This is a genomic window from Pseudomonas sp. B21-051 (genome assembly GCF_024748795.1).
Classification (GTDB): domain Bacteria; phylum Pseudomonadota; class Gammaproteobacteria; order Pseudomonadales; family Pseudomonadaceae; genus Aquipseudomonas; species Aquipseudomonas putida_A.
On sequence record NZ_CP087166.1, the window covers coordinates 2,974,345 to 3,089,687 of the forward strand.

General features: G+C 59.5%; 99 protein-coding genes (2 of these 99 only partly in view). 57 read left to right on the top strand and 42 right to left on the bottom strand.

Annotated elements, in window-relative coordinates; translation table 11 throughout:
* A protein-coding gene (locus LOY52_RS13265) for a GNAT family N-acetyltransferase (protein WP_258679781.1) crosses the window boundary here: on the top strand, positions 1-401 show its 3' portion. 79 nt of this gene lie to the left of the window's left edge; 401 of the gene's 480 nt are visible here — the last part of the coding sequence; the start codon falls outside the window, past its left edge; its stop codon occupies positions 399-401.
* A 14-nt stretch (positions 402-415) separates the two neighbouring features.
* On the opposite strand, the gene LOY52_RS13270 is transcribed toward LOY52_RS13265, so the two are convergent.
* Entirely contained in the window at positions 416-1,318 is a 903-nt protein-coding gene (locus LOY52_RS13270) for a LysR family transcriptional regulator (protein ID WP_258679782.1), read from the bottom strand.
* A gap of 123 nt (positions 1,319-1,441) precedes the next feature.
* On the opposite strand from LOY52_RS13270, the gene LOY52_RS13275 reads away from it, so the two are divergent.
* Both LOY52_RS13275 and LOY52_RS13280 read left to right on the top strand, forming a co-directional pair.
* Complete coding sequence (locus LOY52_RS13275; protein ID WP_258679783.1) at positions 1,442-2,872, top strand: aldehyde dehydrogenase family protein; 1,431 nt, start codon at positions 1,442-1,444, stop codon at positions 2,870-2,872.
* 702 nt (positions 2,873-3,574) lie between these two features.
* Complete coding sequence (locus LOY52_RS13280; RefSeq protein ID WP_210557140.1) at positions 3,575-4,246, top strand: lipopolysaccharide kinase InaA family protein; 672 nt, start codon at positions 3,575-3,577, stop codon at positions 4,244-4,246.
* An 85-nt stretch (positions 4,247-4,331) separates the two neighbouring features.
* Here LOY52_RS13280 and LOY52_RS13285 read toward each other — a convergent pair whose 3' ends face one another.
* Positions 4,332-4,601 carry a hypothetical protein gene (locus LOY52_RS13285; protein WP_258679784.1) on the bottom strand — a complete coding sequence of 90 codons (270 nt, stop codon included), beginning with the start codon at positions 4,599-4,601 and terminating at the stop codon, positions 4,332-4,334.
* Between the two features lie 293 nt (positions 4,602-4,894).
* Here LOY52_RS13285 and LOY52_RS13290 point away from each other — a divergent pair, with 293 nt between their 5' ends.
* Positions 4,895-5,137, top strand: coding sequence for a hypothetical protein (locus LOY52_RS13290; protein WP_103367089.1), 243 nt, complete (start codon positions 4,895-4,897; stop codon positions 5,135-5,137).
* A 50-nt stretch (positions 5,138-5,187) separates the two neighbouring features.
* Here LOY52_RS13290 and LOY52_RS13295 read toward each other — a convergent pair whose 3' ends face one another.
* The 9 genes from LOY52_RS13295 to LOY52_RS13335 all read right to left on the bottom strand — a co-directional run bounded on the left by LOY52_RS13295 (position 5,188) and on the right by LOY52_RS13335 (position 17,471).
* Positions 5,188-6,090, bottom strand: a complete 903-nt coding sequence (locus LOY52_RS13295; RefSeq protein ID WP_135295812.1) for a bestrophin family protein — start codon at positions 6,088-6,090, stop codon at positions 5,188-5,190.
* 165 nt (positions 6,091-6,255) lie between these two features.
* Positions 6,256-7,542, bottom strand: coding sequence for a carbohydrate porin (locus tag LOY52_RS13300; protein ID WP_258679785.1), 1,287 nt, complete (start codon positions 7,540-7,542; stop codon positions 6,256-6,258).
* A 104-nt stretch (positions 7,543-7,646) separates the two neighbouring features.
* A complete protein-coding gene (locus LOY52_RS13305; RefSeq protein WP_258679786.1) occupies positions 7,647-10,052 on the bottom strand; it encodes a glucose/quinate/shikimate family membrane-bound PQQ-dependent dehydrogenase in 2,406 nt (801 codons plus the stop codon).
* 206 nt (positions 10,053-10,258) lie between these two features.
* Entirely contained in the window at positions 10,259-10,702 is a 444-nt protein-coding gene (gene tspO / locus LOY52_RS13310; RefSeq protein WP_027611782.1) for a tryptophan-rich sensory protein TspO, read from the bottom strand.
* Positions 10,703-10,761: 59 nt separating this feature from the next.
* Positions 10,762-12,951, bottom strand: a complete 2,190-nt coding sequence (locus tag LOY52_RS13315; protein ID WP_258679787.1) for an ATP-binding protein — start codon at positions 12,949-12,951, stop codon at positions 10,762-10,764.
* A 158-nt stretch (positions 12,952-13,109) separates the two neighbouring features.
* On the bottom strand, positions 13,110-14,648 hold the full coding sequence (locus tag LOY52_RS13320; RefSeq protein ID WP_258679788.1) for a cryptochrome/photolyase family protein: 1,539 nt from the start codon (positions 14,646-14,648) through the stop codon (positions 13,110-13,112).
* On the bottom strand, positions 14,645-15,187 hold the full coding sequence (locus LOY52_RS13325) for a DUF3833 domain-containing protein (RefSeq protein WP_258679789.1): 543 nt from the start codon (positions 15,185-15,187) through the stop codon (positions 14,645-14,647). The genes LOY52_RS13320 and LOY52_RS13325 overlap by 4 nt, the downstream gene beginning before the upstream one ends.
* A gap of 386 nt (positions 15,188-15,573) precedes the next feature.
* Complete coding sequence (locus LOY52_RS13330) at positions 15,574-16,698, bottom strand: alkene reductase (RefSeq protein ID WP_258679790.1); 1,125 nt, start codon at positions 16,696-16,698, stop codon at positions 15,574-15,576.
* A gap of 95 nt (positions 16,699-16,793) precedes the next feature.
* Positions 16,794-17,471, bottom strand: a complete 678-nt coding sequence (locus LOY52_RS13335; RefSeq protein WP_258679791.1) for a type 1 glutamine amidotransferase domain-containing protein — start codon at positions 17,469-17,471, stop codon at positions 16,794-16,796.
* Positions 17,472-17,667: 196 nt separating this feature from the next.
* Here LOY52_RS13335 and LOY52_RS13340 point away from each other — a divergent pair, with 196 nt between their 5' ends.
* From LOY52_RS13340 to LOY52_RS13355, 4 genes are all read left to right on the top strand, one after another.
* Positions 17,668-18,252 carry a TetR/AcrR family transcriptional regulator gene (locus LOY52_RS13340; protein WP_097089858.1) on the top strand — a complete coding sequence of 195 codons (585 nt, stop codon included), beginning with the start codon at positions 17,668-17,670 and terminating at the stop codon, positions 18,250-18,252.
* Positions 18,253-18,318: 66 nt separating this feature from the next.
* On the top strand, positions 18,319-18,978 hold the full coding sequence (locus LOY52_RS13345; protein ID WP_258679792.1) for a carbonic anhydrase: 660 nt from the start codon (positions 18,319-18,321) through the stop codon (positions 18,976-18,978).
* 92 nt (positions 18,979-19,070) lie between these two features.
* Complete coding sequence (locus LOY52_RS13350; RefSeq protein WP_097089798.1) at positions 19,071-19,697, top strand: TetR/AcrR family transcriptional regulator; 627 nt, start codon at positions 19,071-19,073, stop codon at positions 19,695-19,697.
* Positions 19,698-19,894: 197 nt separating this feature from the next.
* Complete coding sequence (locus tag LOY52_RS13355; protein ID WP_258679793.1) at positions 19,895-21,166, top strand: OmpP1/FadL family transporter; 1,272 nt, start codon at positions 19,895-19,897, stop codon at positions 21,164-21,166.
* A gap of 240 nt (positions 21,167-21,406) precedes the next feature.
* Here the strand turns inward: LOY52_RS13355 and LOY52_RS13360 are convergent, their stop codons facing one another.
* Positions 21,407-22,867, bottom strand: a complete 1,461-nt coding sequence (locus LOY52_RS13360) for an efflux transporter outer membrane subunit (protein ID WP_258679794.1) — start codon at positions 22,865-22,867, stop codon at positions 21,407-21,409.
* 170 nt (positions 22,868-23,037) lie between these two features.
* On the opposite strand from LOY52_RS13360, the gene LOY52_RS13365 reads away from it, so the two are divergent.
* Positions 23,038-24,147: an efflux RND transporter periplasmic adaptor subunit gene (locus tag LOY52_RS13365; protein ID WP_258679795.1), complete on the top strand. Its 1,110-nt coding sequence runs from the start codon at positions 23,038-23,040 to the stop codon at positions 24,145-24,147.
* A complete protein-coding gene (locus LOY52_RS13370) occupies positions 24,144-27,200 on the top strand; it encodes an efflux RND transporter permease subunit (RefSeq protein ID WP_258679796.1) in 3,057 nt (1,018 codons plus the stop codon). The genes LOY52_RS13365 and LOY52_RS13370 overlap by 4 nt, the downstream gene beginning before the upstream one ends.
* A gap of 126 nt (positions 27,201-27,326) precedes the next feature.
* On the opposite strand, the gene LOY52_RS13375 is transcribed toward LOY52_RS13370, so the two are convergent.
* The 8 genes from LOY52_RS13375 to LOY52_RS13410 all read right to left on the bottom strand — a co-directional run bounded on the left by LOY52_RS13375 (position 27,327) and on the right by LOY52_RS13410 (position 34,195).
* Positions 27,327-28,004, bottom strand: coding sequence for an energy-coupling factor ABC transporter permease (locus LOY52_RS13375; RefSeq protein ID WP_258679797.1), 678 nt, complete (start codon positions 28,002-28,004; stop codon positions 27,327-27,329).
* 59 nt (positions 28,005-28,063) lie between these two features.
* Positions 28,064-28,498 (bottom strand): nitrile hydratase accessory protein, encoded by a 435-nt coding sequence (locus LOY52_RS13380; RefSeq protein ID WP_258679798.1) that lies wholly within the window; start codon positions 28,496-28,498, stop codon positions 28,064-28,066.
* Complete coding sequence (gene nthB / locus LOY52_RS13385; protein WP_258679799.1) at positions 28,495-29,148, bottom strand: nitrile hydratase subunit beta; 654 nt, start codon at positions 29,146-29,148, stop codon at positions 28,495-28,497. Before nthB ends, LOY52_RS13380 begins: the two co-directional genes overlap by 4 nt.
* Before the next feature lie 19 nt (positions 29,149-29,167).
* A complete protein-coding gene (nthA, locus tag LOY52_RS13390) occupies positions 29,168-29,800 on the bottom strand; it encodes a nitrile hydratase subunit alpha (RefSeq protein WP_258679800.1) in 633 nt (210 codons plus the stop codon).
* Between the two features lie 49 nt (positions 29,801-29,849).
* Positions 29,850-31,364 carry an amidase gene (locus LOY52_RS13395; protein WP_258679801.1) on the bottom strand — a complete coding sequence of 505 codons (1,515 nt, stop codon included), beginning with the start codon at positions 31,362-31,364 and terminating at the stop codon, positions 29,850-29,852.
* Between the two features lie 215 nt (positions 31,365-31,579).
* A complete protein-coding gene (locus LOY52_RS13400) occupies positions 31,580-32,104 on the bottom strand; it encodes a group 1 truncated hemoglobin (protein ID WP_258679802.1) in 525 nt (174 codons plus the stop codon).
* Positions 32,105-32,185: 81 nt separating this feature from the next.
* Positions 32,186-33,052 (bottom strand): transporter, encoded by an 867-nt coding sequence (locus LOY52_RS13405; RefSeq protein ID WP_258679803.1) that lies wholly within the window; start codon positions 33,050-33,052, stop codon positions 32,186-32,188.
* Between the two features lie 87 nt (positions 33,053-33,139).
* The gene (locus tag LOY52_RS13410; RefSeq protein ID WP_097089776.1) at positions 33,140-34,195 is read right to left on the bottom strand and encodes a phenylacetaldoxime dehydratase family protein; all 1,056 of its coding nucleotides are present in this window, start codon (positions 34,193-34,195) and stop codon (positions 33,140-33,142) included.
* 562 nt (positions 34,196-34,757) lie between these two features.
* Between LOY52_RS13410 and LOY52_RS13415 the strand changes: the two genes are divergently transcribed.
* Positions 34,758-35,693, top strand: a complete 936-nt coding sequence (locus LOY52_RS13415) for a helix-turn-helix domain-containing protein (protein ID WP_258679804.1) — start codon at positions 34,758-34,760, stop codon at positions 35,691-35,693.
* 37 nt (positions 35,694-35,730) lie between these two features.
* Here LOY52_RS13415 and LOY52_RS13420 read toward each other — a convergent pair whose 3' ends face one another.
* On the bottom strand, positions 35,731-36,156 hold the full coding sequence (locus tag LOY52_RS13420) for a helix-turn-helix domain-containing protein (RefSeq protein WP_258679805.1): 426 nt from the start codon (positions 36,154-36,156) through the stop codon (positions 35,731-35,733).
* Between the two features lie 99 nt (positions 36,157-36,255).
* Between LOY52_RS13420 and LOY52_RS13425 the strand changes: the two genes are divergently transcribed.
* The 5 genes from LOY52_RS13425 (at position 36,256) to LOY52_RS13445 (ending at position 41,153) form a co-directional block, all read left to right on the top strand.
* Positions 36,256-37,107, top strand: a complete 852-nt coding sequence (locus LOY52_RS13425) for an SDR family oxidoreductase (RefSeq protein ID WP_258679806.1) — start codon at positions 36,256-36,258, stop codon at positions 37,105-37,107.
* Positions 37,108-37,369: 262 nt separating this feature from the next.
* On the top strand, positions 37,370-37,981 hold the full coding sequence (locus tag LOY52_RS13430) for a dTMP kinase (RefSeq protein WP_258679807.1): 612 nt from the start codon (positions 37,370-37,372) through the stop codon (positions 37,979-37,981).
* Positions 37,982-38,327: 346 nt separating this feature from the next.
* Entirely contained in the window at positions 38,328-39,770 is a 1,443-nt protein-coding gene (locus tag LOY52_RS13435) for an ATPase domain-containing protein (protein ID WP_166495927.1), read from the top strand.
* A gap of 23 nt (positions 39,771-39,793) precedes the next feature.
* Entirely contained in the window at positions 39,794-40,156 is a 363-nt protein-coding gene (locus LOY52_RS13440; protein WP_258679808.1) for a response regulator, read from the top strand.
* A 301-nt stretch (positions 40,157-40,457) separates the two neighbouring features.
* Entirely contained in the window at positions 40,458-41,153 is a 696-nt protein-coding gene (locus LOY52_RS13445; RefSeq protein WP_258679809.1) for a DUF4239 domain-containing protein, read from the top strand.
* Positions 41,154-41,403: 250 nt separating this feature from the next.
* Here LOY52_RS13445 and LOY52_RS13450 read toward each other — a convergent pair whose 3' ends face one another.
* On the bottom strand, positions 41,404-42,216 hold the full coding sequence (locus LOY52_RS13450) for a DUF1206 domain-containing protein (protein WP_258679810.1): 813 nt from the start codon (positions 42,214-42,216) through the stop codon (positions 41,404-41,406).
* Positions 42,217-42,482: 266 nt separating this feature from the next.
* Positions 42,483-42,791, bottom strand: coding sequence for an SH3 domain-containing protein (locus LOY52_RS13455; protein WP_309474951.1), 309 nt, complete (start codon positions 42,789-42,791; stop codon positions 42,483-42,485).
* Between the two features lie 448 nt (positions 42,792-43,239).
* Between LOY52_RS13455 and LOY52_RS13460 the strand changes: the two genes are divergently transcribed.
* The 7 genes from LOY52_RS13460 (at position 43,240) to LOY52_RS13490 (ending at position 53,819) form a co-directional block, all read left to right on the top strand.
* Positions 43,240-45,450, top strand: coding sequence for a bifunctional diguanylate cyclase/phosphodiesterase (locus LOY52_RS13460; protein WP_258679811.1), 2,211 nt, complete (start codon positions 43,240-43,242; stop codon positions 45,448-45,450).
* Between the two features lie 162 nt (positions 45,451-45,612).
* Positions 45,613-48,612, top strand: a complete 3,000-nt coding sequence (locus LOY52_RS13465; protein WP_258679812.1) for a molybdopterin cofactor-binding domain-containing protein — start codon at positions 45,613-45,615, stop codon at positions 48,610-48,612.
* On the top strand, positions 48,609-49,415 hold the full coding sequence (locus LOY52_RS13470) for a xanthine dehydrogenase family protein subunit M (protein ID WP_258679813.1): 807 nt from the start codon (positions 48,609-48,611) through the stop codon (positions 49,413-49,415). Before LOY52_RS13465 ends, LOY52_RS13470 begins: the two co-directional genes overlap by 4 nt.
* Before the next feature lie 2 nt (positions 49,416-49,417).
* Positions 49,418-49,918 (top strand): (2Fe-2S)-binding protein, encoded by a 501-nt coding sequence (locus tag LOY52_RS13475; RefSeq protein WP_258674291.1) that lies wholly within the window; start codon positions 49,418-49,420, stop codon positions 49,916-49,918.
* Positions 49,919-49,923: 5 nt separating this feature from the next.
* Positions 49,924-51,462, top strand: a complete 1,539-nt coding sequence (locus LOY52_RS13480) for an AMP-binding protein (RefSeq protein WP_258674292.1) — start codon at positions 49,924-49,926, stop codon at positions 51,460-51,462.
* 19 nt (positions 51,463-51,481) lie between these two features.
* Complete coding sequence (locus LOY52_RS13485; protein WP_102615846.1) at positions 51,482-52,285, top strand: enoyl-CoA hydratase/isomerase family protein; 804 nt, start codon at positions 51,482-51,484, stop codon at positions 52,283-52,285.
* A gap of 181 nt (positions 52,286-52,466) precedes the next feature.
* Positions 52,467-53,819 carry an MFS transporter gene (locus LOY52_RS13490; protein WP_258674294.1) on the top strand — a complete coding sequence of 451 codons (1,353 nt, stop codon included), beginning with the start codon at positions 52,467-52,469 and terminating at the stop codon, positions 53,817-53,819.
* Here the strand turns inward: LOY52_RS13490 and LOY52_RS13495 are convergent.
* Positions 53,812-54,597 (bottom strand): alpha/beta fold hydrolase, encoded by a 786-nt coding sequence (locus LOY52_RS13495; RefSeq protein WP_258674296.1) that lies wholly within the window; start codon positions 54,595-54,597, stop codon positions 53,812-53,814. The genes LOY52_RS13490 and LOY52_RS13495 overlap by 8 nt on opposite strands.
* A gap of 90 nt (positions 54,598-54,687) precedes the next feature.
* On the opposite strand from LOY52_RS13495, the gene LOY52_RS13500 reads away from it, so the two are divergent.
* Together LOY52_RS13500 and LOY52_RS13505 are read left to right on the top strand one after the other, a co-directional pair.
* Positions 54,688-55,659, top strand: a complete 972-nt coding sequence (locus LOY52_RS13500) for an XdhC family protein (protein WP_258674297.1) — start codon at positions 54,688-54,690, stop codon at positions 55,657-55,659.
* Between the two features lie 188 nt (positions 55,660-55,847).
* Positions 55,848-56,702, top strand: a complete 855-nt coding sequence (locus LOY52_RS13505; protein WP_258674298.1) for an AraC family transcriptional regulator — start codon at positions 55,848-55,850, stop codon at positions 56,700-56,702.
* A gap of 103 nt (positions 56,703-56,805) precedes the next feature.
* Here LOY52_RS13505 and LOY52_RS13510 read toward each other — a convergent pair whose 3' ends face one another.
* The 3 genes from LOY52_RS13510 to LOY52_RS13520 form a co-directional block, all read right to left on the bottom strand.
* Positions 56,806-57,096 (bottom strand): DUF6388 family protein, encoded by a 291-nt coding sequence (locus LOY52_RS13510; RefSeq protein ID WP_183681695.1) that lies wholly within the window; start codon positions 57,094-57,096, stop codon positions 56,806-56,808.
* Positions 57,097-57,163: 67 nt separating this feature from the next.
* Positions 57,164-58,021: an SPOR domain-containing protein gene (locus LOY52_RS13515; RefSeq protein ID WP_258674299.1), complete on the bottom strand. Its 858-nt coding sequence runs from the start codon at positions 58,019-58,021 to the stop codon at positions 57,164-57,166.
* A gap of 439 nt (positions 58,022-58,460) precedes the next feature.
* Positions 58,461-59,351, bottom strand: a complete 891-nt coding sequence (locus tag LOY52_RS13520) for a LysR family transcriptional regulator (protein WP_133839512.1) — start codon at positions 59,349-59,351, stop codon at positions 58,461-58,463.
* Between the two features lie 109 nt (positions 59,352-59,460).
* Here LOY52_RS13520 and LOY52_RS13525 point away from each other — a divergent pair, with 109 nt between their 5' ends.
* Positions 59,461-60,468, top strand: coding sequence for a zinc-binding alcohol dehydrogenase family protein (locus LOY52_RS13525; RefSeq protein ID WP_258674300.1), 1,008 nt, complete (start codon positions 59,461-59,463; stop codon positions 60,466-60,468).
* 565 nt (positions 60,469-61,033) lie between these two features.
* Here LOY52_RS13525 and LOY52_RS13530 read toward each other — a convergent pair.
* The 5 genes from LOY52_RS13530 to LOY52_RS13550 all read right to left on the bottom strand — a co-directional run bounded on the left by LOY52_RS13530 (position 61,034) and on the right by LOY52_RS13550 (position 66,618).
* The gene (locus tag LOY52_RS13530) at positions 61,034-61,549 is read right to left on the bottom strand and encodes a cupin domain-containing protein (protein ID WP_258674302.1); all 516 of its coding nucleotides are present in this window, start codon (positions 61,547-61,549) and stop codon (positions 61,034-61,036) included.
* A gap of 135 nt (positions 61,550-61,684) precedes the next feature.
* Positions 61,685-64,087, bottom strand: a complete 2,403-nt coding sequence (locus LOY52_RS13535) for a TonB-dependent receptor (RefSeq protein WP_258674304.1) — start codon at positions 64,085-64,087, stop codon at positions 61,685-61,687.
* Positions 64,088-64,154: 67 nt separating this feature from the next.
* Positions 64,155-65,117, bottom strand: a complete 963-nt coding sequence (locus LOY52_RS13540) for a FecR domain-containing protein (protein WP_258674305.1) — start codon at positions 65,115-65,117, stop codon at positions 64,155-64,157.
* Entirely contained in the window at positions 65,117-65,626 is a 510-nt protein-coding gene (locus tag LOY52_RS13545; protein ID WP_258674306.1) for a sigma-70 family RNA polymerase sigma factor, read from the bottom strand. The genes LOY52_RS13540 and LOY52_RS13545 overlap by 1 nt, the downstream gene beginning before the upstream one ends.
* Positions 65,627-65,721: 95 nt before the next feature.
* On the bottom strand, positions 65,722-66,618 hold the full coding sequence (locus tag LOY52_RS13550; protein ID WP_258674307.1) for a helix-turn-helix domain-containing protein: 897 nt from the start codon (positions 66,616-66,618) through the stop codon (positions 65,722-65,724).
* 161 nt (positions 66,619-66,779) lie between these two features.
* Here LOY52_RS13550 and LOY52_RS13555 point away from each other — a divergent pair, with 161 nt between their 5' ends.
* The 5 genes from LOY52_RS13555 (at position 66,780) to LOY52_RS13575 (ending at position 73,092) form a co-directional block, all read left to right on the top strand.
* Positions 66,780-68,138 (top strand): glutamine synthetase family protein, encoded by a 1,359-nt coding sequence (locus LOY52_RS13555; protein ID WP_095135836.1) that lies wholly within the window; start codon positions 66,780-66,782, stop codon positions 68,136-68,138.
* Between the two features lie 158 nt (positions 68,139-68,296).
* A complete protein-coding gene (locus LOY52_RS13560) occupies positions 68,297-69,385 on the top strand; it encodes a polyamine ABC transporter substrate-binding protein (protein ID WP_041063835.1) in 1,089 nt (362 codons plus the stop codon).
* Positions 69,382-70,683, top strand: coding sequence for an FAD-binding oxidoreductase (locus LOY52_RS13565; protein ID WP_258674308.1), 1,302 nt, complete (start codon positions 69,382-69,384; stop codon positions 70,681-70,683). Before LOY52_RS13560 ends, LOY52_RS13565 begins: the two co-directional genes overlap by 4 nt.
* Before the next feature lie 185 nt (positions 70,684-70,868).
* Positions 70,869-72,524, top strand: a complete 1,656-nt coding sequence (locus LOY52_RS13570) for an intermembrane transport protein PqiB (RefSeq protein ID WP_258674310.1) — start codon at positions 70,869-70,871, stop codon at positions 72,522-72,524.
* Positions 72,525-72,540: 16 nt separating this feature from the next.
* A complete protein-coding gene (locus LOY52_RS13575; protein WP_210557105.1) occupies positions 72,541-73,092 on the top strand; it encodes a membrane integrity-associated transporter subunit PqiC in 552 nt (183 codons plus the stop codon).
* Here LOY52_RS13575 and LOY52_RS13580 read toward each other — a convergent pair.
* On the bottom strand, positions 73,050-74,360 hold the full coding sequence (locus LOY52_RS13580) for a HAMP domain-containing sensor histidine kinase (protein ID WP_258674311.1): 1,311 nt from the start codon (positions 74,358-74,360) through the stop codon (positions 73,050-73,052). The two genes, LOY52_RS13575 and LOY52_RS13580, sit on opposite strands and share 43 nt — an antisense overlap.
* Before the next feature lie 451 nt (positions 74,361-74,811).
* On the opposite strand from LOY52_RS13580, the gene LOY52_RS13585 reads away from it, so the two are divergent.
* From LOY52_RS13585 to LOY52_RS13610, 6 genes are all read left to right on the top strand, one after another.
* On the top strand, positions 74,812-75,354 hold the full coding sequence (locus tag LOY52_RS13585; RefSeq protein ID WP_258674312.1) for a histidine phosphatase family protein: 543 nt from the start codon (positions 74,812-74,814) through the stop codon (positions 75,352-75,354).
* A gap of 295 nt (positions 75,355-75,649) precedes the next feature.
* A complete protein-coding gene (gene arnT, locus LOY52_RS13590; RefSeq protein ID WP_258674313.1) occupies positions 75,650-77,371 on the top strand; it encodes a lipid IV(A) 4-amino-4-deoxy-L-arabinosyltransferase in 1,722 nt (573 codons plus the stop codon).
* Complete coding sequence (locus tag LOY52_RS13595; RefSeq protein ID WP_258674314.1) at positions 77,368-78,885, top strand: glycosyltransferase family 39 protein; 1,518 nt, start codon at positions 77,368-77,370, stop codon at positions 78,883-78,885. Before arnT (LOY52_RS13590) ends, LOY52_RS13595 begins: the two co-directional genes overlap by 4 nt.
* Positions 78,886-79,071: 186 nt before the next feature.
* Positions 79,072-80,085, top strand: a complete 1,014-nt coding sequence (locus tag LOY52_RS13600; RefSeq protein ID WP_258674315.1) for an iron ABC transporter substrate-binding protein — start codon at positions 79,072-79,074, stop codon at positions 80,083-80,085.
* A 3-nt stretch (positions 80,086-80,088) separates the two neighbouring features.
* Positions 80,089-81,684 (top strand): iron ABC transporter permease, encoded by a 1,596-nt coding sequence (locus LOY52_RS13605; RefSeq protein WP_258674316.1) that lies wholly within the window; start codon positions 80,089-80,091, stop codon positions 81,682-81,684.
* Positions 81,681-82,739, top strand: coding sequence for an ABC transporter ATP-binding protein (locus LOY52_RS13610; RefSeq protein ID WP_258674317.1), 1,059 nt, complete (start codon positions 81,681-81,683; stop codon positions 82,737-82,739). Before LOY52_RS13605 ends, LOY52_RS13610 begins: the two co-directional genes overlap by 4 nt.
* Here LOY52_RS13610 and xerC read toward each other — a convergent pair whose 3' ends face one another.
* Positions 82,740-83,630: a tyrosine recombinase XerC gene (gene xerC / locus LOY52_RS13615; RefSeq protein ID WP_027611947.1), complete on the bottom strand. Its 891-nt coding sequence runs from the start codon at positions 83,628-83,630 to the stop codon at positions 82,740-82,742. It abuts the gene before it with no gap.
* Between the two features lie 438 nt (positions 83,631-84,068).
* Here xerC and arnB point away from each other — a divergent pair, with 438 nt between their 5' ends.
* The 14 genes from arnB to LOY52_RS13685 all read left to right on the top strand — a co-directional run bounded on the left by arnB (position 84,069) and on the right by LOY52_RS13685 (position 100,153).
* Positions 84,069-85,217 carry a UDP-4-amino-4-deoxy-L-arabinose aminotransferase gene (gene arnB, locus LOY52_RS13620; RefSeq protein WP_258674318.1) on the top strand — a complete coding sequence of 383 codons (1,149 nt, stop codon included), beginning with the start codon at positions 84,069-84,071 and terminating at the stop codon, positions 85,215-85,217.
* Entirely contained in the window at positions 85,214-86,245 is a 1,032-nt protein-coding gene (gene arnC / locus LOY52_RS13625) for an undecaprenyl-phosphate 4-deoxy-4-formamido-L-arabinose transferase (protein WP_258674319.1), read from the top strand. Before arnB ends, arnC begins: the two co-directional genes overlap by 4 nt.
* Positions 86,242-88,233 carry a bifunctional UDP-4-amino-4-deoxy-L-arabinose formyltransferase/UDP-glucuronic acid oxidase ArnA gene (gene arnA / locus LOY52_RS13630; protein ID WP_097089734.1) on the top strand — a complete coding sequence of 664 codons (1,992 nt, stop codon included), beginning with the start codon at positions 86,242-86,244 and terminating at the stop codon, positions 88,231-88,233. Before arnC ends, arnA begins: the two co-directional genes overlap by 4 nt.
* Positions 88,233-89,117 carry a 4-deoxy-4-formamido-L-arabinose-phosphoundecaprenol deformylase gene (gene arnD, locus LOY52_RS13635; RefSeq protein ID WP_258674320.1) on the top strand — a complete coding sequence of 295 codons (885 nt, stop codon included), beginning with the start codon at positions 88,233-88,235 and terminating at the stop codon, positions 89,115-89,117. The genes arnA and arnD overlap by 1 nt, the downstream gene beginning before the upstream one ends.
* Entirely contained in the window at positions 89,114-90,763 is a 1,650-nt protein-coding gene (arnT, locus tag LOY52_RS13640; RefSeq protein WP_258674321.1) for a lipid IV(A) 4-amino-4-deoxy-L-arabinosyltransferase, read from the top strand. Before arnD ends, arnT (LOY52_RS13640) begins: the two co-directional genes overlap by 4 nt.
* Positions 90,760-91,104: a 4-amino-4-deoxy-L-arabinose-phosphoundecaprenol flippase subunit ArnE gene (arnE, locus tag LOY52_RS13645; protein WP_183785026.1), complete on the top strand. Its 345-nt coding sequence runs from the start codon at positions 90,760-90,762 to the stop codon at positions 91,102-91,104. Before arnT (LOY52_RS13640) ends, arnE begins: the two co-directional genes overlap by 4 nt.
* A complete protein-coding gene (gene arnF / locus LOY52_RS13650) occupies positions 91,101-91,514 on the top strand; it encodes a 4-amino-4-deoxy-L-arabinose-phosphoundecaprenol flippase subunit ArnF (RefSeq protein WP_223007468.1) in 414 nt (137 codons plus the stop codon). The genes arnE and arnF overlap by 4 nt, the downstream gene beginning before the upstream one ends.
* Complete coding sequence (locus LOY52_RS13655) at positions 91,511-92,890, top strand: UDP-glucose dehydrogenase family protein (protein ID WP_408980398.1); 1,380 nt, start codon at positions 91,511-91,513, stop codon at positions 92,888-92,890. The genes arnF and LOY52_RS13655 overlap by 4 nt, the downstream gene beginning before the upstream one ends.
* Complete coding sequence (locus LOY52_RS13660; protein WP_258674322.1) at positions 92,887-94,485, top strand: glycosyltransferase family 39 protein; 1,599 nt, start codon at positions 92,887-92,889, stop codon at positions 94,483-94,485. The genes LOY52_RS13655 and LOY52_RS13660 overlap by 4 nt, the downstream gene beginning before the upstream one ends.
* A gap of 79 nt (positions 94,486-94,564) precedes the next feature.
* The gene (locus LOY52_RS13665; RefSeq protein ID WP_258674323.1) at positions 94,565-95,083 is read left to right on the top strand and encodes a GNAT family N-acetyltransferase; all 519 of its coding nucleotides are present in this window, start codon (positions 94,565-94,567) and stop codon (positions 95,081-95,083) included.
* 142 nt (positions 95,084-95,225) lie between these two features.
* The gene (locus LOY52_RS13670; protein ID WP_258674324.1) at positions 95,226-96,404 is read left to right on the top strand and encodes an MFS transporter; all 1,179 of its coding nucleotides are present in this window, start codon (positions 95,226-95,228) and stop codon (positions 96,402-96,404) included.
* Positions 96,405-96,558: 154 nt separating this feature from the next.
* On the top strand, positions 96,559-97,245 hold the full coding sequence (locus LOY52_RS13675; protein WP_258674326.1) for an HPP family protein: 687 nt from the start codon (positions 96,559-96,561) through the stop codon (positions 97,243-97,245).
* A gap of 646 nt (positions 97,246-97,891) precedes the next feature.
* Positions 97,892-98,998 carry an enoyl-CoA hydratase/isomerase family protein gene (locus LOY52_RS13680; protein ID WP_258674328.1) on the top strand — a complete coding sequence of 369 codons (1,107 nt, stop codon included), beginning with the start codon at positions 97,892-97,894 and terminating at the stop codon, positions 98,996-98,998.
* A 3-nt stretch (positions 98,999-99,001) separates the two neighbouring features.
* Positions 99,002-100,153, top strand: coding sequence for an acyl-CoA dehydrogenase family protein (locus LOY52_RS13685; RefSeq protein ID WP_258674330.1), 1,152 nt, complete (start codon positions 99,002-99,004; stop codon positions 100,151-100,153).
* Positions 100,154-100,284: 131 nt separating this feature from the next.
* Here the strand turns inward: LOY52_RS13685 and LOY52_RS13690 are convergent, their stop codons facing one another.
* The 6 genes from LOY52_RS13690 to LOY52_RS13715 form a co-directional block, all read right to left on the bottom strand.
* Entirely contained in the window at positions 100,285-101,058 is a 774-nt protein-coding gene (locus tag LOY52_RS13690) for an enoyl-CoA hydratase (protein ID WP_258674332.1), read from the bottom strand.
* Positions 101,059-101,175: 117 nt separating this feature from the next.
* The gene (locus tag LOY52_RS13695; RefSeq protein WP_027611962.1) at positions 101,176-102,303 is read right to left on the bottom strand and encodes an acyl-CoA dehydrogenase; all 1,128 of its coding nucleotides are present in this window, start codon (positions 102,301-102,303) and stop codon (positions 101,176-101,178) included.
* Positions 102,304-102,433: 130 nt separating this feature from the next.
* The gene (locus LOY52_RS13700; RefSeq protein WP_258674333.1) at positions 102,434-103,627 is read right to left on the bottom strand and encodes an acetyl-CoA C-acyltransferase; all 1,194 of its coding nucleotides are present in this window, start codon (positions 103,625-103,627) and stop codon (positions 102,434-102,436) included.
* 12 nt (positions 103,628-103,639) lie between these two features.
* Positions 103,640-104,401 (bottom strand): SDR family NAD(P)-dependent oxidoreductase, encoded by a 762-nt coding sequence (locus LOY52_RS13705; protein WP_258674334.1) that lies wholly within the window; start codon positions 104,399-104,401, stop codon positions 103,640-103,642.
* Between the two features lie 15 nt (positions 104,402-104,416).
* On the bottom strand, positions 104,417-106,081 hold the full coding sequence (locus LOY52_RS13710) for an AMP-binding protein (RefSeq protein ID WP_258674336.1): 1,665 nt from the start codon (positions 106,079-106,081) through the stop codon (positions 104,417-104,419).
* Between the two features lie 261 nt (positions 106,082-106,342).
* On the bottom strand, positions 106,343-107,359 hold the full coding sequence (locus tag LOY52_RS13715) for an AraC family transcriptional regulator (RefSeq protein ID WP_258674337.1): 1,017 nt from the start codon (positions 107,357-107,359) through the stop codon (positions 106,343-106,345).
* Positions 107,360-107,648: 289 nt separating this feature from the next.
* On the opposite strand from LOY52_RS13715, the gene efeU reads away from it, so the two are divergent.
* Genes efeU through efeO (LOY52_RS13735) form a run of 4 tightly spaced genes read left to right on the top strand, consistent with a single transcriptional unit; the run spans position 107,649 to position 111,877 of the window.
* Positions 107,649-108,503 (top strand): iron uptake transporter permease EfeU, encoded by an 855-nt coding sequence (efeU, locus tag LOY52_RS13720; RefSeq protein WP_027611967.1) that lies wholly within the window; start codon positions 107,649-107,651, stop codon positions 108,501-108,503.
* Positions 108,504-108,511: 8 nt separating this feature from the next.
* On the top strand, positions 108,512-109,711 hold the full coding sequence (efeO, locus tag LOY52_RS13725; RefSeq protein ID WP_258674339.1) for an iron uptake system protein EfeO: 1,200 nt from the start codon (positions 108,512-108,514) through the stop codon (positions 109,709-109,711).
* Between the two features lie 17 nt (positions 109,712-109,728).
* On the top strand, positions 109,729-111,027 hold the full coding sequence (gene efeB / locus LOY52_RS13730) for an iron uptake transporter deferrochelatase/peroxidase subunit (protein ID WP_258674341.1): 1,299 nt from the start codon (positions 109,729-109,731) through the stop codon (positions 111,025-111,027).
* Positions 111,028-111,052: 25 nt separating this feature from the next.
* On the top strand, positions 111,053-111,877 hold the full coding sequence (gene efeO / locus LOY52_RS13735) for an iron uptake system protein EfeO (protein WP_258674342.1): 825 nt from the start codon (positions 111,053-111,055) through the stop codon (positions 111,875-111,877).
* Between the two features lie 110 nt (positions 111,878-111,987).
* On the opposite strand, the gene pssA is transcribed toward efeO (LOY52_RS13735), so the two are convergent.
* Positions 111,988-113,331, bottom strand: a complete 1,344-nt coding sequence (gene pssA, locus LOY52_RS13740; protein ID WP_258674344.1) for a CDP-diacylglycerol--serine O-phosphatidyltransferase — start codon at positions 113,329-113,331, stop codon at positions 111,988-111,990.
* 205 nt (positions 113,332-113,536) lie between these two features.
* Between pssA and LOY52_RS13745 the strand changes: the two genes are divergently transcribed.
* On the top strand, positions 113,537-114,100 hold the full coding sequence (locus tag LOY52_RS13745) for a TetR/AcrR family transcriptional regulator (protein ID WP_258674346.1): 564 nt from the start codon (positions 113,537-113,539) through the stop codon (positions 114,098-114,100).
* 56 nt (positions 114,101-114,156) lie between these two features.
* Entirely contained in the window at positions 114,157-114,636 is a 480-nt protein-coding gene (locus tag LOY52_RS13750) for a nuclear transport factor 2 family protein (protein ID WP_258674348.1), read from the top strand.
* Between the two features lie 119 nt (positions 114,637-114,755).
* Here LOY52_RS13750 and sfnG read toward each other — a convergent pair whose 3' ends face one another.
* Positions 114,756-115,343, bottom strand: partial view of a dimethylsulfone monooxygenase SfnG gene (gene sfnG / locus LOY52_RS13755; protein ID WP_258674350.1) — the 3' portion only. 495 nt of this gene lie beyond the right edge of the window; the window shows 588 of its 1,083 coding nt (coding positions 496-1,083); its start codon lies off the right edge, out of view; its stop codon occupies positions 114,756-114,758.

Below are 115,343 nucleotides of genomic sequence, written 5' to 3' on the forward strand. Positions count from 1 at the left end.
TTCGAATTGAGGCCATGCGCGAAAGTCTGGAGCGTGTCGGGCGATTTGATCCGGTGCGTGCGCGTGAGCGGTTTCTTGGCGGTTTTGACGCTCGCAACACACGCTATATCGAAGTATCTGGAGAGAGGGTTGGTTTTGTAGTGGTCAAGCATCACCACAATGAACTCCTGCTCGACCACTTGTATGTGAGACCGAGCGCGCAAGGATCAGGTGTAGGGGCTGCTGTTCTCACTCAGATTTTCAAAGAGGCGGATGCGGCTGCGCTCCCTGTTAAAGTTGGCGCTCTCAAAGAAAGTGCTTCGAATCGCTTTTATACCCGCCATGGCTTCCAATTCACCGAAAGCAGTGAATTCGACAATTATTATGTTCGTCAGAGTGTTCCGGCAAATGGCCCGGCTTAGTGGGCAAAACAGGATCAAATCACAGTAGGCCGCAACTCATGCGCCAGTTCGATCAATGCGCGCAACCGCGCGGGCACGAAGCGATGGCCCGAGTAATAGAGCCTCAGTCCGCCAAAGGACGGGCACCACGGCATCAACACCGGCACCAGGGCGCCGCTCGCCAGCTCTTCCTGGATGAACCACTCGGAAATGAAACCAATGCCAAGGCCCAACAACACCGCCTGTTTGATTGCCAGCATTTCGTTGGAGGCGAAGCTCACCGGCAGATCCATCTGCAGCTTTTGGCCATCGCGCTCCAATTCCCACTGGTAGAGGCCACCATGGGCCATGCGCATGCCGATGCTTCGGTGGGTGATTAGATCTCGCGGATGTTCGGGTACGCCGTGGCGTTCGAAGTACTCGGGCGTTGCGACCACAAGCATCCGAATGTCACCTGACAGTGCCACGGCAATCATGTCTTGCGGCACGGACTCCGCGAGGCGAATCCCGGCGTCGAAGCCACCGGCGATGATGTCGACCATGCTTGATTCACTGACGATGTCGATACGTACATCGGGATAGCGCTGAGCGTACTGCTTCAATAGCGGATCCAGCAGCAGGCAGGCCGCGCCATGCGGTGCATTGATGCGCAATGTGCCGCTCGGCTCATCGGGGCCGACGCTAGCTTCTTCGCCGGCACTTTTGATCTGTGCCAACGCAGGTGCGATGCGTGCCACATAGCGTTGCCCAATGTCGGTGAGAGCAACGCTGCGCGTGGAGCGATTGAACAGCCGCACTTTCAAGCGTGCTTCCAGACCGGCCACCGCGCTGCTCACGGCAGTAGTGGACATGCCCAGCTCCTGTGCAGCGCCGCGAAAACTGCTGCGCCGCGCCACGGCCAACACCACTTCCAGCTCGGTCATTCCTGTTCTGTGCATGGATCGTCCTGAATATAAGGATGCTTCATAAGCCAAAGGATGGCTTATCGGAATAATGAACCCTTCTTAGACTTCATCACAGCGGCTCGATTCAGACGAGCCGCTTGCGAGCGAGGAGTCGTCATGCAACGCATTGAACATATCTATATCAACGGCGAGTTCGTTCTTCCACACGGTCAGGAATGGTTCGACCTTCATAACCCGAGCACCGAGGAAGTCATCGGTCAGGTTCGGCTGGGCGATGCACTGGACGCACAGCGTGCGATCGCAGCCGCCAAGGCTGCATTCCCGGCGTGGGCTCGTACTAGCCGGGAGGAGCGCATTGCGGCACTGCACCGCATGCACCGGGCCGTGGCGGCAAAGGAGGAAGAGCTGTTGGAAGCCATCCTCACGGAGTACGGTGCACCTGTGGCTCGCGGGCGCTGGATGGCGACTTATCCGGCCGACGTGATTGCGCAGGCAATCGATGCTCTGGAGGCGTTCGATTTCGAGGAACAGGTCGGCACGGCCAGGGTCATTCTGACGCCCGTGGGTGTGACCGGTCTGATTACGCCATGGAACAGCAATGCGGGCTTCATCTGCAACAAGCTGGCCACCGCGCTGGCGACAGGCTGCACCGCCGTCATCAAGCCTAGCGAGATGAGCGCGTTGCAGACGCAGGTCGTGGTCAGTGCGTTGCACGAAGCGGGGCTGCCACCGGGTGTATTCAATGTCGTCAACGGACGGGGTGATGTGGTTGGCGAGGAGATCGCCGGTCATCCCGACGTTGCCAAAATCTCGTTTACGGGCTCGTCCGCTGTCGGTAAGCATCTGGTCAGAACCGGTGCCGACACCATGAAGCGTGTGACGCTGGAACTCGGCGGCAAGTCGCCCACCGTGGTGCTTGATGATGCTGATCTGCAGGCGGTCATGCCGATGGTGCTGCAAACAGGATTTCTCAACAGCGGTCAGGCGTGTATCGCGGGCACTCGCATTCTCGTGCCGCGCGGCCGGCTGGCAGAGTTTGAGCGGATTGCGCAGGAGGGCGTCTCACAGATCCGATCGGGCGATCCGCGTAACACCGACACCGATATCGGTCCGATGGTGAGCCAGAAACAATGGGAACGGGTGCAGCGCTACATCCGTATCGGCCAGGAAGAAGGCGCGAGGTTGCTGGCGGGTGGCGAAGGTCGCCCGGAAGGCTTGCATGCCGGATGGTTTGTGAAGCCCACGATTTTCACTGATGCCAACAACCGGATGCGCATCGCACGTGAGGAAATCTTCGGGCCCGTATTGACGATCATCCCCTACGAGGATGATGCCGAAGCGATCAGCATTGCCAACGATACGGACTATGGGCTGAGCGCCCTGGTATTGGGAAAAAGCGCTGAACGTTGTATGAACGTAGCCCGCCAGATCAATGCGGGACGCGTGCTCATCAACACCCTGACCCACGAACCGCGCGCTCCCTTCGGTGGATTCAAGCATTCAGGCCTTGGGCGCGAAATGGGCAGGTGGGGGATGAGCGCGTATTTGGAGCCGAAGACGTTGATCAGCCATGACACGTTGAAATGACTGGGTCAGGTTCCTGTCGTCAACAGGGTCGAACACTTGCCGCCTCACGGCGGCAAGTTGCTTCCGGTCTTACAGGGTAAATGACAACGCAGAGAAGACCTTCCCGCCACTGCCTGCCCAACCCATGCAAAACGGGTCTTTCTCGGCTTTGCCCCGACTTTTAGAGTGTTCCTCGACCAGGTTTATAACGTCCTGATTGCTGACAATGCGTGACGGGAGAATCCCGGACAGCCCAGCTATTTTCATATGACTTCCTTGTTGAAAGTATGCATTCGTGGGCAATGGCTGCGGATGAGCAAAGCCTTACTCATCCCTGTAAGGAGACACTGGCGGCAATACTTTTAGCACAAAGAAAACGCGGATAAAGAAGGTTGTTCGTTATTTCCTTCAACCGAATTGAATCATGACCTGGTTCAATTTAACGGGCTTTCAAGTTAATCGAAAAAACAGTCGGGCGGCCCCCCGCGATACGGTTGGCATCTGTGTTTGATGTCGTCGGCTATCGGCGAAAAGGATACACCTGAAGGGATAAACACCCCTCAATAGCCAATTTTCGTCACGTAGTTGCGTAAACGCCCCAAGCTGGCCCTAAAATCCGCGAACAACGAGGGAACTATTAACGTCCACCAACAGACTGAGCTGCTGTTGCGACCCTCATGCAAACGTCGCACGAAACGATTTCTACAATAAATGGAGCGCACAATGGGCAGGGCACGTGATGAGTTTGATTTCTGGTGGGGTACGTCCGGGTCGTGGGTGGAACCGCCGAATGTGCGCCGTAGCGGCACCAGTGGTGTCCAACTGATTGTTCAAGGTGACAAGACGTTTTTCGTAAAGCGCCAGACCGGCCATTTGTTCCGCAGTCTCCGTTACCCCACTGGTCGACCCACCGCACTGCGTGAAGGCGTTGCCCTTTCAAGACTCGAAGAGTTGGGCGTGAATGCGCCAAGACCGGTATTTTATGGCGCGAGAAAAGTCGACGGCGTATGGCAGGGTGTCTTGGTTACCAAAGACCTGGGCGGCTTCATCGATCTGGATACCTGGTATAGCCAGGGCGCTGCAAGCCTGTTGACCACAGAGCAACATCTGCGACTTCTTGAACGTTTGGCGCAAATGCTGGCGCGGATGCACTCGGGCAAATGGCAGCACGGTTGCATGCGCTCCAAACACATCTTTATCAAGGCGTCGATCACCGACACAGACTTCGATTTCGAACTGGCGCTGCTTGACCTGGAGAAATCTCGCGGTCGTGCTACGGCAATGGGCGCGGCGCGTCACGACATTCCTCAACTCAGACGGCATTCTTTCTGGGATGAGTCGCAGTGGCAGCATTTCCTGTCGAGTTATGAGCAAGCCAGTGGTAGAACCCTGTAAACAGGCGTGCAAATTCACGAGTTGGCTATAACAGTCGCTGGTGCGTGCTCAGCACACAAGTCACGCACCAGCCTCCTCTGAATAATTACCACTGACCGCTTCCGAGGCAGGCGATTATTTCCCAGCCACTGAATTCCCACCAGGAATAGCGCTCATCGGAACAACTTCTGGCCAGGCTGGCCGTCTGGATTTCTCCAGCTTTGCTATGTGTTGCGAAAGGCGTGTTGATCGAGGCGGTCACCTGCTTGACCGTCTGTGGAGCAGTGATGGTGGTTGGATGCACGGCAGCGTTTGTGGCCGTTGCGGCGCAAGCGAGCGTCGCGGCGATGGCCAGAGTAGTCATTGACTTTTTCATATTCGAATCCTTTCAGTTAGCTTACAGCGGGCTTAAACATTGGCCCCGACCTGCCTTCTGAACAGATCGGGCATTCGCGTAATGTCACGCCAGAAAAGCCTATCACTGCGCTATCTCCAGAACAGTCGCACAACTGTGCTATTGACAACTTGTTAAGCGGCCGGTCTTCGTCAAGGGCGCTGGATCGAGTCAAATAATCTGAACCCCGCCCGAACGCCCACGCCTAACGATCAGCTTGTGTTCATTCGCACAGGCCCGGTGCCAATACCGGCACATTCCGAGAGGTGGTCAACGTGGCTAAAGACGAGAAGAAAAGCAAAAAAGACGATGCTTCGAAAGCCAGCAAGGACTTGAAAGACAAAAAGTCCTCGCCGGAAAAGAAATCAGCGGCAGCTTCGGCGCTTTCCAAGTCCTCCGACAAGAAAGACAAGAAGAAAGACGCCGAACCGAAAAAGTCTGCGAAAAAAGCCGATAGCAAGCCGGAAAAGGCCAAGGATGCTAAGAAGGCTGACAAACCGGCGAAAAAGAAGAAGTAATACCTGCGACTCGCCAGGGCTTTACGCCCTGGCATCCCTCAGATCGTTGTTCAAGCCGTTTCTTCAACCCTATGCACATCCCCCAGTGAATCACGCTGCATCGACTGCAGGTTTTTCTCGATGGTTTCGCACAGGGCTTCCATCTGGATCTGGTGCTCGCTATGGCGAAACGGACTTTGCAGGTCGGTGCCGATGCGCTCGATGGCCAGCAGCATGAAGCCCACCACCGTCGAGGCCAGCGGGGTGAACCAGCCCAATGATTCCACCAGCCCCACCGGCACAATCAGGCAGAACAGCGAGATAAACAGGCGCGGGAAATACACGTAGGGGTAGGGAAGCGGAGTATTGGCGATCCGTTCCATCCCGCCCTGGCTGTTGGACAGATCGACCATCGTCGATTCCAGCCGTGCCAGCCGAATGCTGTCCAGGCGCCCGGCCTTGTATTCCCGGGCGAGCAACGCCGCGGAACCGGTGAGGATGTCGTTGGCAAAGTTGTTGGTGGTGCCGCTGCGGGCGAATTCATCCGCCGGGATGAACGCGCGGACTTCCTCCGGGCAAGGCTGACCTTGCAGATGCGCCGCGAGGCAATTGACGTACGCCACATGGCGGCGCAACAGCGTCGCCTTCACCGGGTTCACTTCGTTATCGGGATCATCCAGCAGCGTCAGCACCTGCCGGGCGAAGCTGCGCGAGCTGTTGATCATCATGCCCCACAGCGTGCGTGCCTCCCACCAACGGTTATAGGCGCTGCTGTTACGGAAACTGATCAGCACCACCAGCGCTGAACCGAGCAGCGTCAGCGGCATCAGCGGCAGGTTGATTTTGGCGTTGAGGAACAACATGAAGTCGACGGTGACGGCGATGTCCCAGAGCAACAACCAGAACAGCGACCAGCCCACGTAGCCCATGGTCTTGATGATCAAACGGTATTTTTTGACGATGGCTGCTTTCAAACGGAAACCTCGTGCGAGCGGTAAGCGTTAACGCCTTAGCTCGGACGCAGGTTTGGGGGTAAAGGTTCGGTGTCGACTGAGCTTCTTGGTTACGACAATTTTCAGGCAATAAAAAACCCGGTCATTACGCCGGGTTTTTTATTGCCTGCAGTTCTGCCAGAAGAATCAAAGTGAGGCTTTCACCTGCAAGCCAAACACCAACGCATTGTCGATGTCCTGCCCGGAAAACGCGCCCGGTTCGATGATGTATTGCATGTTCGGGCGCAGCGTCAGCCAAGGCGTGGCCTGATAGCCGTAGCCAAGTTCGATCAACTGCTCGCCACTGTCCAGGTTCGGGAACTGCGTGCCGTTGGCCATGGCAGCGTCCTGTTGCAAGTCGCGGCTGCGCGGGTTAGGCACGGCGCGGCCGTAGCCCAGAGCGACGGTGTCACGCGGGCGACCTTCGAACGGTTTGTACAGCACCAGACCGGTGCCGTACCACTTGCTGAATGGCGAAGCCGCTTCGCTGGCCGCCGAGTATTGGCCGAACGCATGCAGGCTGCGGCCCTCGGACGATTGTGAACTCCACACCGCCTGATCGATCAGCAAGTAGTGACCGCCACGGCCGGAGACTTCTTTGTCGCTGCCGATGCGTTTCACGTCGGAGCTGTCGTAGTAGTAACCGAGCTTGTATTCGCCGGGCAATTGGCCCGCGTGCTTGTACACCAGCTCGATCGGCACCACGGTGCCGGTGGTGTGTTTCGGGCCCAGATGCCAGGCGCGGCTGGAGTTGCCGTTGCTTTCCGGGTCGACATTGAACGCGGCAACGCGCAGTTGCCATGACGGCGACAAGTCGTATTTCACCCGTACGCCCAGGTGTGCGTTCGGGTAGTTGGTCCAGCCGCTGCCGCCGGACATGTTCAGCGGATGGCCGCAGAAACCGGCGTTCATGAAGTTGCACAGAATGCCGCTGTCGAGGCCGCCGAGGTCGTTGCCCATGGCCATGTAACCCAGCTTCACGTTGAGTGCCGGGGTGAACAGGCTGCGCTCGTAGCTGAGTTCGGTCAGGCGGGTGTAGAGGCCGCCGTAGTTTTCCTGGATCGGCAGACGGTTGCCAACCAGATCTTCCGAGGCGCTGTTGCCGCGGCGGTCGTTGATGATCAGCTGAATCTTGCCGGCGTTCTCTACGCCATACAACTTGCTCAGGTCGAACTGCGCGCCGAGCTTGATGTTTTGCGAATAACGACCTGAGCGATGCAGGCCACCATCGGCGTTGTAAGCCATTTCGCCGGTGTAATCGCCGGTGAACTTGATCCCGTCTTGTTCCATCTGGTGCCGCAGACCGCCCCAGTCCCCGGTCAGGGTGTTGCGGGTCAACAGGTTCGAATCGGTATCGGCGAAGGCGGGCAGGGTGGTGCAGGTCAAGCCCAACAGCACGCCGTTGACCCAGCCGTTACGAGTAAAACCAAACATGGAGATCTTCCTGCTCAAAGCTGTAGCGATATCGGAAAGCGGCGCGGCACCCTCAGGTGCCGCGCGCAAAAGAAAGCGCCCGTGTTCAGCACGGGCGCTGCGGTTTACGGCAAGGCGTAAGCCATCACGTAGTCGCCGCGATCGGTCGACTGACGCGCACCACCGGCGGTGATGACGATGTACTGCTTGCCGGTCTTCGGCGAAACGAAGGTCATCGGGCCGCCCTGACTGCCGACCGGCAGACGCGCCTTCCACACCTCTTCACCGTTGCCGCTGTTGAAGGCGCGCAGGTAGAAGTCCTGGGTACCGGCGATGAAGATCAGGCCACCCTGGGTCGACAGGGTGCCGCCGAGGGTCGGCAGACCGATCTTGATCGGCAGGTGCATGCGAATGCCCAAGGGACCTGTGTCTTCAACGGTGCCGACCGGAACCTGCCACGCGACTTTCTGGGTCTTCATGTCGATTGCGGTCAGGGTGCCGAACGGCGGAGCCTGGCACGGAATGCCGGCCACCGACAGGAAGCGGTTTTTGTTCACCGCATACGGCGTGCCTTTGAGGGGTACCGCGCCCATGCCGGTGTTCAACGCTTCGCCACCGGAGGAGGCTTGAGCCTTGTTCTGCGACGGGATCATCTGAATCCACAGACCCAGGCGCATGTCGTTGACGAAGATGAAACCGTGTACCGGGTCAGTGGAGATGCTACCCCAGTTCATGCCGCCCAGCGAACCCGGGAAGCTCAGGGATTTATCGGTACCGGGCGCGGTGTACAGGCCGTCGTAACGCATCGATTTGAAATCGATCCGGCACAGCAACTGGTCGTACGGGGTGGCGCCCCACATGTCCGACTCAGTCAGGTGCTGGGCACCGATCTGTGGCATGCCCACCGATTTTGGCTGGGTTGGCGAGTACGGTTCGTTCGGGATGTTCGCGGCTTTGACCGGGACTTCTTTAACCTCGGTCAACGGTTTGCCGGTGGCACGATCGAGCACGTAGATCTGCCCGGCCTTGGTGCCGATGACCAGCGCCGGAACGCTTTTGCCGTCCTTGGTGAAGTCGATCAGGCTCGGCTGCATTGGCAGGTCGAAGTCCCAGAGATCGTTGTGCACGGTCTGGAATACCCAGCGTTCATCACCGGTGGTGGCGTCCAGCGCGAGGATCGAGGCGCCGTAGGTGTGATCGAGTTTGCTGCGTTCGACACCATAGATGTCGGTGGACGAGCTGCCCATCGGCAGGAACACGGTGTTGGTCGCCGGATCGTAGGACATCGGCGCCCAGCTGTTCGGCGTGCTGCGCACGTACGTGCTGCCGTCGGCCGGTGCCTGTTTGTCCTGCGGGTTGCCCGGGTCGAAGGCCCAGCGCATGGCGCCGGTGATCACGTCGAAACCACGGATCACGCCGCCCGGCATGTCGGTCTGTACGTTGTCGGCTACGCGACCGCCGACCACCACAGTGGTGCCGGCCATCAGCGGCGCGGAGGAGAGCTGATAGTAGCTGTCCGGCACGTCACCGAGACCGGCCTTCAGATCAACCTGGCCGTTGTTGCCGAAACCCTGGCAGAACTCGCCGGTGTCGGCATCGACCGCGATCAGGCGGGCGTCGATGGTGTTGGTCAGCAGACGGCGCTGGCAATTGGCGGCCGGCGCCGGTTTGGCTTCGATAATGCTCGAATTGCTTGGCTGAGCGATGCTTTTGGTCGCATCGAAATAGGCCATGCCACGGCAACGCTGCCAGACTTTCGATTGGGCGTTGATCGCATTCTTCCACAGCTCTTTGCCGGTGTCGGCATCCAGCGCGATCAGGTTGTTGTGCGGGGTGCAGATGAACACTTTGTTGCCGATCTGCAGCGGAGTGAGCTGATCTTCGGCACCGTTGCCATCGCTCTCGGCGACGTCACCGGTGTGGTAGGTCCACGCTACTTTGAGCTTGTCGACGTTGTTGCGGTTGATCTGGTCCAGCGCAGCAAAGCGGCTGCCGCCCTCGGTATTACCGTAGTGCGCCCAGTCTTTTTGCGCCTTGTCCGGCTCAACCGGGGTCAGGCCCGGACCAGTGCCGGTTGCCGCGACAGTCGGGTGCGCAACGAACATGTTGCCGGCAGCCACCGCCAGTCCCACGGCCAGCACAGCGGCAACGGCGTAAGCGCCACGACCCGGAACACCACCGTTGGCACGCTTGAGCAGCGGGTAGACCAGCGTCACCGCCAGACCCACGGCGCTGAACATGAACAGACGCGAGAACACCGGCCAGAACACCAGCCCGGCATCGCTCACCGCCCAGATCGCTGTCCCGACCAGAAACGCTGCAAACAGCCAGGCGCCGGCCGTCTTGTAGCGAGCGATCAGCAGACCGGAAACGGCCATCACCAGACCGCCCACGAGGAAGTACCACGACCCTCCCAGGCTGACCAGCTTCACTCCGCCAGCCGCAAGTGCCAGGCCGAGCAGGGCGATGATCACCCCCAGCCCGACCAGAATGAATTTTGATATGCCCGAGAGGCGTTGACTCTGCTTCACGTTGAATGTCCCGTTGAAATGAGGCGTGCATTATATAGATAGGTAACTACCTAGTTAAATCACTAATTCAGTAATGAACTGTTGTTCATTGCGAAATCCCCGTCCTGAGCGGGGACCTGCGCTTTCAAGGGCCTGGAAAGATATTTTGAATGCCTGAAAAAGCGCCTTTTTGTCAGAAAAAATGGGAGTTATGACAGTCGCCGTCATCAACCACGGTTATTGCGCAGAATCGAGAAATTCAACGCCGCCGCCACACACAACCAGGCCAGATAAGGAAACAGGATCAACCCGGTGATCAAATCCAGGCGCAACGCCATAAACACCATCACCGCGACCACCAGCCACAACAGCAGCAGAATCACCATGGCGGCGGCCACCTGATGCGCGCCGAAGAACACCGGCGTCCACAACGTGTTCAAGGCAATCTGCGCCGCCCACAGCGCCAGTACCGTCTGACTGCCAGGAATCAGGCTCAAGCGATAACCGGCCCAGGCCAGCAACAGATAGATTATTGTCCAGGCCACCGGAAACGCCCAATTGGGTGGAGTAAATCCGGGTTTATTGAGCCCTTCGTACCATGGCCCGGGTTTGAAAATCACCCCGGTAGTCGCCGCAGCGCCGCACGCGATCAGAAAAATCAGAAACGTCACCATTTATCACTCCTTGGCCGCAGCCACTCTCTTTGGGATTACAGCACCGCAACGGTCGCTCATTCGGATTTCATCGCCAGCAGGTCGCTGACCCGCGCTACCAGTGTGTCGACGGCAAACGGCTTGGTCAGCACCTGCATGTCCGGGCCCAATTGACCGGCACCAATCACCGCGTTTTCTGCGTACCCGGTGATGAACAGGGTCTTCAGGTTCTGGCGGATTTCCCGGCCGGCATCGGCCAGTTGCCGACCGTTCATGCCGCCCGGCAAGCCGACGTCGGTGATCAGCAAGTCGATGTGAATGTCCGAGCGCAACATCTTCAGTCCGACCACACTGTCAGCGGCCTCTATCAAGGTGTAGCCGAGATCGCCGAGCACGTCTGTCAGCAGCGCACGCACCGTAGGCTCGTCGTCCACCACCAGAATGGTCTCGCCAGCCTTGGGCAAGGCGGCCGGCGCGTTGTCCTTGTGATCCTGATTCGGCACGGGCTCGCCGTGGTAGCGAGGCAGGTAAATGCACATCTCGGTGCCCTGGCCGACCTGCGAATGCACGCGCACCTGGCCACCGGACTGTTTGGCGAAACCGTAGATCATCGACAGCCCCAACCCCGTGCCCTGGCCCAGCGGTTTGGTGGTGAAGAACGGATCGAAGGCCTTGGCGATCACATCGGCAGTCATCCCGGTGCCGGTATCGGTCACGCACAGGCACAGGTATTCGCCCTCGGGCATGTCCAGGGTGCGCGCCGTCTCGCAGTCCAGCGTGCGGTTGGCCGTCTCGATGGTGATGCGCCCGCCATCCGGCATCGCATCGCGCGCGTTGATGCACAGGTTAAGGAGGGCATTCTCCAACTGGCTGGCATCCACCAGCGTTGGCCAGAGCCCCGGCACGCCGCGGGTTTCCAGAACGATGCTGGGGCCGACCGTACGCTGGATCAGTTCGGTCATGCCGGTCATCAGCGTGTTGACATCGGTCGGTCGCGGATCGAGGGTCTGGCGCCTGGAGAACGCCAGCAGGCGGTGGGTCAGGGCGGCGGCTCGCTTCACCGCGCCCTGGGCGGTCACCATGTATTTGTCGACCTCATTCAGCCGGCCCTGGCTGATGCGCGCGCCCATCAACTCCAGCGCACCGGAAATGCCGGCCAGCAAATTATTGAAGTCATGCGCCAGGCCCCCGGTCAGTTGGCCGACGGCTTCCATTTTCTGCGACTGACGCAGCTTCTCTTCGGCCTGCATCAACTCTGCGGTGCGCGATGACACGCGCTGCTCCAGCGTATCGTTGAGCGCGCGCAACGCGGCGATGGCGCGGTCGCGCTCCGCTTCGACATTGCGCCGTTCCTCGACATCGATCAGCACGCCGGGAAAGCGCAGCGGCGTTCCATCATCGGCACATTCAACACGGCCGTTGGCCTCGATCCACTGATATCTGCCGTCTGTGCGGCGCACACGGTACTGGTGGGAGTAGGCGCCACCACGGCCGATGGCTTCGTTGATCGCGGTGGTCAGTCCATCCTGGTCTTCGGGATGCACGGTCACCATGACTTGTTCGAGGCTGAGCCCTTCGCGGCCCAGCGCCGGGTCGAGGTCAAACACCCGGGCGAATGCTTCGTCCACGGCAAAGCGGTCGGTGAGCAGGTCCCAGTGCCAGGTGCCGATGATCGCACCGGCGGCGAGCGCCAGTTGCACACGCTCGACGTTCTCCCGCGCCAGTGCTTCACTGGCACGCAAACGCTCTTCGGCGTCGCGCCGCTGGGTGACGTCGTTGAACAGGATCGCGATCTGCCGGTCAGCCGGATCGCCGACCCGCACCGCGCGCACGTCGAACCAGCGTTCGAAGGTGTTGGCATAATTTTCGAAGTTCGCCGGCTCTCCGGTTTTGGCCACATGGCCGTAGGTTTCGAACCAGAAGCTTTCCAGATTGGGCGCGAACTCGGTCACCCATTTGCCGCGCAGGTTGACCCCGCACTGGTGTTCGAACGCCGGGTTGGCTTCGACGAAGTAGTAATCGACGGGTTTATCGTCAGCGTCGAATTTGACCTTGACGATGGCGAACGCCGACTCGATGGTTTCCAGAATGGTGATGAAGCGAGCCTCGCTGCGGGCGAGCGCATCCCGACTGGCTTGCAGTTGCGCCGCCATGTCGCGATCGAGGTCAACGTCCTGGGTGTCGACCTGAGTGCTCTGAAGCGCCGCGCGCAATCGCCTTACCTCTGACTCAAGCGCTTCGCGACTAAGGTGTTCAAGGGTATCCATGTGACCTGCTTTGTTGGGTTTTCAGGGGCTGGCTTCATAGAGCGCGTAGGCACAACGCGAGCAGTGATCGTCGCGCTCGCAGGGGACTCGAGCGCCGATCATCCGTTGACCGGGCGGGTTGTGCTTAAGTTTCACCACTCGCGCATGCAGCGCTCATTTCAGATCGATTCGCCGTTATCCAGGCGCGCCAACAGGTTCTGCCCGCGTTGCCACAGCGCCTCCTGTTTGGCTGGCGGCATGCGGTCGAGGTTTTTGTACATCATCGCCATGCGCTGATTGCCACGCAGTTGTTCACCGTGGCGCATCAGAAAATGCCAGTACAACGCATTGAACGGGCAGGCATTGTCCGCGGTACTTTCGCTGACCTTGTAGGCACAACCTCGGCAGTAGTCGGACATGCGATTGATGTATTGGCCACTGGCGCAATAGGGTTTGGAACCGAGGTAACCGCCATCGGCATGCATGACCATGCCCAAGGTGTTGGGCAGTTCGACCCAGTCGAAGGCGTCCATGTAAATCGCCAGGTACCACTCACAGATCTGGCTCGGCGCGATGGCGGCGAGCAGGGCAAAATTACCGGTGACCATCAACCGCTGGATGTGATGCGCGTAGGCGTGCTGCAGACTCTGGCCGATGGCCTGGCGCATGCAGTTCATCTGCGTCGCACCGGTCCAGTAGAATTCGGGCAGTGGCCGGTCGTTGCCGAATACATTGCCCAGTGCGTAGTCCGGCATTTTCAGCCAGTACACGCCGCGCACATATTCCCGCCAGCCTATCAGTTGCCGAATGAAGCCTTCGGCAGCATTCAGAGCGATCCTGCCGGTCCAATAAGCCGACTCGACGTCGCTGCACAACTGCCGCAAATCCAGCAGGCCAATATTGAGCGCGGCGCTGATGCGCGCATGAAACAGGAACGGTTCGTCACTGGCCATGGCGTCCTGATAGTCGCCGAAACCCGCCAGACCATAATCCAGAAAATATTCCCACAGCGCCTGCGCGTCGGCGTGGGTGACCGGGTAGTTGAAGTCGTCGAGTGCACCGTAATGCTGACTGAAGCGAGCCTTCACCAGGTCCAGCACTTCGCGGGTGATGGCGTCGTTGCTGAAACGGATCGGGTAGGGGGCTTTCACGCTTTTGGGCAGTGACTTGCGATTCTCCGCATCGAAATTCCACGCACCACCCACCGGCGTGCCGTCGCCATTGAGCAGCAAGCGACTCTTGCGGCGCATCTCGCGATAGAAGAACTCCATGCGCAACTGCTTTTTGCCGGCAGCCCAGTTGGCGAACTCGGCGCGACTGCACAGAAAGCGCGTGTCGGCGTGCCAGTAAACGGGCAAACCACAGTCCTTGATCGATTGCTCCAGGCGCCAGTCCCCGCAATCGGTGACGTGCACTTCCTCGGCATTCAATTGTTTCTGCCAACGCTGTAATTCCCCCGGCACCGAGCCGCTGTTGTGCGGATCATCCAGGGTCACGTATTCGACACGAACGCCCCGGTCTCGCAGTGCCTGGGCGAAATGGCGCATGGCACTGAAGATCAGGGCAATCTTTTGCGGGTGGTGCGGCACATGGCTGGCTTCCTCCATGACCTCGACCAGCAGCACAGTGTCGCGCTCGCTATCGAGCGTCTGTAACGAAGCCAGGTCGAAGGACAACTGATCGCCCAGTACCAGGCACAAACGGCGAGTAACGTTCATTCAGTGTGACCGGCGTCAACGCGACGGAAGAACAAGGTCACCTGGCCGACTTCAACCCCGAGCTTGGACATGCTGGTGCGATTGATCAGCGTGTCCTCGTCCATCTGGTACATCCAGTCGTCCATGCTCATTTCATAGGTTGAGCCGTCGACCGGCAGATTCAGGCGATAACGCCAGTGCAACGCATTGCCAGCGACCTGACCTGTGGCGACACCCACCACATCACCCGCACGCCCGCTCCAGCGCCCCTGGCCCTCGGGCGTCAGGGTCCAGACGCGGCGTTGGCGCGTGCCGTCGCTGTACAGGAAGCGCTCATCGAGAATCAGGTTGTCGCCTTCGCGGTGGCTGACGATGTTGACCTCGAAGCGCTTGACCACTTCCCCCGAGCGCTTCTGAAACATCCCCCAGGCTTTCACGGGTTTGCTGAAAAAGCGTTGCAGATCCAGCGCCGGTTGCTGATCGGCATAGTGGCTGACATCCACGCTGCCGCAGCTTGCAACGCCCAGTGTCAGCGCCAGTAACAGCAGAAATCGGGTCATGCCCTTACTCCCTGAATGCACGCGTGCTGAAGTGAATTAACTGCTTGTACGGCTTAAAGTGTCTGTACAGGTTTATGGCGCTTGTATGAGAGCAAAACCCTAAAATCTGTGCAGCAAGTCATTGACGCTTAATACAGCTTGAATGCTGCCGACAGCAAGCCATCCGGTTTTCGCCCAGACCTGAGCATTGACAATAAGTTGTACACGTATTGATGTGTTGTATAGGTTTATCCAAGATAGGCTGAAAAAATAAACCTGACAATCAATCGGCAATCTTTTTTGTGCAGATGCGAAAACCTCGCAGCGCAGCGCGCGAGGTTGCGGGTGTAGCGGGGGAGAAGAGGAAGCGCTCCCGGTGAATGGGAGCGCAGTGCGAATTCGCGGAATTATTCGCTGTAGGTCGGGTAATCCACATAGCCTTCGGCATTGCCGCCGTAGACCGTGGCGGGGTTCAGTGGATTGAGCGGCCAGTCATTGGCGATGCGCGCCGGCAGGTCCGGGTTGGCCATGAACGGACGGCCGAAAGCCACCAGATCCGCCAGTCCCGATTCAATCAATTGCGCACCGGATTCAGCGTTGTAACGCCCGGCGTAGATGATCGCGCCACTGAAGGTATCGCGCACTGCACGGCGGAAGGTTTGCGGCATCGCGGGCGCGTCGTCCCAGTCCGCTTCGGCGATGGACAGGTAGGCGATGCCCACATCCTCAAGCACTTTGATCGCTTCGATGTAAGTGGTGTGCGGATCCTCTTCGACCATGCCCAGATAGGTGCGCGCTTCATCGGTGGTGGTGAACAGCGGCGCGAAACGCACACCGACTTTCTCTTTACCGATGCACTCGGCGACACCCGACACCACTTCGCGCAGAAAGCGCAGGCGATTGTGCAGCGAGCCACCGTACTGATCGGTGCGCACATTGCTGTGGGCAGAAATGAACTGGTTCACCAGATAGCCGTTGGCGCAGTGCAGTTCGATTCCGTCGAAGCCGGCGTCCATCGCATTGCGCGCCGCCTGTATATAGAGCTGAACCAGTTCCTGGACTTCATCGGTGCTCAGCGCTCGCGGCGCGGATGGCGTAACCAGTTCGCCGGCGCCCGGCGCGGTTTCGATGAACACGCTGACTCGCTCGGTGGCGATGGCGGACGCTGAAACCGGGGCCGCCCCATCGGGTTGCAGCGCGGTGTGGGACACACGGCCGACGTGCCAAAGCTGCGCGAAAATCACGCCGTCCTGTGCATGCACCGCTTCGGTGACTGTGCGCCATCCGGCAATTTGTTCAGGGGTGTGAATGCCGGGAGTCCAGGCGTAGCCCTGACCGCGAGGCTCGATCTGCGTGCCTTCGGTGACCAGCAGACCGGCGCCGGCGCGTTGCTGGTAATACTCGGCCATCAATGCGTTGGCGACATTGCCCGGTTGTGTGCTGCGCTGGCGGGTGAGGGGCGGCAGGACGATGCGGTTCTTCAGGGTGTGCAGGCCCAGTTTGACGGGGGTGAAATAAGGGCTGTTTTTCATGTGATTCCTGTTTTGGCCTTATTAGACCAGTCGACTAGTGGTGCGGTAAAAAAAACACCGTGCGGGATGCGCACGGTGTCTGGACGCTGGAGGGCTCAGGCCAATAGCTTCAGCAGTTTTTCGGCGACGGCTAACGAGCTGGCTGGGTTTTGACCCGTCACCAGTTGGCCATCGGTCACCACGTGAACCTGCCAGTCAGCGACCTTGGAGTAGCGGCCGCCGAGACGCTGGAATTCGTCTTCGATCAGGAACGGCACGACATCGGTCAGGCCTACAGCGGCTTCTTCAGCGTTGGTGAAACCGGTGACGTCCCGGCCTTCAATCAACGGTTTGCCATCGGCAGCCACCACGCGGCGCAGAACGCCCGGCGCATGGCAGACGAACCCGTGAGGTTTATTGCTGCGGTCGAAGGCTTCGATCAAGGCGATCGAGTGTTGGTCTTCGGCCAGATCCCACAGCGGGCCATGGCCACCGGGATAAAACACGGCATCGAAATCCTCAGCGCGGACATCCGCCAGGCGCCCGGTATTGGCCAGTGCCTGCTGAGCAGCAGGGTCTTGGCGGTAGCGGTCGGTTTCAGCGGTTTGTGCATCGGGCTCATCGCTTTTCGGATCGAGCGGTGGCTGGCCGCCGGCTGGCGAAACCAGAGTGATCTGCGCGCCGGCATCCTTGAAGGCGTAGTAGGGGGCCGCGAACTCTTCGAGCCAGAAGCCGGTTTTCTTGCCGGTGTTGCCAAGCTGATCGTGGGAAGTCAGAACCATCAAGATTTTCATAGAGCGCCCTGTATTGGTCTGGTGTCCTCGACGGGTTCGTCTGTGACACCTCGGAAGGAGTGACGGGCACAGAATAGATTCATATTAGACCGGTCGTCTAGTAAATTTTTACGCCCGTGTTTCCGCGCCATCACTGTGGCAAACTTCTGCTCATCAGAAATATACGACTGGTCTAATGTTTGGTATTTTGCGCCCCATGAAACCGACCTACGACGATACCCGCCAACACCTGCTCGACACCGGCCACCGCATGATGGCCGAAAAGGGCTTCACCAGCGTGGGCCTGAGCGAGATCCTGCAGACCGCCGGTGTGCCCAAGGGCTCGTTCTATCACTACTTCAAATCCAAGGAACTCTACGGCCAGGCGCTGCTGGAGGATTACTTTGTCGGCTACCTGGCGGACATGGAGCGACGCCTGACTCTGCCTGGGCTCAGTGCCTATGAGCGGCTGATGGATTACTGGCAAGGCTGGCAGAACCGCTGCACCCTGGAAGGTCATGGCGATGAATGCCTGGTGGTCAAGTTGAGCGCGGAAGTCGCCGACCTGTCAGAGTCGATGCGCCTCACCTTGCGTGACGGCGCCGAGCGCATCGTTGCGCGCATTACGACGTGCCTGGAAGAAGGGCAGTTGGATAAAAGTTTGCCGCAGACTGACGCTCGGCAACTGGCAGAAACGCTCTATCAACTGTGGTTGGGGGCGAGTCTGTTGAACAAGCTGCAGCGCACGGGGCAGTCGCTGCAGACGTCGATGGTGATGACGAAGCGCCTGTTGCAGCGCTGAAAACACCACGACCCTTTCATATCGAGTACTTTTGCAAGCATCCGGCATCAGGATTTGGAGAACTTCATGCGTGACATTATCGACGGCTTTCTGCGCTTTCAGCGTGAGGTATATCCGCAACGTGTCGAGCTGTTCAAGCAACTCGCGACCTCACAAAATCCGAAGGCGTTATTCGTTACTTGCTCGGACAGTCGTGTAGTGCCTGAGCTTCTTACACAGCGCGAACCCGGTGAACTATTCGTGATCCGCAACGCCGGCAACATTGTGCCGTCGTACGGTCCCGAACCCGGTGGCGTGTCGGCTACCGTCGAATATGCAGTCGCCGTGCTCGGCGTACAGGACATCGTGATCTGCGGGCACTCGGACTGCGGAGCGATGGGCGCGATATCGCGCTGCACCTGTCTGGATCATCTTCCTGCGGTCGCCAATTGGTTGCGTCACGCGGACGCTGCGAAAGCGATCAACGCGGCGCATGAATTCGACACACCGCGCGCGAAGCTCGATGGTCTGGTCCGGGAAAATGTGATCGCGCAATTGGCGAACCTGCGCACGCATCCCTCTGTGGCCCTCGCGCTCGAGCAAGGGCGCATGAATCTGCACGGATGGGTCTACGACATCGAGGCGGGGTGCATCGATGCGCTGGATGGTTCAACCCGACGCTTTGTTCCCTTGGCTGATTCGCCGACTACCGTGGCGATCACTGGGCGTAACGGCAAGCAGATGTAACGGCTGGCCTCGTCTGAAATCGCCAGACTTGTGACCTTATTCCTGTGTGGTCACAAGTTGTCAGCCCGCCATAGGATGAGTAAGCTGCTGTCATGAATCAGCTATCAATATCTGCCTCCTCGCCAAACACTCGTGGCCCGGCCGAGCACGACATTCGTGACCAGATTGTCGCCGCGGCCAATGAGCACTTCAGCCAGTATGGCTATGCGAAAACCACGGTTTCCGACCTGGCCAAGGCCATCGGTTTTTCCAAGGCGTACATCTATAAATTTTTTGACTCGAAACAAGCGATTGGCGAGGCCATTTGCGCCAATTGTCTGGGGCAAATCGTTGCAGCCGTCGAGCAGGCTGTTAACGAAGAATCTCTTTCGGCGACCGAGCGTTTGCGCAGATTGGTAAAAACCGTCATTGCCACGGGGGTGAACCTGTTCTTCAACGACCGCAAGCTTTATGACATCGCGGCGTTTTCCGCTTCGGAGCGTTGGCACAGTGCCCAGGTGTATGAAGCACAGATCAAAGACTTTATTGTCGACATCGTGCGGCAAGGACGAGAAGCGGGGGAGTTCGAGCGCAAGACTCCACTGGACGAGACTGTCGAGGCGATCGATCTGGCGCTGCGACCTTTCGTCAACCCCTTGCTGTTGCAGCACAATCTGGATTTCATCGAGCAAGCGCCCACGCTGACCTCCAACCTCATCCTGCGCAGCCTCATGCCCTGACTGTCGCTGGGCAAATCTGTCAGTCGATTCGAGTCAAAACCACATCCCCCACATGACGTTTTCCGTTCCCGGCCAATGAGTGCCGGGAGGGCGCAACATTTCGCTCTTCGTGACCATTAACTGAATTGGTCACATGGATAATATGGCTTCGCTGTAGTTCGATGTTCTATTCCAGTGATCTCCATAGAGTCCCGATAATGAAAAAAACAATGCTCAAGAGCCCCGTGGGCCTGGCCGTCGTGCTTGCGTCTTCGAATGTGCTGGCCGGTGGCTTTGCACTCAACGAACAAAGCATCAGCGGGATGGGGTCCGGGTTTGCCGGACGATCTTCATCGGCCGAAGACGCGAGTACGATCTACGGCAACCCGGCGGGCATGGCGCGACTTAAACAAGAGCAGGTCAGCGTGGGGGCGGCGACATTGTTCGCCAAGTCCGATATCAGCCGGACTCGCAGTACGTTCGGCGGCAAGGAGGATGGCGACATGGTGCCCACGACCACCGTACCGATGGGCTATTACGTCAAACCCATCGATGAGCAATGGGCATTCGGCGTCGGGTTTTATGTACCCTTCGGGTTGATCACCGACTACGGCAGTGGGTTTGCCGGACGCTATTACGCCAACAAGAGCGAAGTCACCACGCTGACTTTCCAGCCGACCATCAGCTACGCCTTTAACGAAAAAGTCTCGATCGGTTTCGGTCCGACCATCAACCGTATCGGTGGAGAGATATCGGGCATGGTGCCCAATCCATTAACGCCGGGGCGCAATGACGGCAAGCTCAAAAGCACGGGTGATGACACCGCGCTGGGCTTCAACGCCGGTGTGCTGGTGCAGGCGACAGATCAGACCCGCCTGGGGCTGACTTATCACTCCAAAGTCAGTTACCACCTGGATGCGAAAACCAAGGTCACCGATGGCATCTTCAGCGTGCTGGGCGTCAGCGGCCGCAGTTATGACGCATCGCTGGATGTGGATACGCCGGAGTCGGTGGATTTTTCGGCCACGCATCAATTCAATGACGACTGGACGCTCTATGTCGGTAGCACCTGGACGCGCTGGAGTCGCTTCAAGGAGCTGACGATCGAAAACAGCGGCCTGCCGCCGTTGCTGAGCGGTCAATTGGGGACGATCAGCGAAGAGCAGAACTGGCATGACACGTGGGCACACGCCATCGGTACCGCCTATCAATTGAATAGCCAGTGGGTGTTGCGTAGCGGGTTTTCGGTAGATCAATCACCCGCCAACAACACCAATCGCGGCCCCCGTATTCCTACAGGCGACCGAAAGGTTATCAGCTTCGGTGCGGGCTGGACGCCGGTGAAAAATGTCACCATCGACTTCGCTTATTCCTACCTCTGGGAGGAGAGCGTGAAGGTCAACGACAGCTCGCCATCCAGAGGTGCCTACAGCGCCAGGTACAAGAACAGTGCGAGCGGGCTCGGTACGTCTGTCAGCTACCGTTTTTAGCTGAGGACTGTACTCACAATGTGGGGGCGGGAGTGCGTGCTGCCTCCCGACCCCACACGCGCAAGGGCATGTTGATCGGGCCGATTCTCGCAGAGAGGTTGGCCCTTTTTTGTAGGTCAAACCCCCATGACTTTGGCCATCAGGTTCTGATGAAAACGCCGTGGCGTGGCCCACGTCAAAACCGCGATCGACCTTTTGCTGGGTACTGTCGAGCCAAACTCTTTGCAAAGCTGGCGACCTTCATCGCGACGCAAGAGGCAGGGTTTCGGGAACTTGCCAGCCGCCGCCGAGCGCTTTGAATGCGGCGACCGCAGCCCGCGCCGATTCTGTCCGCGCTTGCGCACGGGCATCGGAAGCCTGGAGCAACGTTTCGTCGGCGTGGAGCACATCAATCAGGCTCGCGGTGCCTTTTCCATAGGCAATAAAAGACGATTGGCGAGCCTGTGTCAGAGAAGCCTCGCCTCCCGCGAGCGTGGTGGCCTGAAGGTTGCGGTTCACCAGGGCGGAGAAGGCATTCTCGACATCCTCAGTGGCGCGTAACACCGACTGACGATAAGCGGCCAGCGCTTCGGCTTCCTGTCCTTTGGCCTGATCGATCTGCGCGTTTATCCGACCTACGTCAAAAAGTCTCCAGCGCAACCCAAGGACCGCCGCCGACTGACTGGCGCCGCCAGTGAACAGGTTGCCGCCGGAAACAGCCGTGGCGCTACCGAGCAATGCGCTGAGCGAAAGTTTCGGGTAATACTCGGCAATCGCCACGCCGATGCGTGCATTGGAGGCTGCCAGGCGGCGCTCGGCGACGATCAGATCCGGCCGGCGGCGCAGCAGATCGGCCGGCGTTCCCGAGGCGTTTATCGGCGGCACAACAGGAATGCTCGCCGTACCAGCCAGTTGCGTGCGGTGAGTCCCCGGCGGGGTGCCGAGCATCACGTCCAGCGCATTCATGGCGGCATCCAGGCCGGTCTGCAGCACTGGCACGCTCGCCTGGACTTGCGCCAGCGCGCCCTCAGTCTGTTGAACCTGATAGCGGGCAGCGAGGCCCTTGCCGTAGAGCAGGCGGACTTTCTCCAGCAGTCCCTGCTGGGTTTCGACTTGGCGGTTGGCAATCTCCAGTCGCGCCTGCAACCCACGGAGGGTGATATAGATATCGGCCGTCTGCGCTGCAATGGCCAGGCGTGTGGCGGTCGCGCCCGCCTCGGAGGCCTGGTATTCGGCGAGTGCGGCTTCGCGCTCGCGTCTCAGCCCGCCAAAGACATCAATCTCCCAGCCGGCATTGAGGTTGAGCTCGTAGGAACTTCCATAGCGATCATAGCCAGGCGTTGAGTTCAACACCTGGCCGAGCGGCGTCTCGACGGATTGATAGGCGCGTGCGGCCTGGCCATCAATGCTCCCCGAGGGCAACAGAGCGGCATTTGCGGCCCCCAATCCTGCCCGTGCCTGTGTGACCCGCGCCGCTGCTTGTGCCAGATCGAGGTTCTGTTCCAGCGCCTGGGTGACGAAACCGGTCAACACGGGATCGTTAAAACTCTCCCACCAGTTGACCAGCCGGGCCGGCGCAGTTGCCGGCGTCTGTTCGGCTGCTGGCTGACTCAGGTAACGATCGGGAAGCGCGAGGGCAGGCCGTTGATAGTCGGGACCGACCGCGCAGCCTGCCATCAAACTGGCGGCCACCAAAAGCGTAATAGGGCGAACAGGAGGCATGGAGGTACCTGCGACGAAGATGATAAGTGACCATATTAAATTGCGGTCACAGCTTTAAGGTCAACGATATCTTGTCATTATGCGCCACACACTGAAAATGTGTGACCGTTGACATTAATGGTCACCTTAATGAAAATGCCGGCATGTCCTATTCTTGAGTAACGGAACCTATGCGCCGGCCTCTAGCTGTACCAATTGCCGTTTGTCTGTTGCCGCTCGTCCTGACGGCGTGTGGCGACTCATCCGTCGTTGACGATCCCCGTACGCATGCCCCGTTGGTGAGGTCCGCTGCGGTTTCGGCGGCGTCCGAGGCTTCACGTGCTTTCACGGGGGTCGTGATCGCCCGCGTCGAGGCTGACCTTGGTTTTCGGGTCTCGGGCAAAATACTCGAGCGTCTGGTTGACACAGGCCAGACGGTCAAACAAGGTCAACCACTGATGCGTCTCGACCCGATTGATCTCGGGCTGCAGGCGCGGGCGCAGCAAGAGTCGGTCATGGCCGCTCGGGCGCGAGCCATACAAACCGCGGATGACGAGGCCCGGTATCGCGACCTGGTCGCCGCCGGTGCCATCTCGGCCTCGGCCTACGATCAGATCAAAGCCGCCGCAGATACCGCCAAAGCTCAGTTGAGCGCGGCGCAAGCGCAGGCTGACGTCGCTCGCAATGCGTCCGGTTATGCGGTGTTGCTTGCTGATTCCGATGGCGTGGTGGTGGAGACGCTGGCCGAGCCAGGACAAGTGGTGAGCCCCGGGCAAGCCGTGGTTCGACTGGCGCGGGCAGGGCAGCGCGAAGCCATCGTGCACCTGCCCGAGACGCTACGTCCGGCGGCAGGTTCGACCGCGCAGGCCACACTTTATGGCAACACCTCGGGTGCCGTGACAGCCAGGCTGCGGCTGCTGTCTGATTCGGCCGATCGCATGACGCGCACCTTTGAGGCGCGGTATGTGCTGGAGGGCGCGCTGGCCAATGCGCCGCTCGGTTCGACCGTTACGCTGCAGATCGCTGGCAGCCGCGCAAATGCACAGGTGTTGCAAGTGCCGCTGGCGGCGGTTTATGACCCAGGCAAAGGCCCCGGCCTCTGGGTGATTGCTGGCAACCCGACCAAGGTGAACTGGCGGCCTGTGCAGATATTGGGCGTGAGCGATGACATTGCGCGTGTCGACGGTGAACTCAAGGTCGGTGAGCAAGTTGTCGCTTTAGGCGCACATCTTCTGCGCGAGGGGGAGGAGGTGAGACTGGCTCAACAGGCTGACGTCCAGGTTGCCGGGAGCCGTCCATGAGCCAGGGACGCTTCAATCTTTCGGCGCTTGCCGTTCGCGAGCGTTCGATCACGGCGTTTCTGATCTTCCTGATCGGTGTTGCCGGGATCCTCGCGTTTTTTCAGCTCGGGCGCGCGGAGGACCCGCCGTTTACGGTCAAGCAGCTGACGGTCATTACGGCGTGGCCGGGCGCGACCGCGCAGGAAATGCAGGACCAGGTCGCCGAGCCGCTGGAAAAACGCCTGCAAGAGTTGAAATGGTACGACCGCACGGAAACCTACACTCGTCCGGGTCTGGCCTTCACCGTGGTGACACTGCTTGATCGTACACCGCCCTCCCAAGTGCAGGAGGAGTTCTACCAGGCGCGCAAAAAACTCGACGATGAGTCGATCAAGCTACCGGCCGGCGTGATTGGCCCGATGGTCAACGATGAGTTTGCAGATGTGACCTTTGCGTTGTTTGCCTTGAAAGCCAAAGGCGAGCCGCAGCGCCTGCTGGTACGTGATGCCGAATCGCTGCGCCAGCGCCTGTTGCATGTGCCAGGCGTGAAAAAGGTCAACATCATAGGTGAGCAGAGCGAGCGCATCTTTGTCTCTTTCTCCCATGAGCGGCTGGCCACACTGGGGGTGACCCCGCAGGATATTTTTGCCGCGCTGAACAATCAAAACGTACTGACGCCGGCCGGCTCGATTGAAACCAAGGGGCCAGAAGTCTTCCTGCGTCTCGACGGCGCCTTCGACAAGGTGCAGAAGATTCGTGACACACCGCTGGCGATTCAGGGACGTACCTTGAAGCTCTCGGACGTTGCGACGGTCGAGCGGGGTTACGAAGATCCGGCCACCTTCCTTGTGCGTAACAACGGTGAGGAAGCGCTGTTACTGGGTGTGGTAATGCGCGAGGGCTGGAACGGCCTGGACCTGGGCAAGGCACTGGACGTGGAGACCACCCGGATCAACGAAGGCATGCCACTGGGTATGACACTCAGCAAAGTCACCGATCAGTCGGTGAATATCAGTTCAGCCGTCGACGAGTTCATGATCAAGTTCTTCGTCGCCTTGCTGGTGGTGATGCTGGTGTGCTTTCTCAGCATGGGCTGGCACGTCGGTATTGTCGTGGCCGCAGCGGTGCCACTGACGCTCGCCGTGGTGTTTGTGGTGATGGCGGCAACGGGCAAGAACTTTGACCGGATCACCTTGGGGTCGCTGATCCTGGCGCTTGGACTGCTGGTGGACGACGCCATCATTGCGATCGAGATGATGGTGGTGAAAATGGAGGAGGGCTACGACCGTATCAAAGCGTCCGCGTATGCCTGGAGTCACACTGCCGCACCGATGCTTTCCGGCACGCTGGTGACCGCTATCGGCTTTCTGCCTAACGGCTTCGCGCAATCGACCGCTGGCGAGTACACCAGCAACATGTTCTGGATCGTAGGCATTGCGCTGATTGCCTCATGGGTGGTTGCGGTGGCCTTCACCCCCTATCTGGGCGTGAAGCTGTTGCCGGACATCAAACAGGTCGAAGGTGGTCACGCGGCCATTTACAACACGCCCAACTACAACCGCTTCCGCCGGATCTTGACGCGCGTGATTGCCCGCAAATGGCTGGTCGCCGGTACCGTGATCGCGACGTTTGTCCTGGCCGTTGTCGGCATGAGCCTGGTCAAGAAGCAGTTCTTCCCCACCTCGGACCGTCCCGAAGTGTTGATTGAAGTGCAAATGCCCTATGGAACCACCATCGAGCAGACAAGTATCACCACCGCCAAAGTCGAGGCCTGGCTGCAAAAGCAGAATGAAGCAAAAATCGTCACGGCCTATATCGGACAGGGTGCGCCGCGTTTCTACCTGGCCATGGCGCCGGAACTGCCTGATCCGTCTTTCGCGAAGATTGTGGTTTTGACGCAGAGTCAGGAGGCACGGGAAGTCCTCAAGCTCCGTCTGCGCGAGGCCGTCGCCGAAGGGCTGGCTCCAGAAGCGCGGGTCAGGGTGACGCAGTTGGTGTTTGGTCCGTATTCACCGTTTCCTGTCGCCTACCGGGTGATGGGGCCCGATCCCTCGACATTGCGTGAGATTGCCGCTCAGGTGCAGACCGTGATGCAGGCGAGCCCCTTGATGCGAACCGTCAATAGTGACTGGGGACCGCTGACACCCGCGCTGCATTTCACCCTGGATCAGGACCGCTTGCAGGCAGTGGGGCTGACCTCCAGCGCGGTCGCGCAGCAGTTGCAGTTTCTGCTTGCCGGGGTATCGATCACGGCCGTTCGTGAGGACATCCGTTCGGTACAGGTGATCGGGCGAGCAGCGGGTGATATCCGGCTCGACCCTGCAAAAATACAAGGTTTTACGCTGGTGGGCACGGCGGGCCAGCGGATTCCGCTGTCGCAAGTGGGGACAGTGGATGTGCGCATGGAGGATCCTGTCCTTCGGCGTCGTGACCGCACGCCGACCATTACTGTACGCGGCGACATTGCCGAAGGCTTGCAGCCTCCGGACGTTTCAGGCGTGATCACGAAGGCGCTGCAGCCGGTCATCGACACGCTGCCGGAGGGCTATCGTATCGAGCAATCGGGGGCGATCGAGGAGTCGGGCAAGGCCGGCCAAGCGATCTTGCCACTGCTGCCGATCATGATCGCCGTCACGCTGCTGATCATCATTCTGCAGGTGCGTTCGGTATCGGCAATGATCATGGTGTTCCTCACCTCGCCACTCGGGCTGATGGGTGTGGTGCCGACACTGCTGCTCTTCCAGCAGCCGTTCGGTATCAACGCCTTGGTCGGGTTGATCGCCCTGTCGGGGATTCTGATGCGTAATACGCTGATCCTGATCGGACAAATCCATCACAACGCACAAGAAGGACTTGATCCGTTTCACGCCTTGATCGAAGCCACGGTACAGCGTGCTCGCCCGGTACTGCTGACTGCGCTGGCGGCCATTCTCGCGTTCATTCCACTGACGCACTCGGTGTTCTGGGGCACGCTGGCTTACACACTGATCGGCGGCACGTTCGTCGGAACCATCGTGACGCTGGTGTTCTTGCCGGCGATGTACTCCATCTGGTTCAAGATCAGTAAGCCATAGCGTTGAAGCCATCTTCACCGTTCGCGGCTGCTACGGCAGTCGCGGGGCGGTTGTTGCGGTTGATTCCCCGAGCATTACGCTCTTCGAATGCTCGGGGCAGGCCGATCTGGACTGGAGTGCGTCGACTCAGGCGGCCTGGTACAGACGGCGTTCGAGCAGCGAACTACCCCGCAGACGATGGCTGGCCTTGGCCGCGGCCAGTACGGCCAGGTCCAGCAGCGGTTCGAGGGTGACGACGGTCATGTAGGCACTGCCAAAGGTCAGAACTGACAGGGCGTTTTCGGCTGTGAAGCCTTTTCCGTAGAAAGCCCAGAACGCCACCCAGGCGACAATGCCTGCCTGAAAGGCGGTCGACAGCCCCAGCGCTTGTCTGTAGCTCAGTTCCACATACGGCGTGTCGGGCGCAATGATGCGTTTCGCCAGGGCAGCGACTGCGCACAGCGGTACCAGTAGCGTGGTGACGTTCATGCCATATTGCGGCAGGTCGAATGGCGCGAAGAACAGGCCCTGAATCAGCAGCCCCAGGGCGAGACCCGCCGCAGCAGGTGCGGCGCCAAGCAGCAGAAACAGCGTTGACCCCAGGATGAGATGCACCTCGGAAACACCGACCGGATAGTGCGGCAGCAGCTCGAAGAAGCTGAAGACCAGGGCCGTGGCAGTGACAGTCCGGGCCAGCAGCGAAAAGACCCCACGCTCACCGATGGCTTGCGCAGCGAGTTTGACGGTGTAGGCGCCGACACCTGCGGCAGTGACATAGCTCAGCCAGAGTTTTCCGGCTTCCACCAGATCAGGTTCGATATGCATGACGAATGCTCCTTGGCCGCTTCGCGACCTCGACAGTAAAAAAACGGATGACTGCGGTTTCAGTTTGCGGCTCGGCTGATCGCTACCGGCTCGCGCCGTGGCAGGTGTTCGTGCTCGTGGGGCGGTGGGCAACTCGCATTAAGCAGCGTGACCGGTTGTCCGTGGGGCGTGTTCTCGTAGGCTTGCTGCCATTCCTCAGTGCGCCGGGTGATGTCTTCGAAAGCGGTCAAACCGAGTGCGGTGACCATGCTTTCCATGGCCGTAATCCACTGCCGGTAGTAAGCATCGTTGATGGTTTCTCCGGGCTGCGCCGGGCTTGCCTTGATCTCCTCGCTGAATGTCTGCACCCAGTCCTTCCAGGGAAACAGACCGGTTTGGTGCAGGTGTAGCAGCAGGGAAAAAGCCTGGGCCTGCCAGGGTTTGTCGAACACCGGGCCTTCAACGTCGAGGGACAGACCGGCGATGGGCGGGATGTGAAGCTTGCTGGCGTTCATACGGCCTCCAGATAGTTGTCCCACAGATCAATGCAGACACTGTCCGGTCGCGCCACGCCCCACAGTTCTGTCGCACTGAAGCGCACGGCATAGACCTGTTGCGGTTGTTCGCCCAGACCGTGGGCCATCGTGTCCGGGGTGGCAAACGCACCGTGTGCAATCTCGATGGTCCCGACCTTGCCGCGCGCGTAGCGTGGCAGTCGGGTGTGGGTGGTTGGATTGAAATTTTTCGTCCGCACTCGGTCACCAACCCGGAAACGGCCGGCGACCGGCTCCTTCGCCCTGGATGAAGCGCCGCCAAGAGTCACCGCCTCGACGATGTCTGGTGTGAGCACCGTTGGGGGCTGCGTCGGCGAGGCCGGTTTGAACGTGCCCTGCAGTTCGCCAGCGCTGATCACGCCTTTTTCCAGCAGCAGGGTCTCGAAGGCGTGCAGCCAGTGTTCGTAGTAACTCGACTGCAAGTATTCCGCCGGTTGCATGCGTTCGATGCAATGGCGGAATTCGTCGACATTGAAGTAGCCGCCGACGAAGAGCGAGGCAAAGAGCGGAAAGATCCTGCGTTCCCAGTCGTGATGGAACACCGGTTCATTGTCTTCGGTGAGCACCGGGCCGAACCCGTGCATACCGCCTAAGTCGTGTACACCGTTCATGGTTTTCTCCTTCGCGGGGTCAGGCTGCGTCGCCCGGTGTCTTGGCCAGGCCGGTACCGATCATGGCGTCACGCGTCACCAGCTCGACCAGGCGTTCCTCGCTCCAGCCGTCTGTGCCCGCCGGACGTTCCGGCAGTACCAGGTAGCGCAACTCGGCACTGCTGTCCCAGACCCGCACTTCCTTGTCTTCGGGAACAAGCAAACCGAATTCGGCCAGTACGCCGCGTGGATCGATGACTATCCGTGAGCGATAGGGCGCGGATTTGTACCAGGCGGGGGGCAGGCCCAACGTCGGCCAGGGGTAACAGGAGCACAGCGTGCAGACCGTCACGTTGTGCACGGTCGCGGTGTTCTCCACCACCACCATGTCTTCGCCCTGCACGCCGGAAAAACCCAGTTCGGCAATCGCCGCTGTGGCATCTTCCAGCAGCCGTTTTTTGTAATCGGGATCGAACCAGGCCTTGGCGACCACCTGAGCGCCGTTGCGCGGGCCGACCTTGTGCTGGTAAGTGTCCACCAGCGCATCCATGGCGGTCGGGTCGACCAGACCCTTTTCGATCAACAGGGATTCGAGCGCCTTGACGCGCAGGGCGATGGCCTCGGGGGGCTCGGTGTGATCGTGATCGTGATGATGTTCGTGCGTATGGCTCATGTATTGACCCCTCTGAATTTGCTACTCACGTTCAGCGCGATGCGCCGATTTACAGCGTCCGCCAATCGACAGAGGCCTCGAATACCGCTGCCGCTTGATACAGGGTGCCTTCGGCATAATGTTTTCCGACAAGCATCAGCCCCACGGGCAGTCCGTCCACCAGGCCGCAAGGGATCGACATCGCGGGGTGCCCGGTAATGTCCTGAGCGGCCGTATTGCCCAGCATCTCCAACGCACGCGTGACGGTTTCGGTGATTGAAGCACCCGGCTCAGGGAGTGGCTGGGCGGTGATCGGCACGGTCGGCATGACGAGCAGGTCATAGGTATTCAGCGCCCGGTCATAGGCGGCCCGGGCAAAGCGTGCAATGTTCTGGGCCTTGGCGTAGTAGCGACCGTGGTAGCGCTCCAGACCGAACTGACCCACGAACATGCACAGCTTGAGTGACGGCGACAGTGCGTCGGCCTGGTCACGCCAACCGGCCTGTTTGTCCAGCAGAGCCACGTCGTAAAGCCCTTTCCAGTTAAAACCCGCGCCGTTGCCGTGCATCATTTGCATGGTCAGGCCTTCACAGCCGATCGGGCTCCACAATGCCCCCGCCAGGTTGTGTTCGGGAACCGAGACTTCCTCGACCCGCGCACCCAACGCCTCGAGCCGGGCGATAGCGCTGCGCACCTTTTCTGCGATGCGCGGGTCCTGGTTAGCGAGTTGGAAACCTTCCTGGAGAATTCCGATCCGCAGTCCGGTCACGCCTCGTTCCAGATAATCGCTATAGGCATCGACCTCGGGCGCGCTCTGGCGCGGGTCGAGTCCGTCCGCTCCAGCCATCACTTCAAGCATCAGCGCGTTATCGCGGACGTTGCTCGTCATCGGGCCGACATGGTCGAAAGTTGCCTCGATCGCCATGACGCCGGTATAGGGCACCAGACCGAAGGTGGGCTTCATTCCATAAATGCCGCACCAGGCTGCCGGAATGCGGATGGAGCCGCCCTGGTCGCCACCGACAGCCAGGTCGACTTCACCCGACGCCACCAGCGCTGCGCTGCCGGAAGACGAGCCACCGGTGGTGAATCCATGGCGATAAGGATTGTGCACAGGGGCTGGGTCTGAGGTATGGCTACCACCGGAGAGGCAGTAATGTTCACAAGTGGCTTTGCCGAGGATGGTGGTGCCAGCGTCGAGCAGACGCGTCACCACAGTGGCATCAAACGAGGGTACGAATCCTTCCAATGGCGCGGCACCGTTCATCATCGGGACACCAGCCAGAGAGATATTGTCCTTGAGCGCAACCGTCTTGCCGGCAAGCTTGCCCGAACTGCCGCCCATTACCTCGGTTCTGTAGTACCAGGCGTTCAGCGGATTGTCCGTACTTGAAGGGCGGTAACCGGCACTGCGCTCGTAGCACACCGGGGGGATGAAGTCTGGCAACTCATCGACGAGATCGTAGGCATCAAAACTGGATTGCATGAGCGCCAGGTATTCGCTGGCTTGCTCGGGAGTCAGCTGTATGTGCAGGCGGCTGGCGAGATCCTGCACTTGTTCGAGCGTCGGGCGGATGATGGCCATGGGGTGTCCTGTGTCCTGTGCCAACCTGCTGGGTTGGCAATGTCTGTTCAAACGTCGTCTCGGAGAAGCCCGGTTACGGTGCGCACGATTGGCGATGTCACGACCGGGCTGGTATCAAGCTATCTGCGCACATTGAGCGGCGCTTGGTTGAGGAGGACATTCACTTGGTTGAGCGGGACGCCGTATTGCGGTGGCGCCGGTTTTTGCCGAGCGTGTCAGTCTTCGGATTCGGCCGTGGTCGGTTTCCGGGACGGTTTCCCGGGTTTCGGCCAGACAACCCCGACGCTCCTCATGCCTTTGGCCGGGTCCATTTCCGGGTGCGCGAGTACCACATCCCGATAGGAGGGGCTGCCGATCACCGCCGGTTTGAACTTGATGAGGAAGTCATTGACCTCCTTGCGCAGGTCCGGGGCCAGGCCGTAGTCGTCGTAGCAGGCCTCCAGACAATCGAGCACCGCTTGCCAGTGCACCTCGGTCAGCCCCATCCCGCGATGCGCGGTAACCATGTCTCTGCCCCTGTATTTGGCGCTGCCACCCCAGTGCTCGGAAAGGAAGTCGACAAAATTGATGTGTTCCTTCTGGAACGTCGACTCCGACATATGGGCCCAGATGTGGCCGATGGCGGGATGGCCCATCGTTTTTCTCAACACGGCGCCTGCGAACTGATAAATCGCGTCATAGCCGCCAAGACGGGTGTAGAGGGAAGGTTGTTGTTCTGCGGTGGGTTGCTGGTCGGTCATTGTCGGGTTACTCCGTTTAAGATCAGGGGCATCTCATGAGTCGGTTGGCACGCTTGATACGGGCTGCGCAGAGGAGGGGGGCTAGAAAATCCTGACGTAGCGCAGGTTCATGCGAAAGTCCTCTTTGGGGCCGTTCTCCACCGCAAGGTCGCGTCCAAGTTGCACCTGGAATTGGTCCCTGGCGGTCAGAAACTTTCTGGCCGTGAGGCGGACGTTGGTGGTTTCCATCCTGTCGTCCTGGTTGACACCATCGACCTGGTTTTCCCCACCCCAACTGTGGCCGAAGCCGATCGCCAGCGCCGTCGTCTCGTCGGGCATGTAGCGCCCCATCAACTGGGCGCCATAGGAAACGTCCTGCTCGCGACGGGCAGAGCTGGCGCCGTAGTCGTTGTTGTCCCCGTACCAGATGGCGTCACCGACGAGGTCGATGGCCCACTTTTCTGTGAAGTGCTTGACGTAAGCGGCCTGCAGATCGAATTTCCAACGGTTCTCGCCAAGGTTGAGCGCGTCGTCCTTGTCGTAGTTGCCAGTTGGCACGTACAGGTAAGCGGTCGCACCGAGAGTGTCGTTGGCGTCGTTGAGACGGTACTTGAGTGGCGCAGTAAGAATGAGGTCGCCGATGCCGCTGGCGTCGCCCAGCGCAGACGCATCTCCACCGCCCGAGATATGGCCGAAGGGCAACAGGAATTGCGGTTCGATGGTCAGCCGCTCGCTCAACTGGTAGACGTGCAGCAGACGCAAAATGCCGACGTCGGACGTCAGGTTGAAGTCGGAGCTGGTCTTGTGCCCGTTGGAATAGGCTTTGTCGGTGCTGGCATGCTGGTAGTAGACCACGCCGATGGTCGCGCCCACGGGGAGCGGCTCGTAGTCGCCAGGATCGACCTCGAGCGCGTGGGAGGAAAGACTGGGGAGCAGGGCTGCAAGCGCCAGGTAGCGGAACCGTTTCATGATCGAAGATCCTTTTTTCGGGCAAAAAGAGCCCCGCTATCGCCAGTCAGGCAACGCGCAGGGCTAAAAGTGGAGTCAGCGATGGAGTCAGGCGGGCGACACGTGTGCGTCGCGCATCATCCCGGTCTGCGGGTGGCAGTTGATGTACTCGAACAGTTGCTGGCTACCATCCGCCACCGAGACCTCGTGATACAGCCGCAGCTTCGAAAGACCGCCGATCACGCGGAAGAACGTGGTGAAAATGCGCAGGTGAGTGGGGTGGGATTCTGCCCAGCGCTCCAGCTTGTCGAGCGATCGCCAGTGACCGATGTCATAGGCGATGTCGAGCAGGTTGCCATCGAGGTCGATATTGCGTACGAAGCGGTTGCTATAGCAGCCCAGCGCCTGCCCCTCGTCACGCAGGAAGTTCATGCCGTCCTGCAGGGGCGGCAGCATCTCGTTGAAATAGAGCGCGCGTTCTTCCTCGCCGGCTTCGACCCAGTCTTGTCCGGAGCGGATCAGCGTCAGGTTGTCGTGGCCACGTACGACGACCCTGCCGCCCTTGGCCGGATCGCCTGAAATGACTTGCAGTTCACTGGTCGGCTGCATCCAGTCGGTCTGGGAGATGGCAAAGCGGTCGCGCGCCGAGCCCCAGTAGCCGTGCTCTTCAATCTCGCCGCTGATGCCGTCCATGACCGCACCGACGCCTGGCAAATCGTCCTTGAAGGCATACAGCGTTTCGAACTGCTCGGCGCGCGGGGCCATGACTTCGCGGAAATACCCCAGCCCCTCGCTCAGACGCGCATCGTCGCCCCACCAATTCGCCACCGGCGGTGAAAGCAGCCAACGGTGATAGGCGACGGGATCACGCCAGTAGCCCACGGCGATGAAGTTTCCATACCCCTGATTGTCGAGGTGGTAGGTCAGGTCGTAATGCCCGGGGCCATCGGCGAGGGCGAAGCTGGCGTCAATGTAGCGTATGGCCTGCAGGGCGGCGGCGCGTTGTTCTTCGCGAAATTGCACCCCGAGGTAAGCCATCACGACTTGCTTCACGTTTTCGTCAGCCCGTCCCACAAACATGGGGAAGGGTGGCTGGTATTCGTCGTGGACGCGACGCGACAAAGTCCGCGGACATTTCAGATGTTTATCGATTGCAGATTCCATGGGGGCTCCTTTATTCCCGTCTCAAACGGACGGTTCGCTGTTCTACAGGCCAGTGGATGTTGTTGTTTTGCGATCAGGACCACGCCATCGGCGTTGCAGCGCCAAGGTCCCGAGTTGCACCAGGTAACTGGCGAACTCTTCGGGTGCCATGTCCCAGCGCTGTAAAAACCAGGACGAATCGGACAGTCGCTGCTGTTCTCGTCGTTGCATGAGGCACCTCGTCATTGGTGTCGGGAGGGACACGGCATGGAGTGAAAATTATCGAGGGGAGATGGGATGTGCTTGGCTCGAATGGACAACCGTTTGGTTAAAAAGGACAGCCGTAAATGGCCAGCTCATCGATGCGCAGTGATGGTGCGGGGCTTGTGAAACAAGGGACGAAATGCTCAGGAAAGTTGCAGGGGAAGTGCTGGGGAGGCACTGTCTGCCAAGTGTGCGGAGGGCGATCTCGCGGCGCGGCTAAGCGCTGGGCGTGAGACTGAGCAGATGGCCTGATAATTGCTGAGCTCGCAAAAAACGTTACCACGCTTTTTTGTTGAACCGCCGCCGCGAGGTCCATGCAATGAGCCAGACATGTCAGTATTCAACGCTTGCCGTCACGGCGCCCCAACGGTTCGATTACTGGAAGGAGGTGGTGTGTCACCATTGCCTGGACGCCGACAGCAAACTGCTGGCGCAGAGCGATTTCGACGGAGCGCTGGAGGTGCATGGCATGGGGGCATTGGACATCTGCACGTTGTCCGCACCCTTGCATTATTGGGAGCGGACCGCCCAGCACCTGCGCAGCGACCCGAATGACGATTTGTGGTTGGGTTTTACCCGCAGCGGGTATGGCGAACTGGAGCAGGCTGACCGGCGGACGAAGCTGGCAGCGGACGATCTGTTCCTTTATGACGCATCCCAGCCCTTCAGATTCAGCTTCGGTGGTACCGATAACCACCTTGTGCGCATTCCGCGACAATTGCTCAGCCAGCGGCTGCCCGGCCTAGCGGAGTGCACCGCCATGGTTCTGGATGATCGTCGTCCAGGGGTAATTCCGTTACGCGAAATGTTGCGCCAGGCCGCGAGCATGGCTTCAGGCTTCCAAAAACCAGGCCTGTCCAGTCGTTATTCCAGCACGTTGCTCGACCTCTTGGTGGTCAGCCTGGAGCTTCAGGATTTAAAGCAGACACATGACGAGTTGGACCTGTACGGCCGAATCATGAATTACATCCATCAGTATCTGACCGAGGCGGATCTTTCACTCGAGCGCATTGCTCAAGCTCACCATGTCTCCACGCGCACAGTGACGCGCGCTTTCGCCCGCCATCAGAAATCGCCGGTCGCGGAAATCTGGAAGGCACGGTTGTTCGCCAGCCGCGACGCGATCGAGCGTGGTCAAGTCCGTAGCATTTCCCAGGCAGCGCTGGATTTTGGCTTCTCGGACTTCTCTCATTTCAGCCACGCTTTTCGCAAGACCTTCGGCATTGCTCCCCATACTCTTCTGCGGCGAGAGTGAAATGGATGGGCTTTAACGCTTCTCAAGCGAAAGACATTCAGCTTTTATCCACGGCTGCCATCTCTTGCTGACGCAGCACGGTTGCGTAGTGCGTTTCCACCCAATCGGCCAATTCGCGCACCCGTACTGCGGCTTCCATCCCCATAGGCGTCAGCGTGTATTCGACATGTGGCGGCACGACGTCATAGGCGTGACGCTCCACCATCCCATCGCCTTCCAACAACTGAAGCGTCTGCGCCAGCATTCGTTCGCTGACCCCGCCGATCTTGCGTCGTAACTGGCTGAACCGCAGCGTGCCAGGCAGCAGGGCAATCAGCACCAGCACACCCCAGCGGCTTGTCAGGTGGCTCAGGATTTCTCGCGACGGGCACTCTGGCGCGAGCACGTCGCCGCGCCTCAATCGTTCGGACAATGAGACTGCAGACGGCTTCTCTGATGATTTCGAAGGCGCGTTAGTATTCATGCACTTACCTTTTTGTACGTACTTACTTTAAGTAATCTAATTTCTTATATTCGCTCATGGCTGTTTCTTCAACTCTTCCGTTCACCAAGGAGTCACCGCATGAGCATTGCCGTTACTGGAGCCACCGGCCAACTGGGCCGCCTCGTCATCGAGCACCTGAAGCAGCGAGTTGCCGCGAGCAGTATTCTTGCCCTGGCGCGCAAGCCGGAACAGGCAGAAGGGCTGGGCGTTGCGGCAAGGGCGTTCGACTATTCCAGGGCCGAGATGCTGGATGCGGCGTTGTCCGGAGTGGAAACCTTGCTGTTGATCTCCTCCAGCGAAATCGGGCAACGTGCAGCGCAGCACACCAATGTCATCGCGGCGGCGAAGAGGGCGGGCATCCAGCGCATTGTCTACACCAGTGTGTTGCACGCCGACTCGTCCGTGTTGCAACTTGCCGATGAACACCGCGCAACCGAGGCTGCCCTCAAGGCGTCCGGACTTTCCTACACGCTGTTGCGCAATGGTTGGTACACAGAAAACCACACAGGTTTCGCTGGTATGGCACTGGCTAACGGCGCGCTGTTTGGTAGTGCAGGCGAAGGACGGATTTCCTCAGCGACACGCGAGGATCTGGCCGAAGCCGCCGCTGTGGTGTTGACTGCTGATGGCCATGAAAACGCGACCTATGAACTGGTCGGCGATAACTCATGGAAGCTTGCCGATCTGGCGGCAGAAATCTCGAAGCAGACCGGCAAGAACATCCCTTATCGCAACCTCCCGGAAGCCGACTACGCCGCCGCACTCGAAGGTGCCGGCTTGCCGAAGGAGCTCGCCGCAGCATTGGCTTCCTATGACGTCAGCGCTTCACAGGGAGCGCTCTACAGCAACGAGCGCGCTTTGGCTGAACTCATCGGGAGACCAACCACGCCGCTTGCTGTCAGCGTCGAACGTGCGCTGAAGACGCACTGACGAACTGCTGCCAAGCAGCAATGATCATGATCGGGCAGGCAGCTCTGATTGCCTGGAGCGAGGTCTGAAAGACACAGCGCAACAATAGTTGAAGAGGGGGGAAGTGAGGGCAGGGCCATGCCATTGGAAATGGCAGTTCAGTCATTGGAATGCCCAAAATACGGTTACAGTGGTCCTCCATGTCTGTTTCCGCGCATTTACACAAAGCGGTACCCGCGAACGTACAGAGGCAGAAAACCGCAAATCCATCGTTATGTGAACAATGAATAATCCGCTGTTTGTTGCTCTGGATGGTCCCAAAGGCACCGGCAAAACCACGCTGTTGGAGTCCGTTACGAAGGTGCTGAGGGCCGACAACAAGAAAGTCATCCGGGTTTGCGAGAGAAAAAGCGATCCTTTCAGGGGTGAAACCATGGCCCTGATCAACTCGCTTGTCAGAAATCCTTCCCGGGATCTGGAATGGGCTGTGTGCCAGCGCCTGGCTGATAGTCGGCGCTGGATTTCCCGACACGTGCTGACGCAGCAGCCGCTGGACAGCATCATCCTGATCGATCGCTGGTATCCGTCAGATGCCGCGTTTCGCCGAACCATCCCGTTTGCCGAGATTCTCCAATTGAACCTGGATCGAGACGTGCGCGTGCCGGATCTGCATGTCGGCGTCGTCACCAATCCGGATATTTCATGGGCAAGGGCTGCAACAAGATCGCGAGGATTGGGCGGCACTGTGATCCAGAAGTACGCAGAGCATGTGGCGTGTACGGAGATGTTCGAGCAAGCGGTCAAGGAGCACGGTTGGGTTCTGTGCCGTAATGAGGGAACGGTTGACGACGCTACGATGCAGGTGGTTTCTGAGATTTATAGGGTGCTGGGGTGATTGTTGGAATGAAGACAGGCGTTGGTGCATTGTTAACGGTACCTGAAAATAGGGGCGCGGCCCGACCAGCTACAGATTTTCACTGGTACAAAGTGGGTAAGGAAGTGGGGAATGTAGTGCCATCGGTAATGATTACTTGCTGCCCCAAAACGCCGCTCAGCCGTAGTTGATATCCAGGATGAATAGCGATCACAGCAAGATGCGTTTAGCCCTGCCTGTCAGCACTTTTCTTTACAGCCCAACAATGAAAAAACGCGTATTTATCAAGGTGTGAATGGCTCTCAGGAAAAAATGGCGTTAGCATTCGAGTCACTGCATATTACAGTTCGTTTCGGATCAGGGTCGCATTGTGGAAAAGCTAAAACGCCTCGAAAGTGGAATTGAAGGGCTCGACGCTCTGCTCAAGGGCGGATTGGTAGCAGGCTCTTCATACATAATCCAAGGGCGCCCAGGGTCTGGAAAAACGATCCTCGCCAACCAGCTTGGGTTCCATCATGCGAGCAACGGAGGCCGGGTTCTGGTCGCGACGTTACTCGCCGAGTCACACGACCGTCTTTTTCAATTCCTTTCTACTCTGAGCTTTTTCGACGCTTCCAAAGTAGGCGCCGAAATTCAGTTTGTCAGCGCGTTTGACACTCTGGAAAACGAAGGACTGGACGAGGTGGTGAAACTGCTTCGGCGAGAGATAAGCCGCCAGAAAGCCACAGTGATGGTGGTAGATGGCTTGCTCAATGCGCGCTCAAAAGCCGATTCGCATATCGATACCAAGAAATTCATTTCAGAACTGCAAGGGCACGCTGCTTTTGCTGGTTGCACGGTGCTATTTCTCACTAGCTCCCGCCTCGACGATGGCAGTCCTGAGCACACCATGGTTGATGGTGTGATTGAGATGGGCGAGGAGCTATACGGCACTCGTTCAGTGCGTAGAATTCAGCTTCGTAAAACACGCGGAAGCCCAGCAATGACAGGTCTTCACGAGTGTGAAATTACCGAAAATGGCTTGGTGGTTTACCCGCGACTAGAAAGTCTCTACAGTCACCCATCCTCTCCCGACAGCGCGGATATGACGCGTATCCCCAGTGGTATTGAATCACTGGACGACATTTTAGGCGGAGGTCTGCACAGTTCCAGTGTGTCTCTCGTAATAGGCCCCTCCGGGATTGGTAAAACTACCCTTGGCCTCAAATTTCTGGCTGAGTCGACTGTGGAAGCTCCTGGCCTGCATTTTGGTTTCTACGAAAGCCCGCAACGATTGCGGCTCAAAGGCCAATCGCTGGGTATCGATATCAAAGGCATGGAAGACAGGGGCGCCCTCTGCATCGCTTGGCAGCCTACAACTGAAGGCCTGCTGGATGGTCTGGGGGCACGACTTCTGAAGATCGTCGAGGAGAAGGGCATCAAGCGCCTGTTCATCGATAGTCTTAGCGGTATGACACGAGTTTCGACAAATCCGGCGCGGATCACTGACTTCTTCAGTGCCCTGATGAACGAGCTGCGATCCAGAGGGGTTACGGTATTTGCCTCTTGGGAAATGCGCGATCTGTTCGGCTCCGAGGTGAGTGCACCAAACTCTGACCTGTCCAGCATCGTCGACAACCTGATGCTGATGCGATTCTCTGAGAATTACTCTGAACTAAGCAGAACGCTTTCCATTCTTAAAGTAAGAGACAGCTCTTACGATCCCTCACGATTTGAGGTCGTCATCCGTGATCATGATGTTTTCCTGAAAAAGGCTTCAAGACATGAACCTTCAGTCCCCACTGAGTCATCGCCCGGTTCAAGATCTTAAACCTTTGTGCGGGTTGAATTAACATGACCACCATTCTGGTCGTCGACGACGAGTATTTGATCGCTGACATCCTAAGCTTTGCGCTGGAGGATGAGGGGTTCATGGTGGTGACGGCCAGCAACGGTCGAAAAGGGCTCGAGGTACTCGACAGAGAACGGCCAGCCTTGATCATCACCGACTTCATGATGCCGGTGATGGACGGCATGGAGTTCGCCACAGCCGTTCGTGCTCTCCCTTCCGCTAATCGATTGCCGATCATCTTGATGAGCGGTGCTCAGGCACACATCGGTATGCAGAGATCGGATCTGTTTGATGCGGTATTGGCGAAGCCATTCAATATCGACCTGATCATTGCCGAGGTTAAGAAGCTCTTGGCGGCTGAGTAGTGGCTGCTCCATCTATATACCCAGATCAGCCTAAAGCCTGGCGAATGCCTGGCTGCTGGTAATATCTGCAATAGCTGGAGCTTTTCTACGTTCGGCCAATACCTGCTAATGACCAGCGAAGAATTCCATTCCAATATTGTGGTCACTCCCAAAGTCAGCTATGCATAAGTCGAGCAAGATCCTGCGAGCCGTCGACTGACAATGCTTACAGACTTGAATCAATCGGTCAGAGTACTAATGCATGAATTCACTCTAGATCGCACTGGTCATTTTCGGGTGCCTGGTTGCAGCGTCGCTTCTCATGATGCACTGGTACCCAAGACTGGCAGCCCATCATAGGGATGACGACACCAACACCGTCATTCGCTTGGTAGCCAACATTTTTGTGGTCATGACATCGCTGGTGTTCGGCCTGATGATTAATTCTGCCAAAAATACCTTCGAATCCATTGATGCGAACTTCCATGGGTATGCAACCAGCCTGATCATTTTTGAGCGGACGCTACGTGGCTACGGAGAAGCTACACAAGACACGAGGAATCGCCTGATTACTTACCTCGAGCGAGCTATCGAAAACCCGTACCGAGGTGACGAAGCACTGCAGCATCGCAACAGTGAGGCGGCTAAATACTTGGATGACATCGGCAAGTCGTTAACCGGTATCAAGCCCCCGGATCGCTTCCATGAAACGATGCTTCAGGATATCCGTCAGCAATATCACTCGCTTATCGAGCAACGTTGGAGGATTGTCGAGCAGTCGGAGGGAGCGATTCCGGGCCCTTTGATCGGAATGCTGGCCGCCTGGTTGACACTCATCTTCGCTAGTTTTGGTTATCGCGCACCACGAAACTCGATGGTAATTGGAATGTTCATAATCTCGGCATTGCTCATCGCAGCTTCTGTTTACCTTGTATTGGACATGGATGTTCCTTTCCACGGCCCTATCCAGATATCCGACGAGCCCCTGCGCAGGGCGCTTGCCGTAATGCAGCTCTAGGCGGTTTGTTGCGTTGGCCCATTCGCCTGCCACGCCATGCCGACGTGATTGCAAAGTTCAGAACTTCGCCTTTTTAAGGGCGAGGGGTATTTTTTGTGGCGACCAGCGCCAAACGAACTGCCGCACTCATACACGAATTCCTTTGCCAGCAGCACCATGATGAAGAAAAGGAGGTGTCGCTCATCGCAAACGACAGGTTGAGGCCATGCCTGCGCTAATCCGAGAAGCAGACTACCGTTAATGCGGTAACCTACGGCCTCGATACTCCCGGCACATCCATATTGATCTTGCGCCAGAAAGCCTCAGAGAAACTGTAAGCCGAGAAGGCAATCAGACCTAGGGCCATCACAATCAAAATCAGCCATCCAGCGGGTAGATTCTGAAGAGCGTCGAGCGCTTCTTTCATACCAGGTGGATCCATAGCCTGATAAGTGGAACCGCTAATTGCCAGAAGTAAGGCAATTTCTATAAACACAACTCCACGGGCTATTAGACCGAACCGAGACACTGGCCGGACGTACTGCATGACGTCCTCGTCGGCCTCGAAATATTTCTCGAACGACGCCTTCCATCCTTTGATGATGTGAGCAATTCCAACACCAAGCGGAATGACAGCGATCAGGTACACCAACAAATTCGAGTGATCCCACGACAGAAGATGCGCTAGCCAGTCTTTAGTCTGCCCTCCGGAATCCCCCGACCTTCTGATACCGCTAACGAGTAGACCGATTGCAAAAAACGCCAGAGCAGCATTGACCAAACCTCCGGCAAACAGACCAGTGCGAATCACCACTCCTTTGATTTCTTTGCCGTGATGATCGACATCTCGCGTAGCTTGCAAGACACGCCAAGCCGAAAATGCGAGCAGACCTGCCACCACAAGGCCAACTAGAAAATATCCGAATGGCTGGCTTAGTAAAGCTTCCAGGCTCTTGTGGCTGTCCTTTGGTTTTGTCGAATCAAGTGCTGCCAGCAGCGCGAAGATGCCGATGATCAAATAAAGCACTCCTCGAGCGGCGTATCCTCCCCGAGCGAGTATTACAAGGCTATGTTGCGCAGACATTGAATCTATTCCCGAGAGTAGTACAAAGCAGACCCCGATCGCTGGGAGGGGTTCGATACCAAATCGAAGACGCACTGACCTGATCTTGAATGTACTGCCCCCCGACAATCGCTTAAACACCGTAGCGCTTATTGCCACCTGAAGTGATGCAGTACCGACCGCCTCGTGGCCCGATACAAATGTGTTCCGAAGAACAAGGGCAGGAGGATCCGTATTCTGGAGTCTGTCTCCGGATTGGTTGTACTGGCGAAGGCGACTGTTTCGGTTTAAGGCGGTGTAGCATTCGATCCGGTACAAAGGCTTTTGGAAGAAAGCCACTTTGCAGGTTGGCCATCGACGCTTATGCGCACCCAATCATCCCGTTTTTCGAATACCTGAACCTTGGCTCCCCGGCTCAACTTGGAGATTACTTTTCCGCCTGGTTGATCTCGGATATTTAGCTTGTCTGCGCTTACGTATTGATCAACTAAGGGGGCAGGTGGTGGTGATGGAACCGAGTTGAATGAGACCAGAGTATTCGGAGGGGGAGTGGGGCTCGGTTGCACCTGAACGGGAGGCAGTGAAGCCCATGGCACGGCTTTTCGACATATCCGTGACAACTTCGATGGGTCGACCGGAGGTGATTCGCATGTTCAGTTCTGAGCACAAGACAGTCGTTGGTACAGAAGGCGCGCAGCGTAATACATCGTTTAACACGTGGGCCATGTCAGATGTTCATAGGCAGGCCGTTACTATGTTCTGCGGCACGTCCGAAGGCTAATGGCATGGAAATGTTCATGGGTCCAAGTTCATGGAAACCGGGCTGCAGCTTCCGAACTGTCCGGCCCAGCAGAACGGAGCACCCCGACCATTCCAGCCAAACGGCGGCAATCTGATACTGTTTTTTATGTTGGATCTGAGCCTTTTATTAGTTAGCTGGCGCTCTATAGAGTGCGCGTCCGAAGCACTAGTGGACAGTGATCGGCCGCCACTATTTCTGGCTCTCTGAAGACCGGACGACCTCGAGAGTCTTCAGGAACCACCATGAATACTCGTCCGAGCTTTCACAGCAAGACCTTCCCCGAGTCGCAACGTGACATTCTCGGCATGATCGCGACCGACCATCATCTGGGCGACATACTCTGCGCCATCTGTCAGATGCACGACGCACAGGCCCCCGAAACCTTCTGCTCTATCCTGCTCACTGATGCCGAGGGCAAACACTTGCTGAGCGGCGCGGCGCCCAGCCTGCCGATCAAATACAGTGACGCGATTCATGGAATGGCCATTGGTCCACACGAAGGAACCTGCGGCACCGCAGCGTTCCGGCGCGAGCTTGTGGTGACCGAAGACATCGCCCGAGATCCAAACTGGGAGCGTTTCCGCAGCCTGGCGCTGGGGCATAACCTGCGTTCCTGCTGGTCGGTGCCGTTGCTCTCCCATCAAGGAAACGTGTTGGGTACATTTGCCCTGTACCAGAACCGCGCCCATGCGCCGGACGAGGCGCAGATTCAACGATTGGCCTTTGCAGCCCAACTGGCAGTCATTGCGATCCGTCATGAGCGTGACGGCCAACGTCTGGAGGAAAGCGAACAACGTTTTCGATCATTGTTCACCTACAACCCCAACCCGGTGTTCGCCCTCGATCTGGCCGGCAACATCCAGAGTGTGAATCCGGCAGGCCTGAAGCTGAAACCGCACACCGCAACCGATTTCCTCGGTCATCACTTTTCCCGCCTGTTGCTCGAAGAAGACCTGGAACGGGTCAGTCAGCATTTTTCCGCAGCCCGCGCTGGAGAGCCTCAACGCTTCGAGGCACGGCTTCTCGACGAGAGTGATAAATTGCTGACCATGGACATTTCCAACCTGCCGATCATGGTCAACGGAGAGATCGTCGGGGTATTTGGCATAGCCCGAGACATCAGCGAGCAGAAGCATTTCGAGCGCCAATTGAGCTTCAATGCCAGCCATGACCGGCTGACCGGTTTGCTTAACCGTGTTTCGCTTGAAGACCGGCTTGTTCTGGATTGTCACATCAGTCGTCGGCGCAAGCGTCGTCTGGCGGTGATGTGCATTGACCTGGATGGATTCAAATCCATCAACGATTCGATCGGGCATTACTTCGGCGATCAGGTGCTGATTGAGGTGGCGCAGCGTATGACCCGGCAGGTTCGTCCCGGTGACACCATCGTGCGCATGGGCGGTGACGAATTTATCGTGCTGCTGCCGGACCTGCTTCGTGATGAGGACGTTGTACCGGTGGTCGAGCGCTTGATGGCCAGCATTGCCAGACCCTACTGCATCCAGGGCATTGACCTGCACGTGAGTGCAAGTATTGGCATCACCCTGAGCGATGGTCACATCGAGCAGCCGATGCAGCTGATCCAGCAGGCTGACATGGCCATGTATAAAGCCAAGCAGCAAGGGCGCAACAACTTTCAGTGGTACACCAGCGATCTCAATCAGCGCGTTTGCGAGCACGCGAGCCTGCGCAATGACCTGCAAAAGGCTATCGAAACTCAGTCGTTACAGCTGCATTATCAACCGCAGATAGACGCGCGTACGGGACGGGTGGTCGGGATCGAAGCGTTGCTGCGTTGGGAGCATCCGGACAAAGGATTTATCTCACCCGCGGTGTTTGTGCCGGTGGCAGAGGACAGTGGTCAGATCATTCCGCTGAGCCTTTGGGTACTCGATACGGCCTGCGCGCAGTTGCGCCAGCTAGGCGAGCAGGGCATCACCGGCATCTCGATGGCGGTGAATATTTCGCCGATGCATTTTCAGCGTGGCCATTTCGTCCAGTATGTACAAGCCACCCTGGAGAAACACGGGCTCTGTGGTGAGCAACTGGAGTTGGAGATCACCGAGTCGCTTCTGTTGCATAACGCTGAACAGGCGATCGACACGTTGCATCGGCTCAAGGCGTTGGGGGTGTGCATTGCGCTCGATGATTTCGGCACCGGTTTTTCCAGCCTCAGCTACCTCAAGCGTTTGCCCATCGACAAGATCAAGATTGACCGCTCGTTCATCCAGGAAATCGCCACCGACCATCACGACGCTGCGATCACCCAAGGCATTATTTCCATGGCCCATCACCTCAGCCTGACGGTGGTCGCCGAAGGCGTGGAAACGGCGTCTCAGGTGGATTTCCTGAAGGGCAGTCGCTGCGATGTTTTTCAGGGGTATTACTTTGCCAAACCAATGCCCTACGCAGACATCGAAGCTTTCCTGAGCCATCCCGCGTCCCATCCATGACCGCCAATTCTGTCTGGACCCAGACCTGAAAATCAGACGCTAAGGCAAATTTTCAGACCCCAGCGCAGAACTCCCTCTCCCCAGGCAAGGCGCTCCCTGCGCCTTTCTCACACACTCGGCTCTAACGCTATCGCGCTGCACAACAACAAGAGCCGCGAAAAAATGACTAGTTTCCAGCCTGCTACCGAAAGCCAGACCGGCCACATCGGCGCCCGTCAGACCCGTGTCGAGGACGCCGCATTGTTGCGCGGCCTCGGCTGTTATGCCGATGACGCTGCGATCCCTCCAGGAACGCTACACGCGGCGATCATCCGTTCCCCCCACGCTCACGCGCGGATCACCTCGGTGGACTTTTCCAGTGCGCTGCTGATGAAAGGCGTGCACGGCGTGCTGGTCGGCGAAGACGTCAAACGCTGGGCGCTGCCGTTTCCGGTGGGTGTGCGGCAGCCGATGGAGCACTGGTGCGTCGCCGTTGACAAGGTACGTTACGTCGGAGAGCCGGTGGCCGTAGTGATCGCTGAGAGCCGCTATCTGGCCGAGGACGCGATCGAAGGTGTGCGCGTTGAATACGAGCCGCTGCCCCCGATCATCGATCCCGAACGGGCCACCGCCGAACAGGCGCCGATCCTGCACGAAGCGGTCGGCAGCAACGTTGTCAACGAACGGCGCTTTCGTTATGGCGAGCCGGAGCAGGCCTTCGAGCAGGCGCCGCACAAGGTCTCGCTCAAAGTGAAGTTTCCGCGCAGTTCCTGCACGCCCATTGAATGCTACGTGGTGCTGGCTCAGTACGAGCGCGCCACCGGCATTTATGACGTGCTGGCCAATTTCCAGGGCCCCTATGCGTTGCACACGGTCATGGCCAGGGCACTGAATGTGCCCGGCAACCGCCTGCGTTTGCGCACACCGAAAGATTCCGGCGGCAGCTTTGGCATCAAGCAAGGGGTTTTCCCTTACGTGGTGATGATGGGCCTGGCGTCACGCAAGGTCGGTGCACCGGTGAAGTGGGTCGAGGACCGTCTGGAACATCTTCAGGGGGCTTCTTCGGCGACCAATCGGGTGACCGAAATTGAAGCGGCGGTAGAAGCGGATGGCCGCATCACCGCTTTGCGATATGACCAGATCGACGATTGTGGTGCCTACCTGAGAGCGCCTGAACCGGCGACTTTCTACCGCATGCACGGCAACCTGACGGGCGCCTACGCGATCCGCAATTTGCAAGTGCGCAACCGAGTGGTGCTGACCAACAAAACACCTTCCGGCCTGAACCGTGGTTTTGGTGGCCCACAGGTGTATTTCGCCCTTGAGCGTCTGATGCAACACATCGCCGTGCAGTTGAAGCTTGATCCGTTGGACGTGATCCGCCGCAACCTGGTGCCGGCCGATGCCTTCCCTTATCGCGCGGCCGCCGGTGCGTTGCTCGATTCCGGCAATTACCAGGCAGGCATTGCCTTGGCAGCGGCTGACGGTGGACTCGACGAGTTGCTCAGACGTCGTGATCAGGCGCGTGCCGAAGGCCGGATCTACGGCATCGGTTATGCCGCCGTCATCGAGCCTTCGATTTCCAACATGGGATACATCACCACCGCGATGACACCCGAAGAGCGGCGCAAGGCCGGACCGAAAAACGGCGCTGTCGCCACCGCCACCATCAACGTCGGCCCATTGGGTGACGTCAGTGTTCACGTGTCCTCGGCACCGCAAGGGCAGGGCCATCAAACCACCGTCGCTCAGGTCGTCGCCGAAGTGCTTGGGGTTGCGCTGGAATCCATCGTGGTCAACGTCGAGCTGGATACCCAGAAGGACGCTTGGTCGATTGCCTCGGGCAACTATTCCAGCCGCTTCGCCGGCGCTGTGGCCGGTGCCGTCTACAAGGCGGCGCTGAAGATCCGCGATCGCCTCGCCGCGATTGCCGCCGAGCAATTGCAGGCCAGTCCCGAAGATATTCGTTTCGCCGGCGGCAAGATTTTTGCCGTTAATGGCGGGGCGGTCGCGCCATTCCATCGGATAGCCGGTGCGACCCACTGGTCGCCGGGCCTGCTGCCGGAAGGTGAAAGTGGCGGTCTGCGCGAAACCGCGTTCTGGAGCCCGCCGCAATTGGTGGCCCCGGACGACCAGGATCAGGTCAACAGCTCGCTGTGCTACGGCTTTGTCTTCGACATCTGCGGTCTGGAAATCGACCGCATGACCGGCGAGATCCACATCGATCGCTACGTCACCTGCCATGACGCCGGCCGCCTGCTCAATCCGGCGCTGGTCGATGGCCAGATTCGTGGTGGCTTCACCCAAGGACTCGGCGCGGCGCTGATGGAAGAGTTTGCCTATGGCGAGGACGGCAGCTTTCTTTCCGGGACCTTCGCCGATTATCTGGTGCCCACCGCACCGGAAGCGATCGAACCGGTGATCCTGCACATGGAAACGCCATCGCCATTCACCCCGCTGGGCGCCAAGGGTGTGGGCGAGGGCAACAACATGAGCACGCCGGTGTGCATCGCCAACGCGGTGGCTGACGCCCTCGGTCGCTCGGATATCCGTTTGCCACTGACGCCATCCAAGGTACGCACGCTGATCGGGATCGACGAGCCGCCACGGCCCGCCGGTATGGAGCCCGATGAAGACCTGGACGCAGCACCTGCCGGTGGACCGGCACTGCGGGCCAACGACTCGGTGGTGATTCCTGCCTCGCCGCAACAGGTGTTCGATACCTTGCTCGACCCGCAGACGCTGGCAGCGATCATTCCCGGTTGCCACGACCTCGTGCTTGAAGGCGAAAACCGTTACCGCGCAGACGTCACCGTCGGCGTCGGCATGATCCGTGCGCGCTTCGAGGCCAAGGTTGCCCTGAGTGATCTGGACCCGCCGCATTCATTGCGTCTGTCCGGTTCCGGCAGCAGCTCCATGGGCTCGGCCCAGGGCCAGGCCAAGGTGCGTTTCGTCGAACTGGAAAATGGCCACACACGTCTGGAATACCAATACCAGGTGGCGGTCAGCGGCAAAGTCGCCGCGGTCGGCGGCCGAATGTTGCAAGGGGCCTCGAAAGTGATCATCGGACAAATCTTTACTCGCCTGTCGCAACGGGTCAGCGGCCAAGCCATCTCCACCAGCTGGTGGGCGCGATTGCGGGCCTCGCTTGGCGCAATGTTTGGCAAGGGAGGTGCGCAATGAAACCGGCTGCTTTCGATTACGTTCGGGCTGACACCCGTCGTCAGGTGGTTGAGTTGCTCGCCGAGTACGGTCAGGAGGCTCGCATCATCGCCGGTGGTCAATCGCTGATGGCGGTGCTGAACATGCGCCTGGCTCAGCCCAAGTTGCTGATCGACATCAATCATGTGGCTGAGCTGGCCTATATCGAACTGCGCAAGGATTGTCTGGCGGTAGGCGCCGGGGTACGACAGGCGCAGTTGCTGGCGCGTTCGACCCTGATGGACGAGGTGCCTTTATTGGCACTGGCGATGCCCTGGATCGGTCACTTCCAGACGCGTAATCGCGGCACGGTCTGCGGTTCGGTGGCTCACGCCGACCCCAGCGCCGAGTTGCCGCTGTGCCTGGTGACGCTGGGCGGCGAGATCGTTCTCGAGTCGAAAAAAGGCAAGCGCATCGTCAAGGCTGCCGACTTCTTCCAAGGCATTCTCACCACCGACAAGCGTGCGGATGAACTGGTCGTCGAGGTGCGTTTTCCGCTCAAGCGCGAAGGCATCACCTATCGCTTCCGCGAAATCGCCATGCGCCACGGCGACTTTGCAATCGTCTCCCTGGCCGCGGCCATCGGCGCGGACCAGGTCGAACTCGGCATCGGCGGGGTCGCTGACCGTCCGCAACGTCGCAGTCTGCCTCGTGGTGCGGGGCTGCCGGACGCGCTCAATCAAACCGCCTGGTCGCTCGACGCACAAGACGATGTGCTGGCCAGCGCTGCCTATCGCCGCCAACTGATTCGCGAGCTGGGTCATCAGCTGATCGAAGGAGTCTGAACATGCGTGTAACTGCCGACCAAACCTTTCCGATTCGCCTGGAACTCAATGGCCGCTCCCGCGAAGCCCTGGCTGAACCGCGAACCCAACTCTGCGACTTCCTGCGCCACGACCTCGGTGCCACCGGTGTCCATGTCGGATGCGAACACGGTGTCTGCGGTGCCTGCACGGTGCTGGTGGACGGAGTCGCGATGCGTTCCTGCCTGATGCTCGCGGTACAGGGGCACGAGCGGCGTATCGAGACCGTCGAGTCCTTGGCCGACGACGACACACTGAGCGACCTGCAACAAGCCTTTCGCCGCCATCACGCCTTGCAGTGCGGCTTTTGCACTGCGGGCATTCTCATGTCCTGCGTGGACTTCCTCGAACGGATACCCAACCCGGACGAGATCCAGGTACGCGACATGCTTTCGGGGCATCTATGTCGCTGCACCGGCTACACCGGCATCGTCCAGGCCGTGCTCGAAGTCGCTGCCCAGCGCCAAACGAACAAAGGGGTATAACAAAAATGTTCGATCTCGGACGCAGTTTCCTCGCTGCCGTTGAACGCCGGCCGCACGCCGTGGCGGTCAGTGACGGTGCGTTGAAGAAAACCTATGAAGAATGGTTCGTCGATATCCAGAGTGCCGCCTGGGGCTTGCAATGCCTTGGGCTGCAACGCGGTGATCGACTGTTGGTAGTGATGCAAAACCGCTGGCAGATGGCGACCCTGCATTGGGCCTGTCAGTTTGCGGGCATCGTCATGACCCCGTTGAACTGGCGTTCAACTGCCGAGGAGCTGGGCTACTGCATCGAAGATGCGCAAATCCGTGCAGTGGCTTACGACGACGCGACCGTGACCGCCGTGGCCGGTTACAGCGCCGCCACAAGGCTGCCACGGATCGCCACCGGTCTGCGTGCTGCCAACACCGACCTGAGTTTCGAGGAACTGTGTTCGCAGCCCCCCTCCGGCATCATTTTGCAGGCCGACGCCGAAGATTTTTCACTGTTGCTGTATACCTCCGGAACCACCAGCAAGCCCAAGGGCGTGCCCCGTCGGCACCGTAGCGAACGCGCCGCGGCGGTTGCTCACGTCGCGCAAAACCTTTACCGCCAGGGCGAATGCACGCTGGGTGTCATGCCGCTTTATCACACCATGGGCGTGCGTTCGTTGCTGTCTATGGCGCTGATCGACGGACATTTCGTCTGTGTGCCGAAGTTCGACGTGGAAGCGACGCTGCAGGCCATCGAGCGGGAAAAGGTCAGCAACCTGTACCTGGTGCCGACGCTCTACCACATGCTCATCGAACACCCGGCCTTTGCCCGCGAGCGAGTCGCCAGTGTGGAGAAAATCGGCTTTGCCGGTGCGCCGATGAGCGACGGCTTGATGCGTCGTGTCGAGCAGGCGTTCCAGCCGCAGTTGTTCGTCAATCATTACGGCAGCTCGGAGATCTACACCTTCACCATCGACCAGCAAGCCAGCCGCAAACCCGGTTCGTCAGGGCGCAGTGCAATGAACCAGCGCGTGCGCGTGGTGCCGATCGATGCTGAAACGCCGGACGTGCAGGTCAACCCAATGGAGGAGGGCCAGATCATCGCCGACCTGGCGAGTGACGAGGCGTTCGAAGGCTACCTGAACCGCCCCGAAGCGACCGCCAAGGCATTGCGTGATGGATGGTATTTCACCGGTGACGTCGGCTACTTCGATCTGGAGGGTGATCTGTTCGTCACGGGGCGTGTCGATGACTTGATCATCACCGGCGGCGAAAACGTCAGCCCGGCGGAAATCGAAAACATGCTCTCTCTGCACCCGGCAGTGGAAGAAGTGGTGGTGGTCGGTCTGCCCGACGAGCAGTGGGGCAAGATCATTGCCGCGTTTATCAAGCTGCGCGCCGAGGTCTCGGAAGACGACCTCGATGCCCATTGCATCGCTTCGGGCCTGGCCAAATTCAAGCGGCCACGGCGTTACCAGTTCATCGATCAGATTCCAAAATCTCCAGTCGGCAAGGTTCTGCGGCGCGTGCTACTGGCCCAATTCCAGGAACAGGCCTTGAAGGCCATCAGCTAATCATCCAGAGGACACTCTCATGCAACAACAAGCGATCCAGCAATTTCTCGACACTCAGTTCGATGGCTTCCAGGTTGAAGTCGATGTGTCCCGCGAGCGCGCCGACATCATCCTCAACAGGGCACCGTTAAATGTCATTTCCATGGGGCAGCGCGATCAATTGCGCCTGGTCTTCGAAGCCCTCGATGCACACAAAGACGTGCGCGTCATCGTGCTGCGCTCGGTGGGTGAACACTTCTCCAGCGGCGGCGACATCAAGGGCTTCCTCGAAGCGTCACCAGAGCACGTTTCCAAGCTGGCCTGGAACGTCGCGGCACCGGCACGTTGCGAAAAACCGGTGATCGTTGCCAACCGTGGCTACACCTTCGGCGTCGGTTTCGAACTGTCCCTGGCCTGTGATTTCCGCATTGCTTCGCAAACCACTCGCTACGCCTTGCCTGAGCAGAACCTGGGTCAGATCCCGGGCTCGGGTGGCTCCGCACGCCTGCAGAAAATCATCGGCATCACCCGCACCAAACACATGGTGATGCGCGCCAAACGCATCACGGGCGACCAGGCCTATGCCTGGGGTATCGCTACCGAGGTCGTGCCGGATACCGAACTGGAAAGCACCGTCGACGCGTTGGTCGATGAACTGCGGCGCTTCTCGCCGTTGGCTCAGCGCACGGCGAAAAAACTGATCAACGATAACGAAGATGCGCCGCTGACCGTCGCGATCGAAATGGAAGGTCACTGCTATAGCCGTCTGCGTAGCTCCAAGGACTTCAAGGAAGGCGTTGAAGCGTTTCACAGCAAGCGTACGGCCGTGTTTATCGGCGAGTAAATCGTACTGGCGAGCGGGCCCGGGATTATGTTGGTAACAGCGTACGCCTTACGGAGCAGGGCCTGCCGCCCCTTCAATGCAACTGAAAGGGCACATCAAGGTTTCACCGCTGACCTGCTGATTACTCGCAACCCGTGCACCGGGATGCAGAACGTTCGATCACCGTTTGTGTGAGGCAACCATGACTACGACAACAACAATAACTGCATCACCCTCCAGCGCCGCTTGCGATACACCACAGATTCCACCGGGCAAGGCCTTGCTCGCGGCATTTGCCTCGACATTCGGCTGGGCGCTGGATTTGTTTGACCTGTTCATTCTGCTTTATGTGGCACCGATTATCGGCCGCCTGTTCTTCCCCTCGGACACCCCGACATTGTCGCTGGCCGCGGTATATGCCTCGTTCGCCGTGGCGTTGCTGGTACGTCCGCTGGGCTCGGCGATCTTCGGCGCGTATGCCGACAAACACGGCCGCAAGCGCGCGTTGATGGTGTCGATGGTCGGCGTCGGTATTTCCACGGCACTGTTTGGCGCGTTGCCGACCATTCATCAGGTCGGCATATTGGCCCCGATACTGTTTTTGGTCTTGCGGGTGATACAGGGCATTTTCGTGGGCGGCATCGTTGCCTCCACTCACACCATCGGCACCGAATCCATCTCGCCGCGCTATCGCGGCTTGATGTCCGGGTTGATCGGTGGTGCCGGCGCCGGTATGGGCGCGCTGTTGGCGTCATTTACTTATCTGGTGTTGTCGGAGATCTTTCCCGGGGAAGAATTTGACGTCTGGGGCTGGCGCTTCATGTTCTTCTGCGGCCTGCTAAGCACGTTTTTCGGTCTGGTGATGTTCCGTTACCTGGAAGAGACCCCGTTCTGGCAGCAACTGCAACAAGCGCGCAAAACCAAGGGGCCGGCGGTAGTTGTCGTGTCGCCGCTCAAGCGTCTGTTCGGTCGCGAGTACCGCGGCGTGATGCTGGTCAACCTGCTGATTACGTTCGGAGGCGGTGCCACGTATTACCTGGCCTGCGGTTATCTGCCGACGTTGCTCAACGTGGTCGCCAAAGTGCCTCATGCGCAGACTTCGCAGATGCTCATGTACGGGTCGGTGGCAACCATTGTCGGAGCACTGGCCTTCGGTTACCTGAGCGACCTGATCGGTCGCAAGAAGACCTTCATGCTGCTGGGTGTGATCAACCTGGTGAGCCTGCCGATGATGTTTCTGGGTGTCGCCGAATCGGGTTCGCTGACCCGTACTGCGCTGTATTGCGTGGGTATAGGCTTCATAGGGGGGGCGATCATCGCGCCGATTCTGATCTTCCTCAACGAACGCTTTGCCACCGAGCTGCGAGCCAGCGGCACCGGATTGTCCTGGAACATCGGTTTCGCCCTCGGCGGAACCATGCCGACCTTTGTGTCCCTGGTCAGCGGCAGCCCGGCGCAGATCCCCATGGTGTTGGCGATGTTCGCCGTCGGTCTGTCGGTGATCTACCTGATCGGCAGCGTGGTGATTCCAGAAACCCAAGGCAATTTCAAGTAAAGGCGGGGAGGCGCTTCAGGAATTCGCAGATCAGCTGCAAGGTCTGCTCGGTCGCTTCGGTCTGGGGAAAGTGCCGACAGTTATCCAGCAACACACAGCGGCACGGTCCAGCGACCTGTCGCTGGATGACCACCAGTTGCTCGGGCGTGGCGTAGTGGTCTTCGCGACCCTGAATGACCAGCAACGGCTTTTCGATATAAGCCAACTGCGCTTCGAGATCATCCAGGGAAAAGTCCGGGTGCAACCAGCTGTCGCTCCAACCGTGAAAAGCGCCATCGACATTTGTCCCATGGTGGCGTGCCAGGCGCTCGCGCAACTCGCCCTGATGCCAGGCCTCGGTGGTGTGGCGAATGCCATCGAGGCTCTCGGCCTCGACAATCACGTGAGGCGCCAGTGCGATGCTGCCCAACACGCGTGGATCGTTGGTGGCGGCATAGGCAAGGACGATGGATGCGCCGTCACTGTGACCGAGCAAGACCACTTGCGGCAGTTGCAAGGCATCGAGCAATTGCCGCAGTTCCCGAGGGCCGTCGCTGCTCAGGTAGTTCAGCGGACGCGGCAGGGTTACCGGGCTCGATTGCCCATAACCCTGACGGCTGTAAGTGACCACACCGTAACCGCTGGCCTGGGCCAGGCGCAGGGGGAAGTCTTTCCATTGGTCGGCGCTGCCGAGGCCTTCATGCAACAGCACCAGTGTCGGTCGCGATGGGTCAGCCGGACGCAGTTGGCGATGTTCCAGGCGTAGCGCCCCGAGTTGCAAAAACTGTTGTGGCGACATGTTGAATCAACGATTGAACAGGATTGCTCGCAGGTTACCGTAAACGTAACCCTGCATGCAGCACCACGCTTTGCTTGAGGTACAGAAAATATGCGTCATCTCGATGTTCAGGTGATCGACCAGGCACTGCAATGGGCTCGCACCGGGCAGGCCCAGTGGCTATGTACGGTGCTCTCCACCTATGGCTCGGCACCGCGTGCGCCGGGTGCGATGCTGGTGACCAACGGCACAGGCGAACACGTCGGCTCGCTGTCGGGTGGCTGCGTCGAAGAGGAGTTTCTCGAAAGCCTGACGCGCGGTGAGTTACGCGAACCGGCGCAGATCGTCAGTTATGGCGACAGCGTCGAGCAACGCCACCGCCTGCGATTGCCCTGTGGCGGCGTGCTGATCGTGCTGGTCGAGCACCGCGCTGCCAGTCTCGAATGGATCTCCCACCTGGAGAGTCTGCAAGCAGCGTTGCTGGGTCAGCGTCGTCTGCTGCGTCACGTCGAACTGAGCAGTGGTGCCTTGCGCCTGGACCCGGACACCGGACACGGCTGCGAGCGGGTGCAAGTCGTCGACGAAAGCGTGCGCATCAGCGTCGGCCCGGCGTTACGACTGATTCTGGCGGGGCTCTCGCCGGTCGCTGAAGTTTGCGCCAGTTTCGCCCGAGCCATCGGCTGCGAAGTTATCGCCTGCGACCCCCGGGAAGAGATGCTGCATGTACAACTTGAAGGCGTGGAGATGCAACGTGTGCTGCCCTCAATGTTCATTGCCGCCGGAGGTTGCCACGCGGCGACCGCGGTAGTGGCGCTGACTCACGATCCGCGAATCGACGATCTGGCACTGATGGAAGCGGTGCACACGCCGGCGTTTTACATCGGCGCCATGGGGTCCCTGGCAACCTCGGACAAACGCGCCGAGCGGCTCAAGCGCATCGGTGGTCTCACGGATGAACAAATTGCCCGTTTGCACATGCCCATCGGCCTTGACCTGGGCAGCAAAGCCCCGGCGGAAATCGCGCTGGCGGTGGTGGCCGATATCCTGCGCGTGTATCACGGGAAAGAGCGTCATGCCTTGTAAGGCGGTTTTTCCGACAAGTGTGGGGGCTGCGAAAGTCGAGGTAGACGCTCGGTCATTCGCGCGCGATAGTGGCCAGCCAAGTGTTGCTGAACCATGGACCGATCGACGGGCTCGTGAAATAGATAAGCGCCCCGATGATATGCATTGAGGCCGATAACGATATCGCTTCAAGCGAGCGGAGGAATCTGATGTCGATTGCCCAACGGGTTTTCCACGGCAGGTTTGGCCGGGTCGCCTTGCTGAATATGGATCATTCGCTGGTCACCCATACCCATTCCGAATGCCATGTGCTGGTCAAAGTGTCCGGCGAGGACACTTACTTCAACGTTAACGGTCGGCGGGTTCCGCTCAGTGATCGCACGGCGGTGCTGGTCAACGCCTGGGAGCCGCATTTCTACGATCCGCAGCCGGGTGCGGGTGCCACCGTCATCCTGGCGCTCTACATCGAGCCCGCCTGGCTGGCCACTGCCCAGCAGTCGCTGGCGCTCAGCGGTCGGCCGGACTTTTTTGCCCAATCATGCATCGAGCTGTCGAGTCGAAATCGCACCCTGGCCGACATCCTGGTCGCCGAAGCGCATGGTTGTGGGATCGTGCCGAAAGAGCGCTTGGAGTTCATGCTGTTCGACTTCCTGATCGAACTGATCGAGGACTTTTCCAGCTGGCGGCATTTGTCGCTGCTGGGTGCGCCGAACTCAAATGAGTTTCGGGACGCGCGCGTGCGCCGTGGCACCGCCTGGTTGCTTGGGCATCTCGATGATCCGAACCCGATCGACAACGCCGCGCGGGCTTGTGGTCTGTCTCGGGCACACTTCTTTGCGCTGTTCAAGAAAGACACCGGCATGACGCCGACCCTTTTGCTGAACGACGCGCGCATGCGCCGCGCTTTTGCCTGGCTTGAGCGTGAGCGCAGTGGAACGCTGGGTCTTTTGTCGGAGAACCTCGGGTTCTCCGAGCAAGGTCATTTCACACGGTTTTTCCGTCAGCACATCGGAGCTTCGCCCAGCCAGTATCGGCGTGTAGTGGATAGTTACGCGGCGGTTTGAATCGAGAGGAGGGCGGGGGTATTGGGCAATACTCCCGCCGATGAAGTTAGTCTTTTATCTTGAAGCTGGCGGCTTGTATAGGCTACGAAAGTTGTAGGGTCTACTAATCGTCCAGAAAATCATAAATCTCTTTCATGCGTTCTTCACGCATCAACTCAAGCTCTTCCTTAGTTTCAGCCACCCACTGCAGAATGAAGTCCCAGCAATCGCAGTCGTGAGCATCCGCTTCTGCTTCAAATGCTTCTTGTAGAAACTTCAGGCGATATTCTTCTGGCGAAAGCCCGCAGTTTTCAGCGAGGTTGTAGTTCAGCTCGCTGAGTTCAAGCTGGATCCATAAGTTGGCGTCCAGGAATTTCTTCAGGGCGAGTTCGGCTCTAAGTTCTTTTGCGATCATGAATACACTCTCGTGTCATAAAACAGGTAGACATTTTTTCGAGATCAGTAGCGCTAACAGGATTATGTCAATTTCCCGCCATCATCCATCCTCTAACACCATGACTTTCACTCAACTCTTTCACGACTCGAGCCGCGTCCTGCTTTTGTTTATACGGGCCAATGACGACAAAGTTGTTTTCTTTACGCGCTACCGGCAACTCCAACTGCTGAATGGCTTTTACTGCGCGATGGCGGCTAGGTGTATTCAATGCAATTTCGACCACCCATAGGCCGGATGAAGGCGTGATCGAAGCTACTTTTTTAACGTGAAAAATATGCCGGCCACACGTCAAACACGGGCGTTGCAGCGTGATTAAGGAGCCTGGTACGCTGCGAAAGACATGCCATTGCGGATCAATGGTTGTTTTGCGTGCGAAGACTGCCAACAGCAGGCCAGTGAAAGCAATCAGACCGCTGATAATCATCGTCCATTTGTGTGCCTGTGTGGACAATGAAGGCAGCGAAAGCATCGGCGTTTCGTCTTGCTTCTCGATAAAGAGCCGTTCGGTGTCAGCCTCCGTTGAATAGGGGGAGCGGGATTCTTTTTTCGCATTGGGCGTCAGTCCACGGGAATGTTTGGCACTGAGGTCTTTTACAATTTCATTAGCAGTGTCATCGATAAGTTGTTCGAACGTTGTCACTTTTTTCTGGATGTATGAATTGTCAACGTTATTTTGACAAAGTGGTCCTGTGGACGTGTACACCCATAGAAGCGCTGATAGTTGTCCTAAGACTCCGGTTACCATGAAGCCCAAACCAAGCTTTCGCACAGCAGCCATCTCCAAAATAGGTGAATAGTTATTTTTCCCAATTATTTCTGATAAATCAGGCTCTATTGCTGATCCTGGGATGGTCTGAATTCCTGAGCGCGTCAGTGTGCCCAAGAGCCAAAAATTAGTTGGCTGCTTTTTGTTGTTTTAAAGAACATCGGGCTTGCACTTTATAGACTGTTCGATGACGAAAAAGGCTCAGATGATCGAAAAACAACCATATCAGATGGGTTCAAGGAAGGCCTATTAGAACACTTGTATTTAAGGGGAATATCTTGGCTGAAATACCTAGCCAAAAATTTAAACCATGCCTACGCGTTCGGTATAAATGAAAGAATTGTTTGCCGGTCCTTTTCGGTACGGACAGGGCGAAGCTGCTGAGTTTTTTGTCACCCTTCCAAACGGCGCCGGTGGCTGCACTACACTTCAGGTGTCGTTCCTATCCTCGGAGCGTTCCTGGTGAACGCTCCGGATATTGTGCTTGGTGAGCGCATTGATCCGCCGAACCACGAAGCGAGGGATACTCAACAAGCATCAATTGTCGTTATTCGCTTCAACTGCGCTTCAGCGCAGAAAACTGACCACTCAACCACGTATAAAGCTGGGAAACCGCAGGGCTGATCTGCTTGCGATGCGGGCACACCAGACTCAACGGCGAAGCTTCGCCAGGAAAATCCGGCAGCAGCACAAGCAAGCGCCCAGCGGCGATATCGGCACTGACATCCAGCCAGGATTTGTAGGCGATACCTTCACCGTCCAACGACCAGCGTCGCACGACATCGGCGTCATCGCTGAACAGTGGCCCCGAAACCTGCACGGTTTGCCCGCCCAGGTTCCACTTGTCGTAGACCCGGCCATTTTGCAGATAGAGCAGGCAGTGATGCTTGCTCAAGTCATCCGGCGTTTGGGGAGAACCGCAGCGTTGCACATACTCCGGCGAGGCAACCAGCACCCGCTGGTTCCACGGTGCAAGCGGCAGTGCCACGTAGTTGGCGTCTTCATTCGGGCCGTATCGAATCGCCACGTCCACCGGGTCGCGAAACAGATTGGCCATCTGGTCCGACAGGAAAAAACGCAACGTCAATTCTGGATGCTGACGGCGGAACAGCGTCAGCCACGGCAGCAGTATGTTGCGCCCCAGATCGGACGGCGCTGTCACTTGCAGTACGCCCCGCAGCGTGGCGTTCTCACCACGCAGGTTTTCCTTGCCTTGCTTCAGGGTCTCAAGCACTGAGTGGGCGGTGGGCAGATATTGCTCGCCCTCGGCAGTCAATCGCAGGCTGCGAGTGGTGCGGGCGAACAGGCGTACGTCCAGCTCGCGCTCCAGACGTTTGATGGCGGCGGCGACCTGACCAGGCAATAGATCAGCCTCCAGCGCCGCGGCGGTGAAACTGCCCAGCGCGGCGCTGCGAATGAATAAACCAAGATCATCGATGCGGATCATTTTCACTCCTGCAGTGAAAGTGTTGGCGCATTCTGATTGTTTTTCTTTGTACTTGGGAAGTCGAAGATGGCTGCAAACGAGTGCATCACCCTTCAGACAGCGAGTGTCCATGAAAGCCATCACCTTTACCGAACACGCTTTGCCCATCGACAATCCACACGCATTGATCGACATCAGCCTCCCGTTGCCCACGCCGGGTCCACGGGATCTGCTGGTCGAAGTTCGCGCGGTGTCAGTAAATCCGGTCGATACCAAGGTGCGCGCCGGAACTTTCACAAAAGAACCGAAAATCCTCGGCTGGGATGCCACAGGCATTGTCCGCGAGATCGGCTCTGAAGTGACGCTGTTTCAGCCGGGCGATGAAGTGTTCTATGCCGGCTCGATTGCCCGCACCGGCAGCTACAGCGAATTCCATCTGGTCGATGAGCGGATCGTCGGACACAAGCCTCGGTCATTGAGTGCCGCCGATGCGGCAGCGTTGCCGTTGACCTCGATCACTGCCTGGGAATTGTTGTTTGACCGGCTTGGTGTCGTCGAGGGTTCGGGGGAGGGCAAGTACCTGTTGATCACCGGAGCGGCTGGGGGCGTCGGTTCGATGCTGGTGCAACTGGCACGCCAGTTGACCCGCCTTACCGTCATCGGAACTGCTTCACGCCAGGAAACCGCTGGTTGGGTGCGGCAGTTGGGCGCGCATCACGTGATTGATCATAGCCAGCCACTGCTCGCACAGTTGCAAGCGCTCGGCGTGCCGGAGATCGACTATGTCGCCAGCCTGACTCACACCGAACAGCACTTTGCACAACTGATCGACGTGCTCAAGCCGCAAGGGCGTCTGGGTGTGATTGACGACCCCGACAGCCTCGATGTGATGCCGCTCAAGCGCAAGTCGCTGTCGTTGCATTGGGAGCTGATGTTCACCCGCTCGCTGTATGAAACCCCGGACATGATCAACCAGCATCACCTGCTCAATCGGGTCAGCGCTCTGATTGACCAAGGTGTTCTGCAAACCACTGTGGGCGAGCACTTCGGTGCGATCAATGCGGCAAACATGCGTCGTGCCCATGCGCTGGTCGAGAGCGGCAAGGCCCGGGGCAAGATCGTTCTCGAAGGTTTCTGATTTCACTTCAGGCGGGTCGCTTGCGGGCCCGCTGAACCGCCTGCGGCATCACTTGCCATTTTTTTAATGTTGGAGCGTTGACGATGAATTCGTCCAGTAACGTGTTGGTATCGATTTTTTACCCCTCATAGAGATCTCTATCCTTTCGCTGATGCGTGAGCTAGGGAGGAAAGTCGAAACAACATAATAGATGAATCAAGCGCGTTATCGGGCTTGAAGCGAAAGTCCTACTTGGAGCCATCAATTGAAAAAAAACCTTTAGGAAACATCCGCATTGGAAATGCGGTGCGCTGATGGGTGTGCATTAAGTTTGCTCACGCGTCGCTTTAACCGCAGGCGGCCTAGAAACTAAATTTTTCGAAAGGTGATTCGCATGTTCAGTTCTGAGCACAAGACAGTCGTTGGGTACAGAAGGCGCGTAGCGTAATACCTGATTTAACATAATATACATTACACGTAACAAGATGTTTCAGGATTAGCCCGGTTGCACGCCAGATTTCAATCCAGCGTATTCCCCCAAAACCTCACTTTTCAAAACCTCGGCCTTGCCTGCAATTGGCGACCTTCAATCAGCATCCCTCGTCAGCTTTTCAATCAGCATCCGATGCTGTGGAAAACGCGCAATCAGTTTGCGTCGATCACCCATCTCCATGTCCGCAAAATCAAATCCCGGCGACACGGCCTCACTGATCAAGCCAAATCCATGTTCTCCCTCGAGCAGTCGCGAAGCTTTCCAGATTCCGCCAGGCACGTGCATTTGCAAATGCTGGCCTGCAAGAACGTCGCTCCCCATCACCAGCGTTCGTAACTCACCGTTACTGAGGATCATGTTGTACTCGACAGGATCGCCCAGATGATAGAAATGCAGAATGTCCGATTGGTTGAAATGAAATTGGCCCACTGGCGAATCTTCAGTCAGCAAGTAATAGATCGAGGTCATCAGGTAACGTGGGCCACTGGCGGTTTGCAGCATGGCGCGCTGATCTGCTTGAAAAGTCCTGCGAAAATAGCCGCCTTCGACATGAGGCTGCAGATCCAGCGCCGCAATCACATCCTCGGCGCTTGTTTTCCCTCGATTCATGGCCCACTCCATTGATTTAAGGACAGATGCGGCGATAGCTCTACTAAACGGCTATTTAGTGTAGTTAACAGTACATCGCTGAATTTCGAGGATTTTACCCTCCTTTTAAGCGCCTCTTTTACTCGAGAAAGCAATTCAGAAATCCACCGTTGCCGATAGCAGATAAGTCCTCGGCGTCGAGAGTGTCAAACCGGGTTCGCTGTCATCTGATGCGCCTGCCGAACTCCAGTAGCGTTTATCCAATACGTTCTCGACATTGGCGCGTACGGTGATGGTCTTGTCGTCCACTTTAAAGGCGTAACGCGTACCCACGTCAAATCGCTCCCATGAGTCGATTTCCTTCTGGTTGGACTGATCCAGATACTGCGAACTCGAATAGATTCCGCGCCCGGTCAGCGTCAGCCCCTGTACATTGGGTACATCCCACTCTGCGCCGAGATTGACGTTGTATTTAGGGGTCGCGGGCGCGCGGTTACCGTCAAAGGTTCCATTGGTGGTCTGGGTCAGTTCGCTGTCGATGTACATCACGCCGCCGAGCAATCGAAACCCTTTGAACGGCTCGCCGAACACACTCAATTCCACACCATCGTTTTGTCGTTTGCCGTTCGGGCCGAAGACTCGTGTCGAGGCGTTGGTTTCATAAGCAGGCTGTTTGATTCGGAACACAGACGCTGTAAGCGCATACGAACCCGCGTCATATTTGGCTCCGACTTCGACTTGTCGGCTGATAAAAGGCGGGAAGATTTCATCCTCGTTGACTGACGTCGATGGCGCAATTTTCCCCTGGCTGAGGCCTTCCATGTAGTTGGCGTAGAGCGACAGCTTGTCTGTCGCCTTGAACAGAATGCCGCCCGATGGCGAGAGTTTTTCTTCGTCATAGGCCGTGTCGCCCTTCACATCATCGCTCCAGTCGTCGACTTGAACCCTCTGCCAACGGGCGCCAAGGGTCAGTAACAGGCGATCATCGAAGAACCCCAGCGTATCGGACAGTGCGACGCCGCTGAAGCGGTTTTCCGTGTAGACCTTGGCGTCGTAGCGTGTTGGAGTGCGCGGTTTTGCGGTTTCCACCGGGTCATACAGATTGCTGCGCCCTGCTGCATACCGCGCGCCACCATTTTCGAAATCCATGTAGAAGTAGCTGGCCGCCAGGTTGACCTCGTGGCTGACCGGCCCGGTATGGAACCAGTTGCGCACACCCGCCGTGGCAGTCCGGACGTTCTCATCACGGGTGAAGTCCCGCGGTTGAACGCTGAAGTCGCCGGCGTCGTTGGTCACCGCCACCGCATGCCGAAGGAAATCGTGGTTACTTTTACGGGCGCCGACGCCGCCATACAACATGACCGAATCGCTGACGTCGAACTCGCCATTGAGCGTGCCAAACGTATCTTTGGTTCGCGCCTGGCTCCAGGGTTGCGCGTAGTTGTCGCGCACATCATCAGCATCCGGAACTTTAGCGCTTGCACCGACCTGCACACGTTCTTGCGGCGCATCGGTGTCGCGCTCGGTGTGACCGATATCGGTAGAAAGCCGCAGACGCTCACCGCGAAAATCCAGGCCCAGCACGGCCATGTCGCGATCGACGCTCTGGTGATCCCATTCAGTGTCACCCGATTGTTTGACGCCGTTGAAACGCAGCCCGAACTGGTTGTCCTCACCAAAACGACGGCCGATATCGACGGCGCCGCCGAGCTGATTGTTGGAAGCGTAACTGGCCGTCAGCGATGTATTCGGCTGATCGCCGGCGCGCTTGGGCACCACGTTGATCCCCCCTCCTACACTGCCCCGCGGCGAAATCCCGTTGATCAGTTGGCTCGGGCCCTTGAGGATGTCGACGCGCTCGGCCATTTCCATGTCGATCGTGTAAGTGGGCAGAACCCCGTAGAGCCCGTTGTAGGAAACATCACTGTTGAACAGGCTGAAACCGCGGATGGTGAATTGCTCATAACGGCCACCTGCCGGGTTGGTCGCACGCACCGAGGGATCGCTGGCGATCACGTCGCCCAGAGTGCGGGCCTGCTGGTTTTTCACCGTTTCGCTGGTGTAGGTGGTCATGCTGAACGGGGTCTCCATGAAATCCCTGGAACCCAGCAGCCCTTGCGAGCCTCGGCGCGCAACCTGGCCACCGGCAAAAACCTCGGAATCCGTGCTACCCGTCGATCCAAGAATCGAAGTGGCTGCCAGTTCCAGACTGCCGCCGTCCGGCGCTGGAATGACTGTGTAAGCACGCTCGCCCGCCGGTTGCAGCTGTAGACCGGACCCCTGCAACAACCGGGTGAAGCCCTCCTCCACGCCAAACTCACCCGACAAACCATTGCTGTTGCGCCCGCTGACCAAGGCCGGATCTACCGACAGATTGACCCCGGCCAGTCCGGCAAAACGGGTCAGCGCCGCACCCAGGCTGCCGGCCGGCACCTGATAAGCGCGGCGGTCGGCGCTTTCCGCCCAACTGCAGGGGATCAACACAGGGCTGGCACTCAGGCTCAACAAAAGGCTCAACTGCAACAACGGACGCAAACGACCTGGAAATACTGCAGGCATAGGAAAAAGCTCTCGATTTGGTTCACTTGCCTGGAATGACCAGCGAGGCGAAAAAAAGGGACAGGTCTCAAGCTGTTTTTTTTGACTGAGAGGGTTTTCGCGGAACGACAGAGACCCAGAAGCGCGTGCGTTGCTGCACGTCGATCGGCAGGCTGGCAGCCAATAGCGAGAGCACTTGATCGGTGTTATCCAGGCGAAAACTGCCGGTGATGCGCAGCGCCTCCAGCTCCGGGTCCCAGCGCAGCACGCCTGGGCGATAACGGCTCAATTCGCGCAGAAAATCCCCCAGCGGCTGGTTTTGCGCCATCAATACACCGTCGCGCCAGCTTGGCATCGAGGCGTCAAACGCTCGGACAGACCCCGCGCCAGAAGCCTGCAGCCTGATCTGCTGGCCCTGATTGAGGATCAGCGCCGGCCCGCTTGACGGTTGCAACTGCACCGAGCCACGGACCACCGACACATTGCAGTCACGCTCATTGAGACGCACGCAAATCTCACTGTGACTGACGATGATCCGCCCGTACGGCACATTGATGATCAGGGCTGAGTCGCCTGGCACGTCAAGCGCCATCTCGCCACGCACCAGCGTCAGTTGACCGCCGGCAAGATCCACATTGACGGCACTATCGGTATTGAGCTGCAACGAACTGCCATCGGCGAGTGGCAATGTCTTGTGTTCACCCGTGCCAGTCTGCAAATCGGCGCGCCAGACGTCCAGCGGCAGTTGCCGACTGATCAACCAGGCTGCCGGCACCAGTGCCGCGATACCAAGCGCGCGTTTCAGCACGGCCCGACGCGCTGCGTCCGGACGATCCAGCGTAGCCATGGCCAGCGCAGAAGGCAGTGCAGAAAACCGTTCGCGCAAGCGCTGGATTTTCTGCCACGCGATTTCATGCCGGCTATCGCTGTTACGCCAGGTCTGCAATTGCGCATGATCGTCAGCGCCCGCTTCGCCGGACTCAATCAACGCCAGCCAGTGCGCGGCGACGCGAGCGACTTCACGGGCTTCATCACTGGGGGCAACGCGCATCAAAGATCCACCAGCAGACAATGCTCGTAGGCCTGCGCCATGTAACGTTTGACGGTGCGCTCGGCCACTTGCAGGCGCTCGGCGATTTCGCGGTAACCGAGGCCTTCAAGCTGACTCCACAAAAACGCCCGACGTACCGCTCGGGGCAAACCATCGAGCAACTCATCCAGCGCTTGCAGGGTTTCCAGCAGCAGCCAACGCTGCTCCGGCGATGGCACGCAATCCTGCGGCAGTTGCGCGAGGGCTTCGAGGTAGGCTTTTTCCAGACTGCGGCGGCTGTAGAAGTTGCTCAGCAGACGTTTGCCCACGGTCAGCAGATAGGCGCGGGGCTCACGCATGTCGGCAATCGGTTGCGCGCTGCATAGCACACGCAAGAAGGTGTCCTGGCTCAGATCCGCCGCATCCCACGCGTTGCCCATGCGTCGACGCAGCCAGGTTTCCAGCCAGCCTCGGTTATCGCGGTAAAGCGCGTGCAGGCTCTGCTCAGATGGCGTGGCGGCTTCAATCATCTCAAGAGACCCTGCGCGAAGTTAGATTCAAATGAGACTGATTCTATTTAACTTCGCTTGGGACACAAAGGTCTTTTTGCCCGTGACGGTAATCTTTAGCGTTTCAGCGTCTCGCTCGGCAGCTCTTTGAACAGCGCCCGATAACTGCTGGAAAACCGCCCCAGATGCCAGAACGACCAGTGCATCGCCACCTCAGCCACGGTGGTTTCCGTGGGCCGGCGCTTGAGCAATTCGCGGTGTGCACTGTTCAGCCGGCGCAGGCGCAACCAGTGACTCGGGGTCATCCCGGTGTAGGCCTTGAACGCCTGCTGCAATTGCCGCAACGGCACCCCTGCGACCTTCGACAGTTCGAGCAGATTGACGGTGTCTTCCGGCGAATCTGCCGCCCACTCCCCTACTCGCTTCATGATCATCCGTTCTTCGCTACGCCGCTGTAATCCGCCGCGATCAAGACGGGTGTGTGCGTTGTCGAGGATGAACAGACAGTCTTCGAGTAACTGCTGAGTCAGTGAGTCTTTATCAAACGGATCAACAGCTTGCGACAACTTCGTGAGAGTTGAGCTTAACCAGCGACTGAACAAGGCGTTCTGCCCGCAGTTAAGCGGCGCCATGAACAATCCTTCGAGTCTCGCCACCTCCAGACCGTGCTGACGGACGAATTCCGGGCCGAACACCACGGCAATTTCCTGGTAGTTCTCCGGGGTGATCCAGATGTTGCGGCTGTCTTCGTTGAGCAGATACAGCGCGTTGTCGCTGCGATCGAAACAGAACGCCAAGGCGCCCGACGGCGCGCTGAATGTCTGCTCGACGCGGGTGTTCATCTGTTCTTCGTAGACCTGCACACCCTCCAGGTCCAGATAGCGAATCTGCCCGGCGAAATGTCCGGGAGACATCTGCTGGTAATGCTGAACCCAACCCGGCGTGGCGCGGATCTGTTCACTGACATCAGCGGTATTGAAAGCCTGAACCTGTAGCGGATTACACGTTGTCATGGGAGACCTTGCGCACTCTTTTGGTGCGCTTTGGTGCTGCTTAAAGTGGATAGATGGAACGGCAAGGCACGCCCAAGATAGTCGTCAACGCGCCACAGGGGAAGGGGCGGAAGATGAAACCCGCCCTCCCCGGCGTCTATAAAACCAATAACGAGGTCTTTATGAATGCCCCTTTCGATCAGCTGTTCACGTGGCTGAAAGATCACAAGATTACCGAAGTTGAATGTGTGGTCAGCGACCTGACCGGCATCGCCCGCGGCAAGATCGCACCAACCAACAAGTTCCTGCATGAGCGAGGCATGCGCCTGCCGGAAAGTGTGCTGCTGCAAACGGTAACCGGGGATTTTGTCGACGACGACATCTACTACGACCTGCTCGACCCGGCCGACATCGACATGGTCTGCAAACCGGTGAGCGACGCCGTGTATGTGATTCCATGGGCGATCGAGCCGACTGCCATCGTCATCCACGACACCTTCGACAAGTTCGGCAACCCGATCGAACTGTCGCCGCGCAACGTGCTGAAAAAAGTCCTGCAGCTGTACACCGACAAGGGCTGGAAGCCGATCGTGGCGCCGGAAATGGAGTTCTACCTGACCCAGCGCTGCGAAGACCCGGACCTGCCACTCAAGGCACCATTGGGGCGTTCGGGCCGGGCTGAAAGCGGTCGGCAATCGTTCTCGATCGATGCCGCCAACGAATTCGATCCGCTGTTCGAAGACGTCTACGACTGGTGCGAGCTGCAAGGTCTGGACCTGGACACACTGATCCACGAAGACGGCCCGGCGCAGATGGAAATCAACTTCCGGCACGGCGACGCACTGGATCTGGCCGACCAGATCACCGTGTTCAAACGCACCCTGCGCGAAGCGGCGCTCAAGCACAACGTCACCGCCACGTTCATGGCCAAGCCGATTGGTGACGAACCCGGCAGCGCCATGCACCTGCACCAGAGCGTGGTGGAAATCGCCACCGGCAAGCCGATCTTCGCCAATGCCGACGGCACGATGAGCGAGCTGTTCCGCCATCACATCGGCGGCCTGCAGAAGTACATCCCGAAAGTGCTGCCGATGTTCGCGCCCAACGTCAACTCGTTCCGCCGCTTCCTGCCGGACACCTCGGCACCGGTCAACGTCGAGTGGGGCGAAGAAAACCGCACCGTCGGCCTGCGTGTGCCGACCTCCGGGCCGGAAGCCATGCGCGTGGAAAACCGCCTGCCGGGCGCCGACGCCAACCCGTACCTGGCGATCGCCGCGAGCCTGCTGTGTGGCTACATCGGCATGGTCGAAGGCATCGAGCCGAGCGCTGCCGTCGAAGGCCGCGCCTACGAACGCCGTAACCTGCGCCTGCCGATCACCATCGAAGACGCGCTGACGCAAATGGAAGAGTGCGACACCGTTGCGCGTTACCTGGGCAACAAGTTCGTGCGCGGCTACGTCGCGGTCAAACGCGCCGAGCATGAAAACTTCAAGCGTGTGATCAGCTCCTGGGAGCGCGAGTTCCTGCTGCTGAGCGTCTAATCCACGCCATATATACCCTGTGGGAGCGAGCCTGCTCGCGAAGGCGTCAGCACAGTCACCATCAATGTTGCCTGACCCACCGCTTTCGCGAGCAGGCTCGCTCTCACATGGATTAGCGAACCACCTGAAAAATCCAAAAAATTCGAAGAGGTGTCGATATGCGTCTATTGAAATCCATGGTTCCCGCCGCACTGGCGCTGTTGTGCAGCACCGCAGCCCTGGCCCAGCCACAGGTCAGCGTCTACAACTGGACCGACTACATCGGTGAAACCACCCTCGCCGACTTCCAGGCCAAGACCGGGATCAAGGTGATCTACGACGTGTTCGACTCCAACGAAACCCTGGAAGGCAAGCTGCTCGCCGGCCGTACCGGCTACGACGTGGTGGTGCCATCCAACCACTTCCTCGCGCGTCAGGTGAAGGCCGGCGCGTTCCTCAAACTCGATCGCGAGCAGTTGCCGAACTGGAAGAATCTCGATCCCAAGCTGCTCGAATTGCTTGAGAAGAACGACCCGGGCAACCAGCACTCGGTGCCGTACCTGTGGGGCACCAACGGCATCGGCTACAACGTCGACAAGGTCAAAGCTGTGCTCGGCATCGATCACATCGACTCCTGGGCCGTGCTGTTCGAGCCGGAGAACCTGAAGAAACTCACCCAGTGCGGCGTGTCGATGATGGACTCAGCGGACGAAGTGTTCCCGGCGATCCTCAACTACATGGGCATGGACCCACGCAGCGAGAACCCGGAAGACTATAAAAAGGCCGAAGCGAAACTGCTGAGCATTCGCCCGTACATCACCTATTTCCATTCCTCGAAATACGTTTCCGACCTGGCCAATGGCGACATCTGCGTAGCCTTCGGCTACTCCGGCGATGTGTTCCAGGCGGCCAACCGCGCCAAGGAAGCCAAGAACGGGGTGAACATCGCTTACGCGATTCCGAAGGAAGGCGCCAACCTGTGGTTCGACCTGCTGGCGATCCCGGCCGATGCCAGCAATACCAAGGAAGCCCACGCTTTCATCAATTACCTGCTTGATCCGCAAGTGATTGCCAAGGTCAGCGCTTCGGTCGGTTACGCCAACCCGAACCCGGCCGCCAAGCAGTACATGGATCAGGCGCTGGTGAACAATCCCGAGGTCTACCCGTCGCAGGCCGTGCTGGACAAGCTTTACATCTCCTCTACCCCGCCCCAGTCGATCATGCGTCTGATGACCCGGTCCTGGAGCAAAGTGAAGTCGAACAAATGAATCAGTACAGTAAAGAACACGCCCGCTCCTATTACGCCGCTTCGGCCCGGGCGAGCACACCCTGGCCGGCACTCGACGCAGACCTCACCGCCGATGTCTGCGTGATCGGCGGCGGGTTCACCGGGGTCAACACTGCGATTGAACTGGCGCAGCGCGGGCTGTCGGTGGTGTTGATCGAAGCCCGGCGCATCGGCTGGGGCGCCAGCGGGCGCAACGGCGGTCAGTTGATTCGCGGCATCGGTCACGAGGTCGAAGGCTTTGCCCGTTACGTCGGCAACGAAGGCGTACGTTATCTGCAACGCGCCGGCATCGACTCGGTGGAACTGGTGCGCCAGCGCATCACCGAGAACGCCATCGAGTGCGACCTGCGTTGGGGCTTCTGCGAGCTGGCCAACACTCCGGCGCAATTCGCAGCGTTCAAGGACGAACAGGTCAGCCTCGACGAACTCGGTTATCAACACCAGACCCGTTTGGTCAGCCCGGAGCTGATCCGTCAGCAAGTGGTCAACGCCGACATCTACGCGGGTGGTCTGATCGACATGGGGTCCGGTCATCTGCACCCGCTGGATCTGGTGCAAGGCGAAGCGCGTCTGGCGGCGTCCCTCGGTGTGCGAATCTTCGAGCAAAGCCCGGTGCTGCAGATCATTCATGGCGAAACCGTTGAAGTGCGCTGCGCCACCGGCAGCGTTCGCGCCGGCAGTCTGGTGCTCGGTTGCAACGCGCATCTGGATGAACTCGAACAGCAACTCAGCGGCAAGGTACTGCCCGCCGGCAGTTACATCATCGCCACCGAGCCGCTGTCCGAGGCGCGCGCCGCGCAATTGATCCCGCACAACCTCGCGCTGTGCGACCAGAAAGTCGGCCTCGACTACTACCGGCTCTCGGCGGATCGACGCCTGCTGTTTGGCGGCGCCTGCCACTATTCCGGCCGCGACCCGGCGGACATCGCCGCCTACATGCGCCCGAAGATGCTCAAGGTCTTCCCGCAATTGGCGGATGTGCGCATCGACTATCAATGGGGCGGCAAGATCGGCATCACCGCCAATCGTTTCCCGCAGGTCGGCCGGCTCAAGCAGCAGCCGAACGTGTTCTACGCTCAGGGGTACTCCGGTCACGGCCTCAACGTCACGCACTGGTGCGCCAAGCTGCTGGGTGAAGCGATTCACGCCGGCCACAGTCAGGGCATGGACGTGTTCAGCGCCGTGCCGCACATGACCTTCCCCGGCGGCCCGGCCCTGCGTTCGCCGCTGCTGGCACTGGGCATGTTCTGGTATCGCCTGCGCGAAATCCTCGGCTAACGCTCGCCCCTGTAGGAGCTGCCGCAGGCTGCGATCTTTTGACCTTAAAAACCAAGATCAAAAGATCGCAGCCTTCGGCAGCTCCTACACGTAACCTTATTTGCTCTATCGCCAAGCACTTCTATATTGATGAAGTGCTTTTGCGTTCCTGACGCTCAGCATCCACCAAACCGAGGAGGACATGGATGAAGTCGTCAGCCGCCGATGAGCCACGAGCACCGGGCCAAGCGCCGATCAAGACGCGACGCTTCAGTATTTCACTGGTGTGGATCGTGCCGATCGTCGCGGTGCTGGTCGGTATTTCGCTGGTGGTGCACAACTTGCTGCAGGAAGGCCCGAGCATCGTCGTCAACTTCAAGACCGGCAGCGGCCTGACCGCCAACAAGACCGAAGTCAAATACCGCAATGTGGTGATCGGTCAGGTGACTGACGTCGAGTTGAGCGGCGATCAGAAGAGCGTCGACGCCACCATCAAGCTGTCCAAACAGGCTGAAACCTTCACCCGCGAAGACTCGCACTTCTGGGTCGTGCGCCCGCGCATCGGCGCCGGTGGCGTATCGGGCATCGACACCCTGCTCTCCGGCGACTACATCGGTGCCGACATCGGCCAGTCCGACAGCCGCGCCAAACACTTCAAGGGCCTGGAGAATCCGCCGCCGATCACCTACGGCGAACCGGGCAAACGCTTCATGCTGCATGCGCCGGATCTCGGCTCGCTGGACATTGGTTCGCCGGTTTACTACCGCAAGATTCCGGTCGGTCAGGTGGTGACCTACACCCTCAATCCCGAGGGCAAAGGCGTGGACATCGAGGTGTTCATCCATTCGCCGAACGACGCGTTTGTCACCGAAAACACCCGGTTCTGGAACGCCAGCGGCATCGACATCAATGTCGGTGCCAACGGCTTTGCGGTGAAGACCGAATCGCTGTCGACCATGCTGGTCGGCGGCATCGCCTTCCGTGCGCCGGATTACAGCCCCAACGACGTGGCCGCCGCCGACGACAAGGACTTCGAGCTGTTCGCCGATCAGCAGACCGCCCTCGCCCCGCCCAACGGCAAGGCGCAATACATGGTGCTGCGCTTCGACCAGTCGCTGCGCGGGCTCAAGGTCGATGCGCCGGTGGAATTTCTTGGCATGGAGATTGGCCGGGTCGTGGGGATCAACCTCGACTTCGACGCGAAGAAACGCAGCTTCCCGCTTAACGTCGGCATCGTCATTTACCCGCAGCGCCTCGGTCAGGCCTATAAAAAAATGCTCACCGAATTCAAGCACGATCCCAACGACGAAGCCGCTGGCATTCGTTTGCTCGGCACCTTCGTCGACAATGGCCTGCGCGCCCAGGCCCGCAGCGGCAATCTGCTGACCGGGCAGTTGTACATCGCGCTGGACTTCTTCCCGAAAGCCGAGAAAGTTGTGTTCGACGCGACGGCCCGGCCGGTGGTCTTGCCAACCGTGCCCGGCAGCCTCGAACAGTTGCAGGAAAAACTCGAAGCCGTGGTCGACAAGCTCAACAAACTGCCGGTCGAACGGATTGCCGGCAACCTCGACAGCAACCTCGTCGAGCTGCGCAAAGGCCTGACCCAGTTCAATGCGAAAACCCTTCCGAGCGTGCAGACCACCCTGGCCGACGTCAGCAAGACCTTGCAGTCCGCCAGTTCGACCCTGGCCGAAGATTCGCCGCAGCGCGAGAAACTCACCGAGACCCTCGACGAACTCGGGCGCATGTCGCGTTCGCTGCGTGAGCTGTCGGATTATCTCGGTCGCCATCCGGAATCGCTGATTCGCGGTCGTCCCGACAACGCGGCGCCGCTGGATCTGAAAGGACCGCCGCGCAATTGAGCACAGGAGCTCCCCCATGGCTTTACCGCTGAAGATCACCGTGCTCGCTGCGTTCATGCTGCTTGGTGCCTGCCGCAGCGAGCCGATCAACTTTCACACCCTGACACCGGTGCAACTGCCGGCGTCCCGCTCGGGCGCGCAGATTCCGATCGAGGGGATCAGCGTGCCGCCACAAGTCGACCGCCCGCAAATCGTCATCCGTCAGGGCAACAACGGCCTGGCGATTCTGGAAACCCAGTGGTGGGGGGCGAGTCTGGCGGATGAGCTGCGCAGTGCCTTGAACGATCAACTGAGCAATACCGGCAGTCGCGGCAACGTCTCGGTGCGCATCGATGTGCAGCGTTTCGACTCGATCCCCGGCCAGTACGGACTGATCGACGTCAAATGGCGCCTGCGTCCCAGCGGTGCGGCGGACAATGCTCTGCTGACCTGCCATTCAACCTTGCAAACTCCGTCCGGCCCGAGCATCGACGAACTGGTGGCCGCGCAACAGAACAACGTCAAACGCCTGGCTGCATTGATCAATCAAGCGGCGGGTAATTCTCGCGTCTGCCCGTCGGCCTCCTGAGCCGCCGACAGCGTGACGGTGAAACGGCAGCCGTTGGGTTCGCGAGTCACCAACTGAACCTGCCAGCGCTGATGGCTGCAGATCCGCTGCACCAGCGACAATCCCAGCCCAAGGCCTTCACCGCGCTGCTCGTCACCGCGCACGAATGGCTGGAACATCGCGTGACGTTTCTCTTCCGGAATACCGATGCCGCTGTCCTCGACCACGAAACTGTCCTTGAGCAGCGTCAAGCGGACAAAACCCTGATCGGTGTAGTGCCAGGCGTTGCGCAACAGATTGCCCATGACCGACTGCAGAAACGTCAGGTCATAGAGCGTGCTGCCCGCCAGTTGCGGCTCGTAGATGAATTCCAGACCCTTTTCACGAATCAGTCGCCCCCAGATTTCCACCTGGGCATCGGCGATAGATTTGAGTGTGCAGGTGGATTCGGTACCAAGCTCTTCCGGCTTGCGCGCCAGCATCAAGAAGGTTTCGACCAGTTGGCGCATCTCAGCGCTGGCCCGGGCGATGCGTGTGACCTGCTGGGTGGAACGCGGATCCAGCGAAGGGTTGGCCAGCAACAGCTCGCAGGAGCTGGCGAGAATCATCAACGGTGTGCGCAGTTCGTGGCTGACGTCGCTGGTGAAGAGCTTTTCGCGGTTCAGGGTTTCGCGTAACCGGCCGAGTGTCTGGTCAAAAGACAGGGCCAACTCCCCTACTTCATCATCGGCGTAATCCGGATGCAGGGCCGGCGCCAGCGCGATCAATTGATCACGATGCCGCACCTGCCCCGCCAGGCGAATCACCGGCGCCATGACCTGCCGCGCCAGCAGCCTGCCGAGCGCGACGGCCAGCATGACGCTGAGGATGAACCCGACAATCACCACCACGAACAGCAAGTGCTCGCGCTGCTCGAAGCTTTCCTGATTGCGCAGCAGCACATACTTGCGTCCGCCGACTGCCTCGACCATCGCGTAGAAATTGTCACCGTTGAAGGTGATCTCCTGAAACCCCTGAGGCAGTGCTGCCAGTTGCGGCGTCAGCGCCATGGGCCCCGGGCCGTTCTCGAAAAAAAACAGTTCGCTCTTTTCCGGCTCGTGGCGCCACTGGTTGATGTCGTCCATCGCCAACAACCGGCGCAGTCCACCGCTGAGGGCGGTCATGGTCAACTTGTGCTCGACGACATGCACCGTGGCCACAATGCCCATCGCGAAGACACCGGCCACCACCGCGCTCATCAAGGCGAACACAATCACAATCCGATTGGCGAGGCTTTGCTTGAGATCCATCCGGTTCAATGACTCCAGGGCTGATGTCAGGGCTGCAAGGGGCGGCGCGACGACGTTGACCAATATTCGCAGCTTCGCCTTGCCCGGCGTTGTTGTTAAGTGTTTAAAACAAACAAAACGGGTATTTGAGTTTGTTTATCAAATAGCCGTTTTAGTTAACACACGCCGGACCTCGCAAATTTTTCACATGTTCTTCACTGCTCCGCCACGACTCTGAACGTAGTGTTCAGCAGCCATTCAAGTAGACCACCGTAAAGTAACTAACCTCCTGGAGCTTACGTTGCACTGCGCGTGTACTGAGTGGAACTCGGGAATGACAAGGGGCAACGTCGTGGTTGAATTAGTACACGTACAATCAGCGTCCAGGCGATGGGATCTGTCTCGTCCGCGCACCTGGGCAATCATTGCTGTCGGTTTGCTGTTGATTACACTGATTTGCGGCTTCGTCTGGATGCAACGTTCGCCCGCCAACCTGCGCTATGCGAGTGCGTCGGCTACCCAGGAATGGGTGAAGGCCTGGCAGGCCGGTGAGGTCGTCGCACTGGTGCGACATACCGAACGTTGCGACCGCTCGACCAATCCCTGTCTGGGGCCGGCAGACGGTATCACCCAGGCTGGCAGCATTGCTGCAGCCAAGGTAGGCCGTGGCTTTACGCAACTGGGCCTGGAAAAAACCCAGTTCTTCAGCAGCCCGTTGACGCGCACCCTGCAGACTGCGCATTACATGCTAGGCCACGATGCCGTGGCGGCGGAATGGCTGGAAACCTGTGGCCCGACGATGCGCAATGAATTGATGGCGCACAAGACCCCGGGACAGAACATGATTCTGGTAACCCACAGCGGCTGCATCGCCGATTTCGAACGGCAGACCGGTTACCCGCGCGCGGTCGCCGCCGAATATGGCAGCACTGTTTTGGCCCGGATGGATGCGCAAGGAAAACTTGATGTAATCGGCATCATGAATCCCGAAGGCTGGCAGCGATTGACCAAGTAACCAGCAAACTTAATCAAGCAATAAACAGCTCGGCCAATGCTCTGGCACAGGGTATTGGCGTGTATGAAATTTGTAATAAGAAATGTTTTTTACTTTCCAGAACTGGAAATATTTCATTTTAAAGCTTGTCTTCCCGAGGAGAACTTAAAGCTGGAAGCAGACCCGTTCTCTGAATGCAGGACACGCCCCTCGGCCGTGCTCGCCTCTGCATTCATTCAACCCAGTGCCGCGCCTGCTACGGAAATTGCCGGGCCGTCACTGAAACGCACACTTTGTACTGCACCAAGGTCCAGTCATGACGTCTGAGAACAAACCGCTGCACCATGCGGCGTTGAATTTGCCGCGCCTCCACCAGCGCACCCTGATCGAGCGTTTTGCGATCCCCGGGCTGGTGCTGGCATTCGTGGTGTTTTATCTGCTGCCGCTGATGACCCACGGTCTGTGGATTCCCGATGAAACCCGATATGGGCAGATCAGCCAGGAAATGCTGCAGAGCGGCAACTGGGTGGCGCCGCACTTCATGGGCATTCGCTACTTTGAAAAACCGATTGCCGGCTACTGGATGATCGCCATCGGCCAGGCGATTTTCGGTGAAAACCTGTTCGGCGTGCGCATCGCCTCGGCACTCAGCTCCGGGGTTAGCGTGTGGCTGGCCTACCTGCTGGCCCGGCGCCTGTGGAACAACCCGCGAATCAGCGCCGCGTGCGCCCTCCTTTATATGAGCTTCGGCCTGATCGCAGGACAAGCCGGCTATGCCAACCTCGATCCGCAGTTCACCTTGTGGGTCAACCTGAGTCTGGTGGCGATCTGGTTTGCCATCGACAGCCACACACCACGCGCGCGCCTGGGTGGCTGGGCTTTGTTGGGATTCGCTTGTGGCATGGGCCTGATGACCAAGGGTTTCCTCGCCCTGCTGCTACCGGTGCTGATCGCCCTGCCCTACATGATCTGGCAACGGCGCTTCGGTGAACTGGTGCGTTATGGACTGGTTGCCGTGGCGGTGGCCGCGCTGGTCAGCGTGCCATGGGCACTGGCCGTGCATGCCCGTGAACCGGATTTCTGGCGGTTCTTCTTCTGGCACGAACACATCCGCCGCTTCGCCGCCGGTGAAGACGCACAGCACGCACGACCATGGTGGTTCTACCTGCCGCTGCTGTTTGCGTCCACCTTGCCGTGGGCACTGCTGTTGCCTTCGACGCTGCTGCGAACCTGGCGGGAAAAGCGTGATCCGAAAATCGCCTTCCTCGCCTTGTGGTTCCTGCTGCCGCTGGCTTTTTTCAGCGCGAGCAGCGGCAAACTGCCGACTTACATCATGCCGTGCCTGCTGCCTCTGGCCCTGTTGATGGGCTACACGCTGATAGGCTGGCTAGAGCGCCAGAACGGTCGCGTCTTGCGCATCAACGGTGTGGTCAACGTGATGCTGGCCATTGCCGCACTGGTCGCGCTGATCTATCTGCAAGCGACCCGTGAAATTTACGAACACACCGAAATGTTCAGCCTGTCGCTGGGCTATATCGTGCTGCTCGGCTGGCTGATTGCCGGTTCGCTGCAAGCCTTGCGACCACTGACGTTGTGGGCGATGCCGGCGTTGGGCATCGGCCTGCTCGTCGCATTGCTGCCGGCCGCGATGCCGGCGACCATCGTCAACAGCAAGATGCCGGATCAGTTCATTGCCGAACATCAGCAGCAACTGAGCGAAACCAACTCGTTGCTGAGTAACGACCTGGGAGCCGCTTCCGCATTGTCATGGCGTTTGCGCCGCCCGCAAGTCGACCTGTTCAACACCGTTGGCGAGCTCAAGTACGGCCTCGATGACCCGGCCATGGCTTCACGCAAGGTCAGCCTCGACGGCGTAGGCGAATGGATGACCGAAGCGCGCAAGAAAGGCTCGGTGGGCGTGGTGATGCGCGTCAACAGCACCTCTGACGAGCAACAACTGGAGCTGCTGTCGATCGATGGTCAGCACTTCCGGCGCGGCAACCTGGAAATCTTCATCTTTGCCCAGAGCAAACCATGACCGCAGACAAAAAAGATCGGGGCGCGTTGCTGCTTCTGCTGGCGGCGACTGCCCTGCTGTTATTGCTCGGCCTGGGCAGTCGCGAGCTGTGGGGGCCGGAAACCCGCTGGGCCAACATCGCCTTGCAGATGCTGCAAAGCGGCGACTATTTCGATCCCTATCTCAAAGGCAGTCCTTATTACGACAAACCGCTGCTGTCGTACTGGCTGATCACCGCCACCTCGTGGTTCACCGGCGGACTGGGGCATTGGTCGTTGCGCCTGTCTTCGGTGATTTCCGCGTGGTTCAGCGTGTGGCTGGTGTACCTGATCGGCGAGCAACTGTTTCGCAAAGGCACCGGGCTGATCGCCGGCTGGATGCTGGCGACCACCTTCTATTTCGTGTTCTGGGCGCGAGTCGCCACCGCCGACATTCTCACCGTCTGCGGTGTGCTGGCGGCCGTCTGGTGGTACTGGCGCGGCCCGGATGACACCCGCTTCTGGCGCTACGTGGTGTTCTTCGGCCTGCTGTCGCTGACCTCGCTGTTCAAAGGCCTGATCGGTTTCATCCTGCCGGGGCTGGTGCTGCTGCCGCACCTGCTCAGTGAACACCGCTGGAAACGCCACCTGAACCTGCGACTGTTCGGCGCACTATTGATCGCCGGGGCGTTTTACATGGCGCCGTTCCTGTTGTCTCACCTCTACGGTGCGCCCAACTACGAACAAAGCGGCCTCGGCCTGGTGCTGCGTGAAAACGTCGTGCGGTTTTTCCAGCCGTTCGATCAGTTCGGACCGATTTACACCTACTTGATCTACCTGCCGGTCTACACCTTGCCCTGGGCGCCGTGCTGGTTGATTGCCTTATGGGTGGCAGCGAGCAACTGGAAGCACATCGAACCGGATACCCGCTGGCTGATTCAAGGGCTCGCGTTGCTGATGCTGTTCTTCACCGCCAGTGGCAGTCGCCGCAGCTATTACGTGTTGCCGCTGGTGCCCTTCGCGCAATTGCTGGGTGCCTGGTGGGTGACCCGGCGCATGGCCGCCCGCAACAGCGAAGGCCGTGGGCTGAAGATCGGCTTCGCTGTCACTACTGTGTTGCTCGCTGCGGTACTGGGTGTGCTTTACCCATGGACCAACAGCGGCGGCGGTGTTATCCGCTTCGGCGAACAGGTACGCGAACAGGCCAGTCAGCAGGCACCATTGAATCAATGGCGCATGGTCATGATCGAGGTCGACAACAAAGTGCCGATGTACCTGCAAACCGGTGGTGCACCGTTCTACTACGTGCCGGAAACGATCGAGGACTTCCCGCACAATGGCGACACCGCGACGCTGATCGCCTGGCTGGAAAGGACCAGCGGGGAACATTGGGATCCGCAACGCACGATTTTCGTCGCGCAATACCGTTCCGGTGACGCCGTGCCACTCGATGCGCTGAAGGCTGATCACCAGGTCATCACCACCACCCCGACCCGTGGCGAACAGGTATTCCACGGGCGTGCAGACCAGAGCGTGGCTTACATTCCCCACTCCTGAGCAATGACGTTAAGACAAAAGGAGAGAGTCGCGGTAAATTTGAATGGCAATGACAAGTATTAACGGCTTCTTTGACGTTTTTTTCTCATTTGCCACCCTACATTGCCGCGACTCGACACTTGCAAATCGTTCGCATTGTTTCCTGCGAGGGTTTGCTCATAACGTCTGAAAACAGGAGCTGCCCGAATGAATCCACGCTTTCCATCCTTCTTCAAGCGCGCATTGCTGGCCACTGCGTTGCTCGGCACCGGGCAGGCTTTTGCCGCCGATTCGGTGGGTCTGGTGGTTTACAACGCTCAGCACGAAACGCTGACCAAAGCCTGGGTGGCCGGGTTCACTGAAGAAACGGGGATCCCGGTGACCATTCGCAACGGCGACGACACCGAGATGGGTAACCAGCTCGTGCAGGAAGGCGCCGCCTCACCGGCAGACGTATTCCTCACCGAGAACTCCCCGGCGATGGTGCTGGTGGACAATGCCAAACTGTTCGCCCCGTTGGCGCCGACAACCCTTGAGCAAGTCGATTCCGCCTATCGACCGGCCCACGGCAATTGGGTCGGCATCGCTGCCCGTTCCACCGTGTTCGTCTACAACCCGAACAAGCTGACTGAAAAAGACCTGCCCAAATCCCTGCTCGACCTCGCCACCCCGGCCTGGAAAGGCCGCTGGGCCGCCTCCCCGGCTGGCGCGGACTTCCAGGCAATCGTCGCCGCCGTCCTGCAACAGAAAGGTGAAGCTGCCACGCTGGAATGGCTCAAGGGCATGAAGACCAACGCCACGATCTATCGCGGCAACAGTGCGGTGCTCAAAGCGGTGAACGCCGGGCAGATCGAAAGCGGCGTGATCTATCACTATTACAGCTTCGTTGATCAGTCCAAGACCGGCGAAAACAGCAAAAACACCAAGCTGTACTACTTCAAACATCAGGATCCGGGCGCGTTCGTCAGCACCTCCGGCGCTGGCGTGCTGGCCTCGAGCAAGCATCAGGATGAAGCGCAGAAGTTTGTCAAATACATCACCAGCAAGGAAGGTCAGGAAGTTCTCGAAACCGGCACCTCCTTCGAATACGCCGTGGGTAAAGACGCGCCGTCCAATCCGAAGCTGACTCCGCTGAAAACCCTCGACGCGCCGAAAGTCGATGCGTCGACCCTCGACAGCAAAAAAGCCGTCGAGCTGATGACCCAGGCCGGATTGCTCTGAGTGATGCGCGAAACCTTGCCTGCACCGGCCGTTGCGACGGCCGCCGCCAGCCTCCTTCACCCGCCCCGCACGCTGGCCGGGCGTGGCAGTTCATGGGTGGTGAGCTCGGCGGTGCTGGTGTCGTTGTTGTCACTGCTGCCGATCGCGTTCGTGATCGGCGTGGCGTGGTACACCGGCTGGGCGACCATCGAAGCCCTGATCTTTCGCCCACGGGTCGGCGAACTGCTGATCAACACTGTGCTGCTGGTGCTGATCACCCTGCCGCTGTGCATCGTGCTTGGAACTACCCTGGCCTGGCTGACCGAACGCAGCAACCTGCCCGGCCGACGCCTGTGGTCAGTGCTGGCGGTGGCTCCGCTGGCGGTGCCGGCGTTCGTCCACAGTTATGCGTGGGTCAGCCTGATTCCGTCGATCCACGGTCTGCCGGCCGGTGTGTTGGTGTCGGTGATCGCCTATTTTCCGTTTCTGTATTTGCCGATTGCCGCAACCTTGCGCCGTCTCGATCCGGCGATTGAAGACGTCGCGCAATCCTTGGGACTCAAGCCGTGGGCGGTGTTCTTTCGGGTGGTGTTGCCACAACTGCGGCTGGCGATTTGCGGTGGCGCGTTGTTGGTCGGTCTGCATTTGCTGGCCGAGTACGGCTTGTACGCGATGATCCGTTTCGACACCTTCACCACGGCGATCTTCGATCAGTTCAAGTCGACCTTCAACGGCGCGGCCGCCAACATGCTCGCCGGGGTTCTGGCGCTGTGCTGTCTGGCGATGCTCACCGCCGAATCTGCCGCCCGTGGCAACGCCCGCTATGCGCGAGTCGGTTCCGGCAGCGCCCGGGACCAGCGCAGCGTGCAACTGGGGCGTAGCGCGACAACTCTGGCGTTACTGTTGCAAACCCTGACCTGTCTGCTGGCACTCGGTGTGCCGTTGCTCACGCTGGGTCGCTGGCTGCTGGCCGGTGGCGTACAGGTCTGGCAAGGCGACGAGCTGTTGCCAGCGTTGCTGCAGACCTTGTCCTACGGAGTGGCCGGTGCATTGCTGACCAGTGTCGCGGCGATTCCCATTGCGTGGCTGTCGATCCGCTCGCCGGGCAAACTGCAGCGCTTGCTGGAAGGCTGCAACTACATCACCAGTTCCCTGCCCGGCATTGTCGTCGCGTTGGCGTTGGTCACCGTGACCATTCATTTCGCCCGTCCGATCTACCAGACCACCATCACCGTGCTGCTGGCTTACCTGCTGATGTTCCTGCCGCGGGCGCTGGTCAGCCTGCGCGCGGGGTTCGCGCAGGCCCCGGTCGAGCTGGAAAACATTGCGCAAAGCCTTGGCCGTTCCCCTGTGCGCGCATTGTGGCTGATCACCGTGCGCCTGGCGGCTCCCGGCGCGGCGGCGGGTGCGGCGCTGGTGTTTCTGGCAATCACCAACGAGCTGACCGCGACCCTGCTGCTCGCGCCCAATGGCACGCACACCCTCGCCACCGGATTCTGGGCGATGACCAGCGAAATCGATTACGCCGCCGCAGCGCCGTATGCGCTGCTGATGATCCTGCTTTCCCTGCCGCTGACGGCCATTCTCTATCACCAATCCAGGCGTACCGCTGGCCGATGAACGCTCTCGAACTGCACAACCTCAGTAAAACCTTCGGCGCGCAAAAGGCGCTCGACGACGTCAGCCTCAACGTGCCGACCGGCAGCCGCACGGTGATCGTCGGTCCCTCCGGTTCCGGCAAGACCACGCTGCTGCGGATGATCGCCGGGTTCGAGTTTCCCGACAGCGGCAGCCTCACCCTCAACGGCCAGACGCTGGTCGACCGCAGCCACGCGGTGCCGGCCTATCAACGGCAGATCGGCTACGTCCCGCAGGACGGCGCGTTGTTCCCGCACATGACGGTGGCGGCGAACATCGGTTTCGGCCTGGCCCTGACCGGTGCGGCCCGCACCCAGCGCATCCTTGAGTTGATGGACAGCGTCGCCCTCGACGCCAACATGGCCAACCGTTGGCCCCACGAATTGTCCGGTGGCCAGCAACAGCGGGTCTCGCTGGCCCGCGCTCTGGCGCAACAGCCACGGCTGATGCTGCTCGATGAGCCGTTCTCAGCCCTCGACACCGGTTTACGCAGTGCCATGCGCAAAATGGTCGCGCGCCTGCTCGAAGACGCTGGCGTCACCACTATTCTGGTGACCCACGATCAGAGCGAAGCGTTGTCGTTTGCCGATCAATTGGCGGTGATGCGCAGCGGCCGGCTGGTGCAGTCCGGGCATCCGATGGATCTCTACCGCTATCCGCAGGATGAGCAGACCGCGCACTTTCTCGGCGAAGCGGTGGTCCTGCCGGCGCGGATCGAAGCGGGTTGGGCGCATTGCGATCTGGGTCAGGTGGCGGTGAACAGCAACGGCTTCAGCGGCGCTGCACAGATCATGCTGCGCCCCGAACAATTGCAGATCGCCGAACTGGCGTCTGACAGCCAAGGCTGCCATGCGCTGGTCACCGACCGTGATTTCGCCGGCAATACCTGCACCTTGACGGTTGAACTGAGTTCATCCGCGACTCAGGATCCGGCCCGTTCGATTCTGGTGCGCAGCTCCGGCATGCACGCGCCGCCCGCCGGCAGCGCGGTGCAGCTGTCGGTACTCGGTGCGGCGCATGTGTTTGGCCTGAGCTGATCAGAGATCGAAGCGATCCACCGCCCGCCGCCGCTCGTTGTCATCGCGCACATCGTAGTTGGCGGTGGTCTGGATGTTGCTGTGATGCGCCAGTTTCTGCGCGATCGACAGGTCGTGCTCTTCGATCACCCGAGTGATGAACGAGCGACGGAAGTCGTGGGGCATGATCTTCACCCCGACCTGCGTGCCGCGCTGGCGAGCGATGTAGTAGATCGCATGCTTGGTGATGCGCTCGCGGGTGATGTGGCTGCCACGGCGGATACGGTTGAACAGGAAGGCATCGTCGCTCTCGCCTTCCTTGAGCTGCGAGCGGCGCAGTTCGAGCCATGCATCGAGCTTGCTGAACGCCCATGCCGGCGCGTACTTGATCAACTGCTTGTTGCCCTTGGCTGTGACGCACAGGCTGCGCTCGCTGAAGTCGACCTGATTCAGGTCCAGATCCACCGATTCCGACTTGCGCATGCCGGTGCCGTACAGCAGCGCGATGATTGCCGCATCACGCAGGCCCTGCGGGCGTGGGTCGGCGGCGCAGACTTCCATCAATTCGTGAATCAGCGTGCGCTTGAGATTGCGCCCCTGAGACAGCCGCGTGCCGGCGATGCCCTTGACCGAACGCATCTTCAGAAGATGTTCCTGGCTGATCAGACTCATGCGCCAGGCCTCATTCATGACGCCGCGCACCGCATTCACATACAACGAAGAAGTGTTCGGTGCGTAGTTGTCTGCGCGTAATGCAGCGACCAGCGCTACAACATCTTCCGGTTGCAAGGCATGCCAGGGAATCTCTTCGACATTCATGTCTTCAAAGCCCAGGCGATCGGCCGCATCTTGCAGCACATAGCGCATGGTCAGTTGGCTGGAGGGCGCCAAACGCGCGAGGTACAGGCTCATCGGGTTGGTTTTTGGAGCGTCGGGGGGTGCAGCAACTAAATCAATCAAACGTTAAACCTTGAGTAAAAAATGTACAGCACTACAACAACTAACAAATGCAATGTACTTGAAGTAAAGAAGGTACTTGAGCGGCACTGTCCGACAAAAAACTGCGATGGACGGCAGAAGCCTGAACAGCGGCTGTATAAGTGACAGATAAACGATTCGCCAACCGGTTTTTCATGTTCCTTTCACAAAAACCGGCATAACCTTAATTCCCATAGGTTCGGTAGTGGCTATGCCCCAACCTGCCGGGCAAATCGTGAAAAGTCAATCAATCCCCGACGTCATGCTTTTTTTGCCAAGTTATTGATGCAGGAGCGCTTTTCTGTGTCTACGCTGAGGCTGGATCCAATAACCGCGTGAATCCATCCTTTATTTTTTTGTAATGAGGTGCCCATGAGTCAGGCGTTTCTCCCCTTCTCCCGCCCAAGTATTGGCGATGAGGAAATTGCCGCTGTCGAGCAGGTGTTGCGCTCGGGCTGGATCACCACGGGGCCGAAAAACCAGGCACTCGAAGAGCAGTTTGCGCAGTACGTGGGTTGCAAACACGCGGTGGCCTTGTCTTCGGCCACCGGCGGCATGCACATCACGCTGCTGGCGCTGGGCATCGGCCCGGGCGACGAAGTCATCACCCCGTCGCAGACCTGGGTTTCGACCGCCAACATGATCTCTCTGCTGGGTGCCAAACCGGTGTTCGTCGACGTCGACCGCGATACGCTGATGACCGACGCTGCGCGCATCGAAGCGGCCATCACCCCGCGGACCAAGGCGATCATTCCGGTGCACTACGCCGGCGCTGCGTTCGATCTCGATCCGCTGTATGCCCTGGCCGACAAGCACGGCATCCCGGTCATCGAAGACGCCGCCCACGCCGCCGGGACCCGCTACAAGGGCCGCCACGTCGGTTCGCAAGGCACGGCGATCTTCTCGTTCCATGCGATCAAGAACATGACCTGTGCCGAAGGCGCGATGTTCGTCACCGACGACGAAGCGCTCGCCAGCCGCGTGCGCATGCTCAAATTCCACGGCCTGGGCGTTGACGCCTATGACCGTCTGACCGGTGGCCGCAAGCCGCAGGCGCAAGTGATGGAACCGGGCTTCAAGTACAACCTGGCCGACATCAACGCCGCGATTGCCCTGGTGCAGCTGCAACGTCTGGACGAAATCAACGCCCGGCGCACCGAACTGGCCACCAGCTACCTGCAAAAATTCGAAGGCCTGCCGGTGCAACCGCTGGCCGTGCCCGCCTATGCCCAGCAACACGCCTGGCACCTGTTCATCCTGCGCATCGACAGCGAGCGTTGCGGCATGGATCGTGAAGCCTTCATGAAGGCGTTGCAGGATCAGGGCATCGGCACCGGGATCCATTTCATCGCCACCCACCTGCACACCTGGTATCGCCAGCGTGACCCGGACCTGTACCTGCCCAACACCGAATGGAACTCGGCGCGGCTGTGCTCGATTCCGCTGTTCCCCGACATGACCGGTCAAGACCTTGACCGGGTGGTCGGTGCCATCGCTCAAATCATGGAAAAACGCCTGTGAAACCTTATCCAATCCGTAGCGTGTCGATCGTCATCCCGGTCTACAACGAACAGGAAAGCCTGCCCGAGCTGTTGCGTCGTACCGAAGCGGCCTGCCGCCAGTTGCATCACGACTTCGAAATCGTGCTGGTCGACGACGGCAGCCGCGACGAGTCGGCCAACATGCTTGAAGAAGCCGCCGGACGTGAAAACAGCCCGTTCGTGGCGGTCATCCTCAACCGCAACTATGGCCAGCACGCCGCGATCATGGCCGGTTTCGAGCAGTGCAAGGGCGACGTGGTGATCACCCTCGACGCCGACCTGCAGAACCCGCCAGAAGAAATCCCTCGACTGGTGGCCGAAGCCGAAAAAGGTTACGACGTGGTCGGCACCGTGCGCGGCAATCGTCAGGATTCGGCGCTGCGCCGTTATCCTTCGAAGCTGATCAACCTGGCCGTGCAACGCTCCACCGGCGTCGCCATGAGCGACTACGGCTGCATGCTGCGCGCCTACCGCCGCACCATCATCGACGCGATGCTCGCCTGCCGCGAACGCAGCACGTTCATCCCGATCCTGGCCAACAGCTTCGCCCGTCACACCACCGAAATCGTCGTGGCCCACGCCGAGCGTGAACACGGCGACTCGAAATACAGCCCGATGCGCCTGATCAACCTGATGTTCGATCTGGTCACCTGCATGACCACCACGCCGCTGCGCTTGCTCAGCATCGTCGGCTTCGCCATGGCCGGATTGGGCGTGCTGTTCGCGATGGCGTTGATTGTCTTGCGTCTGGCCTTCGGTGCCGGTTGGGCCGGTGACGGCATGTTCGTGCTGTTCGCCGTGCTGTTTGTGTTCACCGGTGGCCAATTCATCGGCATGGGGCTGCTGGGTGAATACCTGGGCCGCATGTACAGCGATGTACGCGCCCGTCCGCGTTTCTTCATCGAAAAGGTGTTGCGCAGCCAGCCGGCCGCTCCGGCCCCTGCCGTCACCGTTGATGGTCTTTCTTCTACCGCTACTTCTTCCACTTCCGATCAGGTTCTCTCATGAGTGCAAAAACTGTTGTCTTCGCCTACCACGATATTGGCTGCGCCGGCATTGAAGCCCTGCTCAACAGCGGCTACGACATTGCAGCAGTGTTCACTCACGCCGATGATCCGAAAGAAAACGCGTTCTATGCCTCGGTTGCACAACTGTGCGCCAACAAAGGCATCCCGGTGCACGCGCCGGAAGACGCCAACCACCCCCTGTGGATCGAGCGCATCGCCAAGCTGGACCCGGAGTACATTTTCTCCTTCTACTACCGCAACCTGCTGAGCGAACCACTGCTGGCCCTGGCCAAAAAAGGCGCGTTCAATCTGCACGGTTCGCTGCTGCCACGCTATCGCGGCCGCGCTCCGGCGAACTGGGTGCTGGTCAACGGCGAAACCGAAACCGGCGTTACCCTGCACCGCATGGTCAAGCGCGCTGATGCCGGCGCCATCGTTGCCCAGCAGCGCGTTGCCATCGAGCGCAGCGACACCGGCCTGACCCTGCACGCCAAACTGCGCACCGCCGCCAGCGACCTGCTGCGCGACACCCTGCCGAACATGCTGCAAGGCAAGATCACTGAAACCCCACAGGACGAATCGAAAGCCACCGTGTTCGGTCGTCGCACCCCGGCGGACGGCAAACTGGTCTGGGCCAAACCGGCGGAAGAACTGTTCAACCTGGTGCGCGCCGTCACCCGTCCTTACCCGGGCGCGTTCTGCGCCGTGGGCGAGCACAAACTGATTGTCTGGAGCGCCGAAGTCGTCAAGGGCAACGAAGGCCAGGCGCCAGGCCGCGTGATTAGCGTCGATCCGCTGCGCATTGCCTGCGGTCAGGACTCGCTGGTGATCAACGCCGGTCAGCGCAACGACAACGGTCTGTACCTCAGCGGCCCGCAACTGGCCAACGAACTGGGTCTGGTGGATGGCTCGCTGCTGCGCGGTGCCGAATCCGGTCGTGCGCCACGTCGTACCCGCGTACTGATCCTCGGTGTCAACGGCTTCATCGGTAACCACCTGTCAGAACGCCTGCTGCGTGACGACCGCTACGAAGTCTACGGTCTGGACATCGGCTCCGACGCCATCGACCGTCTGCGCAGCCACCCGAACTTCCACTTTGTTGAAGGCGACATCAGCATTCACTCCGAGTGGATCGAGTACCACATCAAGAAGTGCGACGTGGTCCTGCCGCTGGTGGCCATCGCCACCCCGATCGAATACACCCGCAACCCGCTGCGCGTATTCGAACTGGACTTCGAAGAGAACCTGAAACTGGTTCGCTACTGCGTCAAGTACAACAAGCGCGTGATCTTCCCGTCGACTTCGGAAGTCTATGGCATGTGCCAGGACAAGAACTTCGACGAAGACAGCTCGAACCTGATCGTCGGCCCGATCAACAAGCAGCGCTGGATCTACTCGGTCTCCAAGCAACTGCTGGACCGCGTGATCTGGGCTTACGGCGCCAAGGGCCTGAACTTCACCCTGTTCCGTCCGTTCAACTGGATGGGCCCGCGTCTGGACCGTCTGGATTCAGCGCGTATCGGCAGCTCACGTGCCATCACCCAGTTGATCCTCAACCTGGTGGAAGGCACGCCGATCCGTCTGTTCGACGGTGGCGAGCAGAAGCGTTGCTTCACTGATATCGCTGACGGCGTTGAAGCCCTGGCGCGGATCATCGACAACGACAACGACGTCTGCAACGGCCAGATCATCAACATCGGCAACCCGGACAACGAGGCCAGCATCCGTCAACTGGGCGAAGAGCTGCTGCGTCAGTTCGAAGCGCACCCGCTGCGTCACAACTTCCCTCCGTTCGCCGGTTTCCGCGACGTGGAAAGCAAGGCGTTCTACGGTGCCGGTTACCAGGACGTGGAACACCGCAAGCCAAGCATTGCCAACGCCAAGCGCCTGTTGAACTGGGAGCCGACCGTGGAAATGCGCGAGACCATCGGCAACACCCTGGACTTCTTCCTGCGTGAAGCCATGCTCGAAATCGCGGACAAGAAGTAATGCAGGCAGGTCTTCGTATCGATGTCGACACCTACCGTGGCACCCGAGAAGGTGTGCCGCGGCTGCTGGAGATGCTCGACGAGGCGCAGGTCAAGGCAACGTTTTTCTTCAGTGTCGGCCCGGACAACATGGGTCGACATCTGTGGCGCCTGATCCGCCCGCAGTTCCTCTGGAAAATGCTGCGTTCCAACGCTGCCGGGCTGTACGGCTGGGACATTTTGCTGGCCGGTACAGCCTGGCCCGGCAAACCGATTGGCCGTGATCTCGGGCACCTGATGCGTCAGGCCCGGGACGCCGGTCACGAGGTCGGCCTGCACGCCTGGGATCACCATGGCTGGCAGGCCAACGCCGGGCGCTGGAGCGACGCGCAACTGATCGAACAGATCCGGCGCGGCGTCGACACCTTGAGCGACATCCTCGGCGAAAAGATCCAGTGTTCGGCCGCCGCCGGTTGGCGTGCGGACGAGCGCGTGATCGAGGCCAAGCAGACCTTCGGCTTTCGCTATAACAGCGATTGCCGCGGTCAGAGCCTGTTCCGTCCGCTGTTGGCGGACGGCACGCCGGGGACTCCGCAGATTCCGGTGGACCTGCCGACCTTCGACGAAGTCGTCGGCCCGCACGTGGCAGCCAAGGACTTCAACGCCTTCATCCTCGACCGGTTCCAGTCGCAAGCACTCAACGTCTACACCATTCATGCCGAAGTAGAAGGGATTCTGATGGCTCAGGATTTTCGCCAGTTGCTGGCCGATGCACGCCAGCGCCACATTGACTTCAAACCCTTGGGCGACTTGTTGCCCGAGTTCTTCAACACCCTGCCCGTGGGCCGCGTGCAACGCGGTGTGCTCGAAGGCCGTGAAGGCTGGCTGGGAGTGCAAGGCGCATGACCAGACGCTGGGCACTGCCGCTGTTGGTCGGCCTCTGTCTGCTGGCCTATCTGTTGCCGTTGAGCACCCATGGCCTGTGGATCCCCGACGAAACCCGTTACGCACAGATCAGCCAGGACATGCTGCTCAGTGGCAACTGGGTGTCGCCGCATTTCATGGGGCTGCGGTATTTCGAGAAGCCGATTGCCGGCTACTGGATGATCGCCATCGGCCAGGAGTTGTTCGGACAAAACCTGTTCGGCGTGCGCTTCGCCTCGGCCCTCAGCACGGCGTTGAGTGTGCTGCTGGCCTATCTGGTCGCGCGCAGGCTATGGAACGATCCGCGCAAGAGCTTCGTCTGCGCCCTGCTCTATATGAGCTTCACCGTCGTCGCCGGTCAGGCCGGGTACGCCAACCTCGATCCGCAATTCACCTTCTGGGTCAACCTGAGCCTGGTGGCGCTGTGGTTTGCGCTCGACAGCCGCAGCACCGGGCAACGGCTTGGCGCCTGGGCGGTGCTGGGTCTGGCCTGCGGCATGGGTTTCATGACCAAGGGCTTTCTCGCCTGGTTGCTGCCGGTACTGATCGCATTACCGTGGATGCTCTGGCAAAAACGCTGGCGCGAACTGCTGATGTTCGGTCCGGTGGCGATCGCCATCGCGATCATCGTCAGCTTGCCGTGGGCGCTGGCGGTACACGCACAGGAACCGGATTACTGGCGGTTCTTCTTCTGGCACGAACACATCCGGCGCTTTGCCGGTGACGATGCGCAGCACGATGCACCGTGGTGGTTCTACTTGCCGCTGCTGGTGGCATTCAGTCTGCCGTGGGTCGGTCTGTTGCCGACCGCGTTCAAGCAGGCCTGGCAAACCCGGGCCGAGCCGAACATGGTTTTCCTGCTGTTGTGGCTGTGGTTGCCGCTGGGCTTTTTCAGCCTGAGCAACGGCAAACTGCCGACCTACATTCTGCCCTGCCTGCTGCCATTGGCACTGCTGCTGGGCAATGCGCTGGCTGATCGCTTGCGTCTGGAACAAGGTCGGGCGTTGGGGATCAACGGTCTGCTGAACCTGCTGCTGGGTGTGGTCACGCTGATCGCACTGGTTTACCTGCAATTGAACAAACCGGTGTACGACCACGAACTGCACAGCATGGTGCTGGTGTTCATCGCCCTGATCGGCTGGATCATCGCCAACCTGGCGCAAGCGTTCCTGCCGTTGCAGTGCTGGGCGGCGCCGGCGCTGGGCAGCCTGTTGCTGGCGGGGATCCTGCCGGCGGCGTTGCCCAAATCGGTGGTGGCCAACAAAACCCCGGACCAGTTCATCCGGCACCACGTCACCGAACTGTCCGGCACCACGCACCTGCTGAGCAATGATCTGGGCGCGGCGGCAGCGCTGGCCTGGCGCATGAAACAACCAGAGGTCGCGCTGTACAACACGGTCGGCGAACTCAAATACGGTCTGTCCTACCCGGAAGGCGCTGAACGCCGACTCACCAAGGACAACGTTCAACAATGGGTACGTGAAGCGCGCCGCAGCGGCTCGGTCGGCGTGCTGATGCGCGTCAAGGGTCAGGACGAGCTCGAAGAGCTGGACCTGCTGCCCAAGGACGGTACCCGTTATGAGTCGGGCAATCTGGTGATCATGGTGCTACCCAAGGATCCGACATGAGCTGGTTGCTGTTACTGACAGCGTGTCTGCTGACGTGCCTGGGGCAAGTTGCGCAGAAATTCGCCGTGGAGAGCTGGCGCGGCGTTGATTCGTCGTGGGCCGCCAAACTGCGCTCGCCGTGGTTGTGGCTGGCGCTGTTTTCTCTGGGCAGCGGGCTGCTGGTCTGGCTGCTGGTGCTACAACGTCTTGAAGTGGGCATCGCTTACCCGATGCTCAGCCTCAACTTCGTGCTGATCACCCTTATCGCCCGCTTCGTCTTTCGTGAGCCCATCGACCGTCAGCATTGGCTGGGTGTGGCGCTGGTGATCGGCGGCGTGGTTTTGCTGGGGCAACAGTCATGAACCAGGCTCGTGGAATCGGTTTTGCTCTGGGCAGCGTAATGCTGGTCAGTGGTGCTCAACTGGGCATGCGCTGGAGCATGACGCGCCTGCCGCAACCGGAACAATGGCTGACGGCGCTGAGCGCCGGCAGCGTCGATCTGTCGGCGCTGGCGGTGGTTGTAGCGGCGATTTTCGCCTACGCCCTGTCGATGCTCTGCTGGCTCGCAGCCTTGCGCGATCTACCGCTGGGGCGGGCCTATTCGCTGCTGAGCATCAGCTATGCACTGGTGTACCTGCTGGCGGCCAGTCTGCCGCTGTTCAACGAATCGTTCAGTTTCACTAAATCGCTGGGCGTGGCACTGGTCATGCTCGGGGTCATCACTATTAACACTCGTCCGTCTCGTGCGCCCGAATTCAGGAGTGCTCCATGAAAATCACAGTATTTGGTAGCGGTTATGTCGGCCTGGTGCAGGCCGCCGTGTTGGCCGAAGTCGGTCACGACGTCGTGTGCATGGACATCGATCAGAAGAAAGTCGAACTGCTGCGCCAGGGGCACGTCAGCATTTTTGAACCGGGCCTGTCGAGCCTGGTGCGCGAAGGCCTGGACTCCGGCCGCCTGCATTTCACCTCGGATGAAAAGCTCGCCGTACAACACGGTCGCGTGGCGTTCATCGCCGTGGGTACGCCCTCCAGCGAAGACGGCTCGGCGGACCTGAAATACGTGCTGTCGGTGGGCGACGCCGTGGCGCGCCACCGTGAGCAGCCGCTGATCCTGGTGGAGAAATCCACCGTGCCGGTCGGTACCGGCGACACCCTGCGTGCGCACATTCAGGCCGCACTGGACGAGGCCGGTCGTGAGCTGCAGTTCGATATCGTCTCCAACCCGGAATTCCTCAAGGAAGGTTCGGCGGTGTCCGACTGCCGTCGTCCGGACCGCATCGTCATCGGCTGCGAAGGTGACGAAGTGCAAGATGTGATGCGCGACCTGTACTCGCCGTTCAACCGCAACCATGACCGCATCATGTTCATGGACCTGCGCAGCGCCGAGCTGACCAAATACGCCGCCAACTGCATGCTGGCGACCAAGATCAGCTTCATCAACCAGATCGCCGAACTGGCCGAACACCTGGGCGCCGACATCGAGTCGGTCCGTCAGGGCATCGGCGCCGACACGCGCATCGGTTACCACTTCATCTACCCGGGCTGCGGTTATGGCGGCTCGTGCTTCCCCAAAGACATGCGCGCGCTGATCCACAGTGCCGAACAGGCACATTGCTCCAGCGACCTGCTGCAAGCGGTCGAGGCGATCAACGAGCGGCAGAAGCACAAGCTGTTCGACCGTATCAACGCGTTCTACAAGGGTGACCTGCGCGGCAGGACCTTTGCCCTGTGGGGCCTGGCGTTCAAGCCGAATACCGACGACATGCGCGACGCACCGAGCCGCGTGCTGCTCGACTCGCTGTTCGCCGCCGGCGCCAGCGTGCGCGCGTTCGACCCGGAAGCCATGCAGGAAACCCAGCATCTGTACCCGAACGAAGAAAAACTGATGCTAATGGGCACCCCGGAATCGGTGCTGGCGGGTTCCGATGCGCTGATCATCTGCACCGAATGGCAGCAGTTCAAGGCGCCGGACTTCGACCTGATCGAGCAACGCCTGAAAGCCCCGGTGATATTCGACGGCCGCAACCTGTACGACGCCGAGCGTCTGGCGCGTAACGGCTTCAAGTACTTCCCGATCGGCCGGGGCGATTCGCGCAAACTGCCGATACCGCTGCAGCAATGGTCTGACAAAGCGGACGTCGCTTGATCACGTTGTCGCCTGTCATCCGCCGGCAGTCTCTGTTCGCAGGGCTGCTGGCGCTGTTGCTGTTCATCGCCGGGGTTTACGGACAGGCTCCCATTGGCTTCGATTCACGGTTCGTACTGTTTGCCCAGGAAATGCTGAGACACGGGCCGACCGTATTCCCGACCACTTACGGTCAACCTTACGCCGACTATTCAGCCCTCTCGACGCTGTTCATCTGGTTGTTGTCTTTGCCCTTCGGCGCGGTCAACACCCTGACGGCATGGCTGCCGAGCGCGATTGCCGGCGGTGTGATCGTGACGTTGATGTATCGCTTGCTGGCGGTGCATTCGCAGCGCTGGGCGCTGATCAGCATTGCGCTGCTGATGCTCACCAGCACCTTTGTCACCGAAGTGCGCGCGGTGTCGCAAGACCTGATGCTCGCCGCCGTGGCGCTGTCGGTGTTTTACCTGGGCTACGCGCACGACCACTTCGGCTCACGCCGGCGCTGGCCGCTGATCTTTGGCCTGTTGGTGCTGGGCTTCGGGATTCGCGGGCCTATCGGCCTGGTGGTGCCGACCGGCATGCTCTGCAGTTACTACTTGCTCAACCGTGAGTGGAAACGCCTCTTCGTGTTCGGCGTGATCGCTTCTGTGTTACTCGCAGCGTGCGTCGGCCTGCTGCTGTGGCTGGCCAGACTCAGTGGTGGCGAAACCTTCCTGCAGGACGTGATCCGCATGCAGTTCATGGGGCGCATGGACGGCAGTGAAGGCGTCAGCGGTTCGCTGTATTACTTCACCAGCTCTCTGGGCAACTACGCACTGGCCTATCCGCTAGCGATATTGGCGTTGGCCGCGACCTCGCTGAGCAAACCGCATCAGCGCGGGCCGGCCTTGCGTCTGGTGCAATACTGTGCGGCCGCCGGGCTGATCGTCATGGTCGGTCTGTCGATTCCACAGGCGAAGAAGGCGCGTTACCTGCTGCCGATGTTGCCGATGGCGGCGATCATCGCGGCGTACCCGTTCCAGGTGCTGCACGGGCGAGTGTTCCGCGTATTGCGTGGGGTAATTCAAGGCATCTGGCTGTTGACGCCGGGGCTGTTGATGGTGGCCCTGCTGGTCGCCAAACGCCGCTTTCCCGAGCAACTCGACGGCATCATTCTGGTGCTGATCGTACTCGGCGTTCTGCAATTGCTCGCACTGTCGCGCCTGTTGATCCCGCGCCGGCGTGCCGAAGTGTTGGCGCTGTGCTCGGTCCTGGCCTTGTGGACGGTATATGCCGCGGTGTTCGAACCGGTGGAGCGACGTCTATACGACACGCAGGCGTTCAGTCGTGCTGCATTCGCGCAGGTGCAGCAGAACCCGGCCCCGCTGGTGCTGCACGGCATGGGCAAAGACGCCAAGGCGATCAAGTTCATGGTCAACGTCGAGCAGGACCTGCAACCGCAGTTCACCGAAACGGTGCAGCAACTCGAAGCGCTCAAGGGGCCGGCGTGGTTGATGATGGACAGCAAGGACTTGCAATCGCTGCAGGGCACCTCGCTGGCGGGTCTGCAACCGGTGCTGACGGGCAGTTTCGACAAGAACGAATACGTGCTGTTGTATCTGAAGCCCTTGTAGGAATTGCCTGAGGCTGGGATCTTTTGCGCTTTCAGGAAAAAGATCGCAGCCTGCGGCAGCTCCTACAGGGATTTTTACCATGAGTTTTGTTGTACGCCGGGCGCGGCCGAGTGATGCCGCCGCCCTCCCCGCCATTGAACGCTCGGCCGCCGAGCTGTTTCGCACAGATCCGAGCCTCGCCTGGCTTGCCGACACCGACGTGGCCAGCGTCGCGCAACACTGTCAAGCCATCGACAACGCCCACGTTTGGGTCGCCGAAAACACCTCGGCGCAGCTCGCAGGGTTTATCCGCGCACGGGATTTCGACAACCTGCTGCACATTGAGGAACTTTCGGTCAGCCTGGGGTTTCAGGGGCAAGGCGTGGGTCGTCGACTGGTGTTGATCGCGATCGAACATGCCCGCCGTGAGCAAATGCGCGCGGTGACCCTGACCACGTTTCGCGACGTGCCGTGGAATGCGCCGTTTTATCAGCGCATGGGGTTTGTCGTGATCGCACCGGGTGAACATGAAGCGCATTTGCTCGACGCTTTGCAGAAAGAAGTCGAGCATGGTTTTGCCGCCGAACGACGCTGCGCCATGCGCCTGATATTGCCCTGACAGGACAAATCCCTTGTAGGAGCGAGCCTGCTCGCGATAGCGTCCGGTCAGTCAACTGCGTTGGCGCCTGACACTCGGTATTCGCGAGCAGGCTCGCTCCCACACGGTTTCTCATCATGAAAATAAGGACATTTGCACTGCCGTGGCCACCTACTCCCGCCTGATCCGCCGACTGATGATCACTTCGCTGAGCATCGTCATCAGCCGTGCCCTGATCAGTCCGCTGCTGACCCTGTTCCTCAGCAACAAACTGGGCCTCAACCCGCAGGACGTCGGTCTGCTGTTGGGCATCGCGGTGTTCAGTGCCACGCTGTTATCGCTGTACGGCGGCTACATCATCGATCGACTCGACAAGCGTCAACTGTTGATCCTTACCATGCTCTCCAGCGGTGTCGGCCTGATGCTGCTGACCTTCGCGCAGAATCTGTACCTGGTCACGCTGGTGCTGATCATCAGTGAAACGGCGTCGGCGCTGTTCCTGATCTGTTCCAAAGCGATGCTCAGTGAAAACCTGCCGGTCGGCCAGCGGGTCAAGGCGTTTTCGCTGAACTACACGCTGACCAACATTGGCTACGCCGTCGGCCCGATGATCGGCGTGGTAATTGCTGGGGTTCAGCCTTCAGCGCCGTTTATCGTCGCGGGGCTGATTGCCGCTGGCAGCGTTTTCCTGCTGCTGGGCGTGTCCCGCGAGGACAGTCCGCTGTCGCAGGCCAGCCCACCACAGAGTTTCCTGAACACCCTGATCATCCTGAAAAACGACCGCACGATGATCCTGTTCACCCTCGGCTGCTTGCTCAGCACCCTGGTTCACGGGCGCTTCACCCTGTACCTGTCGCAATATCTGCTGGTGACCCACACGCAGGAGCAGACACTCGACACCATGGCCGCCCTGCTTGCCTGCAACGCGATCACGGTGATCCTGCTGCAATACCAGATCGGGCGCTTCCTCAAGCGTGAGCACCTGCGGTTCTGGATTGCTGGCGGCACCGCGTTGTTCATCGTCGGCCTGATCGGTTTCAGCATGGCCGACAGTCTGGTTGGCTGGTGCGTAGCGATGTTCATCTTCACCCTCGGCGAGATGATCATTTACCCGGCGGATTTCCTCTTCGTCGACACCCTCGCGCCGGAAGAGCTGCGCGGCAGTTACTACGGCGCGCAGAACCTCGCGGCACTGGGCGGCGCGCTGAGTCCGGTGATGTGCGGGTTTCTGTTGATGCACACGCCGGCGCCGAGCATGTTCTACGCCTTGAGCGCTCTGGCGGGGCTGGGCGGGTATCTGTGTTTTGTCAGTGGAAGACGAGTGGCGACAATTCAAAAATAATGCACTGAAGCAGCATTTATATGAATTTGTCAGCATCGACTTTGCACGGCACACTGTGCGCGTTCCTCCCCCAATAGTTGGAACGCTTCGAGGACTTTCCGAAACGGACAAGTCCTTTTTTTTGCCCCGAATTTACTGCAAGGACCTGATTCACATGCTCGCTCGCTGGTTGCCCGCCGCCATCAACACCCGCCCCACCGAATGGAGCCGCGCCGCGATCGGCATGGCGCTGGGCACTTTGTTCAGCGTTTGGGCGTGCAGTCAGGTGTTCGGCATCGAGGTCGCGTACCACCTGATCGGGCCGTTGGGCGCCTCGGCCGTGTTGCTGTTTGCCGTGTCTTCCGGCGCCCTCGCCCAGCCATGGTCGATCATCGGCGGCTACCTGTGCGCCAGCGTGGTCGCGCTGCTGGTGGCCCACGTCCTCGGTCGCACCTTGGGGAGCGCCTGCCTGGCGGCGGGCATGGCGCTGATCTTGATGTGCTGGCTGCGTTGCCTGCATCCACCGGCCGGCGCATTGGCGCTGACCTTGGTGCTGGCCGATCCCGCCACCATCGCCATGGACTGGAAAGCCATGGAACCGGTGATGCTCGCCGCCGCGTGCATGCTGCTCAGCGCGCTGGCCTACAACAACCTGACGCGCATCCGCTATCCGAAACGCCCGGCCGAGCCAACGCCGGCACTGGTGCCAGTCGATAGCCAGGCAATTACCGCCGAGGATTTGAAACTGGCACTGGCCGACATGGAAGCGTTTATCGACGTCACCCCCGAAGACCTCGAACAACTGATTCATGCGAGCGAACTGCACGCCAAGCGCCGCAGCATCGGCGAAGTTTTCTCCTGACACCCCACGCTCCCTGTAGGAGCTGTCGAGTGCAACGAGGCTGCGATCTTTCAAGATCAAAAGATCGCAGCCTTCGGCAGCTCCTACACCCGCAGATAGCGGTCGAACGCCGCAGCATCAGCGAAGTCTTCTCCTGACACCCCACGCTCCCTGTAGGAGCTGTCGAGTGCAACGAGGCTGCGATCTTTCAAGATCAAAAGATCGCAGCCTTCGGCAGCTCCTACACCCGCAGATAGCGGTCAAACGCCGCAGCATCGCGAAGTCTTCTCCTGACACCCCACGCTCCCTGTAGGAGCTGTCGAGTGCAACGAGGCTGCGATCTTTCAAGATCAAAAGATCGCAGCCTTCGGCAGCTCCTACACCCGCAGATAGCGGTCAAACGCCGCAGCATCGGCGAAGTCTTCTCCTGACACCCCACGCTCCCTGTAGGAGCTGTCGAGTGCAACGAGGCTGCGATCTTTCAAGATCAAAAGATCGCAGCCTTCGGCAGTCCCTACATCAGCAAATAGCGATTTTTCCTTAAGGCAAAAACGCAAACTCCCCCTGCACATATCCCGGTTGTACACGGCAAATTTGCACTGTTACGATCCGTCAACGCTCGCGCGCGAGCTTCTCGAATAAAGACAATAAAAGCAGGGAGTTAGTGATGACTGCTCAGGCTTCATCCCCGCGGACGCCGTCCATGGATGCCACGCCAGACGAAGTGCTGGCCGAGGTTCGCAATCACATCGGTCACCTGACCCTCAACCGCCCCGCCGGTCTCAACGCCATCACCCTCGACATGGTTCGTCAGTTGCAGCAGCAACTCGATGCCTGGGCGACTGACGCCAGCGTGCACGCCGTGGTGCTGCGCGGTGCCGGTGAAAAGGCGTTCTGCGCCGGTGGCGACATTCGTTCGCTGTACGACAGCTTCAAAAGCGGCGCTACGCTGCACGAAGATTTCTTCGTCGAGGAGTACGCCCTCGACCTGACGATTCATCATTACCGCAAACCGGTGCTGGCCTTGATGGACGGTTTCGTCCTCGGCGGCGGCATGGGCCTGGTGCAAGGTGCGGATCTTCGGGTGGTTACGGAAAAGAGCCGTCTGGCGATGCCGGAAGTGGCGATCGGTTACTTTCCCGATGTCGGCGGCAGCTATTTCCTCTCGCGGATTCCCGGTGAACTGGGGATCTATCTGGGCGTCAGCGGCGTGCAGATTCGCGCGGCTGATGCGTTGTACTGCGGGCTGGCCGACTGGTTTGTCGACAGCAGCAAACTGCCGAGCCTCGACGAACAGCTTGATCACCTGGAATGGCGCGACACGCCGCTCAAGGATCTGCAGGGCCTGCTCGCCAAAAACGGCGTGCAAGCCCTGGCCGATGCGCCGCTGGAGAAACTGCGCCCGGCCATCGACCATTTCTTCGCCCTGCCGGACGTACCGAGCATTGTCGAGCAACTGCGCGCAGTCACCGTCGCCGACAGCCATGAGTGGGCGACCACCACCGCTGACCTGCTGGAAACCCGCTCGCCACTGGCAATGGCCGTGACCCTGGAGATGCTGCGTCGCGGTCGGCACTTGAGCCTGGAACACTGTTTCGCCCTCGAACTGCATCTGGATCGCCAGTGGTTCGAACGCGGCGACCTGATCGAGGGCGTGCGTGCCCTGCTGATCGACAAAGACAAGACACCGCGCTGGAACCCGCCGACCCTCGCTGCGCTGAACGCCGGGCATGTCGCGAGTTTCTTTCACGGTTTTACTGAGAGCGGGAGCTGAGCCATGCACGATCTCGAACTGACTGAAGAACAAGTAATGATCCGCGACATGGCCCGGGACTTCGCCCGTGGCGAAATCGCGCCGCATGCGCAAGCCTGGGAAAAGGCCGGCTGGATCGACGACGCGCTGGTGGCGAAGATGGGCGAACTCGGTTTGCTCGGCATGGTGGTGCCCGAGGAATGGGGCGGCACTTACGTCGATTACGTGGCCTATGCGCTGGCGGTGGAAGAGATTTCTGCCGGCGACGGCGCCACCGGTGCGTTCATGAGCATCCACAATTCGGTGGGCTGCGGACCGGTGATGAATTACGGCAGCGAAGAACAGAAAAAGGCCTGGCTGGCGGATCTTGCCAGTGGCCAGACGATTGGCTGCTTCTGCCTCACAGAACCGCAAGCCGGCTCCGAAGCGCACAATCTGCGCACCCGCGCCGAACTGCGTGACGGCCAGTGGGTGATCAACGGCGCCAAACAATTCGTCAGCAATGGCAAACGGGCGAAACTGGCGATCGTGTTTGCGGTGACCGATCCGGATCTGGGCAAGAAAGGCATTTCCGCGTTCCTGGTGCCCACCGATACTGCGGGTTTCATCGTCGATCGCACCGAACACAAGATGGGCATCCGCGCCTCCGACACCTGCGCGGTGACCCTGAACAACTGCAGCATTCCCGAGGCCAACCTGCTCGGCGAGCGCGGCAAGGGCCTGGCGATCGCCCTGTCCAACCTCGAAGGCGGCCGCATCGGCATTGCTGCGCAAGCCTTGGGCATCGCTCGGGCGGCGTTTGAGGCGGCGTTGGTGTATTCCCGCGATCGCATCCAGTTCGGCAAGCCGATCAACGAACACCAGAGCATCGCCAACCTGCTGGCCGACATGCACATGCAAATCAACGCGGCGCGCTTGATGATCCTGCACGCGGCGCGCCTGCGCACGGCGGGCAAACCGTGTCTGTCGGAAGCGTCGCAGGCCAAGCTGTTCGCCTCGGAAATGGCCGAAAAGGTCTGCTCCTCGGCGATTCAGATTCATGGCGGGTATGGGTATCTGGAGGACTATCCGGTCGAGAAGTACTACCGCGATGCGCGGATTACCCAGATCTACGAGGGATCTAGCGAGATTCAGCGGATGGTGATTGCGCGGGAGCTGAAGAACTACCAACTGTAAAAGCAAAAGATCGCAGCCTTCGGCAGCTCCTACAGGAAACCGGTGTAGGAGCTGCCGAAGGCTGCGATCTTTTGATGTTGCCTCAAAAGCTTCGCGAGCAAGCCCGCGATAGCGTGAGTGAGGACGCAACATTACTTACCGGTAAACTCCGGCGCACGCTTGGCGACGAACGCCGCCATCCCTTCCTTCTGATCCTGCGTGGCAAACGCCGCATGGAACACCCGGCGTTCGAAGCGCACGCCTTCGGTCAGGTTGACCTCAAAGGCGCGGTTGACGCTTTCCTTGACCATCATCGCAATCGGCAACGACTTGCTGGCGATCACCGCGGCGACTTTCAGCGCCTCGTCGAGCAGCTCATCGCTCGGCACGATCCGCGCGACGATGCCACAGCGCTCGGCCTCCACCGCATCGATCATTCGCCCGCTGAGGCACATTTCCATGGCCTTGGCCTTGCCCACGGCGCGGGTCAGGCGCTGAGTGCCGCCCATGCCCGGCAGCACGCCGAGGTTGATTTCGGGTTGGCCGAATTTGGCGTTGTCACCGGCGAGGATGAAGTCGCACATCAGCGCCAGTTCGCAGCCGCCACCGAGGGCAAAGCCGTTGACCGCAGCAATGATCGGCTTACGGCGGTTGGCCACACGGTCGCTGTCGCTGAACAGATCATCCATGTAGATCTGCGGATAGGTCAGTTCGGCCATTTCCTTGATGTCGGCGCCGGCGGCGAAGGCTTTCTTCGAACCGGTGATGACGATGCAACCGATGTTCGCATCCGCTTCCAGAGCATCGAGGGCATGGTTCACTTCGCTGACCAGTTGCGCGTTCAGCGCGTTCAGCGCCTGCGGACGGTTGAGGGTGATCAGGCCGACGCGGCCGTGGTGTTCCAGCAGAATCGTTTCGTAGCTCATACATGACTCCTGAATTTGTACCGTGTAGGAGCTGCCGCAGGCTGCGATCTTTTGATCTTGTTTTTAACAATCAAAGGCAAAAGATCGCAGCCTGCGGCAGCTCCTACAAGGTTGGGGTTAAAGGTTTCGTGAGATAACCATGCGCTGAATATCGCTGGTGCCTTCGTAGATCTGGCAGACGCGCACGTCGCGGTAGATGCGTTCCAGCGGGAAATCGTTGAGATAACCGTAACCGCCCAGCGTCTGCAACGCCATCGAACAAACCTTCTCGGCCATTTCCGAGGCGAACAGTTTGGCCATCGAAGCCTCGACCAACGCCGGCTGACCGCTGTCACGCAGGGCTGCGGCGTAATGCACCATTTGCCGGGCGACGGCGATCTGCGTGGCCATATCGGCGAGGCGGAAGGCCACGGCCTGGTGCTCGATGATCGGCTTGCCAAAGGTGTCGCGCTCACGGGCGTAATCGCGGGCCGCTTCGAACGCAGCGCGGGCCATGCCCACCGCTTGCGACGCGATGCCGACCCGCCCGCCTTCGAGGTTGGCCAAGGCGATCTTGTAGCCTTCGCCCTCCTCACCCAAGCGGTTGGCCACCGGCACCTTCACGTCTTCAAACAGAATCTGGCAGGTGTCCGACGCGTGCTGGCCGAGCTTGTCTTCGACCCGGGCGACTTTGTAGCCCGGCGAATCGGTGGGCACGATGAACGCCGTGATGCCGCGCTTGCCGGCACTCGGATCGGTCACCGCAAACACGATCACGATCCCGGCGTTCTGCCCGGAAGTGATGAACTGTTTGCAGCCGTTGAGCACGTAGTGATCGCCCTCGAGGCGCGCGCGGGTTTTCAGGCTGCTGGCGTCGGAACCTGCCTGCGGTTCGGTCAAGGCGAAGGCGCCGAGCATGGCGCCACTGGCCAGCGGTTTGAGGAAGCGCTCGCGCTGGTCGTCGTTGCCGAACTTGAGGATCGGCACGCAGCCCACCGAGTTGTGCACGCTCATGATGGTCGAGCAGGCGCCGTCGCCGGCGGCGATTTCTTCCAGGGCCATGGCGTACGCCAGGTAGCCGGTGTCACAGCCGCCCCACTGCTCCGGCACGAGCATGCCGAAGAAGCCCAGTTCGGCCATTTCGCCGATGGCTTCCTTGGGGAAACGATGCTCGCGATCCCACTCGGCGGCGAACGGTTTCAGCCGCTCCTCGGCAAACTGCCGGGCCATGTCGCGGATCTGGGTCTGGTCTTCGTTGGGAATCATGGTGAATCCTTAATCCGGGTTACGCACGATCTCCTGTAGGAGCTGCCGCAGGCTGCGATCTTTTGCCTTTGATTTTAAAAGCAAGATCAAAAGATCGCAGCCTTCGGCAGCTCCTACAGGGGGAGTGCGTTTAGTAGATGCATTCCACGGCCATCGCCGTGGCTTCGCCGCCGCCGATGCAGATCGCCGCGATTCCGCGCTTCAGGTTTTTCTGGCGCAGGGCCGAGAGCAAGGTCACCAGAATCCGCGCGCCCGAGGCACCGATCGGATGGCCCAGCGCGCAGGCGCCGCCGTGCACGTTGAGTTTGTCGTGGGGGATTTCCAGATGGGTCATCGCCGCCATCGCCACCACGGCGAACGCTTCGTTGATTTCGAACAGATCGACCTCGTTCAACGCCCAACCGGTCTTCTTCACCAGCTTCTTGATCGCGCCAATCGGTGCCACCGGGAACAGGCCCGGTGTGTCAGCAAACGCCGCGTGACCATGAATCACCGCCAGCGGTTTAAGCCCGAGTTTCTGCGCTTGCGACTGGCGCATCAGCACCAGTGCCGCCGCACCGTCGGAGATCGAGCTGGAGTTGGCCGCCGTCACCGTGCCGCCGTCGCGGAATGCCGGTTTCAGCGAGGCAACCTTGTCCAGTTTGGCTTTCGGCGGCTGCTCGTCGTTGCTGATCAGCACCTGCTCTTTGCCGACGGTCACGGTCAGCGGCACGATCTCGGCCTTGAAGCTGCCGTCCTTGATCGCCTGTTGGGCGCGGGTGGTCGAAGCGATGGCAAACGCATCCTGGGCTTCACGGCTGAAGTCGTTGGTTTCGGCGCAGTCTTCGGCGAAGGTGCCCATCAGACGGCCCTTGTCGTAGGCGTCTTCGAGGCCGTCGAGGAACATCGAATCGAGCACCCGGCCATGGCCCATGCGGTAACCGGCGCGGGCACGGTCCAGCAGGTACGGCGAGTTGGACATGCTTTCCATGCCGCCGGCGATCACCACATCGGCGCTGCCGGCGATCAGCATGTCGTGGGCGAGAATGGTGGTTTCCATGCCCGAGCCGCACATCTTGTTGACCGTGGTGCAGCGCGTCGATTTATCCAGCCCGGCGCCCAAGGCTGCCTGCCGTGCCGGCGCCTGACCGAGGCCGGCAGGCAATACGCAACCGAACAACACTTCATCAACCGCATCGCTGGCAACGCCTGCGCGCTCAACCGCAGCCTTGATCGCTGCAGCGCCAAGTTGCGGCGCGGTGAGGCTTTTCAGTTCGCCCTGAAAACCGCCCATCGGGGTGCGGACGGCGCTGACGATAACAATCGGATCGTTGGCAATAGTCATGACAAATCCTCCTTACTTGGCGGCCATGCGCAAGGCGCCGTCGAGACGGATCACCTCACCATTGAGCATGCTGTTTTCGATGATATGCCGAACCAACGCGGCGTACTCGGCAGGTTTGCCAAGACGCGGCGGGAACGGCACGCCAGCGGCCAGCGACTCGCGCACTTCCGGAGTCATGCCGGCCATCATCGGGGTTTCGAAAATGCCCGGGGCGATGGTCATCACGCGGATGCCGAAGCGTGCCAGTTCACGGGCGGCTGGCAGGGTCAGGCTGGCGATCGCGCCTTTGGAGGCGGAATACGCGGCCTGACCGATCTGGCCGTCGAACGCAGCGACCGAGGCGGTGTTGATGATTACCCCGCGCTCGCCATCGGCATTGGCTTCGCTCTCGGCGATGGCCGCTGCGGCCAGACGCAGCATGTTGAAGCTGCCGATCAGATTGACGTTGATCACCTGGGCAAAACTCGACAGCGCATGCGGGCCGTTCTTGCCGAGAATCTTTTCGCCACGGACGATGCCGGCGCAGTTGACCAGACCGTTGAGGCTGCCAAAGGCTTTGAGCGTCGCCTGCACGGCGGCTTCCGCTGCGGCTTCATTGCTAATGTCGGCCACCACGCTGTGCGCGCCGAGGCGCTGGGCCTGGGCGGCTAGCGCTTCGGCATTCATGTCCACCAGCATCACTTTGGCGCCGGCATTCACCAGCAATTCAGCGCTGGCTGCACCCAGGCCCGAGGCGCCGCCGGTGACGATAAAAACCTTGTTCTCGATCTGCATGACTGACTTCCTGATTCAAGCTGAAACGTTATGCGCCGCAGCCTCTTGAGCCTTGGCGATTTCCTGGTTGCGCAAGATAAAGCGCTGCAATTTGCCGCTTGGGGTTTTCGGCAATTCGCTGACAAATTCGATTTCACGCGGGTACGAATGCGCGGCCAGACGCTTGCGCACGTGTTGCCGCAGCTCTTCGGCCAGCGCCGGTTCGGCGCGGTATTGCGGATTGAGCACGACGAAGGCCTTGACCAGTTCGGTGCGCTCCGGATCGGGCTTGCCGACCACGGCGGCTTCGACCACCGCCGGGTGTTCGATCAGCGCGCTCTCGACGTCGAACGGACCGACGCGGTAGCCGGAAGTGGTGATCACGTCATCACTACGCCCGACGAAGCTGATGCTGCCGTCCGGGTTCCATTCCACCGTGTCGCCGCTGAGGTAGTAATCGCCGACGAAGGCTTTGGTCGGCACGCCCTCGTAGCCGCCGAACCAGCACATCGGCGACTGGGTGCGGTCGATGGCGAGGATGCCCGGCTGGCCGACGCCGAGTTCGTTGTACTGCTCGTCGAGCACCACGATGCGATGGCCCGGCGAGGCGAAACCGGCGGCGCCGAGGTGGATCGGGTGCTGCAGGCCGTGGTGATTGCACAGGACCATGCCCAGTTCGGTCTGGCCATAGTGGTCGTGAATCACCACGTCGAGGTTGTCGGCGAACCAGCGGATCACTTCCGGATTCAGCGGCTCGCCGGCGCTGCTGACGATGCGCAGCTTGCCCTTGATCGACTTGGCGAACTCGTTGCCACCGGCAATCAGCAAGCGGTACGCGGTCGGCGAGCCGGTGAGGTTGGTGATGGCGTATTTGTTGATCACCCGGCAGGTGCTTTCGAGGGTGAACGGGCCATCGTAAAAGGTGATCGGGTGGCCCATCGACAGCGGGCCGGTGACGCCGAAATAGATGCCGTAGGCCCAGCCCGGATCGGCGACGTTCCAGAACGAATCCTCAGGACGCAGATCTACCGCGTCGCGGGTGTAGCTCTGGAACGCGACGATCGCCTTGAGCGGCACCGACAGCGCTTTCGACGGGCCGGTGGTGCCCGAGGTGAACATCAGCAGGAACGGATCTTCGCCGCTCAGCAGCACCGGCTCGCAGAGATTGGAATAGTTGGCCAGTTCGGCCCAGAAACTGAAATCGCCACGGACGATGCCCTGACCTTTGGCGCCCCCAACGGTGACGATGGTCGGGCATTCGCTGACTTCAGCGAGTTTTGGCCGGTTGACCGCGTCGGTAACTACCACTTTGGCGCCGGAACTGTTCAGGCGATGCTCGATGGCCTTGGGGCCGAACGCGGTGAACAGCGGCTGATACACCGCGCCGATGCGCCAGGTGGCGAACACGGTGATGAGCAATTCGATGTTGCGTGGCAGCAGGCCGGCGACCTTGTCGCCCTTCTGCACGCCTTGTTCGCGAAGGAAATTGGCGAAACGCGCGGCTTGGTCTTGCAGCTCGCTGAAGGTGTACGTGGCACTCGCGCCGTCGCGGCCCTCCCAGAACAACGCAATGCGCCCCGGCAAGGCGTGGCGGTCGCAACATTCGACGCAGGCGTTGAGCGCCTCCAGCGTGCCGCTGAGCGCAGCGTCCACGGTGTGCTGATAGTTGAACTGTTCGGTGGCAGACAAGTAATCGCGCATTGCCAGAATCCCTCGGTGTTTTTATTAGGCTGGGAACCGTAAACAACACAGGGATAGTCGCGCTGCGGCGCTGAGGCGGCAATGGTCAAAGCCATCAAAGTGGCTGACTGGTTTGGCCATGCTTGCACAATGACAAAAAAAACCCTGTAGGAGCTGCCGCAGGCTGCGATCTTTTGATCTTGTTTTTTAGAACATCAAAGGCAAAAGATCGCAGCCTGCGGCAGCTCCTACAGGGGAGGCGCATTCCAAATGTGCGTCGGATCAGACCGCTTCGTTAAGGATCAGGGTGCGGTAATGCCCCGGATTCGATCCCGACCACTTGCGAAACGCCTTGTAGAACGAGCTCGCATCGGCAAACCCCAGCCGCGTCGCGATTTCGACGAAGCTGATCGACGGCTCCGCCAGCCAGCTGATTGCCAGCTCCTTGCGCACGCTGTCCTTGAGGCCCTGGTAGGTCTGCCCCTCCTCGGACAATCGCCGGCGCAGGGTCGAGGCGGACATGCACAGCTGTTGCGCCAGGGCATCGGTCTCCGGCCACTGTTCGGCGGGTAGCTGCCGCAGATCCTGTTTGATCCGGCTGGCCAGGCTTTCCGGGTCGCGGTATTTCACCAGAATGTTCGCCGGCGCATGGGCCAGAAAGCGTTTAAGTTCCTCGGCCGTACGCTTGATCGGCAGATCAAGGCAGTCAGCAGCAAAGATCATCCGCGTGCGTGGACGGTCGAAGCGCAGGTTTTCCGAGAACATCACCCGGTAGTCGTCGCAGAAATCAGGTTCCGCGCAGCGCAGTTCGATCGCCAAAATCGGAATCCGCCGCCCCGCCAGCCAGCAGGCCACGCCATGGACGATCATCCAGTAGGTGAAATAGGTAAAGGCCCGACGCGGTTCGGGGTCGTCTTCGAGCAGGACGATTTCCGCCAGGCTCTGCTGATGCGCCAATTGCGCGGGCATTTTTTCCAGCATCAAGGAGAGGAAATTCAGGCCCATGCCCAGGCCGGCGGCCAGCGTCGGTTGCATCATGGCGCTACGACAGAGGAACTCAAGGCTGCCGGACTTGAGCTTGCGTGGGTCCATGCCGAAGAACTCGTCATCACCGCGCCGGGCCAACAAGCGCCAGAGTTTCGCGTATTGCGAGGCCGGCACTCGCCCCTGTTCGCTGTGCAGCAGGGCCGGAGCAATCCCGACCTTGTTCAAGACTTCATCCGTGGCCACGCCCGGGGCACAACTTTGCAGCAGCGCTTCACGCACCAGTTGAACGGCAATGGTGTCTTTTTCCGACATGGAGCGAGGCAGACCTTGTTGTTTTCGGGTGACGGGCATCTTAACGCAGGATGCGAATCCAGCACGAATCCCCTGTAGGAGCTGCCGAAGGCTGCGATCTTTTGATCTTGTTTTTAAAAATCAAAGTCAAAAGATCGCAGCCTTCGGCAGCTCCTACAAGAGGAAGGTGCGGGGGCGAAAAACAGGTCGTTCAGCGAATGTTCAGGTAAATGTCAACCATCCCCATTTGGGAATGAGTGTCATTATGTTACAACTTAGCCACCTATCTAAATCACTCGTGGTTGCCGCAATGCTCGTTCCCTTTCTGATCATGCTGCGCGAAGGCATTGAAGCCGCGCTGATCGTTGGCATCATCGCCAGCTACCTGCAACAGACCGGCCGTGGCCAGTGGATGCCGGCGGTGTGGATCGGCGTGTTTCTCGCCGCCGCCCTGGCGCTGCTGGTCGGCGGTGGTCTGGAACTGGTCAGCGCCGAATTCCCGCAAAAACAGCAGGAGTTGTTTGAAGGCATTGTCGGTCTGGTCGCGGTGGGCATTCTCAGCTCGATGGTGTTCTGGATGCGCAAGGTCGCGCGTTCGATCAAGCATTCGTTGCAGGCCTCGCTGGATCACGCCCTGACTTCGTCAAAGCATCAGGTAATCGCGCTGATCGCCATGGTGTTCTTCGCCGTGGCTCGCGAAGGCCTGGAAACCGTGTTCTTCCTGCTCGCCGTGTTTCAGCAGAGCGAAGGCCCGGGCGCGCCGATCGGTGCCCTGCTCGGTCTGGTGCTGGCGATTGTCGTCGGTTTCCTGATCTACAGCGGCAGCATGCGCCTGAACCTGTCGGCGTTCTTCAAGTGGACCGGGTTGTTCATTCTGGTGGTCGCCGCCGGGATCCTCGCCAATTCGGTGCAGGCGCTGCATGAAGCCGGTGTGTGGAATCACCTGCAAACCGTGCTGTTCGACTTCAGCGCGACGCTGCCGATGGACGGCCCGCTGGGTTCGGTGCTGGCCGGCATGTTCGGGTATCAGGATGCGCCGACCGTCAGCACTCTCGGTGCGTACCTGATCTATCTGGTGTTGGCGCTGGTGATGTTTTTCTACCCCGCCGCGCCGGCCTCCAGCGCTGACGCCGCCGGCAAATCGTCTTCCGTTTCCAGCCAATAAGGGCCCCCATGTCAAAGCCTAATACTCCTCAGGCCTCGCCTCCCCGCGCCTTGCGCTGGGCGGTGGCCGGTTCGGTGGTCGTGATGATCGCCGCCGGTGGCCTGTTCTACTACGCCTCGAAAATGGCCGCGGCCAAGCGTCAGCACAACCATGACGAAGTGGTGGTCAACATCAACGCCCACAGCTGTGATCCGAACGAGCTGACGGTTCCTGCCGGCCGCGCCAGTTTCCGCATCGTCAACCGCTCCGACCGCGCAGTGGAATGGGAAATCCTCGACGGCGTGCTGGTGATCGAGGAACGCGAAAACATCGCGCCGGGCCTGAGCCAGGTGATCAACGCCAACCTGCAACCCGGCGACTACGCGATCACTTGCGGCCTGCTGAGCAATCCTCGCGGCGTGCTGCACGTGACGCCGACGGCGGCGTCCGATGCTGCCGCCAAGGCCAAGCCATCGATGGTCGCGTTCGTCGGGCCGCTGTCGGAGTTCCGCGTGTATCTGGCGAGCCAGAGCAGCGCACTGATCAAAGCTGTGACTGCGCTCAATGACGCCATTACCAGCGGCGACCTGGCCCAGGCGCAAGCGCTGTACCTGCCGGCGCGTGCCGCTTACCAGCGTCTGGCACCTGCCGCGCAACGGCTGGCCGAACTGGACAACAGCATCAATGCCCGCGCCGATTACTTCGAAAAACGCGAACAGGATCCGGCCTTCGTTGGTTTCCACCGCATCGAATACGCGCTGTTCCAGCAACGCAGCCTCGACCGTTTGAACCCGGTCGCCGAGCGACTGCTGGCCGACGTCACCACGCTCAAACAACAACTGCTGGCCCAATCACTGCCACCGGAGCAACTGGTGAGCATCGTGGTGCGCAACCTCAACACTCTGGCCGACGTGCGCGCCGCCAGAGGTGAAGAGGAACGCTACAGCCACGCCGATCTCAACGGCTTCGCCAGCAACCTGGAAACCGCACACAAAGTGGTCGAGCTGCTGCGGCCGATGCTGACCAAGTCGGCGCCGGAGCTGCTGCCGAAAATCGACGCGGCGCTGAGCGATTTCGACAGCGTACTGAACAGCTTCAAGGTCAAGGACGGCTACGCCACTTACGACACGGTCAGCGGCGAACAACGCAAACAGATCGCCGACAAGGCTCAGGCCCTGGCTGACGCTCTGGATGGCATCGATCCCGCCCTCGGCCTTTCCGGCCTGTAAGCAGAAGACGAATACCGATGAAAGAATTGCAAAACCTCGACCTGCAACGTCGCCGCCTGCTGATGGGCATGGGTGTCGCCGGCGTCGCACTGGCCGGTTCGGCCCTGAGCTGCCCGGCCATGGCAGCGGCGCCGGCGCAGGTCACCGAAGCGCCGAGCAGCGACAAGACCGAAGACCGCCACGATTTCCATGGCGTGCACCAGACAGGCATCGTCACTCCGCGTCCGGCGTCCGGCATGTTCGTGTCGTTCGACGTGCTGGCCAGTGATCGCGAAGACCTTGAGCGGCTGTTTCGCACCCTCAACGAGCGCATTGCGTTTCTGATGAAGGGCGGCCCGGTGGCACAGATCGACCCGAAACTGCCGCCGCCGGATTCCGGCATCCTCGGCCCGGTGGTGACTCCGGACAACCTGACCATCACCGTCTCGGTGGGCGAGTCGCTGTTCGACGAGCGTTTCGGCCTGGCCGCTGCCAAACCGAAGCGCCTGCAACGCATGGTCGGTTTCCCTAACGATGCGCTGGAGGCCGATTGCTGCCACGGCGACTTGAGCCTGCAATTCTGCTCCAACACCGCCGACACCAACATTCACGCCCTGCGCGACATCGTCAAGAACCTGCCGGACCTGCTGCTGGTGCGCTGGAAGCAGGAAGGCAGCGTGCCGCCGCAAGCCCCGGCGAAACCGGGGGTGCCGGCGCAATCGGCGCGCAACTTCCTCGGTTTCCGCGACGGCTCGGCCAACCCCGATTCCAACGATGCCAAGACCATGGACAAGATTGTCTGGGTGCAACCGGGCAGCGATGAGCCGGCGTGGGCGGCGCACGGCAGCTATCAAGCGGTGCGGATCATCCGCAATTTCGTCGAGCGCTGGGACCGTACGCCGCTGCAGGAACAGGAAAGCATCATCGGCCGGATCAAAACCACCGGCGCACCGATGGGTGCCAACCATGAAACCGAGGTCCCGGATTACAGCAAGGACCCGGAAGGCAAACTGACCAAACTCGACGCGCACATTCGCCTGGCCAACCCGCGCACCGCCGCGAGCCAGGCCAACCTGATTCTGCGCCGGCCGTTCAACTACTCCAACGGCGTCAACAAGAACGGCCAGCTCGACATGGGCCTGCTGTTCATCTGCTACCAGGCCGATCTGGAAAAAGGCTTCATCACCGTGCAGACCCGGCTCAACGGCGAGCCGCTTGAGGAATACCTCAAACCGGTCGGCGGCGGTTACTTCTTCACCCTTCCGGGTGTCACCGGCGACAAGGATTTCATCGGTCGCTCGCTGCTCAACGCCACCCAACCCAAAACAGCTGCCTAACCATAAAAACCCTCGGAGCCGCTCCATGAAAAAGTCGCCACTCGCATTACTGCTGACCCTCGGTTTGCTCAACCTCCCGCTGTCGGCGTTCGCCGCGACGGCGCCACTGGATCTGGTCGGCCCGGTGTCGGACTACAAGATCTATGTCACCGAGCAACTGGATGAACTGGGCAGCCACACTAAACAATTCACCGATGCGGTGAAAAAAGGTGACTTGGCCACCGCGCAAAAGCTCTACGCGCCGACCCGCGTCTACTACGAGTCGATCGAGCCGATTGCCGAGCTGTTCAGTGACCTGGATGCATCCATCGACTCGCGCGTCGACGACCACGAAAAAGGCGTGAAGGCTGAAGACTTCACCGGTTTCCACCGCCTCGAATATTCGCTGTTCTCGGAGAAGACCACCGAAGGTCTGACTGCTCTGGCGGACAAGCTGGACAGCGATGTGAAAGACCTGCAGACCCGCGTCGCCGGCCTGACCTTCCCGCCGGAGAAAGTCGTCGGGGGTGCTGCTGCTTTGCTGGAAGAGGTTGCCGCGACCAAGATCTCCGGTGAAGAAGACCGTTACAGCCACACTGACCTGTACGACTTCCAGGGCAACATCGACGGCGCGAAGAAAATCGTCGACCTGTTCCGTCCGCAGATCGAAAAACAGGACAAGGCGTTCGTCGCCAAAGTCGACAAGAACTTCGCCACCGTGGACAAGATCCTTGCCAAGTACAAGACCAAAGACGGTGGTTTCGAGACTTATGACAAGGTGAAGGAAAACGATCGCAAGGCGCTGGTTGGCCCGGTCAATACCTTGGCGGAAGACCTGTCCACATTGCGTGGCAAGCTGGGTCTGAACTGACGGATTTGAGTCGCCGGTAAAAAAAGATCGCAGCCTTCGGCAGCTCCTACAGGGTGTTCACATTCCCACTGTAGGAGCTGCCGGAGGCTGCGATCTTTTGCTTTTAACGGTTACAAAATCCGGTAGAGCAACCGCTCGATCCGCACCCGACTCACCCGCTTGAGAAACTTCGCCACCCCCGCCGGGTACTCCGGCAGAGTCTCCAGGTTCTGGAAGCTGGCAATCCGCGTGGTGTTGCGGAAGATCTCTTGCTGCTCCTTCGCCCGTGGCTCAAGCCACTCGCCTTGCGGATCATCGATCAGCAGCGCGTTTTCCAGGTCGAGACGGAACGCCCGTGGATTGAGGTTGTTGCCGGTCAGCAGCGTATAGCGCTGGTCGACCCACATGCCCTTGAGGTGATAGCTGTTGTCGCCGTCCCGCCACAGATGCAGGTTCAACTGACCGCTGTCGATGTTGCGCTGATGCCGCTTGGCAAAACGCCGCAGGCTGATTTCGTACAGATACGGCAGCGCCGCAATCACCTTGAACGGCTCGCTCGGCGGAATGTAGAAATCGTTGGCGGTTTTGTCGCCGACCACGATGTCGATCTTCACCCCACGGGCCAGCGCACGGTTGACCTCGCGGATGATTGGCAGCGGCAGGTTGAAGTAAGGCGTGCAGATGGTCAGTTGCTGTTGCGCACTGGCGATCAGCTCGACAATCACCCGGTTCAACGGGTTGTTCTTGCCCACTCCGAGCAACGGACTCACCGACAGGCCGGTATGTGCCGTGCTGCCAGCACTGGTGTCGTACGCCGCATATTTGAGACGGCTGCGCAGATCGCCGATGTCGTTGCGCAGGCTGCGGGTGGTCGGCAGGTTGGGCAGATCGAGGCGATGCACAGCCTTGGACTCGATCAGGCCATGCTTGACCAGATGATGCATCGAGTCCGCCAGTTCGCGACTGTGCAGCACGTGATAACGGTCGAACCGGTACCTGTCGAACTTGTGCAGGTAGACGTTGTTCAGGCTCGCACCGCTGTAAACCACGCAATCGTCGATCACGAAGCCTTTCAGATGCAGAACGCCGAACAGTTCGCGGGTCTGCACCGGCACGCCGTAGACCGGCACTTCGCTCTGATGGGTGCGGGTCATTTCCTGGTACCACGCCGAGTTGCCCGGCTGTTTGCCGGCACCGATCAGCCCGCGCTGGGCGCGCAGCCAGTCAACCACCACGACGATCTCCAGCTCCGGGCGCTTGAGCTTGGCGGCGTGCAAGGCATCGAGGATTTCCTGACCGGCCTCGTCGTGCTGCAGATACAGCGCAACGATGTAGATGCGCCGGGTCGCCTCGGCGATTTTCTCCAGCAGGCAACGACGGAACTCGGCGGCGCCGGACAGAATGGTCACGGCCTCGGGAGTCAGCGGAAAGCTGCGCAGTTTGGGCAGCAAAGAGCGTTTGAAAAGCAACGGCATAGGGCTCGCAATGGGTCGAATCCGAAGAACCCGAGAGCTTACACCATCAACCGGTTCGGGTCTTGTTACTGTCTGTAATGTCCCCTTCGCGAGCAGGCTCGCTCCCACATTCGAATGCATTCCCCTGTGGGAGCGAGCCTGCTCGCGAAAGCACTCTGAAAATCAATGCTTGACCAAGGAGAACGATCGTTCTACTGTTCGCCACATGAACGAAATCAATGACACCTCGACCCGCGACATCATTCTGGATGTCACCGAAAAGTTGATCTACAAAAGTGGCATCGCGGCCACCGGCATGGATCTTCTGGTGAAAACCGCCGGCGTCTCCAGAAAAAGCATCTACCGCTACTTCGCCAACAAGGAGGAGCTGACCGTCGCTGCCCTGCAACGCCGCGATATGCGCTGGATGCACTGGTACCGTAGCGCCGTCGATCAGGCCGAAACCCCGGCCGACCGTCTGCTCAACCTGTTTACCGTACTCAAGGGCTGGTTCGCCTCGGAAGGCTTCCGCGGCTGTGCCTTCATCAATACCAGTGGCGAGACCGGCGATCCTGAAGACCCGGTGCGCCAGGTCGCCAAAGACCACAAACAGAAGCTGCTCGACTACCTGTGCGAGCTGTGTACCGAACATGGCGTCGAAGATCCGCAACGTCTGGCCAGACAATTGCTGATCCTGATTGACGGCGCCATTACCGTAGCGCTTGTGATGGGTGATCACAGTGCCGCTGATAATGCGCAATGCATGGCGCGTAAGTTATTGGACCTGTAACGCCTTAAATAAGCCTCAACCGTTGTTTAATCGTTAATTAGATCGGGAGACTGAAAATGTCGACTGCTGCCCAAGTGCGTCCGCCTTTACCGCCGTTCAATCGTGAATCGGCTATCGAAAAAGTACGTCTGGCCGAAGATGGCTGGAACTCACGTGACCCTGAAAGGGTATCGCTGGCTTATACCCTCGATACCAAATGGCGCAATCGCGCCGAGTTCGCCAACAATCGCGAAGAAGCCAAGGCGTTCCTGACCCGTAAATGGGCCAAAGAGCTGGACTACCGCTTGATCAAGGAACTCTGGGCTTACTCCGACACACGCATTGCCGTGCGTTACGCCTATGAATGGCGCGACGATTCGGGCAACTGGTTCCGCTCCTACGGCAACGAAAACTGGGAGTTCGATGAGCACGGGCTGATGTTCCAGCGCTACGCCTGCATCAACGACATGCCGATCAAGGAAAGCGAGCGCAAATTCCATTGGCCGCTGGGTCGGCGTCCGGATGATCATCCGGGGCTTTCCGACCTAGACCTCTAAGTCCACATAACTCCCCCTGTAGGAGCTGCCGAAGGCCGCGATCTTTTGATCTTGCTTTTAAAAAATCAAAGGCAAAAGATCGCAGCCTTCGGCAGCTCCTACAGGGGTTTTGTGTTTTTTCAGGCTACTGCGGCAGTCCTTTCAGCCTCCAGCTTGCGCACCAGCGGCAACACCCGCTTGCCGAAATACTCCACCTCCTCCTGAAAGTGCAGAAACCCCGCCAACACCAGATCCACCCCCACCGCTTTCAGCGCCACAATCCGCTCGGCAATCTGCTGTGGCGTGCCGATCAGGTTGGTCTTGAAGCCATCGTTGTACTGCACCAGATCCTCGAACGTCGATTTCGCCCAGTTGCCCTCACCTTCCGGCGACGCCCTGCCCGCCTGTTTCGCCGCGTCACCAAAGGCGTTCACCGCTTCCGGGTCGGCCTGGTCGATGATCTGCGCCAGTACCGCGCGCGCCTCTTCTTCAGTGTCGCGGGCGATGACAAAAGCGTTGACGCCGATCTTCACCGAATGCTTGTTGGCCGCTGCTTTGGCCCGGATATCATCGACCTGCGCCTTGATCCCTTCGACGCTGTTGCCATTGGTGAAATACCAGTCCGAAACCCGCGCGGCCATGTCTCGTGCCGCACGGGAACTGCCGCCCTGGAAGATTTCCGGGCGGCCCAGCGGTTTCGGTTTGAGGGTGTAATTGTCGAAGCGGTA

Bases quoted from the DNA above. Each gene is read 5' to 3' on its own strand.
- LOY52_RS13370 (WP_258679796.1), top strand. From the start codon at position 24,144: ATGAGCCAGGGACGCTTCAATCTTTCGGCGCTTGCCGTTCGCGAGCGT.
- LOY52_RS13490 (WP_258674294.1), top strand. From the start codon at position 52,467: ATGACTACGACAACAACAATAACTGCATCACCCTCCAGCGCCGCTTGC.
- LOY52_RS13315 (WP_258679787.1), bottom strand. From the start codon at position 12,951: ATGGATACCCTTGAACACCTTAGTCGCGAAGCGCTTGAGTCAGAGGTA.
- LOY52_RS13280 (WP_210557140.1), top strand. From the start codon at position 3,575: ATGGGCAGGGCACGTGATGAGTTTGATTTCTGGTGGGGTACGTCCGGG.
- LOY52_RS13510 (WP_183681695.1), bottom strand. From the start codon at position 57,096: ATGATCGCAAAAGAACTTAGAGCCGAACTCGCCCTGAAGAAATTCCTG.
- LOY52_RS13750 (WP_258674348.1), top strand. From the start codon at position 114,157: ATGTCGACTGCTGCCCAAGTGCGTCCGCCTTTACCGCCGTTCAATCGT.
- LOY52_RS13675 (WP_258674326.1), top strand. From the start codon at position 96,559: ATGCTCGCTCGCTGGTTGCCCGCCGCCATCAACACCCGCCCCACCGAA.
- LOY52_RS13320 (WP_258679788.1), bottom strand. From the start codon at position 14,648: ATGAACGTTACTCGCCGTTTGTGCCTGGTACTGGGCGATCAGTTGTCC.
- LOY52_RS13655 (WP_408980398.1), top strand. From the start codon at position 91,511: ATGAAAATCACAGTATTTGGTAGCGGTTATGTCGGCCTGGTGCAGGCC.
- LOY52_RS13745 (WP_258674346.1), top strand. From the start codon at position 113,537: ATGAACGAAATCAATGACACCTCGACCCGCGACATCATTCTGGATGTC.
- LOY52_RS13480 (WP_258674292.1), top strand. From the start codon at position 49,924: ATGTTCGATCTCGGACGCAGTTTCCTCGCTGCCGTTGAACGCCGGCCG.
- arnB (WP_258674318.1), top strand. From the start codon at position 84,069: ATGAGTCAGGCGTTTCTCCCCTTCTCCCGCCCAAGTATTGGCGATGAG.
- LOY52_RS13450 (WP_258679810.1), bottom strand. From the start codon at position 42,216: ATGTCTGCGCAACATAGCCTTGTAATACTCGCTCGGGGAGGATACGCC.
- LOY52_RS13500 (WP_258674297.1), top strand. From the start codon at position 54,688: ATGCGTCATCTCGATGTTCAGGTGATCGACCAGGCACTGCAATGGGCT.
- LOY52_RS13605 (WP_258674316.1), top strand. From the start codon at position 80,089: ATGCGCGAAACCTTGCCTGCACCGGCCGTTGCGACGGCCGCCGCCAGC.
- LOY52_RS13425 (WP_258679806.1), top strand. From the start codon at position 36,256: ATGAGCATTGCCGTTACTGGAGCCACCGGCCAACTGGGCCGCCTCGTC.
- LOY52_RS13270 (WP_258679782.1), bottom strand. From the start codon at position 1,318: ATGCACAGAACAGGAATGACCGAGCTGGAAGTGGTGTTGGCCGTGGCG.
- LOY52_RS13285 (WP_258679784.1), bottom strand. From the start codon at position 4,601: ATGAAAAAGTCAATGACTACTCTGGCCATCGCCGCGACGCTCGCTTGC.
- arnD (WP_258674320.1), top strand. From the start codon at position 88,233: ATGCAGGCAGGTCTTCGTATCGATGTCGACACCTACCGTGGCACCCGA.
- LOY52_RS13585 (WP_258674312.1), top strand. From the start codon at position 74,812: ATGCAACGTTCGCCCGCCAACCTGCGCTATGCGAGTGCGTCGGCTACC.
- LOY52_RS13475 (WP_258674291.1), top strand. From the start codon at position 49,418: ATGCGTGTAACTGCCGACCAAACCTTTCCGATTCGCCTGGAACTCAAT.
- pssA (WP_258674344.1), bottom strand. From the start codon at position 113,331: ATGCCGTTGCTTTTCAAACGCTCTTTGCTGCCCAAACTGCGCAGCTTT.
- LOY52_RS13705 (WP_258674334.1), bottom strand. From the start codon at position 104,401: ATGCAGATCGAGAACAAGGTTTTTATCGTCACCGGCGGCGCCTCGGGC.
- arnE (WP_183785026.1), top strand. From the start codon at position 90,760: ATGAGCTGGTTGCTGTTACTGACAGCGTGTCTGCTGACGTGCCTGGGG.
- LOY52_RS13495 (WP_258674296.1), bottom strand. From the start codon at position 54,597: ATGTCGCCACAACAGTTTTTGCAACTCGGGGCGCTACGCCTGGAACAT.
- LOY52_RS13395 (WP_258679801.1), bottom strand. From the start codon at position 31,364: ATGGCCATCATCCGCCCGACGCTCGAACAAGTGCAGGATCTCGCCAGC.
- LOY52_RS13695 (WP_027611962.1), bottom strand. From the start codon at position 102,303: ATGATTCCCAACGAAGACCAGACCCAGATCCGCGACATGGCCCGGCAG.
- LOY52_RS13330 (WP_258679790.1), bottom strand. From the start codon at position 16,698: ATGAAAAACAGCCCTTATTTCACCCCCGTCAAACTGGGCCTGCACACC.
- LOY52_RS13470 (WP_258679813.1), top strand. From the start codon at position 48,609: ATGAAACCGGCTGCTTTCGATTACGTTCGGGCTGACACCCGTCGTCAG.
- LOY52_RS13575 (WP_210557105.1), top strand. From the start codon at position 72,541: ATGGCTTTACCGCTGAAGATCACCGTGCTCGCTGCGTTCATGCTGCTT.
- LOY52_RS13595 (WP_258674314.1), top strand. From the start codon at position 77,368: ATGACCGCAGACAAAAAAGATCGGGGCGCGTTGCTGCTTCTGCTGGCG.
- LOY52_RS13680 (WP_258674328.1), top strand. From the start codon at position 97,892: ATGACTGCTCAGGCTTCATCCCCGCGGACGCCGTCCATGGATGCCACG.
- LOY52_RS13350 (WP_097089798.1), top strand. From the start codon at position 19,071: ATGAATCAGCTATCAATATCTGCCTCCTCGCCAAACACTCGTGGCCCG.
- arnT (WP_258674313.1), top strand. From the start codon at position 75,650: ATGACGTCTGAGAACAAACCGCTGCACCATGCGGCGTTGAATTTGCCG.
- xerC (WP_027611947.1), bottom strand. From the start codon at position 83,630: ATGAGCCTGTACCTCGCGCGTTTGGCGCCCTCCAGCCAACTGACCATG.
- LOY52_RS13580 (WP_258674311.1), bottom strand. From the start codon at position 74,360: ATGGATCTCAAGCAAAGCCTCGCCAATCGGATTGTGATTGTGTTCGCC.
- LOY52_RS13325 (WP_258679789.1), bottom strand. From the start codon at position 15,187: ATGACCCGATTTCTGCTGTTACTGGCGCTGACACTGGGCGTTGCAAGC.
- LOY52_RS13400 (WP_258679802.1), bottom strand. From the start codon at position 32,104: ATGACCGACCAGCAACCCACCGCAGAACAACAACCTTCCCTCTACACC.
- LOY52_RS13610 (WP_258674317.1), top strand. From the start codon at position 81,681: ATGAACGCTCTCGAACTGCACAACCTCAGTAAAACCTTCGGCGCGCAA.
- LOY52_RS13570 (WP_258674310.1), top strand. From the start codon at position 70,869: ATGAAGTCGTCAGCCGCCGATGAGCCACGAGCACCGGGCCAAGCGCCG.
- LOY52_RS13520 (WP_133839512.1), bottom strand. From the start codon at position 59,351: ATGATCCGCATCGATGATCTTGGTTTATTCATTCGCAGCGCCGCGCTG.
- arnA (WP_097089734.1), top strand. From the start codon at position 86,242: ATGAGTGCAAAAACTGTTGTCTTCGCCTACCACGATATTGGCTGCGCC.
- LOY52_RS13420 (WP_258679805.1), bottom strand. From the start codon at position 36,156: ATGAATACTAACGCGCCTTCGAAATCATCAGAGAAGCCGTCTGCAGTC.
- LOY52_RS13505 (WP_258674298.1), top strand. From the start codon at position 55,848: ATGTCGATTGCCCAACGGGTTTTCCACGGCAGGTTTGGCCGGGTCGCC.
- LOY52_RS13430 (WP_258679807.1), top strand. From the start codon at position 37,370: ATGAATAATCCGCTGTTTGTTGCTCTGGATGGTCCCAAAGGCACCGGC.
- LOY52_RS13530 (WP_258674302.1), bottom strand. From the start codon at position 61,549: ATGAATCGAGGGAAAACAAGCGCCGAGGATGTGATTGCGGCGCTGGAT.
- LOY52_RS13380 (WP_258679798.1), bottom strand. From the start codon at position 28,498: ATGAACGCCAGCAAGCTTCACATCCCGCCCATCGCCGGTCTGTCCCTC.
- efeO (WP_258674339.1), top strand. From the start codon at position 108,512: ATGTCAAAGCCTAATACTCCTCAGGCCTCGCCTCCCCGCGCCTTGCGC.
- LOY52_RS13690 (WP_258674332.1), bottom strand. From the start codon at position 101,058: ATGAGCTACGAAACGATTCTGCTGGAACACCACGGCCGCGTCGGCCTG.
- LOY52_RS13405 (WP_258679803.1), bottom strand. From the start codon at position 33,052: ATGAAACGGTTCCGCTACCTGGCGCTTGCAGCCCTGCTCCCCAGTCTT.
- LOY52_RS13700 (WP_258674333.1), bottom strand. From the start codon at position 103,627: ATGACTATTGCCAACGATCCGATTGTTATCGTCAGCGCCGTCCGCACC.
- LOY52_RS13410 (WP_097089776.1), bottom strand. From the start codon at position 34,195: ATGGAATCTGCAATCGATAAACATCTGAAATGTCCGCGGACTTTGTCG.
- LOY52_RS13565 (WP_258674308.1), top strand. From the start codon at position 69,382: ATGAATCAGTACAGTAAAGAACACGCCCGCTCCTATTACGCCGCTTCG.
- LOY52_RS13685 (WP_258674330.1), top strand. From the start codon at position 99,002: ATGCACGATCTCGAACTGACTGAAGAACAAGTAATGATCCGCGACATG.
- LOY52_RS13365 (WP_258679795.1), top strand. From the start codon at position 23,038: ATGCGCCGGCCTCTAGCTGTACCAATTGCCGTTTGTCTGTTGCCGCTC.
- LOY52_RS13600 (WP_258674315.1), top strand. From the start codon at position 79,072: ATGAATCCACGCTTTCCATCCTTCTTCAAGCGCGCATTGCTGGCCACT.
- LOY52_RS13340 (WP_097089858.1), top strand. From the start codon at position 17,668: ATGAAACCGACCTACGACGATACCCGCCAACACCTGCTCGACACCGGC.
- LOY52_RS13445 (WP_258679809.1), top strand. From the start codon at position 40,458: ATGATGCACTGGTACCCAAGACTGGCAGCCCATCATAGGGATGACGAC.
- LOY52_RS13540 (WP_258674305.1), bottom strand. From the start codon at position 65,117: ATGCGCGTTGCCCCCAGTGATGAAGCCCGTGAAGTCGCTCGCGTCGCC.
- LOY52_RS13345 (WP_258679792.1), top strand. From the start codon at position 18,319: ATGCGTGACATTATCGACGGCTTTCTGCGCTTTCAGCGTGAGGTATAT.
- nthA (WP_258679800.1), bottom strand. From the start codon at position 29,800: ATGAGCCATACGCACGAACATCATCACGATCACGATCACACCGAGCCC.
- LOY52_RS13415 (WP_258679804.1), top strand. From the start codon at position 34,758: ATGAGCCAGACATGTCAGTATTCAACGCTTGCCGTCACGGCGCCCCAA.
- LOY52_RS13460 (WP_258679811.1), top strand. From the start codon at position 43,240: ATGAATACTCGTCCGAGCTTTCACAGCAAGACCTTCCCCGAGTCGCAA.
- LOY52_RS13545 (WP_258674306.1), bottom strand. From the start codon at position 65,626: ATGATTGAAGCCGCCACGCCATCTGAGCAGAGCCTGCACGCGCTTTAC.
- LOY52_RS13710 (WP_258674336.1), bottom strand. From the start codon at position 106,081: ATGCGCGATTACTTGTCTGCCACCGAACAGTTCAACTATCAGCACACC.
- arnF (WP_223007468.1), top strand. From the start codon at position 91,101: ATGAACCAGGCTCGTGGAATCGGTTTTGCTCTGGGCAGCGTAATGCTG.
- LOY52_RS13355 (WP_258679793.1), top strand. From the start codon at position 19,895: ATGAAAAAAACAATGCTCAAGAGCCCCGTGGGCCTGGCCGTCGTGCTT.
- efeU (WP_027611967.1), top strand. From the start codon at position 107,649: ATGCTCGTTCCCTTTCTGATCATGCTGCGCGAAGGCATTGAAGCCGCG.
- LOY52_RS13300 (WP_258679785.1), bottom strand. From the start codon at position 7,542: ATGTTTGGTTTTACTCGTAACGGCTGGGTCAACGGCGTGCTGTTGGGC.
- LOY52_RS13440 (WP_258679808.1), top strand. From the start codon at position 39,794: ATGACCACCATTCTGGTCGTCGACGACGAGTATTTGATCGCTGACATC.
- LOY52_RS13465 (WP_258679812.1), top strand. From the start codon at position 45,613: ATGACTAGTTTCCAGCCTGCTACCGAAAGCCAGACCGGCCACATCGGC.
- efeB (WP_258674341.1), top strand. From the start codon at position 109,729: ATGAAAGAATTGCAAAACCTCGACCTGCAACGTCGCCGCCTGCTGATG.
- efeO (WP_258674342.1), top strand. From the start codon at position 111,053: ATGAAAAAGTCGCCACTCGCATTACTGCTGACCCTCGGTTTGCTCAAC.
- LOY52_RS13560 (WP_041063835.1), top strand. From the start codon at position 68,297: ATGCGTCTATTGAAATCCATGGTTCCCGCCGCACTGGCGCTGTTGTGC.
- LOY52_RS13275 (WP_258679783.1), top strand. From the start codon at position 1,442: ATGCAACGCATTGAACATATCTATATCAACGGCGAGTTCGTTCTTCCA.
- LOY52_RS13715 (WP_258674337.1), bottom strand. From the start codon at position 107,359: ATGTCGGAAAAAGACACCATTGCCGTTCAACTGGTGCGTGAAGCGCTG.
- LOY52_RS13535 (WP_258674304.1), bottom strand. From the start codon at position 64,087: ATGCCTGCAGTATTTCCAGGTCGTTTGCGTCCGTTGTTGCAGTTGAGC.
- LOY52_RS13485 (WP_102615846.1), top strand. From the start codon at position 51,482: ATGCAACAACAAGCGATCCAGCAATTTCTCGACACTCAGTTCGATGGC.
- nthB (WP_258679799.1), bottom strand. From the start codon at position 29,148: ATGAACGGTGTACACGACTTAGGCGGTATGCACGGGTTCGGCCCGGTG.
- arnT (WP_258674321.1), top strand. From the start codon at position 89,114: ATGACCAGACGCTGGGCACTGCCGCTGTTGGTCGGCCTCTGTCTGCTG.
- LOY52_RS13375 (WP_258679797.1), bottom strand. From the start codon at position 28,004: ATGCATATCGAACCTGATCTGGTGGAAGCCGGAAAACTCTGGCTGAGC.
- LOY52_RS13525 (WP_258674300.1), top strand. From the start codon at position 59,461: ATGAAAGCCATCACCTTTACCGAACACGCTTTGCCCATCGACAATCCA.
- LOY52_RS13555 (WP_095135836.1), top strand. From the start codon at position 66,780: ATGAATGCCCCTTTCGATCAGCTGTTCACGTGGCTGAAAGATCACAAG.
- LOY52_RS13360 (WP_258679794.1), bottom strand. From the start codon at position 22,867: ATGCCTCCTGTTCGCCCTATTACGCTTTTGGTGGCCGCCAGTTTGATG.
- LOY52_RS13335 (WP_258679791.1), bottom strand. From the start codon at position 17,471: ATGAAAATCTTGATGGTTCTGACTTCCCACGATCAGCTTGGCAACACC.
- LOY52_RS13665 (WP_258674323.1), top strand. From the start codon at position 94,565: ATGAGTTTTGTTGTACGCCGGGCGCGGCCGAGTGATGCCGCCGCCCTC.
- LOY52_RS13550 (WP_258674307.1), bottom strand. From the start codon at position 66,618: ATGACAACGTGTAATCCGCTACAGGTTCAGGCTTTCAATACCGCTGAT.